Source organism: Streptomyces sp. NPDC051963, assembly GCF_044593495.1.
Taxonomy (GTDB): Bacteria; Actinomycetota; Actinomycetes; order Streptomycetales; family Streptomycetaceae; genus Streptomyces.
Genome location: NZ_JBIUCC010000007.1, coordinates 170,360 through 283,422, shown reverse-complemented (window position 1 = coordinate 283,422; position 113,063 = coordinate 170,360). Strand labels below are relative to the sequence as shown.

Below are 113,063 nucleotides of genomic sequence, written 5' to 3'. Positions count from 1 at the left end.
GGGCAACCCGCTCTGGTACCTCCTCACGGACGGCACCTGGGCCTGGGGCTCGGCACGCTTCATCGACAACATCGGAGCCGCGCCGAGCTGGTGCTGATGCCGGAGGCTCACAAGATGTCCTATTTGGGTAAGTTTCGGACATGAGCAAGGCCGGAACCACCCTGGCAGCGACGGCGGACCCGCAAGCGACCGCCGTCCGGCTGCCCCGGCGCCGTGGCATCGAACTCGCCCTCATCGTCGTCGCCGTACTCCTGTCGGTGTACGGCTACTGCGATGTCGGCCTGGCGAGAAACGGCTCAGTCCCGCCCGGCGCCGCCGGTTACGGCGCCGGGCTGGGCGTGCTCGCGCTGCTGGCGCACATCGCGGTGCGCCTCCGCGCCCCCTACGCCGACCCGCTTCTGCTGCCGATCGGCGTGCTGCTCAACGGCCTCGGCCTGGTGCTGATCTACCGGCTCGACCTGGAGACCCCGGGCGACCGGGCGGCGCCCACCCAACTCGTCTGGTCGACGCTGGGCGTGGGCCTGTTCATCGTGGTGGTTCTTCTCCTGCGCGACCACCGGGTGCTCCAGCGCTATGCGTATGTGTGTGTCGTCGCCGCCCTCGCCCTGCTCACCCTCCCGATCTTCTTCCCGGCGGTGAACGGCGCCCGGATCTGGATCCGGATCGCCGGATTCTCCATCCAGCCGGGCGAGTTCGCGAAGGTGCTGCTCGCGGTGTTCTTCGCCGCGTATCTCGCCGCCAACCGCAACGCGCTGCGCTACACCGGCCGCCGCATCTGGCGTCTGAAGCTCCCCACCGGCCGGGTCCTCGGCCCGATCGTCACGATCTGGCTGCTGAGCGTCGGCGTGCTGGTCCTGGAGCGTGACCTGGGGACGTCGCTGCTGTTCTTCGGACTGTTCGTGGTGCTGCTGTACGTCGCCACCGGGCGGACCGGCTGGATCGCGGTGGGCCTGCTGCTGGCCGCGCTCGGCGCCGTCGCCGTCGGCTGGCTGGAGCCGCATGTGCACAGCAGGGTCCAGGACTGGCTGCATCCGTTCGCGTCGATCGAGGCGGGCCAGGGCGCCAACCAGCTGGCCCAGACCCTCTTCGCCTTCGCGGCGGGCGGCGTGCTCGGCACCGGCCTGGGCCTCGGCCACTCCGTGCTCATCGGCTTCGCCGCCAAGTCGGACTTCATCCTGGCGACGGCGGGCGAGGAGCTGGGCCTGGCCGGCCTGGCCGCGATCTTCCTGTTGTACGGCCTGCTCGTGGAGCGCGGCTACCGGGTGGGCCTGGTACTGCGTGATCCGTTCGGCCGGCTTCTCGCGGTCGGTCTCGCCTCGATCGTGGCGCTCCAGGTGTTCGTGATCGCGGGCGGGGTGACGGGCCTGATCCCGCTGACCGGTATGGCGATGCCGTTCCTCGCGCAGGGCGGCTCGTCGGTCGTCACCAACTGGGCGATCGTGGCGCTGCTGGTCCGGGTGAGCGACTCGGCACGGCGGCAGTACGACGGGGAGGTCGCCCCATGACCCGCTACATCAGGCTCGCCGCGGCGTTCTGCGCCCTGCTCCTGGTCGCGCTCCTGGTGAACGCCGCCCGCATCCAGGTCTTCCAGGCCCGGTCCTACGACGACAGTCCGGCCAACCGCCGCCAGAGCATCGCCCGTTACGGCCAGCCGCGCGGCGACATCCTGGCCGGGGGCGCCCCGCTCACCGGCTCGGAGGACACCCGCGAGCAGCTCCGCTACGAACGGACGTACGCGCACGGCCCGATGTACGCGCCGGTCACCGGCTTCGCCTCGCAGGAGTACGGCACGACGTTCCTGGAGCACGCCGAGGACGAAGTCCTGTCCGGCACGGCCCCGATGCTCCGGCCGTTCCCCCTGTGGAACGACTTCACGCGGTCGCAGAACCCGGGCGGTGACGTCGTGACGACGATCGAACCGGCCGCGCAGGAGGCGGCGTACGAGCGGCTCGGCGGGCGCAAGGGCGCGGTGGCGGCCATCGAGCCGGCGACGGGACGGATTCTGGCGCTGGTGTCCACCCCGTCGTACGACCCGGCCGTCCTGTCCGGGAACGGGGTGATGGCGAAGGAGTCCTGGGAGCGGCTGAACGGCGACCGGGACAAGCCGATGCTCAACCGGGCGGTACGGCAGACGTATCCGCCGGGCTCCACCTTCAAGGTGGTGACCGCGGCGGCGGCGCTGGACGCCGGGGTCATCAGGGATCTGGACGAGCCGACGGACTCGCCCGACCCCTACACCCTCCCCGGGACCAGGACCTCGCTGACGAACGAGGCCGACAGCTGCCGGGACGCCTCGCTGCGGGAGGCGTTCGTGTGGTCGTGCAACACGGTGTTCGCGAGGCTGGGCGTGCGGGTGGGTGTGGAGGCCATGGCGCGGACGGCCGAGGCCGTCGGTTTCAACGACACCGAGGCGAGGATCCCCTTCTCGGTGGCGCCGAGCACCTTCGACACCTCGGTGGACAGGGCGCAGCTGGCGCTGTCGTCGATCGGGCAGTACAACACGCGGGCCACGCCCTTGCAGATGGCGATGGTCGCGGCGGCCGTGGCGAACGGCGGGCAGGTGCGCTCGCCCTACCTGGTCGAGCGGACCACCCGGGCGAGCGGTACGACGATGTCGACGGCCGGGTCGCGCCCGCTGCGGCAGATGATGCTCCCGTCGACGGCCGTCCGGATGAAGCGGCTGATGACCGACGTGGTGACGAAGGGCACCGGCCGCAATGCCGCGATCCGCGGCGCGACCGTCGGCGGCAAGACCGGCACGGCCCAGCACGGCGTCGACAACTCCGGGACGCCGTACGCCTGGTTCGTCTCCTGGGCGCACGGCGACGGCGACATCGAGCCGAAGGTGGCGGTCGCGGTGGTGGTGGAGGACGCGTCGGCGCACCGGGGCGAGATCAGCGGGGGCGGGATGGCGGCGCCGATCGCCCGGGCGGTGATGAAGGCGGCGCTGAACTCGTAGGCGGGCGTGCTCGATTGCTGAGACGGGGGTACCCGTGGGCGCCCTTCCCGACCTACCGTTCGGTCCATGACGACTGCTGAAGCGTACGAACTCGCCCAGGTGAACATCGGCCGCCTCAAAGCACCTCTGGACTCATCCGAGTTGAAGGACTTCGTCGACGCCCTGGACCCGGTCAACGCCGACGCCGACGCGGCCGACGGATTCGTCTGGCGACTCCAGAGCGACTCCGGCGACGCGACGGACGTGCCCGTCTTCGGCGACTCCTGGCTGATCATCAACATGTCGGTGTGGCGTGACACGGACGCCCTGGTCGCGTACATGTACCAGGGCCGCCACCGTGAGATGCTCGCCCGCCGCCGCGAGTGGTTCGAACGCGTCCAGGAGGCGATGGTCACCCTGTGGTGGGTGCCCGCCGGCCACCGCCCCACCGTCGCCGAGGCGGAGTCCCGCCTCCTGCACCTGCGCACGAACGGCCCGACCCCGTACGCCTTCACCCTGCGCACGTCGTTCCCCGCACAGGGCGCGCAACCGGTGGCCCTGGAGGTCCCGGACGACCTGGGCTGCCCGGCGTAGCGCTCCGCGGGGAGGGCCGCGATTGGCCGTCGATCGCCTGCGGGTCCATCGTGGCTGGTCGCGCAGTTCCCCGCGCCCCTTCGGGGCGCTGCTGCACCGCACCGAACTTCGCCGGGCCCCCTTAGCCCTCACTCGCTCCGAGGTCGACGGCCTGCCGCACCTCCGCGACCCGGTCGTGCTCCTCCGCCGCGAAGCGTTCCGCGTCCAGTTTCTCGGCGATCTCCTCGTCCTGCGCCATCAGCAGATCCAGGTTCGAGTCGCCCATCTCGAAGACCCCCATGTCGACATAGGCCTGTTGGAGGCGCTTGCCCCACAGGCCGATGTCCTTCACGCAGGGGACGATGCGGCTGAACAGCAGCTTGCGGAACAGGGCGAGGAATTCGGACTGTTCGCTGTACTCCTCGGCCTCCGCCTTCGGGATGCCGAAGTTCTCCAGCACCTCGACCCCGCGCAGCCGGTCCCGCATCAGATAGCAGCCCTCGATGACGAACTCCTCGCGCTCCCGGAGTTCGGCGTCGCCGAGCTGGCGGTAGTAGTCGCGCAGCGCCATCCGGCCGAAGGCGACGTGCCGTGCCTCGTCCTGCATGACGTAGGCCAGGATCTGCTTGGGCAGGGGCTTGTCGGTCGTGTCGCGGATCATGCCGAAGGCGGCCAGCGCGAGGCCCTCGATGAGCACCTGCATGCCCAGATAGGGCATGTCCCAGCGCGAGTCCCGCAGCGTGTCGCCCAGCAGGGACTGGAGGTTGTCGTTGATCGGGTAGAGCAGGCCGATCTTCTCGTGCAGGAAGCGGCCGTAGATCTCGGCGTGCCGGGCCTCGTCCATCGTCTGGGTCGCCGAGTAGAACTTCGCGTCCAGGTCGGGGACCGACTCGACGATCCTGGCCGCACAGATCATCGCGCCCTGCTCGCCGTGCAGGAACTGGCTGAACTGCCAGGACGCCAGATGCCGGCGCAGCTCGCCCTTGTCGCGGTCCGTCATCTTCGCCCAGTACGGGGTTCCGTGGATGCTGATCGACTCGTCGGGCGTGCCGAGCGGGTCGTACGGATCGACCTCCAGGTCCCAGTCGATCCGCTTCTGTCCGTCCCACTGCTTGTCCTTGCCCTTCTGATAGAGGGCGAGGAGGCGGTCGCGGCCGTTGTCGTACTCCCAGTTGAAGCGTGCGGCGCCGGTCGCCGGCACGCGCCACAGGGGGTCTCCCGGGTCCATGGCGTACAGGTCTTCAGTCGGCATGCACCGCAGGCTCCTACTTGGTAGACGCGGGGTCAACAAGTCGCGCGCAAGGGATTGACGGCCTTGCTGACAAGCGGTCTCATAAGCGCATGACGACCGTCACCGAAGCCGACGCGCTCGACGGGCTGCGCGATGCACTCGGCCTGCTCAAGGACCGTGAGCAGGTGGCCGAGCGGTTGCTCGCCTCGTCCCTCAAGCACTCCTTCGACCCCGACAAGGAACTGGACTGGGACTCGCCCTTCGAGGAGGGCAAGTGGTTCTGGCCGCCGGAACTGGTGTCGCTGTACGACACTCAGATGTGGCGGCGGATGAGCGAGGAGCAGCGGATTCTGCTCTCGCAGCACGAGGCCGCCGCGCTCGCCTCGCTCGGGATCTGGTTCGAGATCATCCTGATGCAGCTGCTCACCCGGCACATCTACGACAAGGCGGCGACGAGCGCGCATGTGCGCTACGCGCTGACCGAGATCGAGGACGAGTGCCGGCACTCCAAGATGTTCGCCCGGCTGATCTCGCACGGCGGGACACCGTGGTACCCGGTGAGCCGCGTGCACCAGAACCTGGGCCGCCTGTTCAAGACCATCTCCACCACCCCCGGCTCCTTCACCGCGACGCTCCTCGGCGAGGAGGTCCTCGACTGGATGCAGCGACTGACCTTCCCGGACGAGCGGGTACAGCCGCTGATCCGGGGCGTGACACGGATCCACGTGGTGGAGGAGGCACGTCATGTGCGGTACGCGCGGGAAGAGCTGCGCCGCCAGATGGTGACCGCCCCGAGGTGGTCCCAGGAGTTCACCCGGGTCACCTCCGGTGAGTTCGCCCGCGTGTTCTCGGTGGCCTTCGTGAATCCCGAGGTCTACACGAACGTGGGGCTCGACAAGCGCGAGGCCCTGGCGCAGGTGAAGGCCAGTGGGCATCGGCGGGAGGTCATGCAGACCGGAGCGAAGAGGTTGACCGACTTTCTGGACGACATCGGAGTGCTGCGGGGTGCGGGGAGGCGGCTGTGGCGGTCATCGGGGCTGCTGGCTTGATGCAGGGTGCGGGCGGGTGGGGCTGGTCGCCACAACGAACCCGCAGCCCGGCGACTACGCTGCACCCCATGACCTCCGCCGCCCCTACCCCCGCCTACCGGCGGCTGAGCGTCGAGGAGCGGCGAAGCCAGCTCCTGGACGCCGCGCTGGGACTCTTCGCACACCGCGCCCCCGAGGACGTGTCGCTGGACGACGTGGCAGAGGCGGCCGGAGTCTCCCGCCCGCTGGTGTACCGGTACTTCCCGGGCGGCAAGCAGCAGCTGTACGAGGCGGCACTGAGATCCGCGGCGGACGAGCTCGAGCAGTGCTTCGACGAGCCCCGCGAGGGCCCGCGCCTGCCCCGGCTGGTGCGGGCCCTCGACCGCTACCTCGCCTTCGTCGACGAGCACGACGCCGGATTCAGCGCCCTCCTCCAGGGCGGCAGCGTCGTCGAGACGTCCCGCACGACCGCCATCGTGGACGGCGTACGCCGGGCGGCCGCCGAGCACATCCTGAGCCATCTCGGCGTCAGCGACCCCGGCCTGCGGCTGCGGATGACCGTACGCATGTGGATCACGGCGGTGGAGGCGGCCTCGCTCATCTGGCTCGACGAGGGCAAGCAACCGCCCCTCGACGAGCTGCGGGAGTGGCTGGTGGAGCAGTTCACGGCCGCGCTGACCGTGACCGGGGCGCGCGATCCGCAGACCGCCGCCCTGGTCGAGGCCCTCGCGGCGGATGGCTGACACTGGTGCCGTGAAGAGCGAAGACACCCCCTTCGAGGGCGGGCCGATGGACGGCCGGGTCCTGCCCGTGCTGCTGGGCGTGACCGGGCATCCGCCCAAGACGTACCGCATCCCCGTCCCGGCCCCCGACGGCGGCCCGCCCACCGTGCTCGTCTACCGCAGGGTGCCGCGCGGGCGGGGCAAGCGGCTCGGGCTGACGCAGGGGTGGAAGTACGAGTACGACCCCGAGGGCAAGTCGGACAGCCGGCTCAGGTGGCCCTGGTCCAAGCCAGACACCACGCCGGGCGGCAAGCGGGACGACACCGACGAGTGACGGAGTTGCGCCGAACCGCGCACACCCCGCGCGCGGGCCCGGCGACCGCGTCTGATGCTCACGGTGCGGAGCGGAGGGGCCGCCCGCACCGGAGGTGACGACATGTCAGGACGCGTGCTGCGTCTGGTCTGTACGGCAGCGGTGGCGACCCAGGCTGTCCTCGCGGGCACACCCGCCGCGGCCGTACCGGAGCCCGGCGACCGTTCCGTGGCCCGGCTGCTGACGGATCTTCAGCGGCTGTACCGGGAGGCCGAGCGGGCCACCGAGACCTACAACGCCACCGAGGAGCAGCTGAAGAAGCAGCGCACCGAGGTCGACCGGCTGGACCGCGCCCTCGTGCGGACCAGGCTCTCCCTGCGCGACAGCAAGGGAGCCGCCGGCCGGCTCGCGCGACAGCAGTACCAGAGCAGCACCGAGATCTCCCCGTACGTACGGCTGCTGCTGGCCCGCGATCCGCAGCACGCGCTCGACCAGGGGCATGTGATCGGGCAGTTGGCGCGCGAGCGGGCCGAGACCGTGACCCGGCTCACCGGAACCGAGCACAAGGCCGACGACATCGCCCGCAAGGCCCGCATCGCCCTCGACCGTCAGCTCTCCCTCGCCGCACGGCAGAAGAAACAACGCGACGAGGTACGCAAGCGGCTCCACGACGTCGAGAAGCTGCTCGCCTCCCTCACCGCCGAACAGCTCACCGCCCTCACCGAGTTCGAGAAGAACGACACCGACAGGGCACAGCAGAAGTTCATGGCCTCCGGCACCCTGAGCGACAACCGCCCGCCCTCCCCGAAGGGCGACCGCGCGCTGCGCTACGCCGTACGCCAGCTCGGAAAGCCCTACGAATGGGGAGCCGAGGGCCCCAAGACCTACGACTGCTCCGGCCTCACCTCCGAGGCCTGGAGCCACGCGGGAACCCCCATCCCCAGAACCAGCCAGGAGCAGTGGGCAAAGCTCCCGAGAGTCTCCCTCAAAGACCTGCGCCCCGGAGACCTGATCATCTACTTCCCCGAGGCCACACACGTCGCGATCTACCTGGGCGACGGAAAGGTGGTCCACGCCCCAAGAACAGGCGAGAAAATCAAGCTCTCCCCCATCGCATCCAACCCGATCCTAGGAGCCGTACGCCCAGACGAACGCGCCCCGAAGGGGCGCGGGGAACTGCGCGATCAGCCACAAACAACCCGCAGCCGCCAGCTCCCCGATCCCCCAACGGCGACTAGGCCACAGAACCCAGGTACGCAGCCGTCTTCTCCGGCTCATAGAAGAAGTTCTCAAAATCGGCCGGATCATTGAACCCGTTGGCGAACCGATCGGCGACCGGCGGCAGTTGCCCCGCCGCACCGATCAGATTCAGGATGTGCTCCGGCGGCGGAGCCAACATCGCGTTCGTCCACTTCGTGACGTGCTGAGCGGTGTCCCAGTAGCGCTCGAAGGTGGCCCGCATCCAGGTCTCGTCGAACTCCCCCTCCCCGTGTTCGAGGATCGAGGCGAGATACGAAGCCGCGCACTTGGACGCCGAGTTGGAGCCCTGTCCGGTGATCGGGTCGTTCGCGACGACGACATCGGCGACGCCGAGCACCAGCCCGCCGCCGGGCAGCCGCCCGATCGGATTGCGGACGGTGGGCGCGTAACGCCCGGCCAGCACGCCACCCGCGTCGGTCAGTTCGACCTTCGTGGCCCGCGCGTGCTCCCACGGCGTGAACCGCTCCATGAGTTCCAGGGTCAGGGAGAGGTGCTCCGCCGGGTCCTTGACGCCCTTGAAGGCGTCGAGCGGGCCGCCGGGTATGCCCTCCCAGAACAGGATGTCGGCGCGGCCGGAGGTGGTGAGCGTCGGCATGACGAAGAGCTCGCCGACGCCGGGCACCAGGTTGCAGCGGACCGCGTCGAACTCCGGGTGCTCGGGACGCGGGCCCAGTCCGTGGACGTACGCCACGGCCAGGGCGCGCTGCGGCTCGGCGTACGGGGAACGCTCAGGATCCCGGCCGAACATGGACACCAGCTCGCCCTTGCCGGCCGAGACCAGCACCAGGTCGTACGTACGGGAGAAGTAGTCCAGGTCGGAGACCGCCGCACCGTGGATGACCAGCTGGCCGCCGCGCTGGGCGAACGTCTCCATCCAGCCGGCCATCTTCACCCGCTGGTCGACCGACTGCGCATACCCGTCGAGATGGCCCAGCCAGTCGATGGCGCGCGCCGCGGGACCCTCGCTCCAGGAGCCGGGGGCGGCGACCGAGACGCCGAGTCCTTCGATCTTCGGGGCCTGGGACTCCCAGAAGTTCAGCTGGAGATCGCGCTCGTGCTGCAGTGCGGTGTGGAACATGCACTGCGTCGACATGACCCGGCCGTTGCGGATCTCGTCCGCCGTCCGGTTGGACATCAGGGTGACCTCGTACCCGTTCGACTGGAGTCCGAGGGCGATCTGGAGACCGGACTGGCCGGCTCCGACGACGAGTATCTTCCGCATGCGGGGGCTGTTCTCCTACTCGGGTGTGACGTCCAGCGCGTGGCCCACCAGAGCCAGGAGGGTCTCGATCACCGAGATCCGGCGGCGCGCATCCATGATCATTACAGGTATGTGCGCGGGGATCGTCAACGCCTCCCGCACGTCCTCCGGCTCGAACCGCTCACTGCCGTCGAAGTGGTTGACCCCGACGATGTACGGCAGCCCGCGGCTCTCGAAGTAGTCCAGCGCGGGGAAGCAGTCCTTCAGGCGCCGGGTGTCCGCGAGGACCACCGCGCCGATCGCGCCGCGCACCAGGTCGTCCCACATGAACCAGAACCGCTGCTGGCCCGGCGTACCGAACAGGTACAGCACGAGGTCGTCGTCGAGCGTGAGCCGGCCGAAGTCCATGGCCACGGTGGTGGTCAGCTTCTCCGGCGTGCCGGTGAGGTCGTCGGTGTCCTCGCCGGCCTGGGTCATCAGCGCCTCCGTCTGGAGGGGCGTGATCTCCGAGACCGCGGTGACCAGCGTGGTCTTGCCGACGCCGAAGCCGCCCGCGACGACGATCTTCGTGGCGACGGGGGCGCGGGTGCGGTCCGTCTGCCAGGACCGCAGGTTCTCGTCCGGCTCGGGATCGACGAGCGGGGGGACGCCTCTCGCGGCGTCAGAGACGACGGAGTCCACTCAGCACCCTTTCCAGCAGCGCGCGGTCCGGCCGGCCCGTGCCGTGGCCGGTTCCGGTGCCGTACACACGGATCTTTCCCTGGTCCGCCAGGTCGCTGATGAGCACCCGGACCACGCCGAGCGGCATCTTCAGCAGCGCGGCGATCTCGGCCACCGTGCGCATACGGCGGCACAGTTCGACGATGGCCCGCATCTCCGGCATCACCCGGTTGGTGAGGGAACCATTCGTCAGTTCCCTGCGCTCCTCGGGGGCTTCGAGGGCCGCGGTGCTCGCCACGAACGTCTCCACGAGGAGGACATGTCCGAAGCGGGTACGGCCGCCGGTGAGCGAGTAGGGGCGCACCCGGGCGGGCTTGCGGTCGCCGCCGCGGACGGGAAGCTTCTTCGGCGTATCGCTGCTCATCGGGCACTCCCCGTCGACTCGGCTTCCAGCGATTTTCGTAGCTCGCTGCGGAGTTCGGGTGTCAGGACGTGTCCGGCACGGCCGACGAACAGCGCCATGTGGTACGCCACGACACTCATGTCGCAGTCCGCGGAGCCGTGCACTCCGAGCAGCGAGCCGTCACTGATCGACATCACGAACAGGCTGCCCTCCTCCATCGCGACCATCGTGTGCTTCACCGTGCCGCTCTCCATGAGCTTCGCGGCGCCGATGGTGAGGCTGCCGATGCCGGAGACGACGGTGGCGAGGTCGGCGGAGGAGCCGCGGGGGCCGGTGGGGCGGGTGGTGAGGGCCTCCCGCGCCGCGGCGTTTCTGCCCGGGTCGGAGGAGAGCAGCAGCAGTCCGTCGGAGGAGACCACCGCGACGGACTGGATGCCCGGCACCTCCTCGACGAGATTCGTCAGCAGCCAGTGCAGGTTCTGGGCTTCACTGCTCAATCCGAAGGTACTGGGCGCGGTCAACTGCTTGCCTCCTCGACAGTGCCCCCCGTGGCTTCTTCGGCTTGTGCGTCGTGCGGTGCGGGTGCGGTGGGTACCCGGGTCTCGCCCGTCCGTTCGGCGATCTCCGCCTCCACGTCGCGGTAGCCCGCCTCCGCGCCCCGGCGGAAGCCGCCGAGGCGGCGGCGCAGGGCTTCGGCGTCCACGGAGCCGCCGCGGGGTCGCTGCGCTTGGGCGGGAACGGTGATCTTCGGGGTGCGCTTGGGCAGGCCCTTGTCGGTGACGCGTTCCTCGGGCTCGTCGGGGGTGCGCTGGTGTTCCGTCTCCGCTTCCGCCTCGGCTTCGCCTTCGGCGGGATTGTTCCCACCCGCACCATCCGTGCGGGATTCGTCGTCGGGTGCGGGTGGCGCCTGTGGGGCGTCCTCGCCGTCGGCGGCCGCGGGTTCGGTGGGGACGACCAGGAGTTCGACCGTCGTCTCGGTCGGATGCTCCCGCGGCTGTGCCGGGTCCGGTACGGGCCTGTCGGCGTCGGCTGTTTCCCGTACGGCCTTCTCCGCCAGCGCGACCAGGAGGTCGCCGTTGCCCGAACGGCCGGGCAGGACGTTGGAGTTGGCCTCGGCGTCCGCGCCCGGGGACGACGCCGGGGCGGCGATGGTCGGGGCCGCGGCCAGCAGGCCCTTCGGCAGGACGACGACCGAGGCCACACCGCCCTGCTTCTGCTCGCGCAGCTGGACGCGGATACCGTGCCGGTGGGCCAGCCGGGCCACCACGTACAGGCCGAGGCCGAGACCCTCCTCGCCCTCCAGGTCGTACGTGGCTTCCGGGTCGAAGTCGGCGAGCCGGGCGTTGAGCCGGGACATCCGCTCGGCGGTCATGCCGATGCCCTCGTCCTGGACGGAGAGCATGACCTCGCCGCTCTCCAGCAGCCAGCCGGAGACGTCGACATGCAGGTCGGGCGGCGAGGACGCGGTCGCGTTCTCCATCAGTTCGGCGAGCAGATGGCTCAGGTCGTCCGCGGCGAACCCGGCGATGTGCGCATGCGGCGGCAGCGCGGCGATACGGACCCGCTCGTACCGCTCGATCTCGCTCACCGCGGCCCGTACGACGTCGATGAGCGGCACGGGCCCGACGCTCTGCTGGACGTGTTCGGTGCCGGCGAGGACGAGGAGGTTCTCGCTGTGCCGGCGCATGACGGTGGCGAAGTGGTCCAGCTTGAAGAGCGTGGCCAGCCGGTCGGGGTCCTGCTCGCGCTCCTCCAGGCCCTCGATGACGCCGAGTTGGCGCTCGACGAGGCCGAGGGTGCGCAGCGCGAGGTTGACGAAGGTGGCGCCGATGCTGGTCCGCAGGCGTTCCAACTGGGCGGCGGAGTCGGCGAGTTCGGTCCGCAGCTGCTCGCGGGCGTCGGCCATCTTCTGCCGCTGGCCGACCAGGTGCTTGCGGTCGGCCTCAAGTGTGGCGACCCGCTCGTGGAGGGCGACGGCCTGCGCGTGCAGGGCATTGACGGAGCGGACGACCTGGGCGAACTCGTCGTTGCGGCCGGTGAAGGTGACGGGTTCCTCGGCGGCGGCGTCCTCGGCGTTCGCCAGCCGGGCCGAGCCGCGCTTGAGGACGGACAGCGGGCGGGTGAGCGTACGCGCCATGGCCGTGGCGATGCCGATGGTCAGCAGGACCAGCGCGCCGAGGACGGCGATCCGGATCTCCAGCTCGGTGACGTCGTCGTCGCGCAGCTGGGCCAGATCCTTGGTGCGGCGGTCGAAGAGCGCGGACTCGGCGCCGCGCATCGCGTCGATACGGGCGGACAGGGCGGCGTTCGCCTTGTCGGCACTGGTGCCGACTTCACCGTCGGAGAGGGTCGGCTGGTCGGTGAGGGAGGCGAGGTACTTCTCCGCGGAGTTGACCTCGGGTCCGGTGACCGTGGAGTCGAACGACGTCCGGGCGGACTTGGGCGCGGTGTCGCGGAACTCGGCGAGCGCCGCGTCGGAGCGCAGCCGGGCCTCCTGGGCGGCGGCGGTGAGGGCGTCGCGCTGCTTGCGGTCGGCGTCGGAGGACTGCGTGACCGTGGTGGACAGACCGGTGACGGGGTCGATGACCGTCTGGGTGGTGCGCGGGATGTTGAGCGCGGCGAGCAGCAGTCCGCGGGTGGCGGCGGCCTGCTGGACGGCGGAGTCCAGCTCGGCGAGGGCGTAGGCGCCGGAGCCCGCGCGGGGCGGCATCTGCTCGGCCAGCTGCTCCGTGAGCCGGTGGAGTTCGGCGATGGCGGCCGTGTAGGCGCGGTGCGTTTCGAGAGCGGTGCTCTTTCCGGTGAGCGCCGCTCTCCGTACCGGCGCGATGTCGTCGAGGTCGGACCGCAGTGAGGCGGGCGTGTCCGTGTCGGCGCGCAACTCCTCGACCTGCCGGTCGACGCGGGCGCTGCGCTGCTCGCTCGGCGCCTTGGACTTGGCCCGGCCGGCCGCGATGTACGAGGTCACCTCGTCCCGCTCGTCGGCGAGCGAGTGGGCGAGCGCGAGGGCGTCCTCGGTCTGTTCCGAGAGCGTCACCAGTTCCTGGGAGTCGCTCAGTTGCCCCGAGGCGGTGATGAGGGAGGGCGCTCCGGCCGCGGCGACGGCGGCGGCCACCACGGCTACGGCGACGATGAGCCGGTTGCGTACGTGGGTCGGACGGCCCTGCCCGGCGAGCGTGTCCGACGTGTGCTCCGCACCCCCCTGGGAGGCCGTCTGCTTGCCTGTACGACGAGGCCGCGTCTTCTGCACCGGTGCTCGCAATCCTGACTCGTGATACCCATGGGCCCGGGTGGCGCTGCGTCAACTGGTGCTACCAGCCGGTGTGTCCGCCCCGGTACGGTCCCCGACCCTCCCATGCCGGTGGGCAGTGGTCGCGCATCACCTGACCCGCCACCCGAAGGAGTGAACCCCGGTCGGTAGTTGGCGGGCAAGTTCCCGTGGCGCTTTCGACAGCGCCTCGCGGCGGGCCGGTTGGACGTCTGCGGCGCGCGATGGCACTATGTGCCGCCGCGCCTTCCCGGAGTGAACCATTCCACCCCATTTCAGGCGTCTGACCTGCAAGGGTCCTACGCGGGTGCGCCAATTCGGCGACCGTTGCGACCCCTTGACGAAACTCGTGAAGAGCTCGTGGAGACTGGCCGAATGCGAACCGAAGTTGTCTGCGAGCCCGGCGACCCGACCCACCCCAACGAGGACTTCGCAAGTGTCGCCGTACCGGCTTCCGGACAGGGCGGCGCCGTTGTCGTCCTGGACGGAGTGACACCCCCGAAGGACGGCACGGGCTGTCTCCATTCCGTCCCCTGGTACACCGCGCGCCTCGGTGGAGCCCTGACCGAACTGACCGTTTCACTCCCCGATGTTCCCCTCGCCGAGGCCCTTGCCATGGCGATCACGCGTACCGCCGAGTCCCACGCGCAAACCTGTGACCTTTCTCACTCACGCACCCCACAGGCAACCGTGGTCCTCACCCGGTGGTCCGGGGCAACGGTCGAGTACCTGGTCCTCTCCGACTCGGCGCTCCTGGTGGAGTCCACGGACGGCACGGTCACGGCCCTCCTGGACGACCGTCTCTCCCGGCTCCCCCGCACCTCCCTCTCCACCGACGCCGTCGCCGACGCCACGGTCCGCAACAAGGAGGGCGGCTTCTTCACCGCCGCCGCGGACCCCTCGGTCGCGGCGCGAGCCGTGACGGGCGTTCTGCCCCGCGCCGAGGTCCGCGCCTTCGCCGCCCTCACCGACGGCGCGACCCGCTGGGTCGAGAAGTTCCACGAGGGCAACTGGGCGGACTGCTTCGACCTCGTACGGAAAGAGGGAGCCGGGGCGCTGGTCGCGCGGGTACGGGCACTGGAACTGGCGGACACGGAACGGCGGTTCCTGCGGCGGAGCAAGACGCACGATGACGCGACGGTGGTGTACGTGGAGCTGTAGTGCAGCGCCCCGAAGGGACGCGGGGAACTGCGCGACCAGCCACGACGGCGCAGCAGACGACCGACGACCGTTCGCGGCACCGCCAATCACGGCACACCCCGCGGAGCGTTCAGCCCTCCATCTGCCGGTTCAGCTGATGCAGCAGCCGTGCCAGCTCGGCGACCTCACCGCGATCCCAGTGGGCGAGCTGGTTGACGTACCGAGCCCGGCGTGCCTCCCGCACCTTGCCCACCCGGCCGCGCCCCTCCTGGGTCAGATGGATCAGCCAGGCCCGCCCGTCCGCCGGGTCGGGTTCGCGGGCGACCAGGCCGAGGTCCTCCAGGGCGCGGAGCTGACGGGACATCGTGGCCTTGCCGACGCCGATGTAGGCGGCGAGATCCGTGGCGCGCTGGCCGCCGAGTTCATCCAGACGGACCAGCAGACCGTAAGCGGCGGACTCCAGGTCGGGGTGGACCTCGCGGGCCATCTCGCCCTGGTTGGCGCGGGCCCGTCGCAGCAGCACCGTCAGCTCGCGTTCCAGGGACAGGAATTCCCGGTCCACACCACTCGGCGACGCGTCGGATTCGACTCCATGTCCGCCGCCGTTTCCGTCTTCTTGCACGTCAGTCCCTACCTTGAACTTCCCGGTCCGGAAAGTTTCCGCCAAATGCCGTCATCGCCGCAGCTCCGCCAGTATTTCGCAGGCGTAGACCAACGGCAGCCACCGGACCCCCTTCCCACCCGGTCGTCTACGTGCGTAGCTTCTTTACCAGGAAATTGCTGGCATGCCCACGCCAGCAAGGGCCGGCAACGACGTACCCCCACCGCGTTCCCCACCGAGCACAACCGAGCCCTCGGAGGCACGCTATGACCGTGCACAGACCTGGATCGGTACACCCTCACCGGCTCACCCTCGCCGGCATCCTGCTCGCCGCCCTCTCCCTCCTCCTGGCCCTCGCCGCCCCGGCCAACGCCGACGAGGAGCTGAACCCCAACGCCGGAGTGCTCGGCCGCGGCTCCGCCTACATGGGCATGGGAGTCGTCGCCCACGACGGCCAGGGGGACTTACCTCCCGACCCCCGCGCCACCCAGACGGAGGGCGTGGACGTCTCCAGCCATCAGGGCGACGTCGCCTGGTCCACCCTGTGGAGCAGCGGCGTCAGATGGGCCTACACGAAGGCGAGCGAAGGGACGTACTACACGAACCCCTACTTCGCCCAGCAGTACAACGGCCCCTACGACGTCGGCATGATCCGTGGCGCCTACCACTTCGCCACCCCGGACACGACGACCGGCGCCGCCCAGGCGAACTACTTCGTCGATCACGGCGGCGGCTGGTCCCGCGACGGCAAGACCCTGCCCGGCGCCCTCGACATCGAGTGGAACCCGTACGGAGCAGCCTGCTACGGCAAGACCCAGAGCGAGATGGTCAGCTGGATCCGCAGCTTCGTCACCCAGTACAAGGCCCGCACCGGCCGCGACCCCGTCATCTACACGGCAACCAGCTGGTGGACCCAGTGCACCGGCAACTACGCCGGCTTCGCCACCGCCAACCCGCTGTGGATCGCCCGGTACGCGTCGACCGTGGGGACACTGCCGGCCGGTTGGGCGTACCACACCATGTGGCAGTACACGTCCTCCGGCCCGACGGTCGGGGACCACAACAAGTTCAACGGTGCTTTGGACCGGGTGCAGGCGCTGGCCAACGGCTGATTTCCCGAGGTACGGCGAAGGCCCGGGCCCCCTTGCGGGGTCCGGGCCTTGCCTGTCCGGTCGCGCCCGTCACGCCGCGATCGGAACCTCCGGGGTCGCGCCGTTCGTGGCCGGCGACAGGGCCAGTTCCAGGACCTGGCGGACGTCGGTCACGGCGTGGACGTCGAGCTTGTCCAGCACCTCGGCCGGGACGTCGTCCAGGTCCGGCTCGTTGCGCTTGGGGATGATGACGGTGGTGACGCCCGCCCGGTGCGCCGCGAGCAGCTTCTGCTTCACGCCGCCGATCGGGAGGACCCGGCCGGTCAGCGAGACCTCGCCGGTCATCGCCACGTCCGTACGGACCAGGCGGCCGGAGAGCAGCGACGCCAGTGCGGTCGTCATCGTGACACCCGCGCTCGGGCCGTCCTTCGGCACCGCGCCCGCCGGGAAGTGGATGTGCACGCCCCGGTCCTTCAGGTCGGCCACGGGCAGTTCCAGTTCGGCGCCGTGCGAGCGAAGGAAGGACAGCGCGATCTGCGCCGACTCCTTCATGACGTCACCCAGCTGGCCGGTCAGGGTCAGACCCGCCGCGCCCGTCTCCGGGTCGGCCAGCGACGCCTCCACGAACAGGACGTCACCGCCCGCTCCGGTGACCGCGAGGCCGGTGGCGACACCGGGGACCGCCGTACGGCGCTCCGCCGGGTCCTGCGCGGACTCGGGCACGTGGTGCGGCCGCCCGATCAGACCGCGCAGGTCACCGTCCCCGACCGTGAACGGCAGCTCCCGCTCGCCCAGTTCGTGCTGCGCCGCCACCTTGCGGAGCAGCCGTGCGATGGACCGCTCCAGGGTGCGGACGCCCGCCTCGCGTGTGTACTCGCCGGCGAGCTTGCGCAGCGCGCCCTCGTCGATGACGACCTCGTCCTTGTTCAGGCCGGCCCGCTCCAGCTGACGCGGGAGCAGGTGGTCGCGGGCGATGACGATCTTCTCGTCCTCGGTGTAGCCGTCGAGGCGGACCAGTTCCATCCGGTCGAGGAGGGCCTCCGGGATGGCCTCCAGGACGTTCGCCGTGGCGAGGAAGACGACATCGCTCAGGTCGAGTTCGACCTCGAGGTAGTGGTCGCGGAACGTGTGGTTCTGGGCCGGGTCGAGGACCTCCAGGAGGGCTGCCGCCGGGTCGCCCCGGAAGTCCGAGCCCACCTTGTCGATCTCGTCCAGCAGGACGACCGGGTTCATCGAACCGGCCTCCTTGATCGCGCGGACGATCCGGCCGGGCAGCGCGCCGACGTACGTACGCCGGTGGCCGCGGATCTCGGCCTCGTCGCGGACGCCGCCGAGGGCGACGCGGACGAACTTGCGGCCCATGGCGTGGGCCACCGACTCGCCGAGGCTGGTCTTGCCGACGCCGGGCGGGCCGACGAGGGCCAGGACGGCACCGCCGCGCCGCCCGCCGACGACTCCGAGCCCCCGGTCGGTACGGCGCTTGCGCACCGCCAGGTACTCGGTGATCCGCTCCTTCACGTCCTGAAGGCCCGCGTGCTCGGCGTCCAGGATCGCCTGGGCGCCCTGGATGTCGTACGCGGCATTGTCATCGGTTCGCTCGTTCCACGGCAGTTCGAGGACGGTGTCCAGCCAGGTGCGGATCCAGGAGCCCTCCGGCGACTGGTCGCTGGACCGCTCCAGCTTGTCGACCTCCTTGAGGGCGGCCTCGCGGACCTTCTCGGGCAGGTCGGCGGCCTCGACACGGGCGCGGTAGTCGTCGGACTCCTCACCTTCCTGCTCGCCGTTGAGCTCGCGCAGCTCCTTGCGTACGGCCTCCAGCTGGCGCCGGAGCAGGAATTCGCGCTGCTGCTTGTCGACGCCCTCCTGGACGTCCTTGGCGATGGTCTCGGCGACGTCCTGCTCGGCGAGGTGGTCGCGCAGCTGCTGGGTGGCGAGCTTGAGGCGGGCCACCGGGTCACCGGTCTCCAGGAGTTCGATCTTCTGCTCGGTGGTGAGGAAGGGCGAGTAGCCGGAGTTGTCGGCGAGGGTGGAAACATCGTCGATCGCCTGCACGCGGTCGACGACCTGCCAGGCGCCGCGCTTGCGCAGCCAGGCGGTGGCGAGGGCCTTGTACTCCTTGACCAGTTCGGTGACATGCCCCGGCAGCGGCTCGGGCACGGCCTCGTCGACCCTGGTCCCCTCGACCCACAGTGCGGCGCCCGGCCCGGTGGTACCGGCGCCGATCTGCACACGTCCGCGTCCACGGATGAGGGCGCCCGGGTCACCGTCGGCGAGCCGGCCGACCTGCTCGACGGTGCCGAGCACACCGGTGCTCGGGTAGGCCCCGTCGACGCGCGGCACCAGCAGGACCTTCGGCTTTCCGGGCTCTGATCGGGCGGCGGCCTGTGCGGCCTCCACCGCGGCACGCACATCGGCGTCATTCAGGTCCAGCGGCACCACCATCCCGGGCAGCACGACCTCGTCATCGAGCGGCAGCACGGGCAGGTTGAGTGTTACGGGGGTGGTGGACTCGGCAGCCATGATCGTCCTCTCGACAATGAAGTTGAGCTATGCCGACTCAATGCTTGTGAGCCCCTCGTTGTTCCCCAAGCCTCGTTCGCTCTGAGCGATCACCCCGATTCGCGAGGTCACCGCCATCGCGGGGGCCCACCCCCCTGGCCGGAGCGCGCCGACGCCCTCTGCCACAACACCGCAAGGCCGCCGCGACATCCCCGCAATACCGTTCACAGGAACCGTCCGCACACTGCAAGCTCGCTCACAGACTGTGGGAGCGTCCGAACGGGGACGCATGGGGATGCACGGGGATCAACGGGGACTTGGGGAGCACATGACCGAGGGACATCGACGTGCGCCGGCACGGCGTGCGGTGATCGCGGGGGCCGCGGTGGCGGCGACGGGGGCGGCGATCCCGATCATCGCGAAGGCGACGGACGGCGGCAGCGACCCGGCCGCGGGCCCGGCACACACCGCCCGGCCCGTCGTGAGCAGGGCGCCCGCACCCGCTCCCCGCCGTCGCCCCCGCCCCGGCGACCGCCCCAACATCCTTCTCGTCCTCACCGACGACCAGCCCAAGGAAACGGACTGGGCGATCCGGCAGACCGTCGACTGGCTCGGCGGACAGGGCGTGACCTTCGCGCGGGCGCATGCGAACACGCCCCTGTGCGCGCCGTCCCGCGCCTCGATCATGTCGGGCCGGTACGCCCACAACCACGGGCTCCTTGACACCCGCCACCCGTACCGTCTGGACCAGCACACCACCGTCCAGCGCCAGTTGCACGAGGCCGGCTACCGGACGGGCCTGTTCGGCAAGTACCTCAACTACTGGCACACCGGCGACGATCCCCCGCACTTCGACGAGTGGCTGCTCCAGGAGCCGGTCAGCTACTACAACGGCCACTACAACGACAACGGGACGGTACGGAACATCCCGGGCTACAACACGACCGTCATCAAGGACCGCGCCCTCGCCTTCATGGAGAAGTCCCGCACCGACGACCGCCCCTGGTTCGCGTACGTCGCCACCCGCAGCGCGCATGAGGTGAACATCCCGGAGCAGAAGTACGCCCGCACCCGCGTGCCCGAGTGGGAGGGCCGGCCGTCGGTGTTCGAGTCGGACAAGGCCGACAAGCCGCGCTTCCTGCGGAAGGCCCACCACTCCTTCGCCCAGGGAAAGGCCCTGCGCACCAGCCAGCTGCGCACGCTGCTCTCCGTGGACGACGCGATGCGCGACTTCCGCGACCAGCTGCGGGCGCTGGGACAGCTGGAGAACACGCTCGTGCTGTTCACCAGCGACCACGGCCTGTGCTGGGGCGACCACGGCTGGCTGCGCAAGTCGGTGCCGTACCGCCCGAGTCTGGAGGTGCCGTTCTGGCTGTCCTGGCCGGCCGGCCTGACCGTCGGCACCGACGACCGTCTCACCGGTCACGTCGACATCGCGCCCACCCTCCTGGACGCGGCCGGCATCACCCCGGACACCCCGCACGACGGCCACTCCCTCCTCGACCTCGGCAACGACCGCGACCACCTGCTCGCCGAGTGGTTCTGGAACCGCCAGGACAAGAAACCGATCCACACCTGGGCGTCCTACATCGGCAAGTCCCAGCAGTACACGGAGTACTACCGCGGCCGCCTCGACTCCGAGGGCCGCCCGAAGGGCAGCGGCGAGGTCATCTTCCGCGAGTACTACGACCTGGACACCGACCCCTCCCAACTCACCAACCGCCTCCACGGAGCAACCCCCGAGGAGGAACGCAGACTCGGCATCCCGGCACTGGCGAGCGGACTGACCGCGGCACGCAAGGTCTGAGCGGAACCAATGAACCCGGGCCCACAACAGCGCCCCGTCAGGGGCGCGGGGAACTGCGCGACCAGCCCCCACCGGGCCCGCGGACAACGAACCGCCTACTCCAACGCAAAGCTCAGCGCCGCGCCCCGCGCCGAACCGTCGGCCACAGCGCGATCCCGATCCCCAGCGCGATCAGATGCCCCCACTCGGACATCGGGTCCGTGAACGCGACCAGGTCCTGGACCAGCGTCCAGCCGAACAGACCCACCAGCGGCCACCGCACCCACGGCGTCAGCAGACCCGCCACCGCACCGACGCCCGTCGCGACGCCGAAGCTGATGCCGTAGTCGAGCCGGTGGAGGGAGCTGTCGGGCAGATGGCCGACCAGGACCGCCAGTCCGATGGGGACTTCGGTCGCGAGGGTGGCCAGCACATGTCCGGCCAGGAAGACACAGGCCGTGCGGGCCCCGCCGATCCGCCGCTCCAGCGCGGTGAGGACGAGCAGGAAGCCGATCGCGTACGGCGACACCAGCCCGCCCGCGACCCACAGCGCACTGGCCAGCAGCACGAACACCGGCGTGCGGACGAGGTGCGCCACGTCGGTGCTGGAGCCCTGGAGAAGGGCGTGGACGACCGACGGGTCGGCGTATTCGATGATCAGCGAGGTGCCCGCGAGCACGGCCGCGAAGGCGAAGGTGAAGGGGGTTCCCGTGGGGGTGGGCAGCACTCGCCACGGACGTAGAGGGCGCTTTCGGGGAGCCGCCGGTTCCGGTGTCCGCTGGCGCGGCATGCCGTTCAGCAGCCCGGAGACCTCGGGAAGGGCATCACGAGGCGTCGTCGGCGCGATCCGTTCCACCGTGAGACGCTCCTTCCCTTTCACTCCACCCTCCGCGCCCCCGCGCGCCGCTGTCTGTGACGGGCACCACCTCGCAGCCGATTCACACCCAACTCTCAGGCAACGGCCGGTATCTGCCCGCGGCGGCGTCAGGCACGTTCATGTCTCGTCAACACGATGTCCGTAATTCCATCAACCATTCGTCAGGGAACTGTCAGGATGGGCCGATGCCCACCGCATACGACCTGCCCGAAGTCCTGGACCGTCGTGAGGGCCCGCACGGCGAAGTCGTCCTGCGCCGCCACGGCGAACTGCTCCAGATCATCGCGAACGGCTGCTTCCTGATGGACACCTCCGACGGACGCTCGGAGCGCCGACTGGTCGACGCGGCACTCGACGCCCTGGACGAGCGGAAGCGGCCGAATGTGCTGATCGCAGGCCTGGGCGTCGGTTTCTCGCTCGCGCACGCCGCGGAGAACCCCCGCTGGGGCCGCATTACCGTCGTCGAACGCGAACCGGCCGTGATCGGCTGGCACCGCGAGGGCCCCCTGTCCGCGCTGACGGCGAAGGCTCTCGCGGATCCCCGCACGGAGATCGTCGAAAGTGACGTGATCCCTTACGTCAATGAGATTTCCGACACGTATGACGCACTGTGCCTGGACATCGACAACGGCCCCGACTGGACCGTCACCGAGGGCAACGGCGGACTGTACTCACCGACCGGACTGGCCAGCTGCGCAGGGGCGTTGAGGCCATCGGGCGTACTGGCCGTCTGGTCCGCGAAGCCCTCTCCGGAATTTGAAGGAACCCTATGGAATGCCGGTTTCCAGCGGGTGCGTACCGAAGAGATCCCCGTTGCCCGGGGCGTTCCGGACGTCGTGCATGTTGCCGTCCGGCCTGGATAGCAAATGGTCGGTGACTCCCCGTACTCTGCTTCCCTGGCGCCGATCATTCAAGCGTCAATCGCAGACATGCGCAGTCATAAGGGATCACCCCACGGATTCCGGAAAGCAACTTCAGGGGCGGGCGATGGAGCAGACACACACCTCCCACAACGGCACGGCGACGGCCACCCCGGGCGCACAGCGCCGGGTGCTGGTGGTCGAGGACGACCCCACGATCGTGGACGCCATCGCCACCCGCCTGCGTGCCGAAGGGTTTCTTGTACAGACGGCGGGCGACGGCCCGGCCGCCGTCGACACGGCCGAGGCCTGGCAGCCCGATCTGCTGATCCTCGACATCATGCTGCCGGGCTTCGACGGCCTGGAGGTCTGCCGGCGCGTGCAGGCCGCGCGGCCGGTGCCGGTGCTGATGCTCACGGCACGTGATGACGAGACGGACATGCTGGTCGGGCTCGGCGTCGGTGCCGACGACTACATGACCAAGCCGTTCTCGATGCGTGAGCTGGCGGCACGGGTGCATGTGCTGCTGCGCCGGGTGGAGCGGGCCGCGGTCGCGGCCTCCACGCCGCGCAGCGGCATCCTGCGCCTCGGCGAGCTGGAGATCGACCACGCGCAGCGCCGGGTGCGGGTCAGGTCCGAGGACGTGCATCTCACGCCCACCGAGTTCGACCTGCTCGTCTGCCTGGCGAACACGCCGCGTGCGGTGCTCTCCCGTGAGCAGCTGCTCGCCGAGGTGTGGGACTGGGCGGACGCCTCCGGCACCCGGACCGTCGACAGCCACATCAAGGCGCTGCGGCGGAAGATCGGCGCCGAGCGGATCCGCACGGTGCACGGCGTGGGTTATGCGCTGGAGACGCCGACGCCATGAGTGACGGGCCGGCTCCGCGGAGAGGCCCCGGGGAGCCCTGGGGCGGAGTGAGTCCGTTCTCGATCAAGACCAAGCTCGGTGCGCTCGTCGTCATTTCGGTCCTGATCACCACCGGCCTGATGATGATCGCGATGCGTACCGAGACGGAGCTGCGCTTCATCACGGTCTTCTCGATGATCGCCACGCTGCTCATCACGCAGTTCGTGGCGCACTCGCTGACCGCGCCGCTGGACGAGATGAACGCGGTGGCCCGGTCGATCGCGCAGGGCGACTACACACGCCGGGTGCGCGACAACCGGCGCGACGAACTGGGCGACCTGGCCGAGACGATCAATGTCATGGCGGACGAGCTGGAGGAGCAGGAGCGCCAGCGCAAGGAGCTGGTGGCGAACGTCTCGCACGAGCTGCGCACTCCCATCGCGGGCCTGCGCGCCGTCCTGGAGAACATCGTCGACGGCGTCACCGAGGCCGACCCGGAGACCATGCGGACGGCCCTGAAGCAGACGGAGCGGCTCGGCCGACTGGTCGAGACCCTGCTCGACCTCTCCCGCCTGGACAACGGCGTCGTACCGCTGAAGAGGCGGCGCTTCGAGGTGTGGCCGTATCTGTCGGGCGTGCTGAAGGAGGCCAACATGGTCGCCTCGGCCCGCGCGGGCATCGCTTCCGGCTCCGGCAGCCACACCCGTACGGACGTCCATCTGCACCTCGACGTGTCCCCGCCTGAGCTGACCGCGCACGCGGACCCCGAGCGGATCCACCAGGTCGTCGCCAATCTGATCGACAACGCGGTCAAGCACAGCCCGCCGCACGGCCGGGTGACCGTGAAGGCCCGGCGCGGGAACCACCCCGAGTCACTGGAGCTGGAGGTCCTCGACGAGGGGCCCGGGATCCCCAGGTCGGAGTGGCACCGCGTGTTCGAGCGGTTCAACCGGGGAGCCGTCAACCGCCCGCACGGCCCCGGCAGCGACGGCGGCACGGGACTGGGTCTGGCGATCGCCCGCTGGGCGGTGGATCTGCACGGCGGACGGATCGGTGTGGCCGATTCCGAGCGAGGTTGCCGGATTCTGATCACCCTTCCGGGCGAGCCATCCATGCCAAGTTGACGTAAAGTTCGAAGCGGAGCCCCAAGATCCACGTCGGTCCCGGTCCATGGACACGTGTGATCAGGCACACACCCGCGCCCTGATCGCGCCGGGTCGTGATCGAGCCATCCCTCCCGCGCCGGAACCACGCTTGTTTCCCGCCATTTCCACCCCCGAAACGCTCGGTTCAATGTGACTTACACGACGATGAGCAGGCCCGGACTGACCTTCCGTGCCATGGGGGCGTAGCCTTGATTCCCGCTGTCCATCACCTTGTGAAGCGGAAGAGGGCGGTTGCCGCCGTGTCGCCACAGTCCCCCAGTAACTCGAGCATCTCGACCGACGCAGACCAAGCGGGGAAGAACCCCGCGGCCGCGTTCGGGCCGAACGAGTGGCTCGTCGACGAGATCTATCAGCAGTACCTCCAGGACCCGAATTCGGTAGACCGCGCCTGGTGGGACTTCTTCGCCGACTACAAGCCCGGGGCCGCTGCCCCGTCGGCTCCGGCGGGTACCGCGGCCGCGGGGGCCGCGGGCACCACCACCACGGCTCAGCCGGCAGCCGCCGCGCCGGCCGCTCAGGCTCCGGCCGCACCCGCCGCCCCGGCTCCGGCGCCCGCGGCCCCGAAGCCCGCCGCCGCGGCCCCCGCCCCGGCGAAGGCGCCCGCCAAGCCCGCGGCCGCCGCCGCGCCGAAGGCGAAGGCCGAGCCCGCCGCCCAGGCCGCGGTGTCGCCCGAGGGTCCGGAGTTCGTGACGCTGCGCGGCCCGTCCGCCGCGGTCGCCAAGAACATGAACGCCTCGCTGGAACTGCCCACGGCCACGTCCGTGCGCGCGGTCCCGGTGAAGCTGCTGTTCGACAACCGCATCGTCATCAACAACCACCTGAAGCGCGCCCGGGGCGGGAAGATCTCCTTCACCCACCTCATCGGCTACGCGATGGTGCAGGCCATCAAGGCCATGCCGTCGATGAACTACTCCTTCGCGGAGAAGGACGGCAAGCCGACCCTGGTCAAGCCGGCGCACGTCAACTTCGGCCTCGCCATCGACCTGGTGAAGCCCAACGGCGACCGTCAACTGGTCGTCGCGGGCATCAAGAAGGCCGAGACGCTGAACTTCTTCGAGTTCTGGCAGGCCTACGAGGACATCGTCCGCCGGGCCCGTGACGGCAAGCTGACGATGGACGACTTCTCCGGTGTCACGGTCTCCCTGACCAACCCCGGCGGCCTCGGCACCGTCCACTCCGTCCCGCGTCTGATGCCCGGTCAGTCGGTCATCATGGGCGTCGGCTCCATGGACTACCCGGCGGAGTTCCAGGGCACGTCCCAGGACACCCTGAACAAGCTCGGCATCTCGAAGGTCATGACGCTCACGTCGACCTACGACCACCGGGTCATCCAGGGCGCCGCCTCCGGCGAGTTCCTCCGCATCGTCGCGAACTTCCTCCTCGGCGAGGGCAGCTTCTACGACGAGATCTTCGAGTCGCTGCGCATCCCGTACGAGCCGGTCCGCTGGCTCAAGGACATCGACGCCAGCCACGACGACGACGTCACCAAGGCCGCGCGCGTCTTCGAGCTGATCCACTCCTACCGGGTCCGCGGCCATGTCATGGCCGACACCGACCCGCTGGAGTACCGCCAGCGCAAGCACCCCGACCTGGACATCACCGAGCACGGGCTCACCCTGTGGGACCTGGAGCGCGAGTTCGCGGTCGGCGGCTTCGCCGGCAAGTCGCTGATGAAGCTGCGCGACATCCTCGGCGTGCTGCGCGACTCGTACTGCCGCACCACCGGCATCGAGTTCATGCACATCCAGGACCCCAAGCAGCGCAAGTGGATCCAGGACCGCATCGAGCGGGCGCACACCAAGCCCGAGCGCGAGGAGCAGCTGCGCATCCTGCGCCGGCTGAACGCCGCTGAGGCCTTCGAGACCTTCCTCCAGACGAAGTACGTCGGCCAGAAGCGCTTCTCCCTGGAGGGCGGCGAGTCGGTCATCCCGCTGCTCGACGCGGTGCTGGACTCGGCCGCCGAGTCCCGCCTGGACGAGGTCGTCATCGGCATGGCCCACCGCGGCCGGCTGAACGTCCTCGCCAACATCGTCGGCAAGTCGTACGCCCAGATCTTCCGCGAGTTCGAGGGCAACCTCGACCCGAAGTCGATGCACGGCTCCGGCGACGTGAAGTACCACCTGGGCGCCGAGGGCACCTTCACCGGCCTGGACGGCGAGCAGATCAAGGTCTCGCTGGCCGCGAACCCGTCCCACCTGGAGACGGTCGACCCGGTCATCGAGGGCATCGCCCGCGCCAAGCAGGACATCATCAACAAGGGCGGCACGGACTTCACCGTCCTGCCGGTCGCCCTGCACGGCGACGCGGCCTTCGCGGGCCAGGGCGTGGTGGCCGAGACCCTGAACATGTCGCAGCTGCGGGGCTACCGCACGGGCGGCACGGTCCACATCGTCATCAACAACCAGGTCGGCTTCACGGCGGCTCCCGAGTCGTCGCGCTCCTCGATGTACGCCACGGACGTGGCCCGCATGATCGAGGCCCCGATCTTCCACGTGAACGGCGACGACCCCGAGGCCGTGGTCCGCGTCGCGCGACTGGCCTTCGAGTTCCGCCAGGCGTTCAACAAGGACGTGGTGATCGACCTCATCTGCTACCGCCGCCGCGGTCACAACGAGTCGGACAACCCGGCCTTCACCCAGCCGCTGATGTACGACCTGATCGACAAGAAGCGCTCGGTGCGCAAGCTCTACACCGAGTCCCTCATCGGTCGCGGCGACATCACCCTGGAAGAGGCCGAGCAGGCGCTCCAGGACTACCAGGGCCAGCTGGAGAAGGTCTTCACGGAGGTCCGTGAGGCCGTCACCGCCCAGCCGAGCGTGGGCCCCGTGTCGGACCCGCAGGCGGAGTTCCCGGTCGCCGTGAACACCGCGATCTCCACGGAGGTCGTGAAGCGGATCGCCGAGTCCCAGGTCAACATCCCCGACTCCTTCCACGTACACCCGCGTCTGCTGCCGCAGTTGCAGCGCCGGGCGGCGATGGTCGAGGACGGCACGATCGACTGGGGCATGGGCGAGACCCTGGCGGTCGGCTCCCTCCTCCTGGAGGGCACCCCGGTCCGTCTGTCCGGCCAGGACTCGCAGCGGGGCACCTTCGGCCAGCGCCACGCGGTCCTCATCGACCGCCAGTCGGGCGAGGAGCACACCCCGCTCCAGTACCTCGCCGAGGAACAGGCCCGCTACAACGTCTACAACTCCCTCCTGTCCGAGTACGCGGTCATGGGCTTCGAGTACGGCTACTCGCTGGCCCGCCCCGACGCTCTCGTGATGTGGGAGGCGCAGTTCGGCGACTTCGTCAACGGCGCGCAGACGGTGGTCGACGAGTACATCTCGGCGTCCGAGCAGAAGTGGGGCCAGACCAGCGGTGTCACGCTGCTGCTCCCCCACGGCTACGAGGGACAGGGCCCGGACCACTCCTCGGCCCGCGTCGAGCGCTTCCTCCAGCTCTGCGCCCAGAACAACATGACGGTCGCCATGCCGACCCTCCCGTCGAACTACTTCCACCTCCTGCGGTGGCAGGTGCACAACCCGCACCACAAGCCGCTGGTGGTCTTCACCCCGAAGTCGATGCTGCGACTCAAGGCCGCCGCGTCGAAGGCGGAGGAGTTCACGTCGGGTCAGTTCCGCCCGGTCATCGGCGACTCGACGGTCGACGCGGCCGCGGTCCGCAAGGTCGTCTTCGTGGCGGGCAAGCTGTACTACGACCTGGAGGCCGAGCGCACCAAGCGCGGCGCCACGGACATCGCGATCATCCGCGTCGAGCGTCTGTACCCCCTCCCGGGTGCCGAGCTCCAGGCGGAGATCGCCAAGTACCCGAACGCCGAGAAGTACCTGTGGGCCCAGGAGGAGCCGGCGAACCAGGGTGCCTGGCCGTTCATCGCCCTCAACCTGATCGACCACCTGGACCTCGCGGTCGGCGCCGACGTCCCGCACGGCGAGCGCCTGCGGCGCATCTCCCGCCCGCACGGTTCGTCCCCGGCGGTCGGCTCCGCCAAGCGGCACCAGGCCGAGCAGGAGCAGCTGGTGCGTGAGGTGTTCGAGGCCTGAGCCTCACGCTCGTAGCAGGGCCCGGTACCGGATTGCTCCGGTACCGGGCCCTTCTTGCGTCCTGCGTCAGATGGGCTGCGGCTCGAAGTCCCAGTACGGCCGCTCCCGTTCGAGGATGTGCCGGGTGTGCTCGTGATCGGGGCCGAGGAGCATGGTCAGCCGTTCGACCGCGTCCCGGTGCAGTTCGTCGGCCTCTGCGTGCTGCCCCAGCTCCGCGAGGTCGAGGGCGAGACCGGCCCGGAGGCTGATCGTGAGGATGTGGCCGTCGCCCAGCGTGCGGGCGGCCCGGTCGGCGGCGTCCCGGCCCCGCTCGGCGGCCGCGTCGGTCTCCCCGACGGCGTCGAGCGCGGCGACCTCGTTCTTCGCGCAGCCGATGGCCCACGGGTGCTCCCGTCCGACCCGCTCCTCCATCTCCCGCGTGCTGCGCTGCGACAGCTCCAGCGCGCCGCGGATCTCGCCCATGTCCCGCATGATGGTGGCCACGTTGTCCCGGGCCCCGATCGCGTACGGATGGGTGTCGCCGAGCTGGTCGGCGTACTGCCGGGCGGTGAGCTCGGCGAGTTCCCTGGCCTGCGGGATCCGGTCCATCTGACGCAGCAGCGTGGCGAAGTCGCAGGACACCATCAGGGTGTCCGGGTGCAGCGCACCGCGTCGGCGGATCAGCTTCTCGCGGACCCCGCGCATCATGATGTGCGCGAACTGGAGGTCACCGACGCGGCGGGCGCACAGGGCGAGATTGTGCTCGGCCAGGACGGTCTGGCCGTGGCTGCGGTCGAGGACCTGGCTGTGCACCCGGGAGTTGTGGCCCTGGATGGCCAGCGCCTCCCGGTACTGGCCGAGCAGCCGCAGCATCCAGGCGGTGCGCAGCGCCGAGTTGAGCGTGGCCGCGCTCTTGCCGCCGAGCAGTTCGACGCGGGCCTCGAAGATCTTGCGGTGCAGGGCGAGCGACTCGGTGTAGTGGCCCTGGAGGCCGAGGGCGACGGCGAGGTTGCTGCGGATGCTGAGGGTGCGCGGTACGTTCTCCCCGCCCAGCTGCGCGGCGGCGCTCGCCGCGGCCTCCTCGAACAGGGCACGGGCCTCGGTGTACCGGCCGAGGGCCATCAGGGTGCCGCCGAGGCCGTCCTTGGCGCGGATCACCTCGATGGGCCGGGCGTCCCCGGCGCCGTCCAGTCGCTGGAGGATCTCCCTACCCACGTCCTCGGCCTCGCTGTAGCGGCCGAGCCTGCGCAGCATGTTGGCGAGCTGGTGGACGGCGACGAGCACCAGCCGGTCGGTGTCGCCGAAGGCCTCCCGCCAGTGCTCCACGACCTGCCGGGCCAGCCACCAGCCGTCGTGGTACTCGCCGCGCATCCGCAGGTACTCGATGCAGTTGAGGACGAGGTCGCGCACGTCGTCGTCGGCCGATGCGAGGGCGCCGGACGGCTCCAGGTGCGGGATGAGTTCGGCGTAGCGCGCCCAGTTGCCCGCGGAGGAGGAGTCGCGCGGGTCGGCGGAGACGAGGACCTTGCGGGCGGCGGCCGAGTGGCGTTCGGCGTCGGCGGGGGCCTGCACGGAGCGGACGTAGCGGTGGAAGAGGCGGTGCATCCGGAGCGTCCCGACGGTCTGGGTGTCCAGCCGGGGGCTCTGCTCGTACTCGATGCGCATGGACGTGATTTCGGACAGCTTGCGCAGGGCGGTGTTCCAGCTGCTGGGCTCGGCGACCAGCTCCGCCAGCTCATGCGGCAGGTCGGCGTGCCGGGCGGTCTGCAGCAGCCGTACCGGCACCATGTCGTGCGAGAAGCAGACCAGCAGGTTGAGCAGCTGCCAGGCCGGTTCGGCGCCCTCGCGCAGGGTGTTGATGAGCTTGGCCCAGGCGACTTCGAAGCTCTCCGGGTACTCGCCGGAGGCCATGACGCCGAACCGGTCCGGCTTGCCGACCTGGATGTCGCGTATGTACTCGTCGACCGACGCGGTGGGGTTGAGATCCAGCCAGGCCGCCATCTGGTCGAGCAGCAGCGGCATGTCCTCGACGGCCTCGGCGAGACGGCCGGCCTGTACCTCGGTGAGGCGTGGCGCGCGGCGCCGGACGAACGCGACGCTCTCCCCCCGTTCGAAGGCCGGTACGGCGATGGTGTCGGCGTGGGCTCCCCACTCGCTGCGGTGGGTGGTGACCAGGACATGGCCGCGCCCGTCGGGGATCAGGTCACGGACCTGCTCCGGATCGCGGGCCCCGTCCAGGACGAGCAGCCAGGGGCGCTGGGTCCGGCCGAGTTCCTGCCGCACGGCCTTGATGGTCGCCGACAGGTCCCCGGCGTCCCGCAGGTCCAGTTCGGGGGCGAGGTCGGCGAACTGCTGGCGTGCGGTGACCCGTTGGGCGGCGTTGATCCACCAGACGATGTCGTACTCGCCGGCGAACCGGTGGACGTACTCCAGGGCCAGCTGCGACTTGCCGAAGCCGCCCGGGCCCAGCAGCGCCATGGCGGCGCCATCGCGGCCGGCCGTGGAGTAGGCGCTGTGGACCTTCGCCAGCAGTTCGGTGCGTCCGATGAACCGGCGGTTGCGCCGGGGCGCCAGCCACACCTCCGGCGGGTCGTCCGGGAAGCGGGGGCCGCGCCGGAGGTCGATCAGGGTGCCGGGCGCCGGGATGCCCGCGCACTCCAGCACCCGGCTGCGGGCCACCTCGGGCCTGAGGCCCCGCAGTTCGACGGGGGCCAGCGCGATGACGGCCTCGGGCAAGGGCCGGGCGGTGATGCTGACTGCGGCGATGCGCTCGCGGTAGGGCGACAGCACACGGCGCAGGACATGCGCCCAGGCGTCGAACCGGACCTGGCCCATCCGCTCGTACCAGTCGTCGATGACCAGCAGCAGCCGTCCCGGCGGGCTCAGCAGGTCGATCAGCGACTCGTCGGCGGGCGGGCGGCGCAGCGGGTTCCAGCGCACCAGGGTGGTGGGTCGTCCGGCGGCCCTGACCTGGTGGTCGATCCACTTGGCCCAGGATTCACTCTGTCCCGCGAAGACGACAGTGACGTGTTCGAGTTCCGCCGTCATCTTGCAGTCCCCTCAACTGAACCTGGCCACGACTGTGCACAGGTTATTCAATTGTGCGTCAAAACGGTTCCGCAGCAGCGTGGTTGAGCCATCCGGCCGTGTTTCTCCGTCACCCGTGCGCCGTCCGTGCCAGCCGGTCGGCAACATGCCGTATGAGCTGTTCCAGGTCCGCGCAGTACACGCTGGGGTGGCGGAAGCCGCTGCCGGACGCGTACCGGTGCACATAGTTGCCGCCCCCGCACACCTTCCCCACCGGGCAGCTCAGACAGGCCGCGGCCAGCGCCCGCTCGCCCACCTGCCGTGCCGCCACGCCCGGATGGCGCAGCGCCCGGTCGAAGGGGTGCCGGAACACGTCGAGCCCCGTCTCCGCGGCGCCCGCGTACGCCGACCTCAGCGAGTCGACCTGCTCGATCGAACCGTCCGTCTCCACCACGACGGCAGCCATCGGCGACAGCCCCACCGCCTCGGCCGCGCCCGGTGCACCGAGCAGCAGCGCCGCGATCTCCTGGAACAGCCGTACCCGCGTGCGCAGCCGTCCCTCGTCCCACCAGGCGTCGAAGACGGCGTCCAGCCAGTCCCCGTACGGGGTGGGGCCGGGCCGGTGCCGACCGGGCCGCCGACGGGCGAGGCCGGGCGGTGGATGCCGCCAATTGGCGTGCGGGAGAAGGAAGTCGACGCCGGGCGGGTCCAGGTCGAGCAGCGAACGGTAGACGTCGAGCGGGTCCGCGCGCAGGTCGATCGTGCACAGGACGCCCGCGTACGACTCCGGACGCGCCGCGAGCCGTCGTGCGGCCGCCAGGGCGGCGGGCCAGGCGGGGCGGCCGGCGTGGTCGACCCGGCGTGCGTTGTGGGCGGCCCGTCCGCCGTCGAGGCTGAGGCCGACCCTGATGCCGGCGTCGGAGAGACGGTCCAGGGTGGGGGCGGTGAGACGGGTGCCGTTGGTCTGGACGGTGGCGGTGACCTCGCAGGGGACGGCTTCGCGCACGGCACGCGCATAGGCGAGGACGGGGGCCGGGCCGGTGAGGAGGGGTTCGCCGCCGTGGAGTTCGATGCGGATGCGGTCCAGGCGGTGTGCGCGTACGTGTTCGGCGATACGGATCGCGGTCTGGCGCATCGTGGCTTCGCCGGTACGCGCCGGGCGATCGCGCCAGCTGGGGTCCTGGCCGCTGTAGATGTAGCAGTAGGAGCAGTCGAGGTTGCAGCGGCTGTGCACCTTGAGCACGAACTGGCGGAAGGGCGTGGGTTCGTGGGCGGTGACGTCCAGGGTGGCGTGCGGCCACTGTGGGTGGGGCGTCATGGCGCGTCTTCGTAGTGGGCGACGACTGGGTGCTCCTCCCCTTCCCGGGTGCGGAGTTCGGCGAGGATCGCGGCGAATACCGGGTGGTCGGTGCGGTCCGGGCGGGGGATTTCGGGGAGGGGTATGTGGGTGCCGTCGGCGGGGGCGGTCACTCGGGGGCCGTTTCGGCATCCAGGCGGGCGGCCGCACGGGGGTCGAGGCGCCGGGCCTCTTCGTGGTCGGCGCGGGCGGCGGTGACCCGGCCGAGGTCCTCCCGGGTCCGGGCCCGGCTGATGAGCGCCTCGGCCGCCATGGCGTCGTCTCCCAGGTCGCGCGCGAGGTCGATGACGTGTGTGTAGCACTCGACCGCGCGGTGCAGGTGCGCCGGTGTGCCCGTGCGGTGGCCGAGATGCCGGAACACTTCTCCCCTCGTGTTCCAACAGGACGCCAGTACCTCGGGGTCCTCGGAGTCCCGGATGGCCTCGCCGAGTATCCAGTCCGCCTCGTGGAGATCGGCCAGCACGCCCTCGAATCCGAAGCGCTGGACGTGGGCCCGGCCCAGCGTCATGCGCTGCACCGGCAGGTATGCCTCGTCGCGGCTCTCCTCCACCGCGGTGCGCAGGACACGGATGGCGTGGTGGGTGTCCGCGACGGAGCCCTCGGTCTCGGCCCTCTTGAGCAGGGTCAGACCGAAGTTGGTCAGGACCGACGCGCGCAGCGGATGGTCCTCTCCCAGCAGCAGTTCGGCGGCGGCCCATGCGTCGATGGCGCGGTCCCGCTCGGCGGGGTCGCGTGTCTCGCCGTAGGCCCGCAGGTGGAGTCGCGCGCTGCGCAGCAGGCACTCCAGGCGCAGCAGCGTGTTGTCGCCGGCGGCGGCGAGGGCCGATTCGAGCACCTCGGCCGCCGTGGGCTGTGCCGTTCGCTTGCGCCAGTTCGGGTCGACGAACTCCAGGGCGTCCGCCAACGTCAGCCAGGCCTGGCAGCGTTCGGCGACCGGGAGGCGGTCCAAGTGCGCCGTCGCCGGGTCCAACGCCTTGACGGCACGCTCGGCGACGCGTGCGGCGCGCGCCGCACGGGGAACCGCCGCCACAAGGCCGCGCCCCGCGTGCTGCCGGGCCAGGTCGACCAGGACGTGCGCCAGGACGACGAAGGTCTGCACCGGGCTGGACTGCCGGGCCAGCGAGGCACCCGCGCCGGCTGCCCGCTCAAGGTGCGTGACATACCAGTCCGCCGGGTCGGTCGCAGCCGGGAACGGCCCGTCCGGGCCACCGAGGCGTACGCCGGACTCGGCGACGGCACGGCGTACGCGCATGAGCGTCTCCACCGCCGCCGGCTCACCGGTGCGCTCTCGGCCGCGCTTCCTCAGACCCGCCGACAGCTCCTCGTCCGCCACGTACAGAGCGACCGCCAGTGCGTAGTCCTCGGCCCGGTACCGCCCGTGCGCCGCGCCCCGCGCCCACTCCCGCAATCCGCCCGGCACGCCTTCGAACTCGTTCCCCCGCGCCGTCAGTTCACTCGCGACGGCCCAGCAGATCAACCCGCGTAGCAGACTCGCGCGCGACGTCCCGCTCTCCGACTCCGCGACCGCCTCCCAGGCGTCCCGCAGATCCTCCCCCACCGCCCGCACACGCCACCTCGCCAGCAGCGCGTTCGCCAGTTCCTCCCCCGCGGACGCCCGTTCCCCGCCGTTCTGTGCGATCCCGACCGCCTGCTGCAAGCGACCCACCGCGGCATCGAGTTCCCGGGTGAGCCCTTCCCGCTCGTACCGCCCGAGCGCCTCCCGCCCCTTGCGGATGAGCTCCGGGAAGTTGAGCCGGGGCGGTGTCGGGGGCACCACCGGGATCCGTGCGCCGAGGTCACGCAACACGTCCGCCGACACTTCGGCGAAGGCACGCAGCCCGGCCGGCTCCTCGTCCCCCAGCCCGGCGACCGGCGACGGATCGGCCGCGGGGTCGACCGCCCCGCGCAGAAAGGCCCGCGCCAGCGCGGGAAAGTTCCGCACGCTGCGCCCGAACTTCCGCTCCACGTAAGCGGAGCAGTGCTTCAGCAGCAGCTCGACGTCCTCGACGGCCAGCCGCGTCCGCAGCTCGGTCGCCACCCCGGGCAGGAAGTCGTACCGTACGGCCCGCGGCTCGTCCGCGTCCTCCCGGCGCCTGAGCAGTCCGCTCAGCAGCACCTCGGACAGTACGTCGGGCCCGCTCCCGGCGAGCATCGCGTGCTGGACGAGCTGCATGACCGGCAGGTACAGCGGGACGGCGGACAGGTACACGGCGAGCCGGCGGGCCTCCGGGGACGCGGTGCGCCAGAAGCCGCCGACGCGTTCCGTGCCGCTGATGTCCGCCGTGGCCCGCACCGGAGCGCCGGACGCGGGCTGGTCGGCGCGTACCCAGCCGGCGGCGGCGGCGAGGGCCTGTCCGGTGGCGCCGGAGACCAGCCGGGCCCAGCCCTCCACGGACGGCCGGCGCAGCGCGAGGACGGGCACGGGCAGCGCACCCTGCTGGGCGCGCCCGCGCTCCGGGAGGAACTCCAGCGCGCCCGCGGGCCCTTCGCGCCGGTGCAGCAGTCCACGCCGGGCGGGCAGATGGGTGCGCAGCCACATGCGCTGCGGCAGCGGCTGTACGACGGCGACGGGCGCCGTGGCCGCCCAGCCGTGCAGCAGCCGGTGCATACGGCCGCTGCGCCACATCGGTCCGGCGCAGTCACTGAGGACGAGGGTCAGCCGGCGTCCGGTGGGGTCGCTGAGCTGTGCCGGGGCGTGCAGCGGGCCGGGGTGCTCGGCGGCGGAGGCGTAGCCGGGCAGGCCGCCGCGCGCCTCGTGCAGATACTGCACCTGTACCTCGCGGAAGGCTCCGGCGCGTTCGCAGACCTGGCGCAGTTCGTCGAGGGCCTGCTGCCACACGACGGTGGAGGTGGAGACGTCCATCAGGAGCAGCAGGCGTGCCTCGCGGCGGCGTTCGGTGCGCAGGACGGGCAGGACGATTCCGGTCTCGGCGGCCCGTTCGGCGGTGGCCTGTTCGTCGAGGATGCGGGGGACGGGCCGTACGGGCGCGCGGTACCGCTGGAGGGGGCGTAACCCTCGTTGCAGGGCGAGCGGTTCGGGCAGGGCGGGGGCGGCGGGGACGCGGACGGGCGCCATGCGGCCGCCGGGGGTGTGGCCGCCCTCGCCGGGCGCGAACAGGCGGGCGCCGTCGGGTTGTTCGGCCGGCTCGTCCGCCGTGGTGAGGCCGGAGTGCGGCCGGGTCGGCAGGGGGCCGGGGGCAGCGGCCGGGCCGGACGGGGGGCGACCGCCGGTGGCGGCGGGTGCGGCGGGTCGGTCGGGTGTCCCGGGCAGCCAGCGGGCCAGCCACAGCGCGTCCGCGAGCTCCTCGACGCCCGGCGGGATCCCGGCGTCGCGCAACCGCGCGACCAGCGCCGCGAGCGCGCCGCTCACGTCGCCTGTCGGGGTGCCGGGCGCGGACATCGGCTACCGGGGCCCGCGGTCCAGGGGCTGCATGAGCAGCTCGGAGATCTCCTCCCGGCGGGCCGCGTCGCGGGCGGCGTGCTGGGCGAGGAAGATCGCGTTGAGGAGCTGGTCGGTCGGGCGCAGGGCGCCGTCCGCCTCGGCGTCGGTGAACTGGCCGACGATGTCGTGGTTGGCCTCGTAGGCGTCCGCGCCGAAGTGGGCCTGGACGAGGGCGGCGAGCCGCTCGTCGCGCGGCGCCTTCAGGTCCAGCGGGATGCAGCGGCGCAGCAGCGGGGCCGGGAACTCCCGCTCGCGGTTGCTGGTCATGACGACGAACGGGAAGGCCAGGCAGCGGACCCGGCCGCCCGTCACCTCCACCCGCCGCCCGTCGTCGGTGAGCACCCGCACCACGGGGGTGCGGTCGGCGATCCGCTCCAGCTCGGGGATGGGGAACTGCCCTTCCTCGAGGACGTTCAGCAGGTCGTTGGGCAGGTCGATGTCGCTCTTGTCCAGCTCGTCGATGAGCAGCACCCGGGGCCGGTCGGCGGCGAGCAGCGCGGTGCCGAGCGGGCCGAGTTTGATGTAGCGGCCGATGTCCTCGGAGACCGGTTCGCCCGCGTCGTTCGTACGGTCCAGCTGGGCGTCCTGGAGACGGGCGATGGCGTCGTACGTGTAGAGGCCGTCCTTGAGTTCGCTGCGGCTGACGATCGGCCAGTCCAGGACCCGGCCCAGCGCGAGTTCGTGGGCGACGGAGTGCGCGAGCGTCGACTTGCCGACGCCCGGCTCGCCGGTGACGAGGAGGGGGCGCCTCAAGTACAGGGCCGCGTTGATGAGTTCGAGGGTGTCGGCGTCCTGGATGGGCAGCGGGACGGTGCGCGCGCCGAGCCTGCGGTGGGTCGAGGCGTCGAGGTCGGGGACGTCGTACCCCACGGCCGGGGCGTCGAAGGCCCGCCAGGGCGGCGGAGCGGGCAGCTGCCCGATCCTGTCCGGATCCGGACCACCGGTGCCCCGGTAGATGAACCACTCGCTCATGCTGGGCTCCTCGTCGACGGTCGGTGGTCATCCACGTCCTGGCCGACGGGGGCGGTGAGCGCCCGCAACGGGCCCCTGGAAATGTACCCAGGCAGGGCATTCCACACCGTTGTTTTCGGCCGACTGTCGTGGATGTTCCTCCGGATGTTCACAACGGCGCGTCCAGGGGTTCGGTCTCCTCGCCGGGCAGCGGGCGCCGCGGGTCGTCGTACAGGATGGCCAGCGGCTCCGCCCAGCGGCGGTCGGGGCGCTGTTCGCTGATGTCCTGCCGCAAGTGCCGGAGCCGGTCCGGGAGTTCGGCGAGGCCGTCGAGGCTGCCGAGCAGTTCCTCGGCCTTGGCGTGGAGGGTTTCGCAGGCCTCGGTGCAGGCCGGGCCGGTGTGTCCGTCGATGAGCCAGAGGGCGACGCCGTGGCCGGTCTCCAGGGCGAGTTTCATAGCCGTACGCCCGGGGCCCCGCCCGGCCGGGCGGCACATGACGGGGATGCGGTCGCAGGCGGCCTTGCGGTAGCGCAGCGGGCTCGGTACGACGCCCCGTTCCGGGGTGCGCCAGCCGCCGAGGCGCCGTTGGGCGGCCATCGTCTGCCAGCGCTCCGACCACAGGTTGTCCGGTTCTCCGCGGCGCGCGAGGGAGCGCAGGACGACCCGGCGGCGTGCGCCGAGGTGTCCGGTGTCGTTCAGTGCGGCGATGTCGTCGAACCGCCAGCGGTGCACCTCGGTGTCGAAGTACTCGGCGGGCAGGGCGACTTCGAGCGGTACGGGCCGGTCCGCCCGGTCCTTCGCGCGCAGCAGCCGGCTCAGTGGTTCCCGCAGTGCCTGGACGAGCCCGCCGGGCAGATGCCCGTGCACCGACCTGTCCTCGTCGTACAGCTCGGGTGCGCCGGCACCGTCGTCGCACCAGATCTGCCAGAAGAAGCGGGCCGGCGGGGGGCCGATGACCGGGTCGAGGAGAACGGCCACCGTCGTGCCCTCTCCGGGGCCCGGGTAGCGGATCACGACGCGTTCCGGCCCGTCGGCGGGGGCGGGCCGCAGGGCCTCGGGGAGGCGGACGTCCTCGACGAGGGCGTGCCAGGCGCGGCGCCGGTCCTTGCGCAGTCGCTTCCTCGTCCATTCGCCGAGCGCGGCGCACTCGCCGCCCCGGGAGCCTATGTAGGCCTCGACGTGTCTGAGGTAGCGCAGGAAGGTGAGCGAGTCGCGCGGAGTCGGCCCTTCGTAGAGCAGCCCGTGACCGTCGCGCCAGGTCAGCAGCTCGGGGGTCTCGCCCGGCCATTTGCTGCCGCTGAGGGCATGACTCGCCAGGACTTCGACGGTGAACGCGTCGGGCGGGGCGGGCAGCTCGGCCAGCAGGTCCAGCGCCTCGCGCCGGTCGGCGGGCGACCAGCGCTCGGCGTCCTCGACGGGCGGGCGGTCCTGCAACTCGATCCAGTTGTCCCCGCTCTCGGATTCCGGCTCGGTGCCGTGCCACCGGTCGTGGGCCGCCATCACCGTGCGGTACGTCTCCCCGAACCGGCGCAGCGCGCAGATCGCCACCGCCTTGCCGCCGTCCGTCAGCTTCCGGCGCGACTTGACCAGTCCGACGACGGCTCCGGTGTCCGGGTCGAGCAGCGGACCGCCCGAGACTCCGCTCGGGAATTCGACGTCCGGCCTGATGATCAGCCCGTACTCGTCCTCCTTGCCGTTGATCTCGGCATCCACCACGCGCGCGTGGAGGAGCGGCGGCTCCGGGTAGTAGCCGTAGATCTTGACGGCGCCGGAATGCCGTACGGCGCGGTCGGCCAGCCACACGCACTCGTGCTGGTGGCCCTCGGGGTCCCCGGTCAGCCGTACCAGGGCCAGGTCCTGCTCCACCGGTACGTCCTTCTTCGCGGGGTCGGCGAGCAGCCACTGCTCCAGTCGGGCCTCGGCGTCGATGCCCACACCGCGCACCCGGAACCCCTTGCCGCGGTCGGCCTTGAGGTGCGGGCGCAGCACATGCGCGGCCGTCAGCACCCAGCCGGGCGCGACGAAGAACCCGCTGCCCCACGGCGGACCGTCGGCTCCCTGGGCGGGCAGCAGATGGACGGTGGCGGCTCTCGCCAGCTCTTCGAGGCGCTCGCTGCGCTCACTCATCGCCGGACGGGGGTACGGCGGCGTTGGTGCCGGGCTGCCGGTCGAGCTGCCAGGTGAGCGTGACCTGCACGGACGCCTTGGCCTCGCCGCGTGCGAGCACGGCGACGGCCAGGCCCTCCTTGGCCGTCAGCTCCACACCGAAGGTGATGGCGGCCTCGCTGGGCTGCGCCGCGCGGGCGGCGTCGAGGACGGTGCCGCCGACTGCGGTGATCAGTTCCCGGAGCTGTTCGACCTTGGCCAGGGCGGCCTCGGTGAAGCCCACGTCCTCCTGGTCGCCGTACTCGTCGTCGCTGCCGATCCGGGCGGTGACGATCGTCCCGCCCGGCAGTTCGATCTCCTGGATATGACTCATGCCGCTCCCCCGTCGCGCTCGGCCCCGTCCAACTGCCCCCGACCGGGCCCCACTTGAACTGCGACGATGCTAATGGCCCGGTCGGTTGCACGCGACCCCGCACAGCATGCGAAACCGGACACGCGCGCGTACGGCCTACCCTGAGTGAGTAGGCCGTAGGGCTGGTCCCGTGTGCATCAGGAGCAAGAGTTGTACTTCACCGACCGAGGCATCGAAGAACTGGAGAAGCGGCGCGGCGAGGAGGAGGTCACCTTCGAGTGGCTCGCCGAGCAGCTGCGGACGTTCGTCGATCTGAACCCGGACTTCGAGGTGCCGGTGGAGCGGCTGGCGACGTGGCTGGCGCGGCTGGACGACGAGGACGACGACGAGGAGTAGGCGTCCGGGGGGCGGGGCCGCGAGCGCGGGCTGCGGATACCGGCGGCACCGTCGCGCCCCCCTGCGGGGACGGCGAGGCGCGCTGCGCGGCCGACGCCGACGCCGAGCAGGTCGCGCCCTGGCCTGGGCGGTCAGTCCCGCGGGCGGATCAGGTCGTACGTCAGCCCGAGCGCGCCGTGCGTGATCAGCAGCGCCCCCGCCGTGATCCAGCCGCCGCTGCGCCGCCGTACGCCCCAGGCCGCGAGCGGGAAACCCACGGCCACTTGAGCGAGGGCGAGGGCACGGGCTCTGGGGTCGCCGGACAGGGGCAGCCAGGGCCTGAGCCGGCCGCGGTCGACGGCGACGAGTCCCGCACGGACCGCTTCACGCCGGCCGGGCCACTCGACGTGCCGGGTCTCCGGGTGGGCGCGGACCGCCTCGCGCAGACGGTCGGCGGGTTCGCCGGGGACCAGGCCGGCGGGAAGGGCCACTCCCGCGCGCGTGAGGACCGCGAGCAGGCCACGCACGCGTGCCCGTGCGTCGGCGACGGGGTCCGGTTTCGTCAGCGCTTCGAGGGCCTGTACGTCCAGCACCGGGTCGAGCCCCAGCCGGGCGGCGAAGGTATGCATCGCCTCGTCCTCACCGGCCGGGGTGCCATTGGCCAGCCAGTCATAGCCGACGGGCCGGCGAAAGCCGGACGCGAGCGTGCAGCCGCTGTGGTCGACGTCCCACCACAGGGCGAGGACCGGCCAGGGGGCGCCGACGGCGAGCGCGGTGGCCCAGCCGGTGAGGACGCGGTCGACGGGTTCGCCGCCCCGCAGCCACGGCGTGCCCTCGGGGACCAGAACGCTCCACTCCTCGCCGGCCGGTGAGAGCAGCATGGGCTCGCGCAGCAGCTGGGCGGCGGGGGCGACGGACTCGGGCTCGGCCCGGCAGAGGAGCAGGGCGCCCGGGGCGGGAGCGGCTCGGGAGGTTTCCGGCGGCATGAACACACGCTAGGTCGATTTACCCCTTTGGTCATTTTTAGGGTGCAGATGTCCCCAGAACGAGTGTCTTGACTTTCCGTGTGCGCGATATATCGTGAATGACACGAGACGCGATATGGCGCGTTGTCACACGGAGGTCTGCACCATGTCCGAGTGGTCCGTCGCAGAGCCCAGGAAGCTCACCTTCGACGAGCCGGTGAGCGAGCTCCATGTGCGCATCGTCAACGGAACGGTGAACGTCGTGGGGACGGACGAAGGTTCCGCCCGCCTGGAGGTCTCCGAGATCGAGGGACCGCCCCTGTTGGTCACCCAGGAGGGCGGCACGCTGACCGTGGCTTACGACGACCTGCCCTGGAAGGGCTTCCTCAAGTGGCTGGACCGCAAGGGCTGGCGCCGCAGTGCCGTGGTCTCCCTGGCCGTTCCTGCCTCCACGCGCGTGGAGGTGGGCGTGGTCGGCGCGGGCGCGGTCGTCTCCGGGATCGACGGCCCCTCGGTAGTCAAGGGCGTCGTCGGCGACACGACTCTCGTCCGGCTCTCCGGCCCGGTCCGCGCGGACACGGTGTCCGGGAATCTGGAGGCCCAGTCCGTCACCGGCGACCTGCGGTTCAACTCGGTCTCCGGCGATCTCACCGTCGTCGAGGGCTCGGGCTCCTCGGTGCGGGCCGACTCGGTCAGCGGCTCCATGATCATCGACCTCGACCCGGACGGGCCCACCGACGTACGGCTGACCAGCGTCTCCGGCGAAATCGCCATCCGGCTGCCACAGCCGGCGGACGCGGAGGTCGAGGCGAACACCGCGAGCGGAACCATCTCCAACGCCTTCGAAGGACTCCGGGTCCACGGCCAGTGGGGCGCCCACAAGATGACCGGCCGCCTCGGCCCGGGCAACGGCAAACTGCGCGCGACCACCGTCTCCGGCTCGATCGCCCTGCTGAGCCGCCCTCCCAAGGAGGACGAGGAGGACGAGGAGCCGTGGGAGGCCACCGCGGGCGCACCGGCCGAACGGGCGGACGGCCACGATCCCAAGGACGCCGCCCTGGCGAACGGCGCAGAGGGCGACTCGGTGGACGGACCACAGGCGGACTCGGTGGACGAATCACAGGACGACTCGGGGGACAATTCCGTTTCCGGTCCGGGCGATGGCGCCACCAGCGCCCCGGCCGACGGCACGACCGACAAGAAGGTGCTCTGACATGCCTCCCGTCTTCGCCCACGGCCGCCTCCGCCTCTACCTGCTGAAGCTGCTGGACGAATCCCCGCGCCACGGCTACGAGGTGATCCGGCTCCTCGAAGACCGCTTCCAGGGCCTGTACGCCCCCTCGGCGGGCACCGTCTACCCACGCCTGGCCAAGCTGGAGGCCGAGGGCCTGGTCACCCACACGACCGAGGGCGGCCGCAAGGTGTACGCCATCACGGACGCGGGCCGCGCCGAACTGGCCGACCGCAGCGGTGAACTGGCCGACCTGGAGCTGGAGATCCGGGAGTCCGTGGCGGAACTCGCCGCCGAGATCCAGGCCGATGTGCGCGGCGCGGCGGGCGACCTGCGGCGCGAGATGCGGGCCGCCGCGAGCGAGGCACGCCAGGGCAACGGCGGCCAGGCCCGCACCGAACAGGGCGGCCCGCTCGGCGACTTCGCGGACTACGCCGACAACGAGGCGTGGCGCACCGCCAAGGAGGAGATGCGTCGCGTCAAGCAGGAGTGGAAGGAGCAGGCCAGGCGCGCCAAGGACGAGAGCCGCCGGGCCCGCGAGGAGGCCCAGCGGGCCCGGCGCCAGGCCAAGGAGGCTCAGGACCGGGCCCGGGCACAGGCGCAGGAAGAGGTGCAGCGCATCGCCCGACGCGTCCAGGAGCAGGTGCAGGACCACTTCACACGGGGCGACTGGCCGACGGGCGTGCGCGAGGGTCTGACGGAACTGGCCAAGGAGTTCGGCGAGTTCGGGAAGGACTACGGCAAGGAGTTCGGCAAGGACTTCGGTTTCGGCCGGGCCGGCACCGCCAAGTCCGCTCCCGCGGAGCCGGAGTACTCCTCCACTCCGGAGGACTTCCCGGCCGACTTCGAACCGTCATGGGCCCACGAGTCCCCCACCGGCGACCCGGTCCGTGACCTCGACCGGCTGCTGGACCGCTTCCGTGACGACATCCGCGACGCGGCCCGTGACCACGGCGTCACCGCCGACCAACTCCGTGACGCCCGCCGCCACTTGTCGACGGCGGCGGCACACATCGGGGCACTGCTGCGGACGCCTAAGGGGTGACCGCGCCCTCGCACGGGCAGTGCGGCGACCGGTCAGGCGCAGCCGGCAGCGCCCTGACGGGGCGCGGGGTGTGTCATGGGTGGCTCCGCCGCGTGGGCACGACCGGCCACGACAGTGCCGCACCCGATCGACGGCGGGTGCGTCACTTCCCCGGAGCGCTGCACTTCCCCGGAGCGCGGTACTCCCCCGGAGGGCTCAGCGGCCGCTACGGCTCCTCCCGCCGAACGGACCGCGGCCCGGGCGGCCGGCGCGCGGCCATGAGCACTCGTTCAACCAGCCTTTGCCTCACCCCCGCCGTACAGCACGCGCGTCAGCGCCTCGTACGTCACCCCGTGATCGGCGAGAACCTCGCCGGGCACGCCGGCCCGGGCGGTCAGGGCGAGCAGGATGTGCTCGTCGCCGATGTGCCGATCACGGTGCCCGACGGCGACCCGCAGGGCCTCCGTGAGCGTGTCCTTGGCACCTCGGGCGAAGGGACGATGCCCGGACCGCGCCCTGCCCTTCCGGGCACCGGACATCGCCCCGACACCGTGCACCTCCTCCACCCGGGCGACGATCTCCGAGACGTCGATCCCCAGCCCCGCGAGCGCCTCGGTGTCGGCCTGGGACAGCCCGGCCCGGCGCCGCGCCTCGACCAGGGCGTCGCGCACCGACTCCTTGCCGTGCTCGCCGTTGCCGAGGAGCGAGGTCAGCGCAAAGGAAGCGCGGCTGCCCTCGCGATCGAGGAGCGCGAGGAGCATGTGCTCGGTCTCGACGGACGAAGCCCCCGCCCGCTCGGCCTGTCCGACCGCATCCTGCACGACCTCACGGGCGTCCTTGGTGAATCGCTCGAACATCAATGCCTCCCGTACTTCTTGTGCACGGCCTGTCTGCTCACACCGAGTTCCGCGGCGATCTCCTGCCACGACCAGCCCTGATTGCGCGCGTTGCGCACCTGCACCGCCTCCAGCTGCTCCAGCAGCCGGCGCAGCGCGGCGACGGCCCGCAGCCCGACCCGGGGATCGCGGTCACCCGCACGCTCGGCGAGATCCGTTGCTTCGGTCATGATGTCAACTTACGTTGACATGGGCAGGGATGTCAACCTCGGTTGACAAGCGAACGGCGGGCCCGGGGCAGAGCCCCGAACCCGCCGCAAGTACCGGAAGGAGAACCGTCAGTTGGTGAGCACGATCTTCCCGAACTGCTCGCCCGACTCCATCCGCTCGAAGCCCTCACGTGCCCGGTCCATGGGAAGCACCTCGTCGATCACAGGCCGCACACCAGTGGCAGCACAGAAGGAGAGCAGATCCTCGAGCTCGTCCTTGGTACCCATGGTCGAACCGACGACCTTCAGCTCCAGGAAGAAGATCCGCGTCAGCTCGGCATGCGAGGGGCGGTCACCGCTCGTGGCACCGGAGATGACGATCGTGCCGCCCGGCTTCAGGGACTTCACCGAGTGCGACCACGTGGCGGCACCCACGGTCTCGATCACGGCATCGACCCGCTGCGGCAGCCGCGCCCCCGACTCCACGGCCTCCACCGCCCCGAGCTGCACGGCGCGCTTCCGCTTGGTCTCGTCCCGGCTGGTGGCGAACACCCGCAGCCCCGCCGCCTTGCCCAGCACGATCGCGGCCGTCGCGACACCGCCACCGGCGCCCTGCACGAGCACGGAGTCCCCCGGCCGCACGCCGGCATTGGTGAACAGCATCCGATACGCGGTCAGCCAGGCCGTGGGCAGACAGGCGGCCTCCTCGAAGGAGAGCTCCTTGGGCTTGGGCAGGACGTTCCACGTCGGCACGGCGACCTGCTCGGCGAAGGTGCCCTGATACCGCTCGGTGAGAATGGAGCGCGGCTCCTTGGGGCCGACCCCGTACCCGGTCTGCCCGATGACGGAGTGCAGCACGACCTCGTTGCCGTCCTCGTCGACGCCCGCGGCGTCACATCCGAGGATCATCGGCAACCGGTCCTCCGGGAGGCCCACGCCACGCAGGGACCACAGGTCGTGATGGTTGAGGGAGGCGGCTCTGACGTTGACGACACTCCATCCGGCACGGGCCTCGGGAGCCGGACGCTCCCCCAACTCCAGGCCGGAGAGCGGCTGGTCACGGTCGATTCGGGCAGCGTAGGCGGCGAACATGGCTCGACGATAGGGGTCACACGGGGCGTACGGAACAACAGGGCCCTGTGACACTTGCCCTCTTGCACGAACCGGCTCGCAAGCACCCCGCCGACCACCCGAACGGCCCCACGACCGGGCAAAGAAATGGCCCCGTCCCACCGGACGGGGCCATTCACGCGCACATCGTGCAGATCAGCGCCGGGCGACGCCTTCGGCCCGGGCGGCCGCAGCCACGGCCGCGGTCACCGCGGGAGCAACCCGCTCGTCGAACGGCGACGGGATCACGTAGTCGGCGGCGAGGTCGTCCCCCACCACCGCCGCGAGCGCCTCGGCGGCGGCCAGCTTCATGCCCTCCGTGATCCGGGAGGCCCTCACCTGGAGCGCCCCCGCGAAGATCCCCGGGAACGCCAGCACGTTGTTGATCTGGTTCGGGAAGTCCGACCGCCCCGTCGCGACGACCGCCGCGTACTTGTGCGCCACATCGGGGTGCACCTCGGGGTTCGGGTTGGCCATGGCGAACACGAACGCACCGTCGGCCATGGAAGCGACCGCCGCCTCCGGCACCGTACCGCCGGAGACCCCGATGAAGACGTCGGCGCCTTCCAGCGCCGCCTCCAGCGACCCGGTGATGCCGGCCTTGTTCGTGAACCCGGCGAGCTCCTGCTTGACCGGCGTCAGATCGTCCCGCTCGGCCGAGACCACGCCCTTGCGGTCCGCGACCGCCACATCCCCGATCCCCGCCTCGACGAGCATCTTGGCGATGGCGACACCGGCCGCCCCCGCGCCGGAGATGACGGCGCGCAGCTCACCGAGGCCCTTCCCGGTCAGTCGCGCCGCGTTCCGCAGGGCCGCCAGCGTCACGACCGCCGTACCGTGCTGGTCGTCGTGGAAGACCGGGATGTCCAGTCGCTCCTGGAGCTTCCGCTCGATCTCGAAGCACCGCGGTGCCGAGATGTCCTCCAGGTTCACACCGCCGAAGGACGGCGCGAGCCGCACCACGGTCTCGATGATCTCGTCGACGCCCGTGCAGTCCAGCGCGATCGGGACCGCGTCCACGCCTCCGAACTGCTTGAACAGGATCGCCTTCCCCTCCATCACGGGAAGCGAGGCCTCAGGCCCGATGTCACCGAGTCCGAGCACAGCCGTACCGTCGGTCACGACCGCGACCACGGAGGACTTCCACGTGTAGTCGTGGACCAGCTCGGGCTGCTCGGCGATGGCGGTGCACACGCGGGCGACGCCGGGCGTGTACGCCAGGGACAGGTCGTCCTTGTCACGGACCGGCACGGTGGCTTGCACAGCCATCTTGCCGCCGCGGTGCAGCGCGAACGCCGGATCGAAGGAATCGAGGGGCTCCGCCCCGCCGTCCTGCTCCGTCTTGCTGTCGCTGCGAGGATTGACGATCTCCGCTGCCACTTTGCTTTACCCCTTAGGTCTTCATGGTTTGAGGGTGGCCACTCCTGGTTGAGGAGCGGGCGGGCACCGCGTAAGACCCTTGTCGGTGATGCGTACGGGCACTTACGCGACGGGCGCGCCGCACACGCGCCCTGAGCCCCGGATGAGGGGTGTAAAGAACCTTCTTACCGGACGGACGGTGCTGACGACGAGTCCATAACGCGAAGGTCACACGTGGGTGACATGACTCATAGCTCAATGTCGGGACAAGTCCTGGAGGACCGCTTGACACCGAAGATCTTCCGGCCGGAAGGAAGGATTCCCGCAGAAGGTCCGGCCACGATGTACCGACCTGAGGCGGTTCGGGGGTCACCCGTTATCCGATTTTGACATGAGGGGCGCCCTGAATGCCGTAGTCCGAATGGCAAGATGCCGTAATCACACGAGGTCGCGACACTCGAAGGCGAGTGCTCCCGTCGATCCCTGTGTCCTCGTCGACCCAAGACGCAAGGCGCCTACCGAACCCATCGGCAGCCGCCCGCCCCATCGGCAACTCCACCCATCCGCCGGAGGAACCCACCATGACCGCAAGCTCCACCCGTCGTACGACCGCCACGCGCCGCCTGGCCGCGGTCGGCTCGATCGCGGTCGCAGGCGCACTGATTCTCACCGGCTGCGGTGACCAGACCGACAGCGGTGGCAGCAGCTCGGAGGAGACCGGCAAGGCCAACAGTGCCCCGCTGTTCTCCAAGCTGCCCAAGACGATCCAGGACAAGGGCGTCATCGAGGTCGGCACGAACGCCGAGTACGCGCCCATGGAGTACCAGGAGGGCGGCAAGATCGTCGGTGTGGACCCCGACATCGCCGCCGCGCTGGGCAAGCAGTTGGGCGTCGAGTTCAAGTTCACCTCGGGCTCCTTCGACGGCCTGATCACCTCCCTGAACTCCGGCCGTTATGACGTCGCCATGTCCTCGATCACGGACACCAAGGCACGCCAGGAGGGCCTGGACGACAAGGGCAAGAAGCTCGGCCCGGGCGTCGACTTCGTCGACTACTTCACGGCCGGCACCGCTGTCTACGTCCAGAAGGGCAACCCGAAGAAGATCAACTCGATCGAGGATCTCTGCGGGCAGACAGCCGCCGTGCAGCGCGGCACGACGTACGAGCAGGCCCTCAAGGACCAGTCCGCGAAGTGCACGGACGCCGGCGACAAGAAGATCACCATCGAGGCGTTCGAGAACGACACCGAGGCCCAGACCCGTGTGAAGTCCGGCGGCGCCGTCGCGGGCGTCAACGACTACCCGGTGGCCGTCGATCTGGCCCGCAAGGCCGATGGCGGCAACGCCTTCGAGGTGGTCGGCGAGCAGGTCGACGCGGGGCCCTTCGGTATCGCCGTGAACAAGGACAACAAGGACCTCACCGCGGCTCTCGAAGAGGCCGTGAACGCGATCATCGAGGACGGCACGTACAAGACGATCCTCGAGAAGTGGGGCGCCGAGAGCGGCGCCATCGACAAGGCCGCGATCAACGGCGGCAAGTGACCGTCCCGCGTATCACTGAAGGGCAGTCACTGTGACTGACAAGTTCGACAAGGTGCCGGCCGACGGGGACCCGTCGGCCGCCACCACGGTCTCCAAGGACGGCGGGGCACTCCCTCCCGAGGCGATCAAGGCCATTCCGGTACGGCACTACGGCCGTTGGGTCAGCGGTGTCGTGGTCCTGGCTCTGGTGGCCCTGCTGGTCAACGCCTTCGCCACCGCCGACAAGATCCAGTGGAACGCGGTCGGGGACTATGTCTTCGACTCCACCGTTCTCGCCGGCGCCGGCCGCACTCTGCTGATCAGCGTTCTCGCGATGATCATGGGTGTGGTCCTGGGCATCGTGCTGGCCGTGATGCGGCTCTCCAAGAACCCGGTCACGAGCTGGGTCGCCTGGGTGTACATCTGGTTCTTCCGCGGCACGCCGGTCTATGTCCAGCTGCTCCTGTGGTTCAACCTGGCGCTGATCTTCCCCGTGCTGAATCTCGGTCCGATCTACAAGGACGAGATGGTCGACGTCATGACCCCGTTCATGGCGGCCCTGCTGGGCCTGGGCCTGAACGAGGCGGCGTACATGGCCGAGATCTGCCGCGCCGGTCTGCTGGCCGTCGACGAGGGCCAGACCGAGGCCTCGCACGCGCTCGGCATGAGCCACGCGAAGACGCTGCGCCGCGTCGTGATCCCGCAGGCGATGCGGGTGATCGTGCCGCCCACCGGCAACGAGTTCATCAACATGCTGAAGACCTCGTCGCTGGTGTACGCGGTGACGTACAACGAACTGCTGCGTGCCACCTCGACGATCGGCTCCACGTCGTACGCCGTGATGGAGATGCTCTTCGTCGCGTGCATCTGGTACCTGGTCATGACCAGCGTCTTCAGCGTCTTCCAGTACTACCTGGAGCGCCGCTACGCCCGCGGCTCGACCCGCAGCCTGCCGGCCACTCCCTGGCAGAAGATCAAGGCGAACATGCTCGGGCTGGGCAGCGAGAGGGGCAAGGCAGCATGACCGCCATGGTGAAGTCCGAGGGCGTCCACAAGTCCTTCGGCCCGGTCGAGGTCCTCAAGGGCATCAACCTGGAAGTGCAGTCCGGCGAGGTCTTCTGCCTCATCGGCCCCTCCGGCTCCGGCAAGTCGACCTTCCTCCGCTGCATCAACCACCTGGAGAAGATCAACGCCGGCCGCCTGTACGTCGACGGTGAGCTGGTCGGCTACCGCCAGAAGGGCGACAAGCTGTACGAGCTGAAGGACAGCGAGGTCGCGCTGAAGCGGCGGGACATCGGCATGGTGTTCCAGCGGTTCAACCTGTTCCCGCACATGACGGCGCTGGAGAACGTCATGGAGGCCCCGGTCCAGGTCAAGGGCGCCAGCAAGGCCGAGGCGCGGGAGCGTGCGGGCGAGCTGCTGGAGCGTGTCGGCCTGGCGGACAAGGCCAAGGGCTACCCCTCGCAGCTCTCCGGCGGCCAGCAGCAGCGCGTCGCCATCGCCCGCGCCCTCGCGATGGACCCGAAGCTGATGCTGTTCGACGAGCCGACCTCGGCCCTCGACCCGGAGCTGGTCGGCGACGTCCTCGACGTCATGCGCGACCTGGCCGAGTCCGGCATGACGATGGTCGTCGTCACGCATGAAATGGGCTTCGCCCGCGAGGTCGGCGACAGCCTGGTCTTCATGGACGGCGGCGTGGTCGTCGAGTCCGGCAACCCGCGCGAGGTTCTGACCAACCCGCAGCACGAGCGGACGCAGGCGTTCCTGTCGAAGGTGCTGTAAGCACGGCAGGACCGGGCTGTACATGGAGAACGCCGGTACGGCGGGGCGGATGCCCTTGCCGTACCGGCGTTTTCGCGTCCTGGTGGCGTCCGGTCAGTGAAGGTAGGTCGTCCACCCCTGGCCGGGCACGTACACCTGGTGACCGCGCTTCTCGATCTTGTCATCGGGGTGGCAGGTCGCCTTGCTCGTGCCGGTCCCCGAGACGGTCGCCCCGTACTTGTTCGTCCGATAGAACGTCCCCGGGTTGATGCAGCCCAGGTACGCACGGGCCTTGCGGCCGCACGGGTTACTGGTGACCTTCACCGTGTAGGACTTGCCACTCGTCGAGCCGGTGGCGCTGACAACACAGCTTGGGTCGGCGTGCGCGGCGACCACGAATACCGGGAGTCCACTGAAAGCCAGTATGGACGCGGCGCCGACGAGAATGGATTTGCTTCGCTTCAAGCGTTCCCCCTGTTATTTCGGAACCGCCGGTCACCTCGGGCTGATGTATCCGTTGTAAGCCATGGAAAGGAAAGTCGGCTCACCCCGGGGACCGTTCTGCACGAAGCCCTGGAAGATGACGTAGTTCTGCGGCCCTTCGTTGAAATCGTAGTTGCACACCTTCGGGCTGTTGAAGGCGCCGTCGGTGTCCGCGCACTGGCCGACGCGGCCCGAACCGTCCATCGCCTTCCACTTCACGACGGCGCGCATGCCGTCGCTACGGAGGTCGTTGACGATGAACTTGTCCCCGTCGGCGTCGAAACAGATGTCATAGACGGAACCCTGGTCGACCGCACACGTCTTGTGGCTGGCCGCTTGCGCAGGGGCCCCCGTCATCAATGTCCCGGCCCCCACGATGGTCAGCGTGGCGACTGCGGACAGAGGTCGAAACTTCATTTTCAACCCTTCCCCTCTCCAGGCCCGTTGAGCGGCCTGGAGCCCCCATCCGATCACAGGAGATTCACCAACACAAGATCCTTCTTTCTGCAAGAATTCTTGACTTGCCATCAGGGACAGGAAATCCAGACGAAGCCGCACGAAGTTTCCGGACCGCTTCAATACGGTCCTTGCGAGGCCTACTTCAGCGCCAGCAACAGCGTGTCCGACGGTGAGCACCACACCGGCCGTGCCTCCCCGAACCCCTTCTCGCGGAGCACGCGCGCGTGCCACGCCGTGGACGGCATGTCGCCGTCGGCGTGCTCACCGTAGATCTCGAAGCGGCGGGCGGTGGGCTCGGCGAGGACCGGGTCCTCGGCGGCGAGCTGCCACCACTCGGCCCAGTCGAGGGCGCCGTCCCGCTTGGCCTGATCCATACGGGCGTGGCGCAGGGCGCGCTCGGCCTCGTTGATCCGGGGCGTCGTGTCGTCGATCATGTGGTCGGCGTTCATGAAGACACCGCCGTCGCGGACGAGACCCGCGACCTGACCGTAGAGGGCCGCGAGGGGTTCGCTGTGCAGCCAGTGCAGGGCAGTGGCGGTCAGGACGGCGTCGTACGACCGATGCGGCAGCTTCGCCGGCCAGTCGGGGTCCTTGAGGTCTGCGGTGACGAAGGAGACCCGGTCGTCGCCCGCGAAGGTGCCCCGGGCGATGGCGAGGAGGGCCGGGTCGAGGTCGACGCCGGTGCTGGTGGCGTCCGGGAACCGGGCGAGGAGCCGGGCCGTGATGGTTCCCGTGCCGCAGGCGAGGTCGAGGACGCGCGGAGCGGGGCCGACGAGTGCCTCGACCATGTCGAGCATGACGCTGAAGCGCTCCTCGCGGTCCGGCATGTACCACTCCTGCTGCCGGTCCCAGCTCTGCTGCCAGGCCTGCCAGGCCTGGCAGTCCGTCCCGGCCGTGGTGGTGGTGTCGGTGTCCGTCATCGAGCCCCTCCGTAGCGCATGTCGCGTCCTGTCCGGTACGCCGTATCCGGCACGCCATGACCGGTCCGTATTACCCAGCCCGTAATACCCTGGAAGCACGACCGGCTGTTACCCGACCGCACCACGACCATAGAACGCCCTCGTAAGGACTACAAGTGGAACTGGCCTATTACTCGGACTACGCCGTACGCCTCGTCAACACCGAGGAGCCGGCCCGGGACAAGGACTCACTGACCTCGGTCGAGGCCGTCCGCGATCTGTTCGGCGGCAACCAGTCGGCGGCCCGCCGGGCCACCGACGCGGATGTGACGCGGTTCCGTTCGGTCCGGGGGCGGCTGCGCTCGGTCTTCGAGGCGGCGGACAAGGGCGACGAGACCCTCGCGGTGGACCTGCTCAACTCCCTGCTGCTGGAGTTCCCGGTGAGCCCGCAGATCTCAGGCCACGACTTCCGGGACGACGACGGCCGCCCGCTGTGGCACATGCACCTCGCCGACCACCCGTCGAACGCGACCGCCGGCTACGCGGCCATCGCCGCGATGGGTCTCGCCTTCCACCTCACCGAGTACGGCGTGGACCGCCTGGGCCTGTGCGAGGCGGCACCGTGCCGCAACGCCTACCTCGACACCTCGACCAACCGCTCCCGGCGCTACTGCTCGGACCGCTGCGCCACCCGCGCCAACGTCGCCGCCTACCGCGCCCGCAAGCGCCTGGAGGCCGACCGGTCGGAGAGGACGGGCCTGGCGGCGGACAGCGCCCAGCGCACCAGCGCGAACGGCGAGCGCTGACCGGGCTTGAGCGGCCGGTACCGGAAACGGACCCTGCCGAGGACCAGCTCCTCGGGTACGACGCCGTAGTCGGTGCTGTCCCCTCCGGCGTACGTGTTGTCCCCGAGCACCCACCAGCCGCCCTCGCGCCGCTCAGCGGCCCGTTTGACGACGAGCAGGTCCTGCTGGAACGGATGCCGCAGAACGACGACGTCACCCGGCCGCATCCTGGCTCCCCACTGCACCACGAGCCGATCCCCGTGATACAGCGTGGGCACCATCGACGGCCCGGTCACCTCGGCCACCCCAAAAGGCAGGAGCGACCTCCCGCGCTCGGTCTCCTGCGACAGCTCCGGCATCCCCGGCACCTCCCCGGTCCGATCCTCCACCAGTCTCAGTCTGACCCCGGACTTTTGTCCTAAGCCCATGGGGGCACTCGCGAAAACCTCTCTTGCAGGGAGTAATGTCCCACCTGAGAAGACGATCACGAGGAAGGAATGCTCCATGCTTTCCCGCCTGTTTGCCCCCAAGGTGAAGGTCAGCGCGCACTGCGACCTGCCCTGCGGTGTGTACGACCCGGCCCAGGCCCGCATCGAGGCGGAGTCGGTGAAGGCCGTGCAGGAAAAGATGGCCGCCAACGACGACGCGCACTTCCAGGCCCGCGCCACCGTCATCAAGGAGCAGCGCGCCGAGCTCGCCAAGCACCACGTCTCGGTGCTCTGGAGCGACTACTTCAAGCCCCCGCACTTCGAGAAGTACCCGGAGCTGCACCAGCTGGTCAACGACGCCCTGAAGGCCCTCTCGGCCGCCAAGGCCTCCACCGACCCGGCCACCGGCCAGAAGGCCCTCGACTACATCGCCCAGATCGACAAGATCTTCTGGGAGACCAAGAAGGCCTGACGCACGCTCAGTCCCCCGACCGGCGATCGGTGCACCATCGCAGGTCAACGGGGATGGAAAAGGGGCCCGGTCGGTTCACCGACCGGGCCCCTTTCGATGAACAACCGCGCCGGGCCATTCACGGTGAACTGCCCTACCGGGCCGGTGTCTTGGGTCGGTGCGGCAAGGGCACGATACGTACCGTGCCGAACGAGTTTTCAGGACCGCGCCACCCGCCCCTGCTGTGGGAGCAGCACTGCTGCCTGCCGCTGGAGAGACACGCTGACGTCGGCGAACTGGGCCGCTACCGCAGGCCGGGTGGCAGCTTCGTTTCGGTGAACGTGGGCTATGTCCCGCACAGTGCCGACGACGTCACCGGTCTGATCGCGAGCTGGCGGGAGCGGATCACCGCGGACGGCCGTCTGCGCCTCGCCGCCACTGTCGACGACGTTGAAGCGGCTCGGTGTGCGGATGCCGTGGCGGTGGCCTTCGATCTGGAGGATTCCGGTCCGCTCGAAGGGCGGTTGGACCGGGTGCGCCACTTCTACGACCTCGGTGTCCGCACGATGCTGCCGAGCTACAACCAGCGCAACGCGGCAGGCGGCGGCTGCCTGGACGAAACCGACGAGGGGCTCACCGCCTACGGCCGGGCCCTGATACGGGAGATGAACGCCGTCGGCATGGTGGCGGACGGCTCTCACTGCGGTGCCCGTACCGGGCTGGACATGTGCGAGGTCTCCGAACAGCCGGTGATCTACAGCCACTCCTGCATGCGCTCGGTATGGGACCACCCCCGCAACATCACCGACGAACAGGCGGAGGCGTGCGCCGCCACCGGCGGAGTCATCGGCATCACCGGCGTCGGAATCTTCCTCGGCCCCAACGACGCAGGCCTCGATGCACTCGTACGGCACATCGACCACGCCGTCGGCCTCGTCGGCCCGGACCACGTCGGAGTCTCGACCGACTACCCGTTCGACCACGAGGACTTCAACGCGATGCTCGAACGCAGCCCGCAGCTGTTCCCCGACTCCTACACCCGCTGGGGGCCGATCGACTTCATGCCGCCGGAAACCCTGCTGACCGTCGAGGACGCCCTTCTGGCCCGGGGATACCCCGACGACGCCATCACCGCGATCCTCGGCGGGAACTTCCGCCGCGTCGCCGCGCTGGTGTGGCAGTAGTCCGCACCACGACTGCTCAGCGGAGCTCCCGTGGCCCGTACAGCGCGCTGTCGGCTTCGGTGGCAAGGGCCCAGTAGCGGTCGCCGTAGGACCAGTGCCACCACTCGGTGGGGTAGTTCACGAGGCCCAAGGCGGTCAGCGCGTCGCCGAGCACGCGCCGGTTGGCCCACGCTTCGGGGCTGATGTTGCCGGCGTTCGTGTAACAGGCTCCGTCGCTCTCCTCCGGGTCGGCGTTCACCCGGGTCCCCATGTCGAGTTCCTGTCCGTCGGCGGAGATCAGAGTGAGGTCGATGGCGGCGCCGGCGCTGTGCGGCGCGATCTCCGGTGGCGACACATACCGGCTCGCGGCCTCGCGGACCTCTGCCGGCGACCAGCCTGGATGGTCGGCTCGCAGGGCGTCGGCGTACTGCTCGAAGTAGTGGCGTTGCAGCGCGGGCGGCCGATAGCCCTCGACGAACAGCAGCCGTATGGCGTCCGGGAGCAGTTTCTGAGCCTTGAGAAGACGGAGCAGAACCCCTTCTCGCAGATGCGCGAACGCCCCTGATCGGTCAGCCTTGCGGGGGTCGACGGCAAGGGACTCCTGGAGCCGGACGTCGACGAGTGGTTCGCCGCAGTCGGACACCGGGATTGCCGCAATCATCGGATCCGACATCAGCACGATCTTGTCCATGCACGGATCATCACCGACTGCCACCGCCATGGCGACCCTGCGCCCCACGGCCGGCGAAGGATCGCTCCCCCGCCGGCCGAAGGCATCACCGCTCGCTGTCCCCGATGACCCCCACGTCCTCGGTGTAATCCTCCCCCGCCTCCAACAGATTCGCCGCCGCACCCACGATGCGGGGGTCCGGGTGGCCGACGACTTCGTCGTCCTTGTCGGAGTAGTCGAAGCGGGCCAGGACGCTGCGCATGGCCTCGACGCGGGCGCGCTTCTTGTCGTTGGACTTCACCACGGTCCAGGGGGCCTGTTCGGTGTCCGTCTCGCGGAACATGGCGACCTTGGCGGCGGTGTAGTCGTCCCAGCGGTCGAGGGAGGCGAGGTCCATCGGGCTGAGTTTCCACTGCCGTACGGGGTCGACCTGGCGGATGGTGAAGCGGGTGATCTGCTCGCTCTGCGAGACCGAGAACCAGAACTTGATCAGGTCGACGCCGTCATCGACCAGCATCCGCTCGAACAGCGGAGCCTGGCGCATGAACCGCCGGTACTCGTCGTCCGAGCAGAAGCCCATCACCCGCTCCACGCCGGCCCGGTTGTACCAGGAGCGGTCGAACAGGACTATCTCGCCGGCGGTCGGCAGATACTCGACGTAGCGCTGGAAGTACCACTGCCCGCGCTCGCGCTCCGTGGGCTTCTCCAGTGCCACGACCCGGGCGCCACGCGGATTGAGGTGCTCCGTGAAGCGCTTGATCGTGCCGCCCTTGCCGGCCGCGTCCCGCCCCTCGAAGACGATGACGAGCCGGCGGCCGGTCTCCTTGATCCAGCTCTGGAGCTTCAGCAGCTCGATCTGCTGGAGCCGCTTGTGCCACTCGTACTCCTTGCGCTCCATGCGCTCGGCGTACGGGTAGTTCTCCCGCCAGGTCTCGACCGGGGTTCCGTCCGGCTTGATCAGAACGGGCTCGTCGTGGTCGCTGTAGTCGACCTTCAGTCCTGACAGCAGTGGCGTGGTCATCCTGTCGCCCTCCCCGGCTTCGGTGAATCGGCGCTTCAGTGGAACTGCGGCACGATCAGATAGATGCCGTACGCGACGACCGTCGCGCAGGCGAGGAAACAGAGCCCGGCCTGGGCGATGCCGAGCGCATGGGTACCTCCGTCAGTCTCCCTCGTGCCCTCGACACGGGCGAGCCCCAGTACGCCGAGCGCGAAGACGACCACGACGGCGACGGTGACGCCGAGGCTCACCGCGGCGACCTCACCGAGGGCGCTCCAGTCCAGATCCATCGAATCCAACTCCTCTGATTCAGGCGGCCGTGCCGACGTTCGCCGGTTCGGCGCCGCGGATCGAGACCTCGTGGTGATCGTTTACGTTGCTCGCATGCACCGGGTTGCGGCGCGAGGCGACGAAGATGCCGGCGGCGACCGCGGCGGCGACCAGCGCGACCACGACCGTGCCGAACGTCCCGCCGTGCGTGACCATGCTCGCGGCGATGCCGCCGACGAGCGCGGCCGCGGGCAGGGTGATCAGCCAGGCGACCGCCATGCGGCCCGCGACACCCCAGCGCACCTCCGCAAGCCGCCTGCCCAGGCCCGCGCCGAGGATGCTGCCGGAGGCGACCTGGGTGGTGGACAGGGCGAAGCCGAGGTGGGCGGAGGTGAGGATGACGGTGGTCGACGCCGTCTCGGCGGCGAAGCCCTGCGGCGACTGGATCTCGGTCAGGCCCTTGCCCATGGTGCGGATGATCCGCCAGCCGCCGAGGTAGGTGCCGAGGCCGATCGCGAGACCGGCGGAGGCGATGACCCACAGCGGCGGGCCGGCGTCATGGCCGAGGGCGCCCGCGGAGATGAGGGTCAGTGTGATGACGCCCATGGTCTTCTGCGCGTCGTTCGTGCCGTGCGCGAGGGAGACGAGTGAGGCGGAGGCGATCTGCCCCATCCGGAAGCCCTTGGTCACGGACTTCTCCCGGGCCCGCGCCGTGAGCCGGTAGGCGAGGTACGTCGCGATCAGCGCGGCGACACCGGCGACGACCGGCGAGGCCACCGCCGGGATCAGCACCTTCTCGACAACCTTGTCGAAGTGCACGCCGTTCTCACCCGCACCGACCCACACCGCGCCGATCAGCCCGCCGAACAGGGCGTGCGAGGAACTGGAGGGCAGCCCGGCCAGCCAGGTCAGCAGGTTCCAGAGGATCGCGCCGACCAGCCCGGCGAAGATCATGCCGGGTGTGACGAGGGTGTCGTCCACGATGCCACCGGAGATCGTCTTGGCCACCTCGGTGGAGAGGAAGGCACCGACGATGTTCAGCACACCGCTCACGAGCACCGCCGTACGGGGTGAGAGCGCGCCCGTCGCGATGGACGTGGCCATCGCGTTGGCGGTGTCGTGGAATCCGTTGGTGAAGTCGAAGGCCAGCGCCGTGACGATGACGACCGCCACGAGGAACGTGATGTGATCCATTGTTCGAGGGAAGCAAGGGCTTCCCAATAACCGGCGAACTGGAGGCAAAAGCTCCGTCTGGTTCCCGTTTAACATCCGCAAATTCCCGTGCCGAACGGCCGGACAAAGGGGCGGACCGTGCAGAACCCCCCGGCCTACGATCACCCCATGACCCTCCGCTGGACATACGCCTTCGTCGACCGCCCCGCCGGGCTCCTCGACCACGCCGCCGGATTCTGGACGGCCGTCACGGACACGCGGCTGTCCGATCCGCGGGGCGAGCACGGGGAGTTCGCGACCCTGCTGCCCGACGGGGCAGACCCGTGTGTGAAGGTCCAGGGCGTCGACTCGGGCGAGGGCGGGGCGCATCTCGACTTCGCGGCCGACGACGTACCGGGCTTCGTGAAGTCGGCACTCGCTCTCGGCGCGGCCGTCGCCGCCGAGCACGAGGGCTGGGCCGTGCTCCGCTCCCCCGCCGGGCAGTTGTTCTGCGCCGTGCCCTGGCACGGGGAGTCGGTACGGCCACCCGTGACCCGCGGGGCCCGCCTCGACCAGGTGTGCCTCGACATCGCGCCTTCCGCGTACGACGCCGAAGTCACGTTCTGGAGCGCCCTGTTGGCCGACTGGGAGTCGCGGCCCGGCTCCCTCCCCGAGTTCCACGTGGTCAAGCCGCCCGCGGCCCTGCCGATCCGTATCCTCCTGCAACGCCTCGGCGAGAACCGCCCCACCGCGGCCCACCTGGACCTCGCCTGCGCGGACATCCCGGCCACCCGCGCCGAACACGAGCGCCTCGGCGCGTCCTTCGTCACCGCGGGCCGCCACTGGACGGTGATGCGCGACCCGGCGGGCGGCTCGTACTGCCTGACCGCCCGCGACCCGGAGACGGGCGGACCGGCCGGCGGGTCCTGAAGAAGCAGAGCAGCCGGCGCAGGCACAGTCAGCGTCACCGCGCCCGCCATGACCTGCGGCGTCCTGTCACCCCCACACCTCCACGTCCACCACGGCGCCCACCGGGATCGGCCCGTACACATGCGGGAACTCCTCGCCTCCCGGCTCCGGCGCCTCGTACTTCAGGGGCACGTCGAGCCGCTCGGGGTCGATGACCAGGACCACCAGGTCATCCGGGCCGTCGTAGGAGCCGTACAGGAAGTCGGCGATGCGCGGGAGTTGGGCGCGGGTGGAGCAGTGGATGAAGCCCTCTTCCTGGAGGGTGCGGCCGCGGGTGGACATCTCGTACGTGCCCTGTGCGCGGGCGGTTTCCCAGAGGGTGCGTTCGGTGATGTGGAGGATATGAGGCATGGGGTGAGGCTATGGCCTGAGCTGTGCTGCCCGCGTGTGCAAATAGCGTTGCTCGGGCAGGCTCAGGGTCTGGGCGGCGGCGGACTCGTAGGCGGCGCGGGCGGCTTCGGGCTTGCCGGCCCGCTCCAGCAGATGGCCGCGGACGGCGTCCTGCCGATGTCCTGCCGCCCCTTCCAGCACGTCCAGTTCCGCGAGACCGGCATAGGGTCCGTCGACCATGGCCACCGCGACGACACGGTTGAGCCGCTCCACGGGACCGGGCACCAGCCGGACCAGCACGTCGTACAGGCCGAGGATCTCCTGCCAGTCGGTGGCCTCGGCCGACGGCGCCTCGTCATGTACGGCGGCGATGGCGGCGCGCACCTGGTATGGCCCCGCGGGTCCCGTCGACAGCGCCCGGGTGATCAGTGCGACGCCCTCCTCGACGGCCGCCTTGTCCCAGCGGTCGCGGTCCTGTTCGTCGAGCGGCACGAGTTCGCCGTGCGGGCCGGTGCGCGCCTCGCGGCGGGCGTCGGTGAGCAGCATCAGGGCGAGCAGGCCCGAGACCTCGCCGACGTCGGGGAGCAGCCGGTGGACCTCGCGGGTGAGCCGGATCGCCTCGCCGGCGAGGTCGCGGCGCTGGAGGGAGCCGCCGGACGTCGCCGTATAACCCTCGTTGAAGATCAGATACAGGATGTGCAGCACGGCCGGCAGCCGTTCCTGCCAGTTGTCCGGCCGCCCGAAGCGCACGCCCCGCACCTTCTGCTTGGCCCGGCTGATCCGCTGCGCCATGGTCGCCTCGGGCACCAGATGGGCGCGTGCCGTCTCCGCCGTGGTCAGACCGCCGACCGCGCGCAGGGTGAGGGCGATCTGCGCGGGCGGGGTCAGGTCCGGGTGGCAGCACAGGAAGAGGAGGGAGAGCGTGTCGTCCTCGCGCGGCGCGCGGTCCTCGCCGGAGCCGGACATCTCCCGCGAGGAGAGCGCCACCGCCCGCTCCTCCCGCGCCCGCCGCGCCTCCTCGCTGCGCAGGGCGTCGGTCAGCTTCCGCGAGGCCACCCTGATCAGCCACCCGCGCGGGTTGTCGGGCACCCCGGCCTCGGGCCACTGCCCGGCCGCCGCGAGCAGTGCCTCCTGTACGGCGTCCTCGGCGGCGTCGAAATGGCCGTACCGCCTGACCAGCGCGCCGAGGACCTGCGGCGCGCACCGGCGCAGCAGGTCCTCGATGGTGTCGGGCACGCTCAGATGTCCCCGGCGCCGTCCAGGATGGGACGGATCACCACCGGGTAGTCGGGCGCCCCTGCGGGCTGGGGGCAGCGGGCGATGCGCGCGGCGATCTCCGTGACCCGCTCCAGGCTCGCGCAGTCCAGGACCCAGTAGCCGGCCAGCAGCTCCTTGGTCTCGCCGTACGGCCCGTCGGTGATCACGGGCTTGCCGTCCGCGTCCAGGCTGACGTGCCGGGTCTTCCCGGGCTCGGCCAGGCCCTGGCCGTCGACCATTTCGCCGCTCTCGGCGAGGTCGTCGTTGATCGAGGTCATGAAGGCGTACATCGCCTGGATGTCCTTCTCGTTCCAGGCTGCCGGGGACGCCGGGGAGGTGTTGCCCCGCATCGCCTCGTAGTCCGCCTGCGAGCCCTGCACCATCACCAGGTACTTCATCAGTCCGCTCCTTCGGTTCGGACCGCCCTCGGCGGGCGGCTCTCACGGGTACGTCGGAGCCGGGCCGGGGTTCTCGACACAGGCTTCAGGACTTTTTTGCGGCGGTCTTGTTCGGCTTGGTCTTCGCGGGTTCCGCGGCGGGCTCGGGGCCCGTCTCGACGGATGCCGCGCAGTGGGGGTTGTGACAAGGTCCCGGTACCCACCTCGGAACCCATGCGCCCAGCGTCTTGTGACGCTTGACGACCGTTTCGACGGACTGTCCACAGGCGGGACAGACGTGCTTTTCGCTGTCCATGCCCCAAGCCTAGAGCGGCAGGGGCCTCAGCGCTCCCTGCTGTACGTCCGCACGAGCGCGCCGTTCTTGAACGTGCGCACATCGTCGAGCGCGAACTCCGTGACTCCGAGGCCGGACCCGAACATCGGCATGCCCGTGCCGTACACGATCGGGTAGGACTTGATGACGAGTTCGTCGATCTCGTCGAGCAGTTCGCCGGCGAGCTGCGATCCGCCGCACAGATAGATGCCGAACTCGCCGTCCTCCGCCTTCAGTTCGCGGACCTTGCCGACCAGGTCGTCGGCGATGATCTCCACGTGCGGGTCCGGGGACTCCTTCAGGGTGCGCGAGGCAACGTATTCGCGCAGGTGGGCGTAGGGGCTGGTGACGCCCTCCTTCAGGGCCGTCTCGTAGCTGGCCCGGCCCTGGATGATCGTGTCGAACCGCTTGTTCTCCAGGTCGTCGAGGCCCAGGGCGCGACGGCCGTGGGTGGACACCGTCTCCGGGTACTCGCCCCTGAGGAAGTCGAGGAACTCCTCGTCGACGAAGCGGAGCATGGTGGTCGCGTCGCCGGCCGGGTCGCCGATGAAGCCGTCGAGCGAGCAGGCGACGAAGTAGGTGAGCTTTCGCAAGCCGGCCTCTTTCCGTAGGGTGCCGGATGAACCACTTCAGTTATAGTACTTCACTTGTAGTGGTTGCAAGCGGATTTCCGATACTGATTCAAGTGGGAGAGAGGATTCCGCATTGGCCAGGAATCCGGAGCGCAGGGCCGCGCTGGTCGACGCCGGGGTGCCGGTGGGCACCGCCTCCAACTACTTCACCGGGCGCGATGGGGTATATCGCCCTGCTGGAGATGCGCCTCGAAGCCACCCGGCGCCCCGAACTGCTCGCCTCGTTCACCAAATCGGTGCGCGCGGACCTCGAGTACGGCATGGATTTCCACCGCGACGCCGTGCTGTATCTCGCGATGCTCGGGCTGATCCTGGAGCACCTGACCCTGCCGGGGGTGCTGGACGGCGTACTCCAGGGCGTCACAGTGCCCGACGGGCTGGTGGAGCGGATCGTGGCGACGGTGGTGCCGGAGGCCTGATCAGCGGGCCTTGGGCTGCGCGGGTCCGGCGAAGTCAGCCACGGTCCGGCAGCGCCCCGAAGGGGCGCGGGGAACTGCGCGGCCGGCCACGGCGGACCCGCAGACGACCGACGGCCGATCGCGGCACTTCTAGCGGAGCGCCGAGCGGGGTTCGCGCCACATCGGCCACATGGTGGGGCCGTCCGGGAGGGTGAGCGCGCGGCCGGTGAACTCGAAGCCCAGCCGCTCGTACAGCACCCGGCTGCGGGCGTTGCTGGCCTCCAGGTAGGCGGGCAGACCCGCACGGTCACAGCGGTCGAGGGCCGCGGCGATGAGGGCGGTGCCGAGGCCCCTGCCCTGCTGACCGGGGGCCACGCCGATCATCCACAGGTACGCATGTGCCTGGTCCGCGGGGTGGATCTCGGCCATCAGACGGGCGATCAGCTCGACGCGTTCGTTGTCCGGGTCGACGGCCTCGCGCATCTGGGCGGGTTCCTCGTCGGCGGCGTGATCGGCATGGTCGCCGGCCGGGTCCGCCGCGGGCACGGACAGCCAGAGCGCGCAGGCAGTGCCGTCCTCGGTGACGTCGATCCGCCCCTCGGTGAGCACGGCGTCCGTGAAGGCCGCCATCAGCCTGGAATGGGTCGTACGGCGGTACTCGGCGCCGGGGAAGACCCAGCCGCTCACCGGATCGTCCTGGAACGCCTCGTCCAGGAGCCGGACCACCGGCTCCCGGTCGTCCTCGCCCGCCGTCCGGATCGCCACGCCCATGTGTCGCCCCTTCGCCTTCAACCGGCCCTGATCGTATGGCCGTTGAAGCCTATCCGGTGACTGTGCCGGTGAACTGGGCGACAGGAGGCGGGCCCCGCGCACCGTGGGGATGCGCGGGACCCGCCGTGCCGGAGCCACCGGTGACCGTGCGGGGTCAGGAGCCGCACGGGGCCGGTGGCTCCGGGGTCTTTCGGTCGACGATCGCTGTGACGTCGACAGTCGCTGTGACATCGACAATCGCCATGACGTCGACTGCCGCCCGGGGCAGGGACGCGGTCGCCGCGCCCTCAACCGCCGCGCCTCGTCACGAAAACCGTCGCTACCGTCGCTGTGTCCTCCTCAACTGCTGCGCCGTGTCACGAACTCCGCCAGTACTAGCAGGCCGCCTGCCGCCTCCGGGTCCGGTACCGCGCGGGAGAGCTGCCGCATGGCGTGGGCCATTCGGTCGGCCGCCTGGGCCTGCGCCCAGTCGCGCCCGCCCGCCCGCTCCACGGCCAGTACCGTGCGCTCCAGGTCGGCCTCCTGGTACGGCGCTCCGTAGAGTTCGGCGAGTTCGGCGGCGGCCGGGGTGCCGGAGACCAGCGCGGCGACCACCGGCAGCGACTTCTTGCGGACGGCCAGGTCCGCTCCGGCCGGCTTGCCGGTAGTGCAGGGGTCGCCCCATATGCCGATCACGTCGTCGATGAACTGGAAGGCGAGCCCGGCCTCCCGGCCGAACGAGTCCAGCGCCTCGACGTCCTCCTCCGTGACCCCCGCGTACAACGCGCCCAGCGCACAGGCGCACCCGAGCAGGGCGCCCGTCTTCGCCTCGGCCATGTCGAGCACCTCGTCGAGGCCGACCTCGTCGGGCCCGCGCCCCTCCAGGGCCACGTCCGCGTGCTGACCGGCGCACAGTTCGATGACGCAGTCCGCCAGCCGGGCCCCTGCCGCCGCGGACGCCGGATGCGGGTCCTCGGCGAGCAGCCGCAGCGCCAGCGCCTGGAGGGCGTCCCCGGCGAGGATCGCGTCGGCGTCGCCGAACACCGTCCAGGCGGTGGGCCGGTGCCGACGCGTGGTGTCGCGGTCCATCACGTCGTCGTGCAGCAAGGTGAAGTTGTGGACCAGCTCCACCGCCGTGGCCGCCCGGACGGCCGCCGCCCGGGCTTCGGGTCCGCCGAGCGCCGTGGCCGCGGTCAGGACGAGCGCGGGACGGATGGCCTTGCCCTCGTTGCCCGCCGCCGGCGTACCGTCCGCGTGCTCCCACCCGAAGTGGTAGCGCGCGATACGGCGCAGGGAGCCGGGCAGGGACTCGACGGCGGCGCGCAGTACGGGGTCGACCGAGGTCCGGGCGCGCTCCAGGATCGCCGTCGCCTCGTGCCCGTCGAGCCGGTCCGGCCCGCCGTCCGTCCTGTTCCCGATGGGCCCCTGCCTTTCCGGTGGGTCGGCGAACCGCCTTGTTCCGGCGGTGCGTTGCTTCGTCTCCGTCATGAACTCACCCATGGGATCGCCTCGGAGAGTCTGCGGACGGTGGCCCTTCCGCTGCCGCTGGGCGTGTACCCCCAGGGTGTACCCGCCCTCGCGGGCGGGAACACCGCATCCGGACGGGGACGGTCACCAGCGGCCGATCTCGACGTTCTCCAGAACGCCGAGCGCATCCGGCACGAGGACCGCCGCGGAGTAGTAGGCCGTCACCAGGTAGTTGATGACCGCCTGTTCGTTGATGCCCATGAAGCGCACGGACAGGCTGGGCTCGATCTCGTCCGGGATCCCGGTCGCGTGCAGACCGATGACGCCCTGGTCGGACTCGCCGGTACGCATCGCGATGATCGAGGTCGTACGGGCCTCGGTGACCGGGATCTTGTTGCACGGGAAGACCGGCACACCGCGCCAGGTGGGGATGCGGTTGCCGCCCATGTCGACGGTCTCGGGGACGAGTCCGCGCTTGTTGAGCTCACGGCCGAACGCGGCGATCGCGCGCGGGTGGGCGAGGAACAGCTTGGTGCCGCGGCGCCGGCTGAGCAGCTCGTCCATGTCGTCCGGGCTCGGCACGCCGTCGTGCGGCTGGATGCGCTGTTCGTACTCGCAGTTGTTGAGCAGTCCGAACTCGCGGTTGTTGATGAGCTCGTGCTCCTGGCGCTCCTTCAGCGCCTCGACCGTCAGCCGCAGCTGGTGCTCGGTCTGGTTCATGGGCTTGTTGTAGAGGTCGGCCACGCGCGAGTGGATGCGCAGGACGGTCTGGGCCACGCTCAGTTCGTACTCACGGGGCTTGGCCTCGTAGTCGACGAACGTGTGCGGGATGTCCGGTTCGCCGGAGTGGCCGGCCGAGAGGTCGATCGCCTGCTCGCCGTACTTGTTGGTCCGCTGCTCGGGGATCGCGCGCAGTTGCTCGAAGTGGGCGCCCAGGGAGTCGGCGCGCTCCGCGACCTGCTCGACGTCCTGACGGGACAGCACGAGCACCGTGCAGGCGGTGAGCGAGCGGGCGGTGTACTCCCAGATGGCGTCCGGGTCCAGCAGCGCCTGGTCGCCGAAGTGGGCGCCGTCGGCGAGGACTCCGAGGACCGCGTCGTCGCCGTACGGGCCGGTGCCGACCTTCTCCACCTTGCCGTGCGCCAGCAGATACACCGCGTCGGTCGGGCTGCCGAACTCGGCGATCACCTGGCCGGGGGCGAACTCCTGCTGCCGGCACCGCTGGGCCAGCTCGGAGAGCACCTCCTCGTCCTCGTACGACCGCAGTGCGGGCAGTTCACGCAGCTCCGCGGGGATGACCTCGACCCGGTCGCCGGTCTTCACAAACGTCACGCGGGCGTCGCCCACGGCGTAGGTCAGGCGGCGGTTCACTCGATATGTGCCGCCTTCGACGTTCACCCAGGGCAGCATGCGCAGCAGCCAGCGGGAGCTGATCTCCTGCATCTGGGGTGCGGACTTGGTGGTGGTGGCCAGGTTCCGCGCGGCCGCCGTGCCGAGACTCTGCTGCGGCCTGTCCTGCTCGGTGCGGACCTCTTCGCCTACCGACATATGAGAATTGCCCTCCCGGTCATGCACCGGCGCCGATCTGCGCCGGGCATCGATCTGCACGGCAAAGCCTTCCATCACGCAGCGTGCTGGTGCTATTACACGAAAGAGCGGGAATGGATCACGGGTCCGTTGGGCATCGATAGGGATCCTGTCCACCGCCATCACCAGACGGCCGCGCCAGGCGGCCGTCGCGCAGCGCGAAGGAGACGGTCATGGCCCCACCCATGTCCGCGGACAACTTCCTGAAGAAATTGCGAGCGGAAGGCGTCAAGGTCGTCGAGGTCGGCGACTGGCGGCATCACAACCGCAACCACAAGGGTCCCTGGGGACCCGTCCACGGCGTCATGATCCACCACACGGTGACCAAGGGCAGCGCACACACGGTCGATCTGTGCCGGAACGGCTACGAGGGTCTGCCGGGCCCGCTGTGCCAGGGCGTGATCACCAAGGACGGCACCGTCCACCTCGTCGGCTACGGCCGCGCCAACCACGCCGGCCTCGGCGACGACGACGTCCTGCGCGCGGTGATCGCCGAGAAGGCGCTCCCGCCGGACAACGAGGCGAACACCGATGGCAACCGCCACTTCTACGGCTTCGAGTGCGAGAACCTCGGCGACGGCGAGGACCCCTGGCCCGCGGCCCAGCTGGAGGCGATCGAGCGGGCCGCCGCCGCGATCTGCCGCCACCACGGCTGGACGGAGCGCTCGGTGATCGGCCACCTGGAGTGGCAGCCGGGGAAGGTGGACCCACGGGGCTTCACCATGGCGGCGATGCGCCGGCGCATCGGGGACCGGCTGAAGTAGGCGGGACCGGTGAGGTCGGGTGCAGAACCGCGCCCGGCAAGGGGCACGGCAAACGAACCGTCCCTCCAGCGGAGCGCCCAGCGGCGACAATGACAGGGTGCCCGGCCCCGACACGCCCGCCCTCACCGACCTGCACCCCCGCCTCCCCTCACCCGTGCAGGAGGTCGAGGACGACCGCTTCACCCGCCACGGCATCCGCCTGCTCCTCAAGCGCGACGACCTGATCCACCCGGAGCTGGTCGGCAACAAGTGGCGCAAGCTCGCGCCGAACCTCACCGCGGCGGCCGGCCGCACAGTCGTCACCTTCGGCGGCGCCTACTCCAACCACCTGCGCGCCACGGCCGCCGCGGGCCGCCTCCTCGGCGTGCCCACGGTCGGCGTGGTCCGCGGCCAGGAACTCGCCGACCGTCCCCTCAACCCCTCCCTCGCGCGGTGCGCGGCCGACGGCATGCGACTGCACTTCGTCGACAGATCGACGTACCGCCGCAAGACCGAACCCGAGACCCTGGCGGCCGTTCTGCGTGCGTCGGACGCCGAGGACGCGTACGTCGTCCCCGAGGGCGGCAGCAACGTCCTTGCCGTACGCGGCTGTCAGGCGCTCGGCGAGGAACTGCGCGGCCATGCCGACGTCGCCGCCGTCGCCTGCGGTACGGGCGGCACACTCGCCGGTCTGGCCGCCGGACTCGCCCCCGACCAGCGCGCTCTCGGCATTCCGGTCCTCAAAGGGGGTTTCCTGACCGCCGACATACAGGCCCTCCAGGCCCAGGCCTTCGGCGGTTCCCGCGGAACCTGGACCCTGGACGACCGCTTCCACTTCGGCGGCTACGCCCGTACCGCTCCCGCCCTGGACGCGTTCGCCGAGGACTTCGAGGACCACCACGGTCTGCCCGTCGAGCGTCTCTATGTCGCCAAGTTGCTGTACGCCCTTGTCGCCCTCGCGGAAGAGGGCGCCTTCCCGCGGGGGACGACACTGGCGGCCGTCGTCACCGGACGGCCCTTCGGCTGACCACGCGCGCGTGCCGGGAGGCCCGCTACGTCGTCTCCCTGAAGGCCGCCGCCTCCTCCAGGTCCAGCCTGCGCAGCAGCGTCCGCAGCATCTCGTCGTCGATGTAGCGGAGGTCGCGCAGTCTGACGAACACCGCGCGTTCCGCGCCGATCATCTCGCGGGACAGCCGACGATAGGTGTCGTCGACGGTTTCCCCGGTGACGGGGTTGACGGCGCCGAGGCGCTCCCAGACGGCGTTGCGGCGGCGCTCCAGGACGGATCGGAGACGGTCCGCGAGGGGCTCGGGGAGGGCGTTGCGCTCGTCGGTGAGGAGTTCGTCCAGACGGCTCTCGGCAGCCCGGGAGGCCTGCGCCTGGGCGTTCGCCTCGGCCAGCGTCTCGGCCTGAAGGTCCCGTCCGGGCAGCTTCAGCCTGCGGATCAGCGGGGGCAGTGTGACGCCCTGGAAGACCAGCGTCCCGATCACGGTCGTGAAGGTCAGGAACAGGATGAGGTTGCGCTCGGGGAACGGCTCGCCGCCGTGCATGGTCAGCGGGATCGAGAACGCGATGGCCAGCGAGACCACGCCCCGCATCCCGGCCCAGCTGATGACGAACGGCCCCTTCCAGGTCGGGTTCTCCTCCCGCTCCCTGATCCGGGGGGACAGCAGTCGGGGCAGGAAGGTCGCCGGATACACCCACACGAACCGGGAGACCACGACCACGAGGAAGACGGCGACCGCGTACCAGAGGGCGATCGCCCCCTCGTACTCCCCGAGATCCTTGAGGACCACCGGCAGTTGCAGTCCGATCAGCGCGAAGACCGCCGACTCCAGGACGAAGGCGACCATCTTCCAGACCGCGTCCTCCTGGAGGCGGGTCGCGAAGTCGACCTCCCACGCGCGGTGTCCGAGGAAGAGGGCGACGACCACGACGGCGAGAACACCGGAGGCATGCACCTGCTCGGCGGCCGCGTAGGCGACGAACGGGATCATCAGGGAGAGCGTGTTCTGCAGCAGCGCCTCCCTGACGTGGGTGCGCAGCCAGTGGATCGGCACCATCAGCACCAGCCCGATGCCGACACCGCCGACCGCCGCGACCACGAACTCGGCGATCCCGCCGGCCCAGGTGGCGCCCTCGCCGACCGCGGCCGCGAGGGCGACACGGTAGGCGGTGATCGCGGTGGCGTCGTTCACCAGGGACTCGCCCTGGAGGATCGTGGTGATGCGGGACGGCAGCCCCACCCGGCGCGCGACCGCCGTGGCCGCCACGGCGTCCGGCGGCGCCACCACCGCGCCCAGCACCAGCGCGGCGGTCAGCGGCAGGTCGGGCACGATCACATAGGCCGCCCAGCCGACCACGAACGTAGCGAAGAGCACGTACCCGACCGACAGCAGCGCCACCGGCCGCAGTTGCGCGCGCAGATCGAGATACGAGCTGTCGGTGGCCGCCGAGTGCAGCAGCGGGGGCAGGACGAGCGGCAGGACGATGTGGGGGTCCAGCGTGTAGTCGGGCACTCCTGGGATGTACGAGACCGCCAGACCGGCCGCGACCAGCAGCAGCGGAGCAGGCACCGGGGTCCGTCGGGCGGCCGCCGAGACAACGGCGCTGCCCGCCACCAGCAGCAGCAGTGGCATCACGTCCATCGGTTCCCACCCTCGTTTTTCGCGCGATCATCCGCGCGCCCGTCGTACTGTGGCAATCATGAAACAGTGCACGCACGCCGACGAGCTGCCGCACCCGGAGCCCAAGCCACTGACCGACACCTGTCCGGAGTGCCTCGCCGAGGGCTGGCACCCCGTGCAACTGCGGCTGTGTCTCCACTGCGGTCACGTCGGCTGCTGCGACTCCTCACAGGGGAGGCACGCGACAGAGCACCACAAGGACTCGGGGCATCCCATCATGCGGACCCACGAGCCCGGTGAGAACTGGCGCTGGTGCTTCGTCGACCATGTTCTTGTGTGACGCTGTATTCGACGTATTCGACCGCTGATTCGGACGGTTCGACCGTGCGGCGCCTGGGTACGTCAACCCGGCGCGCGCTCTTCCCAATTGGGCCCGCAGACCCCCTAGCCACGGAGCGTATCCGTAGGTTTACTATGAGTGACAGCAAGGGGTTGGGGTCCCGGGGACAGGAAACTTGAGAGCGCGGTAGCGTCACCGCTGAACCACACATCGCGTTACCCCCGGGGGGCGACCCTCGGCCCCGAAAAGCTTGTACCACCTTGGAGGTGAGGGTGTCCCAGATCGCAGGCGAGCCCGCGACCCAGGACTTCGTGGAAGTCCGGCTACCGGCTGCGGGTGCCTACCTGTCGGTGCTGCGTACGGCCACGGCCGGCCTCGCGGCCCGTTTGGACTTCACCCTCGACGAGATCGAGGACCTGCGCATCGCGGTCGACGAGGCCTGCGCGATCCTGCTCCAGCAGGCCGTGCCCGGCTCGGTGCTCAGCTGTGTCTTCCGCCTTGTCGACGACTCGCTGGAGGTCACCGTCTCGGCCCCGACCACGGACGGTCACGCCCCCGCGCGGGACACCTTCGCCTGGACCGTCCTGTCCGCCCTGGCGGGCAAGGTCTCCTCCGCGGTGGACGACGACAAAACCGTTTCGATCAGCCTCTACAAACAGCGCGGCGCGGGACCCGGGCCGGCGTGAAGGACGGGGACGGGCCGGTGCGGGACGAAGAGCGCGGCACACGGGAGCTGCCGGCCGAGGGCACAAGCGGTCCGAGCAGTGCCCGGCGCATGGCTGACGGCATCGACGGCATCCCCGAGCAGGCCCGGCAACACCCGGAGGACGACGCCGACGACACGGCGGCGGCCGGCTTCCTGGACGACGGGCAGCGGGCTCGGGAAGGTGCCGTGCAGAGCGCGCCTCTGGAAGGGCGGGTCGGGGTCTCCCCGGTCCGGGAAGGGGCGGCGGCTCGGGGAAGGGCGACGGGCGGGACGATGAGCGAGCACGAGCGAGACGATCAGCCGAGGGTGCCGAGCGTGCAGGCCCCGCAGCACGACCCGCAGGACCGCAGTGGAGCGCGCGCGATGTTCATCGAGCTGCGCAAGCTGAAGGACGGCAGCGCGGAGTACGCGGAGCTGCGCAACAGGCTGGTCCGTATGCACCTGCCGCTCGTCGAGCACCTCGCGCGCCGCTTCCGCAACCGCGGCGAGCCGCTGGACGACCTGACCCAGGTCGCCACCATCGGCCTGATCAAGTCGGTCGACCGCTTCGACCCGGAGCGCGGCGTCGAGTTCTCGACGTACGCGACCCCGACGGTCGTCGGCGAGATCAAGCGGCACTTCCGCGACAAGGGCTGGGCGGTCCGCGTCCCGCGCAGGCTCCAGGAGCTGCGTCTGTCGCTGACCACGGCGACGGCTGAGCTCTCGCAGCTGCACGGCCGCTCCCCCACGGTCCACGAGTTGGCCGAGAAACTGGGCATCTCGGAAGAGGAGGTCCTGGAGGGCCTGGAGTCCGCCAACGCGTACTCCACGCTGTCCCTGGACGTTCCCGACACGGACGACGAGTCCCCGGCGGTGGCGGACACGCTGGGCGCCGAGGACGAGGCGCTGGAGGGCGTCGAGTACCGCGAGTCGCTCAAGCCGCTGCTCGAGGACCTGCCGCCGCGCGAGAAGCGGATCCTGCTGCTGCGCTTCTTCGGCAACATGACCCAGTCGCAGATCGCGCAGGAGGTCGGCATCTCGCAGATGCATGTGTCACGGCTGCTGGCGCGGACACTGGCACAGCTGCGGGAGAAGCTCCTCGTGGAGGAGTGACGGCCGGGCAGTGACGGCCGGAGAGTGACGGGCTACTTCTGAGGCGCGTTCCCGGGCCCCTGGATGCCGAGGGCCCGGGTCGTCTCGGCGTTCACCAGCAGCACCAGCCCCGTGACCGCCACCAGGGCGAGCGCGATACCGCCGGGGATGGCCAGACTGTCGGCCTGGAGCAGGTTGTAGGCCACCGGCAGCGCCATGATCTGCGTGATGACGGCGGGGCCGCGGCTCCAGCTGCGGCGGGCGAGCAGTCCGCGGGCGGCCAGCAACGGCAGCAGCGCGAGCACGATCAGCGTCACACCGCCGGTGACGGCCTGCTGCCGGTCGTCCGGATCGCCCGCGATCCCCAGGGCCAGTATCCAGACACCGCCGACGACGAGCGCCAGACCTTCCAGACCGGCCAGGGCGGCCGCGTAGGTCAGACGCCGGGGGCGGGGTTCTGCGGCTTCCGGGGCGGAGGTCTGCTCACTGCTCACCCCAGCAGCGTAGCCGCCGTGGTGTCCGCCCCCGTGTCCAGGATCTCTTACCCGACCCCTACCTCGGGCTGGGCCCGGTACCACCCAGTAGGTACGCTGCAACTCATGCGTGCACTCCTCGTGGTCAATCCGGCGGCAACCACCACAAGCGCACGTACGCGCGATGTCCTGATCCATGCGCTCGCCAGCGAGATGAAGCTGGAGGCGGTCACCACCGAGTACCGGGGGCACGGACGCGACCTGGGCCGGCAGGCCGCGGAGAGCGACGACATCGATCTCGTGGTGGCCCTCGGCGGCGACGGCACGGTCAACGAGGTGGTCAACGGCCTCCTGCACGCCGGCCCCGACCCGGACCACCTCCCCCGTCTCGCCGTCGTCCCCGGCGGTTCCACCAACGTCTTCGCCCGCGCCCTCGGCCTGCCGAACGACGCCGTGGAGGCGACCGGCGCCGTACTGGACGCGCTGCGCGACAAAAGCGAACGCGTGGTCGGTCTGGGGCTCGCGTCGGGCACACCGGGCACCGAGGACGAGGCCGTCCCGGCCCGCTGGTTCACCTTCAACGCGGGGCTCGGCTTCGACGGCGGTGTCGTCGGCCGGGTCGAACAGCAGCGGGAGATGGGCAAGAAATCGACACATGCCCTCTACGTCCGCCAGGTCGCCCGCCAGCTTTTCGGCGAGCCCGACCGGCGGCACGGCGCGATCACCCTGGAGCGGGCCGGCGAGGAACCGGTTCCCGGTCTGGTCGTGTCCATAGTCTCGAACACCGCGCCGTGGACCTATTTGGGCAATCGCCCGATGTACGCATCGCCTAAGGCCTCGTTCGATACCGGGCTCGACGTATTCGGTCTGACGCGGCTGTCCATGCCTGCGGTCGCCCGGTATGGGACGCAGTTGCTCAATTCGTCCCCCGAGCACGGACCCCATGGCAAGCACGCTGTGGGCCTGCACGACCTGGACCAGTTCACCTTGCATTCGAAGGCCCCACTACCCCTTCAGATGGACGGCGACCACCTCGGGCTGCGTACGAGCGTGACGTTCACAGGCGTACGCCGTGCACTGCGTGTGATTGTGTGAGCAGAAGAGGCTAAAGTCCTTTCACTCGAACGTTTAGGCCAGGGTCCACCCCATGGAAGTACGGCTGTGACCTAGTCGACACCGAGGAATCAAAAAAAACTTTCCGGAAGGGGTTGTATCCGCCGCTGAGGTTTGCGAGTCTCTACGTGGCGGTCGGGACAGCCCGCAGAACCGGCGTCCACAGATCACCGGAACCCCTCTTCAATCCACAGGACCACGCCAGGGAAGCCTGACGGTCGGCCCTTCACTTGTTGAGGGATTCGTGAAAGCGTTCACATTCACAAGCAACCCGCACGTAATACCAAGGAGAGGTAGCAGCCATGGACTGGCGTCACAACGCCGTTTGCCGCGAGGAAGACCCCGAGCTCTTCTTCCCCATCGGCAACACCGGTCCTGCGCTGCTGCAGATCGAGGAAGCCAAGGCCGTCTGCCGCCGCTGCCCCGTCATGGAGCAGTGCCTGCAGTGGGCGCTCGAGTCCGGCCAGGACTCCGGCGTCTGGGGTGGTCTCAGCGAGGACGAGCGTCGCGCCATGAAGCGCCGTGCCGCCCGCAACCGGGCCCGTCAGGCCTCCGCCTGATACACCCGCCCCGATAACAGCCTGAGCTTGGCGGCGCGTACAGCGAGTACGCATCTCCCGCCCCCGAGCCGCAGCGCGCAGTACCCCCGATGCGCTTACGCTTTGCGAACGAGCAGCAACGAGCACTGGCCCCGGACCACTCAAGGTCCGGGGCCCTTTGCTGTCCCGGTGCTGTCCCGGGAGTTGACTACTTGTGGGCTTCCACCGGTACGTCCAGGATGACCCGGGTCCCCCGCTCCGGTGCCGGCACCATGTCGAACGAGCCGCCCAACTCGCCCTCCACCAGCGTCCGTACGATCTGTAGTCCCAGATTGCCCGCGGTGTGCGGGTCGAAGCCCTCGGGCAGGCCGACGCCGTCGTCCTGGACGGTGACCAGGAGACGGGCCTCCTTGCTGGTGCCGCCGCGGACGGCCGACACCTCGACCGTGCCCGTCTCCCCCTCGCGAAAGCCGTGTTCGAGGGCGTTCTGGAGGACCTCGGTCAGGACCATCGACAGCGGGGTGGCGACCTCGGCGTCCAGGATGCCGAAGCGTCCGGTGCGCCGGCCGGTGACCTTGCCCGGCGAGATCTCGGCGACCATCGCGAGGACCCGGTCCGCGATCTCGTCGAACTCCACGCGCTCGTCCAGGTTCTGGGAGAGCGTCTCGTGCACGATCGCGATCGACCCGACGCGCCGTACCGCCTCCTCCAGGGCCTCGCGCCCACGGTCGGACTCGATACGGCGGGCCTGGAGGCGGAGCAGGGCGGCCACGGTCTGGAGGTTGTTCTTCACCCGGTGGTGGATCTCCCGGATGGTGGCGTCCTTGGTGATCAACTCGCGTTCGCGGCGGCGCAGTTCGGTGACGTCGCGGAGCAGGACCAGCGAACCGATGCGGGTGCCCTTGGGCTTGAGCGGGATCGTGCGGAACTGGATCACCCCGTCCCGGGCCTCGATCTCGAACTCGCGCGGCGCCCAGCCGCTGGCCACCTTGGCGAGCGCCTCGTCCACCGGCCCGCGGGACGGGGCGAGTTCAGCGGTGATCCGGCCCAGGTGGCAGCCGACGAGGTCGGCGGCGAGGCCCATGCGGTGGTACGCGGACAGCGCGTTCGGGGAGGCGTACTGGACGATGCCGTCCGCGTCGAGCCGGATCAGACCGTCGCCCACGCGCGGGGCGGCGTCCATGTCCATCTGCTGGTTAGGGAACGGGAACGAGCCCGCCGCGATCATCTGGGCGAGGTCCGACGCGCTCTGCAGGTACGTCAGTTCCAGGCGGCTCGGGGTGCGGACGGTCAGGAGGTTGGTGTTGCGCGCGATGACACCGAGGACGCGTCCGTCCCGTCGTACCGGAATGGACTCGACGCGGACCGGGACCTCCTCCCGCCACTCGGGGTCGCCCTCACGCACGATCCGGCCCTCGTCGTGGGCGGCGTCCAGCATGGGGCGGCGGCCGCGCGGCACGAGGTGGCCGACCATGTCGTCCTGGTAGGAGGTGGGGCCGGTGTTGGGGCGCATCTGGGCGACGGAGACATAGCGGGTGCCGTCGCGGGTGGGGACCCACAGGACGAGGTCGGCGAAGGAGAGGTCGGAGAGCAGCTGCCACTCCGAGACCAGCAGATGCAGCCACTCGAGATCGGAGTCGTCGAGGGCGGTGTGCTGGCGGACCAGTTCGTTCATGGAGGGCACGTGTGCGAGCGTACCTGGGGGTTTGTACGGCTCTGAAATATGCGCCCCCCTTGAACACCCGCGGGCCGCGGCGCCTGGGAGGGACCCTCAACCCTCCCGGCACCGCAGCCCGGAGCAGCATCGGCCGCGGGGTGTGCGGTCCCGGTCGGCCGAAGGATGAGGAGCCGGGGCAGTCAGGGCAGAGAGCTCCGGATCCTCGGTCCGTCTTCCTGTGCGGGGAAGACGGAGGCTCTGTGATGCGCACGCTGTTTCCCTACGCATTGTGGACTAGACCACTATCCGTGTCCATGCGTGGGAGCTGTTTTGTTGTTGAAGCCTGTGCGTTGTTGGCGCTTCGCAGCCTAACCCGCCCGGGCTATGCGCGGGGCCGGATGGCCATGGCAATTTCCGTGAGCGCCTCCGGTTCAGCGCGTCTCCGTCACCTTCGCCAGGGCGCGGGGCGCGTCCGGGTCCTGGCCGCGGGCGATGGTGACCTCGTGGGCGAGGAGTTGCAGGGGGATGATCTCCAGCACGGGCTGGACTTCCTCTGCGATGCCTTCGGTCGGTAGGACGAAGCCGGCCGAAGCCTGCTGCACCTCGCTCTCGGGGCCGACGACCACCAGGTCGGCGCCTCTGCCGCGCAGCCGGTCGAGGACGGGCCGGAGGGCCTCGCCGCCCCTGCCGTCCGGGACGACCGCGATGACCGGGGAGACGTTGTCGACCATGGCGAGGGGGCCGTGCAGGAGGTCTGCCCCGGAGTAGGAGAGGGCGGGGATGTAGCTGGTCTCCATCAGCTTGAGGGCGGCCTCCTTGGCCGTGGGGTAGCCGTAGCCGCGGGAGGTGATCACCATGCGCTCGGCGAAGCGGTAGCGGGCGGCCAGGGCATGCACCTCGTCCTGCTGGGCGAGCAGTTGCTCGGCGAGATCGGGCAACGGCTTCGCGGGCGCGCCGTCGCCGCCGCGCAGGCCCTCGACGAAGAGGTAGAGGGCGAGGAGGGAGGCGGTGTACGTCTTCGTCGCCGGGAGGGCCTTCTCCGGTCCGGCCATGATGTCGAGGTGGAACTCGGACACACCGGACAGAGGCGAGTCGGGGTTGTTGGTCACGGCGAGCGTGATCGCGCCGGCGAGCGCCGTAGGCCGTGATGGTCGACATCGAGGTGAGGCCGCAGGGCATGCCGAGCCGGATCTCCAGGAGGTACTTGGCGTAGAGCGCGGCGTTGTCGGAGGTGCCGCGGGCGGCCAGGAGCACGAAGCGGGGCCTGCGGGCGGCGATCGCCCGGGCGACCTCACAGATCGCCGAGGCACCCTCGTCCAGGATCCGGCGCAGGACGGCCGGCTGCTCGGCCATCTCGCGGGCCATGATGCGGCAGGGGAGTTCGCTGCGGGGGTCGCTGTGAGGTACGGCCTGGGGGTCGCCCTGGGATTCGCTCCGGGGGTCCGGTGTCGTCGCGGTCATGTGGGGTCCTTCCGAGGGCTGCTCTGAGATGCCGGTGGGGCGCGATGGTGTCCCCGCCGTGTCGCTGCGGGGTCGCTCCGGAGTCGCTGCTGGGTCGCTTTGCGTTTCGCCGTGGATGTCAGCGTGCGGGGCAGGGTGCGTGGCCGTGTGCAGGTCTCATGCGCGGGGCCATGTGCGGGACTCATGCGTGGGGCCGTATGCGCGTCTCATGTGCGGGTCCGTGTGCGGGTCGCTGTCGCAGGGGCTGGTCCTATTCCACTCCCCCGCGCGGGACGGCGCACGGTGCGTCAGGGTGCCCTCTTCACCTGGGACGCAAGGCCCGACTCTGTTAGATTGGTCTAAACCACACAGCCCCTACGGGTCCCTCAGAGCCCCTCTTCCCAGATCGGCAGGCCCAGCGTGGAAGTTGTCATCGTTCCGGACGCCAAGTCGGGTGGCGAGCTGATCGCCGAGGCCATGGCGCAGCTCCTGCGGCGCAAGCCCGACGCCCTGCTCGGTGTGGCCACCGGGTCGACCCCGCTGCCCATCTACCAGGCGCTGACCGCCAAGGTGAAGTCCGGTGCCGTGGACGCCTCCAGGGCACGGATCGCCCAGCTCGACGAGTATGTGGGGCTGCCGTCCGAGCATCCGGAGTCGTACCGATCGGTGCTGCGGCGCGAGGTGTTGGAGCCGCTGGGGCTCGGGATGGACGCTTTCATGGGTCCGGACGGCACGGCCGAGGACGTACAGGCGGCGTGTCTGGCGTATGACGCCGCGTTGGCCGCCGGCGGTGGGGTGGACCTTCAGCTGCTCGGGATCGGGACCGACGGACACATCGGGTTCAACGAGCCGTGCTCTTCGCTGGCCTCGCGGACGCGGATCAAGACACTGACCGAGCAGACGCGGGTGGACAACGCGCGGTTCTTCGGCGGGGACATCGACCAGGTGCCACACCACGTCATCACGCAGGGGATCGGGACGATTCTGGAGGCCCGGCACGCGGTGCTGCTCGCGACCGGTGAGGGAAAGGCCGACGCGGTCGCCGCGACCGTCGAGGGGCCGGTTGCCGCGGTGTGTCCCGCGTCGGCGCTGCAGTTGCATCCGCATGCGACGGTTGTCGTCGATGAAGGGGCGGCATCCAAGCTGAAGCTGGCCGACTACTTCCGGCACACGTTTGCCGACAAGCCCGACTGGCAGGGGATCTGAGCGTCCGACGGGCAACGATTGGGGAATCCACAGAAATCTCGCCGATCGCAGCGTGCTCACGCCGAAGACCGGCGGCTTGAAGATTCCTAGGCTCATTGCGGAAAGATCTCCGCAAGAGCAAGGAACGGCCCCGATGCCCACTGATCGTATTTTCACATCCGCTGATGTCGCGTTCCACCACATCCTGCCCACTCGTCAGTCCGGAGAGTGAGCCGGGTGACGGCGGAGATCAGCAGGACAGGGACTGTGTCGCTCCTGACGAAGGCACTGACCGTGGTGGTGAGCGCCGCATTCCTGGTCGGGTGCGCGGCCGACGGGGACGGCACGGCAAACAGCGCCGCCGGTGGCGGCACGGAGAAGGCGCAGTTCTCGCTTCCGGAACCCACGGGGAAATATGAGGTGGGGACCAAGGAAATCCACCTCGTCGACAAAGCGCGGCAGGATCCGTGCAAGCCGGATCGCAAGCGGGAAACCATGATCAACGTCTGGTACCCGGCCAAGGACGCCGACCGCTTTCCCCGGCAGCCGTGGATCTCGGCCGGTGCGCAGGGGGCCGTCGAGAAGATGGTGGGCGCGGCCGGGGTGCCCAAGGGGTCCGTGGACTGGGCCGGCGCGAAGACGTCCGGCCACGTCGACGCGCCGCAGCTGGACGGCAAGTGGCCGGTGGTCCTGTACTCGCCCGGGCTCGGCGGACAGCGGGAGTCCGGGACGGTCCTCGTGCAGGACCTGGCGTCGCACGGCTATGTCGTCGTCACCATGGATCACACGTATGAGACCACCGTCGAGTTTCCGGGCGGCCGGGTCGAGAACCCCGTCCACATCCCCAAGGACCAGCTGGGCAAGGCGGCCTTCGCGGTCCTCCCCCTGGCCGCGCCCCTCCGCCAGGACGCGGCGCGTCCGGACGATCCCGACGACGACCTGCCCGGTCTGGAGCCGGGCCGGGCGCTGCGAACCCGGACCTTCTACGTCATGACCGCGTCCTTCACCGCTGCCGCCACCGGTATCGCCGCGCTCATCGTCCACATGGCGCCACTGCTGAAACACGGCGGCATAGAACCCACCACAGCGGCCTCGGTGGCATCCCTCGCCGGGATCGGCTCACTCGTCGGGAGACTCGGTGTCGGCTCGCTCATCGACCGGTTCTTCCCGACCCGGACAGGCGTCGTCCTCTTCGTCGCCGCGTCAGCGGGAACGCTGATCCTCACCGGCCCCCTCTCGCTCGCCCCCGTCGCGGTCCTGCTCATCGGCATCGCCGCCGGCGCCGAGTCGGACATGGTCGCCTACCTCGTCGGCCACTACTTCGGACTGCGCGCCTACGCCACCGTGTACGCCGTGGGATCCGCGGTCTTCACCTTCGGCGTCACACTCGGCCCCTTCGCCGCCGCCGCGCTCATCCTGCTCGGCGCCCTGGGAACGGCTCTCCTCCCACGCGAACGGCACTGGCAGCCCGAACCCGCGCAGTAGCCTGCCGACTCCCGCAACCCGACGGCACATCGGCCGAGCAGGGCGAGCGGAGTGAGCGGAGTACCGGCGGCTACCCGAGCCGCACCCCCGCTATCACCTCCGCCGCCGCCCGTCCGCACACCCGCGCCGCACCGTGGGTCGCGATGTGCAGCGCACCCCGCGGGACCGCCTGAGGTACGCCCATCTCGACCACGATCGTGTCGGGGCTCTCGCGCAGCACCGTGTCGAGGGCCCTTGCCATCCATGCGTGGCGGTGTTCGTCGCGGACGACGGCCACGATGCGGCGGCCGTTCGCCGCGGCGAGGGCCTTGTGGGCCGCGTCCTCTCCGGTGAAGGCGGAGGTCTCGGTGCCGGGGAGGAAGTGGGTCAGTTCGGCGGCGACACCCCAGGGGGTGTCGTCACCGACGGCGATGTTCGCTTCGGGGGTGAAGACGGCGACGTAGGGGGCCTCGTCCAGGGGGGCGTAGGCCTCCGTGTGGGTCACCCTGAGCGCGCGGCGGGCCGCCGTCAGGCCGACGTCCGGTCGTGCCTCGCCGGTGTCCGCCGAGGTCTCGGTCGTCCAGCGGGCCAGCGCCCGTACGCGTTCGGCCGCGTCGGCCAGGCGTTCCTCGGCGAGTTCGCCGGAGCGGACCGCCGTGACCAGGGCGTCGCGCAGACGTCGTACCGTCTCGTCGTCGGCGAGGCCGCCGCCCACGCAGATCGCGTCGGCGCCGGCGGCGATGGCGAGGACGCTGCCGCGCTCGATGCCGTAGGTGGCGGCGATGGCCTGCATCTCCATGCCGTCGGTGACGATCAGGCCGTCGTAGCCGAGTCGGCCGCGGAGGAGGTCGGTCAGGACCGGGCGGGACAGGGTTGCCGGGCGGTCCGGGTCGAGGGCCGGGACCAGGATGTGGGCGCTCATCATCGCGCGGGTGCCGGCGGCGATGGCCGCGCGGAACGGGGAGAGTTCGCGGGCCGAGAGCACCGAGGCGTCGGCGTCGATGCGCGGGAGCGCGTGGTGGGAGTCGACCGCCGTGTCGCCGTGGCCCGGGAAGTGCTTGGTGCAGGCGGCCACTCCGGCCGACTGGAGGCCGGTGACGTAGGCGGCGGTGTGGCGGGCGACCAGGTCCGTGTCGGCGCCGAAGGAACGGACGCCGATGACCGGGTTGTCGGGGTTGGAGTTGATGTCCGCGGACGGGGCCCAGTTGAGGTTCACACCGCACTCCGCGAGACGGCGGCCGAGTTCGTACGCCACCTCCCGGGTGAGCGAGACGTCGTCGACCGCGCCCAGCGCATGGTTGCCGGGGAACGAGGAACCGGTCCTCACCTCCAGGCGGGTGACATCACCTCCCTCCTCGTCGATCGCGACCAGCACGTCCTCGCGTTCGGCGCGCAACTGGGCGGTCAGCGCCGCGAGTTGTTCGGGCGAGGCGATGTTGCGGCCGAACAGGCCGACGGAGGCCAGGCCTTCACCGAGGCGGCGAAGCAGCCAGTCGGGGGCCGTGGTGCCCGGAAAGCCGGGCTGGAGGACGGTCAGGGCGTCGCGGATCAGGCCATCCTTTTCCGGATCAAACGCAGTCGTGCCGCTGGCGATTGTCGTCATCGGGTGGCGTTATCCCTTCACGGCGCCCGCGGTCAGACCCGCGGCCATCTTGCGCTGGACGAGTAGGAAGAGGACGACGATCGGTACGGCCATCATCGTGGCGCCGGCCATCATCGGGGCGAATTCGGTGCCGTGCTTGGTGCTGAAGTTGCTGAGCCACACGGTCGCGGTCTGGTTGTTCTGGCTGAGCAGCATCAGGGCGTAGAGGTACTCGTTCCAGGCCTGGATGAAGCCGTAGACGGAGGTGGCGACCATCCCCGGAGCGAGCAGCGGGAACACGACCCTGACGAAGGCGCCGGTGCGGGTGCAGCCGTCGACCATGGCCGCCTCCTCCAGCTCCTTCGGGATGTTGACGATGAAGCCGCGCAGGGTCCACACCGTGAAGGGGAGGATGAAGGTCAGGTACGTGATGATCAGGCCGGTCAGCCTGTCGTACTGACCGAGATCGTTGAGCAGCAGGAACACCGGGATGATCATGGCGACCAGCGGGACCATCTGGACGGCCAGGATGCCGACGATCACGATCTTGCGGCCGCGGAAGGCGAACCGGGAGATGGCGAGCGCCGCCAGCAGACCGACGACCATGCCGATCACGACCACGGCGAGGGACACGATCAGGCTGCGGCCGACGGGGCCCCAGAAGTCCGCGATGTCCAGCGCCCGGCCGAAGTTGGAGAAGGTCAGGGCGGTCGGCCACAGGCTGGGGTCCGGGTCGATGGCGTCCTTCTCCGGCTTGAACGCCGTGTTCAGCATCCAGTAGACGGGGAAGCCGGCGGTGATGAAGACGAACAGGCCGAGGAGGTTCCAGCCGGCCTTCGACTTCCGGCGCGCCTGGGGTACCAGCGTGCTCATTCGACCTCTCCGATCTTCAGCATCTGGCGCATATAGACGGCGACCACACCGAGCAGCAGCACCACGGTGAGCAGGGCGATCGCCGAGCCCTGCGCGTAGTCGTTGACCACGAAGGCACGGTCGTACGAGTAGGTGGTGAGGATCTGGAACTCGGCCTCGGGATGGCCGTTGCGCATCACGAAGACCTGCGGGAAGACGCCCATGTCCCAGATCACCGACAGGGTCGTGAGCATCACGATGATCGGCTTGAGGATGGGGAGCGTGACGTAACGGAACACGCCCCAGGCGCCCGCGCCGTCCAGCCGGGCCGCCTCCTCCAGCTCCTGCGGGACCTGGGTCAGACCGGCGCTCAGCGTGATGACCACGAAGGGCACGGCCCCCCAGACCACCAGCAGCATGATCACGGCCAGGCCCTGCGGCCCGCTCGCGAACCAGTTGTGGCCGATCATCTCGACGCCGGGCAACTTGCTGAGCAGCGCGTTGAGGATGCCGTAGTCCGCGTCGAACAGCCACTTGAAGACCGTGGTCGCCACGATGATCGGCATGCCCCAGCTCGCCACCAGCGCGATGTTGACCAGCGTCTTCACCCAGCCGGAGACACGCTGGAGGAGCAGCGCGATCAGCATGCCGATGACCATCGTGAAGATCACGCAGCCGGCCGCGAAGACGATCGTCCGTGCGACGACCGTCCAGAACTCCCCGTCGCCCAGGACCTTGGTGAAGTTGTCGAGCCCGACCCACTCCGCCGGCACGAAGCCCCACAGCTGGGACTGGCCGAACGTCTGGAAGGAGAGGGTGGCCAGCCGGACCAGGGGGTAGCCGAGGACGAGCGCGAGGATGAGGAGGCAGGGGGCGAGCAGCAGCCAGGGCAGGCCTCGTCCGCCGGACCTCCGGCTTCTCGGCGGCTTCTGCGCGAGAGGCGGTGGTGGGGCCGGTTGCCGCGGCGGCGGCACCTTGGCAGGGGTGGTCGTGTCTGCGGCACTCATCGCGCGCTCCTCAGCGGTCCCTCAGGTCGTACGAAGGCGAGGCCCGTACCCACACGTGCGTACGGAAAGCAGGGCCCCGTCTGCAACGGGGCCCCGCTTCAGGTCACTTGGTGTTGATGACCTTGTCGATCGCGGCGTCCGCTTCCTTCGCGGCGGCCTCGACCGACTTCTTGCCGGTGCCGATGGACTGGAGCATGGTCTGAAGGACCTGGGCCTTCTCGACCTGGCCCCAGCCGGGCGCCATCGGGACGAACCAGTTGGACTCGGCCGCGGTGGCCGGGACGGCCGTCGCCGGGTCGCTCTTCAGGGTTTCGAGGTCCGTCTTGTTGTTGGGCAGGTTGCCCTTCGCCATCAGGCCCTTCTGACCGGAGGCGCCCGTCAGCGCGTTGATCCACTCGGCGGCGACGGCCTGCGCGTCGGACTTCACCGGGACGGCGAGGTCGGAGCCGCCCAGGAAGACCGGGATGTTCTTGCCGGACGGACCGGGCATCACGAAGTTCTCGAGGTTGCCCTTGAGGTCACCGGTCTTGTCGTTCTTCGGGTCCTCGGAGGTCGCGCCCTCCCAGGCCGCGCCGAAGATCATGGCGGACTTGCCCTGGCCGTAGACGATGTAGCGGTCGGACTCGTCCTTGGTCTTGTCGCCGTGCATGTACTTGTCGACGACGTTCTTGAACTCGGTGAGGCCCTTGAGGGATTCGGGCGAGGAGAGGTTGCCCTTCCACTGGCCGCCGGACTCCTCGGCGATGGAGCCGCCGGCGTCGTAGACGAAGGACATGGCCGCGTACCAGTCGCGGGTGGGCTGGTACCAGGCGCTGAACTTGTCGCCCTTCTCCTTCTGGATCTTGTCCAGGGCGGCGGTCAGCTCCTCGTACGTCTTCGGGGCCGACTTCACGCCGACCGAAGCCGCCACGTCCGTGCGCCAGTTGGCGACGCGGCCGCCGGCGTAGTACGGGACGCCGTACGTCTTGCCGTCGTAGGTCACCGAGGCCTTGAGGCCGTCCAGCCAGGCGTCCGAGTTCTCGAACTTCGCCGGGTCGACGGGGGCGAAGGCACCCTTGACCATGTAGCCCAGCATCTCGGTGTTGCCCATCTCGACCACGTCGGGGGCCTTGTCGGTGGCGAGGACGGCGTCGAGCTTGGCGTTCTTGTCCGGCCAGCCGTAGTACTCGTGGTTGATCTTGATGCCGGGGTGCTTCTTCTTGATCGCGTCGTCGGCGGCCTTCACCAGTTCGGGCCAGTTGTTCTGGGCGTCGACGGTCAGCCAGACGGTCAGCTCCTTGGCGTCCGCGCCGGTGTTGTCCGAGCCCCCGCTGTCACTGTCACCGCACGCCGCGATGGAGACCATCATGCCCGCGATACCGATCGCGGCTATCAGCTTGCGCTTCACGCCACCCTCCTCAGGGATGCCCCCCCGTACCGCCATTGGGGCCGGGACTGGACCAATGGTGTAGACCAGTACCGGGAGCTTGGACCAGACCAACACGCGTGTCAAGGGTGCTCGAAACCCCTCCGACCAGCCGTTATGCGACCTACATATGCAGGAACCTTTAAGTAAGAAACCAGCGAAATCAGGAGGCCCGGAGTACCGTCTTCCGCTAGACCACTCGCCGCTGTGGACTAGACCAAAAGAGGCGGCGGCGGTATACAGAGGGGATCACGATGTGAGCCGTATCCGGAGCCGGGAAGGCAGGGCATGAGCACCGACGTCAGCAGTGCGGAGAACGAGAGTGGGGCCACCGTCCGTACCGCGCGCGTGCCCAAGTACTACCGCCTGAAAAAGCACCTGCTCGACATGACGGAGACACAGGCCCCCGGCACTCCGGTCCCGCCCGAGCGCACCCTCGCCGCGGAGTTCGACACCTCGCGCACGACCGTGCGCCAGGCACTCCAGGAACTCGTCGTCGAGGGACGCCTGGAGCGGATCCAGGGCAAGGGCACGTTCGTCGCCAAGCCCAAGGTCTCGCAGGCCCTCCAACTCACCTCGTACACCGAGGACATGCGGGCCCAGGGCCTCGAACCCACCTCGCAGCTCCTCGACATCGGCTACATCACCGCCGACGACCGGCTCGCCGAGCTCCTCGACATCACGGCCGGCGGCCGGGTGCTCCGCATCGAGCGGCTGCGCATGGCGAACGGCGAGCCGATGGCGATCGAGACGACGCACCTGAGCGCGAAGCGCTTCCCGGCCCTGCGCAGGTCACTGGTCAAGTACACGTCTCTCTACACGGCGTTGGCCGAGGTCTACGACGTCCATCTCGCCGAGGCCGAGGAGACCATCGAGACCTCGCTGGCCACCCCCCGTGAGGCCGGCCTGCTCGGCACCGACGTCGGACTGCCGATGCTGATGCTCTCCCGCCACTCGCTGGACCGGGAGGGACAGCCGGTGGAGTGGGTGCGCTCGGTGTACCGGGGGGACCGCTACAAGTTCGTCGCCCGCCTCAAGCGGCCGCAGGACTGAGGATGTTGAGCTGACGGCGTTCGCATGAAGCGTTCGTAGAGCGAACACCTGCACGCGGTGTAGCGCAGATCACATTCCTGTTCTACGGTCCTTCCGTCATCGCATGGACGGGAGGACCACCCGGTGCGCACCGCGAACGTTCGAACGATCGTCATCTGGAGTCTTGTCGCGCTGGTCGCAGCGGTCGGCTGGGCGGTGCTCGCGCTGGCCAGGGGCGAGGACGTCTCGGCCGCCTGGATGGTCGCGGCCGCCCTCGGCTCGTACGCGATCGGCTACCGCTTCTACTCCAAGTTCATCGCCTACAAGGTCCTCAAGGTCGACAAGACCCGGGCCACTCCGGCGGAGCGACTGAACGACGGCATCGACTTCCACCCCACCGACCGCCGGGTCCTGCTCGGCCACCACTTCGCCGCCATCGCCGGCGCCGGACCCCTGGTCGGGCCGGTGCTGGCCGCGCAGATGGGGTATCTGCCGGGCACGATCTGGATCATCGTGGGCGTCATCTTCGCGGGCGCCGTCCAGGACATGGTGGTGCTGTTCTTCTCCACGCGCAGGGACGGCAGGTCCCTCGGCCAGATGGCGCGCGAGGAGATAGGCCCGTTCGGTGGTGCGGCGGCACTGCTGGCCGCCTTCGCCATCATGATCATCCTGCTCGGTGTGCTGGCCCTGGTCATCGTCAACGCCCTCGCGCAGTCCCCCTGGGGCACCTTCTCCATCGCGATGACGATCCCGATCGCGCTGCTGATGGGCTTCTATCTGCGGGTGCTGCGCCCGGGCCGGGTCGCCGAGGTCTCCCTCATCGGCGTCGCCCTGCTGCTGTTCGCGCTGGTCGCGGGCCGCTGGGTCGCCGAATCCTCGTGGGCCGACACGTTCACGCTCGCCCCCTCCACGCTGGTCATCTGGCTGGTGGCGTACGGCTTCATCGCCTCGATCCTGCCGGTGTGGATGCTGCTCGCGCCGCGCGACTATCTGTCCACCTTCATGAAGATCGGCACCATCCTGCTGCTCGCGCTCGGTGTGGTGATCGCGCTGCCGACTCTGAAGATGGACGCCGTCACCGACTTCGCCTCGCGCGGCGACGGGCCGGTGTTCGCGGGCTCGCTCTTCCCGTTCGTCTTCATCACCATCGCCTGCGGTGCCCTGTCCGGCTTCCACTCGCTCATCTCGTCGGGCACGACGCCGAAGATGATCCAGAAGGAGACGCAGGTCCGGATGATCGGCTACGGCTCCATGCTCATGGAGTCGTCGGTCGCGGTGATGGCGCTGGTGGCGGCGAGCATCATCGACCCGGGGCTGTACTTCGCGATGAACGCGCCGTCCGGTGTGATCGGCACGACCGTGGAGAACGCCTCGCAGGTGGTGGGCAGTTGGGGCTACCAGATCTCCCCCGCCGATCTCGCGCAGGCGGCTCGGGACGTGGAGGAGTCGAGCCTGCTGTCGCGTACCGGCGGCGCGCCCACACTCGCCGTCGGGGTCTCGCAGATCTTCTCCGAGGTGACCGGCGGAAGCCTCAAGGCCTTCTGGTATCACTTCGCGATCATGTTCGAGGCGCTGTTCATCCTGACCGCGCTGGACGCCGGCACGCGCGTCGGCCGCTTCATGCTCCAGGACACCCTGGGCAACGTCTACCGGCCCTTCAGGAACGTGAGCTGGAAGCCCGGCCTGCTCATCACCAGCGGCATCGTGTGCGGGCTGTGGGGCTACTTCCTGTGGGTCGGCGTCCATGAGCCGCTCGGCGGAATCAACCAGCTCTTCCCGATCTTCGGCATCTCCAACCAGCTGCTGGCCGCGGTCGCGCTGGCCGTCTGCACGACCCTGCTGGTGAAGTCCGGACGCCTCAAGTGGGCCTGGATCACCGGAGTTCCGCTGGCCTGGGACGCGACGGTCACCCTGACCGCCAGCTGGCAGAAGGTGTTCTCGTCCGATCCGAAGGTGGGCTTCTTCAAGCAACGCCAGGTGTTCCAGGACGCCATCGACCGGGGCGAGGTGCTGGCGCCCGCCAAGTCGATGGACGACATGCGCACCGTGGTCACCAACTCCACGGTGGACGGCGTCCTCACGGCCGTCCTCGCGCTGCTCATCGTCATCGTGATCGTCGACTCGACCCGTGTCTGCGTCCGGCATGTCCGCCGCCCGGCGCTGTCCACGCTGAGCGAGACGCCGTACGTCGAGTCGAAGATCGTCGCCCCGGCCGGGCTGTTCCCGACCCGGGAGGAGAAGGAGGAGGAGGCGCGCGATGCGGTCGGCAGTGGCACGGGCTCTTAGGGGCGTGCGCTGGTACGTGCGGGAGCTGACCGACGAGTCGGCGTACGACCGCTATGTCGCGCATGTTCGCAAAGATCACCCCCAGGCCGAGGTTCCGTCCCGGCGCGACTTCGAGCGGATGCGCACGGACCGGCAGGAGGCGGACCCGCGCCAGGGCTTCCGCTGCTGCTGAAGGCAGACGCCCGGCCGCTCAGGGCAGACACAGAACCGCCACATACCGATATGCGGACGAGGGCTTCCGCTTTCCTGACACCGTCGCCTAGATTGCCTGCGCGTTACACAGGTGATCAGTGAGGGGACGGAGCCGCGGTATGTCAGAAGTGCCTGAAGCGAGACCGCCGGTGGTGACACCGGTCCGGGTGATCATCGGTCTCTGCCTCTTCGCCCCGTTTGTGGCGATGCTGTGGGTCGGTTCGTACGCCAAGACGGACCCGGCCTTCATCGGCATCCCGTTCTTCTACTGGTACCAGATGGCGTGGGTGCTGATCTCCACGGCGCTGACGATGATCGCGTACAAGCTGTGGCAGCGCGACCAGCGTGCCCGCCAGGGAGGTGCCGCCAAGTGAAGGACGGCGTGAACGGCGTCGCACTCGCCGTCTTCATCATCTTCTTCCTGGCCGTCACGGTCATGGGCTTCCTGGCCGCGCGCTGGCGCCGGTCCGACGAGCAGAGCCTGGACGAATGGGGCCTGGGCGGACGGTCGTTCGGCACCTGGGTCACCTGGTTCCTGCTCGGCGGCGACCTCTACACCGCGTACACCTTCGTCGCCGTACCGGCGGCGATCTACGCGGCGGGCGCGGCCGGCTTCTTCGCGGTGCCCTACACGATCCTGGTCTACCCGCTGATCTTCACGTTCCTGCCCCGCCTGTGGTCGGTCTCGCACAAGCACGGATACGTGACGACCTCCGACTTCGTACGCGGCCGGTTCGGCTCGAAGGGCCTGTCCCTCGCCGTGGCCGTCACCGGCATCCTCGCGACGATGCCGTACATCGCGCTCCAGCTGGTCGGCATCCAGGCCGTCCTGGACGTGATGGGCGTCGGCGGCGGCGAGAACACCAACTGGTTCGTCAAGGACCTGCCGCTGCTGATCGCGTTCGGTGTGCTGGCCGCCTACACCTATTCGTCGGGGCTGCGCGCACCCGCGCTGATCGCGTTCGTGAAGGACACGCTGATCTACATCGTCATCGCGGTGGCGATCATCTACATCCCGATCAAGCTGGGCGGGTTCGACGACATCTTCGCCAAGGCGGGCGAGGCGTTCAGCCAGACCAACCCGGCGACGGGTGCGCCGCGCGGGGCGCTGGCTCCGGGCGAGGCGGGACAGTGGACGTACGCCACGCTGGCGTTGGGATCCGCCCTCGCGCTCTTCATGTACCCGCACTCGATCACGGCGACGCTGTCCTCCAAGAGCCGTGAGGTGATCCGCCGCAACACGACCATCCTGCCGCTGTACTCGCTGATGCTCGGCCTGCTGGCGCTGCTGGGCTTCATGGCGATCGCGGCCGGAGTCAAGGTCAGCAACGGGCAGTTGGCGATCCCGCAGCTCTTCGAGGACATGTTCCCGTCCTGGTTCGCGGGCGTGGCCTTCGCGGCGATCGGCATCGGCGCGCTGGTGCCGGCGGCCATCATGTCCATCGCGGCCGCGAATCTCTTCACCCGCAACATCTACAAGGACTTCATCAAGCCGGACGCCACGCCGGCGCAGGAGACCAAGGTCTCCAAGCTGGTGTCCCTGCTGGTGAAGGTGGGTGCGCTGGTCTTCGTCCTGACCATGGACAAGACGGTCGCCATCAACTTCCAGCTCCTGGGCGGCATCTGGATCCTCCAGACCTTCCCGGCCCTGGTCGGCGGCCTCTTCACCCGCTGGTTCCACCGCTGGGCCCTGCTGGCGGGCTGGGCGGTCGGCATGCTCTACGGCACCATCGCCGCCTACGGGGTCGCCTCCCCGACCCAGAAGCACTTCGGCGGCTCGTCGAAGGAGATCCCCGGCATCGGCGAGATCGGCTACATCGGCCTCACCGCGTTCGTGCTGAACGTGCTGGTGACGGTGGTGCTGACCTTCGTGCTCAAGGCCGTCAAGGCACCTGAGGGCATCGACGAGACGTCCCCGGCGGACTACACGGCGGACTCGGGGGACCCCGGCGTCCAGGTCGACCTGCCTCCGGCGACCGCCGGCGCCGCTCACTGAGCCGTACGTCAGGACACGGGCCGTCGGAGAAATCCGGCGGCCCGTTGTCGTACCCCTGATGCACACTGCCCGGCATGGACATCCTCATCCGGCGAGCACGACCCGCCGAATACGAAACCCTCGGCGACATCACCGCCCAGGCCTACCTCCAGGACGGCCTCCTGACCTTCGGCGAGAACGACTGGTACCTCGGCGAACTGAAGGACGTGGCCAAGCGAGCGGCCGCCGCCGACGTACTCGTGGCCATACAGGGCGACCGACTCCTCGGCGGAGTCACCTTCGTACCCTCTCCCGGCCCCATGGCCGACCTGGCCCGCGCGGGGGAGGCGGAGATCCGCATGCTGGCCGTGGCGCAGGCGGCCCGCGGCAGAGGCGCCGGAGAGGCCCTCGTGCGAGCCTGCGTCGACCGGGCACGCAGCGCGGAGCGCACCGGCATGGTCCTGTCGACCCAGGACTTGATGCACGCGGCCCACCGCATCTACGAACGCCTCGGCTTCACGCGGGCCCCGGAGCGCGACTGGCACCCGATCCCGGAGCACCCCGAGTTCACTCTCCTCACCTATCAGTTGACGCTCTGAAGCCGACACGACACAACATATGGTGGTGCTGTTCTCACCCGGCACAAGATGTATGCTCGTGCTCGCTGTCGCCGCAGGGGAATCCGGTGCGAATCCGGAACTGTCCCGCAACGGTGTACTTGTGCATGTTCTGTGCACATGGTCAGTCCGAGGACCTGCCGACGGCGCACCCGACCACCCGGTCCGGGTGCGAGACGTCCGGGCCTCGTGGAATGGGCCGGTGGACGCGACGCCGTGTGCGCTCGTGAGCTGCCCCCTGCCCTCCGCAAGGCCCCGTGCCGAGCGAGGGAGAGCCCCAAGTGACCATCGCGCCAGCCGAACCGGCCTCAGCGATCCAGGACCCCGACGGCCCGGGAACCGCAGTGTTGCGGACCCTGACCGAGCTGACCGCCGACCTCCCCGACGCCGACCCCGGCCGGGTCGCCGCCGCCGCGCTGCGCGGCCGGTCCGCGCGGGCGGACGAGTCGGAGCTGCGCGAGCTGGCCACCGAGGCGGCGGCCGGCCTCATCTCCGAGGACCCCGTCTACTCCCGGCTGGCCGCCCGGCTGCTGACCGTCAGCATCGCCGCCGAGGCCGCCTCACAGGGCGTCATCTCGTTCTCCCAGTCGGTCGCCGTCGGCCACCGCGAGGGTCTCATCGCCGACCGCACCGCCGAGTTCGTACGGCTGCACACGGACCGCCTCGACGACCTGATCGACCGGACCGCCGACGACCGCTTCGGCTACTTCGGCCTGCGCACGCTGTACAGCCGCTACCTCCTGAGGCACCCCATCACCCGCAAGGTGATCGAGACGCCCCAGCACTTCATGCTGCGCGTCGCCGCCGGTCTCGCCGAGGACGACACCACCAGGTCGGTCGACGAAGTCGCCGCGCTCTACCGGCTGATGAGCCGCCTCGACTACCTCCCCTCCTCCCCCACGCTCTTCAACTCCGGCACCCGGCACCCCCAGATGTCGTCCTGCTACCTGCTCGACTCCCCCAAGGACGAGCTGGACTCCATCTACGACCGCTACCACCAGGTGGCCCGGCTCTCGAAGCACGCCGGCGGCATCGGCATCGCGTACTCCCGTATCCGCTCCCGCGGTTCACTGATCCGCGGCACGAACGGGCACTCGAACGGCATCGTCCCGTTCCTGAAGACCCTCGACGCCTCGGTGGCCGCCGTGAACCAGGGCGGCCGGCGCAAGGGTGCGGCCGCGGTCTACCTGGAGACCTGGCACTCCGACATCGAGGAGTTCCTGGAGCTGCGTGACAACACCGGTGAGGACGCCCGCCGTACGCACAATCTGAACCTCGCGCACTGGATCCCGGACGAGTTCATGCGCCGGGTCGACACGGACGGCCTCTGGTCGCTCTTCTCCCCGGCCGACGTGCCCGAGCTGGTCGACCTGTGGGGCGCGGAGTTCGACGCGGCGTACCGCAAGGCCGAGGCAGCGGGCCTCGCGAAGAAGACCATCCCGGCCCGTGACCTGTACGGCCGCATGATGCGCACCCTCGCGCAGACCGGCAACGGCTGGATGACCTTCAAGGACGCGGCCAACCGCACCGCCAACCAGACGGCCGAGCCGGGCCACGTCGTCCACTCCTCCAACCTCTGCACGGAGATCCTGGAGGTCACGGACGACGGCGAGACGGCCGTGTGCAATCTGGGCTCGGTCAACCTGGGTGCCTTCGTCGACACGGCGGCCGGCGACATCGACTGGGAGCGCCTGGACGAAACCGTCCGCACCGCGGTCACCTTCCTCGACCGCGTCGTCGACATCAACTTCTACCCGACGGAGCAGGCGGGCCGGTCCAACGCGAAGTGGCGCCCCGTCGGGCTCGGCGCGATGGGCCTCCAGGACGTCTTCTTCAAGCTGCGCCTGCCCTTCGACTCACCCGAGGCCAAGGCCCTCTCCACCCGTATCGCCGAGCGCATCATGCTGGCCTCGTACGAGGCCTCCGCCGACCTCGCCGAGCGCAACGGGCCTCTCCCCGCCTGGCAGAAGACCCGTACCGCCAAGGGCGTCCTGCACCCCGACCACTACGACGTCGAACTGACCTGGCCGGAGCGCTGGGCGGCCCTGCGGGAACGCATCGCCGCCGTCGGCATGCGCAACTCGCTGCTCCTGGCCATCGCCCCCACCGCCACCATCGCGTCCATCGCCGGCGTGTACGAGTGCATCGAGCCGCAGGTCTCCAACCTCTTCAAGCGGGAGACGCTGTCCGGCGAGTTCCTCCAGGTCAACTCGTACCTGGTGGACGAGCTGAAGGCGCTGGGCGTCTGGGACGCGCGCAGCCGTGAGGCGCTGCGCGAGTCGGGCGGCTCGGTGCAGGAGTTCGCCTGGATCCCGGCGGACGTACGGGCGCTGTACCGCACGGCGTGGGAGATCCCGCAGCGCGGTTTGATCGACATGGCGGCCGCCCGTACCCCGTATCTGGACCAGTCCCAGTCGCTGAATCTCTTCCTGGAGACGCCGACCATCGGAAAGCTCTCCTCGATGTACGCGTACGCCTGGAAGCAGGGCCTGAAAACGACGTACTACCTGCGCTCGCGCCCGGCGACGAGGATCGCCCGCGCCGCGCAGGCCCAAGCCACCGTCCCCGTACAGGCAACCGCCGAAGACGCCGTCGCCTGCTCCCTGGAAAACCCCGAGTCCTGCGAGGCCTGCCAGTAATGCCCAGCAACAATCAGAATCTCCTCGACCCCGGCTTCGAGCTCACCCTCCGCCCGATGCGCTACCCCGACTTCTACGAGCGCTACCGGGACGCCATCAAGAACACCTGGACCGTGGAGGAGGTCGACCTCCACTCGGACGTCGCCGACCTCGCCAAGCTCACGCCCGCCGAGCAGCATCTGATCGGCCGGCTGGTCGCGTTCTTCGCGACGGGCGACTCGATCGTGGCGAACAACCTCGTGCTGACGCTCTACAAGCACATCAACTCCCCCGAGGCGCGGCTGTACTTGTCCCGCCAGCTCTTCGAGGAGGCCGTCCACGTCCAGTTCTATCTGACGCTGCTGGACACCTACCTCCCGGACCCGGAGGACAGGGCCGCCGCCTTCGACGCGGTGGAGAACATCCCCTCCATCCGCGAGAAGGCCGAGTTCTGCTTCAAGTGGATCAACGAGGTGGAGAAGCTGGACCGCCTGGAGAGCCAGGCCGACCGCCGCCGCTTCCTGCTCAACCTCATCTGCTTCGCCGCGTGCATCGAGGGCCTGTTCTTCTACGGGGCCTTCGCGTACGTCTACTGGCTCCGCAGCCGGGGTCTGCTGCACGGCCTGGCGACCGGCACCAACTGGGTGTTCCGCGACGAGACCATGCACATGAGCTTCGCGTTCGACGTGGTCGACACCGTCCGCAAGGAGGAGCCGGAGCTCTTCGACGACCGGCTTCAGCAGCAGGTCACCGACATGCTGAGGGAGGCCGTCGAGGCCGAGCTGCAGTTCGCGCGCGACCTCTGTGGTGACGGCCTCCCGGGGATGAACACGGAATCGATGCGCCAGTACCTGGAGTGTGTCGCCGACCAGCGACTGAGCCGCCTCGGTTTCGCGCCGGTGTACGGCTCCGAGAACCCCTTCTCCTTCATGGAGTTGCAGGGGGTTCAGGAGCTCACCAACTTCTTCGAACGTCGTCCTTCGGCGTACCAGGTGGCGGTGGAGGGCACCGTCGACCTGGACGAGGACTTCTGAGTCCGGGACTGGTTCTTCCGTTCCGCCTGCCTCAGCTGCCGGTCGATCCGGCGCTCGTGGATCGCCCCCACGAGCGCCGGGCCCCCGAGGAGGGAGAAGAGGATCACGATGGCCATGTACTCGAGGAATGTGTTCATGCGGTAAGTCTCGTACTGGCAAGACACTCATGACAGTGGCAGGACTGTCGCACACCCTCGAATTACTGCCAGATCTAAGGCACACTGGCAGCATGCTGAGGAACGTGGCCGTCGCCCTGCTCGACGGCGTTCATCCCTTCGAACTCGGTGTGGTCTGCGAGGTGTTCGGCCTCGACCGCAGCGACGAGGGGCTGCCGGTGTACGACTTCGCGGTCGTCTCGGCGGAGGGCCCCGCGCTGCGCACACATGTCCCCGGGTTCACGGTCTCCACGCCGTACGGCCTCGATCGGCTCGACGAGGCGGATCTGATCGCCGTACCCGCGGGCAGCGACTACATCGGGCGGGACTATCCGGACGAGCTGCTGGACGCCCTGGTCAGAGCGACGGACCGGGGTGCCCGGGTGCTCAGCGTCTGCTCCGGCGTCTTTGTGCTCGGTGCCGCCGGACTGCTCGACGGGCGGCGCTGCACGGTGCACTGGCGGCAGGCGGACGAGCTGGCCCGGCGCTATCCGCGCGCGATCATCGAGCCCGATGTGCTGTACGTGGACGAGGACCCGGTGATCACCTCCGCGGGCACCGCGTCCGGTATCGACGCCTGTCTGCACATCGTGCGCAAGGAGCAGGGCCCGGAGGTGGCCAACAAGATCGCCCGGCGCATGGTCGTACCGCCGCACCGGGACGGCGGACAGGCCCAGTACATCGAGCGGCCGCTGCCCCGGTCGCAGTGCGACACCGTCGGCGAGGTGCTGGTGTGGATGGAGGGGCACCTCGACGAGGAGGTCACCGTCGAACAGCTCGCCATCCGCGCCCATATGTCCCCGCGCACCTTCGCCCGCCGCTTCCAGCAGGAGACCGGCACGACTCCCTACCGCTGGATCCTGCGCCAACGTGTACTGCTGGCACAGCGGTTGCTGGAGGCGACGGACGAGACGGTGGACGCGATCGCGGCCCGAACGGGATTCGGTACCGCGGCCGCGCTGCGCCATCAGTTCGTACGGTCGATCGGGACGACCCCGAACGCCTACCGGCGGACATTCCGGGGCCCCGAAGCGGCCTGACGCCTCACCTCTGTACGGGCCTCAACAGCAGTTTGTGCGGGCGCAGTGTGATGCCCACCCGGGTCCCGTCCTGGGATCCGGACACCTGCTCGAAGCGGTACTTGGTGGCCAGCGCCGCCGTGATCAGCGTCAGCTGGGCCATCGAGAAGTGGTCGCTGGGACACTTGCGGTTGCCCACGCTGAAGGGGCTCATGGCGTATTTCGGGACGTCCTTGACCCGGTCGGGCAGCCAGCGGTCGGGGTCGAACTCCAGGTTGTGCGCATAGGAGTGCGCATCGCGCTGGATCGCGTACGGGCTGTACACGATGTCGGCCCCGGCCGGAATGCGGTAGCCACCGAGTTCCGTGTCGGTCACCGCCCGTCGCGTCAATATCCATACGGCAGGGCGCAAACGCATGGCTTCGACGACGACATTGTTGGTGTGCCTGAGCTTGCGGACGTCATCGAATGCGACGGGCCGGCCGCCGGTGACGGATTCGACCTCAGCCTTCACCTTGTCCGCGTGTTCGGGTTGTTCCGCGAGCATGTGCAGCAGCCACATGATCGTGGACGCCACCGTTTCGCTTCCGGGGGTGAGTATCGCGACGACCTGGTCGTGGATCTCCTGTTCCCCGATGGGGTCGCCATTGTCGTCCTTTGCCTCCAGCAAGGCCGTCAGCAAATCGTCCGGCTTTTGACCGGATGCCCGGCGTTCGGCGACGATCTCGTCGACGAGGAGATGCAAATCGGCCAGCGCCCGGTTGAATTTGCGGTTGGGCGGGAGGGGCAGCCGGTAGAGCGGTCCGAGCGGGACGACCATCCTCCGGTACATCCCGCGGAAGACGGTCGCGAGCGCGACACACAGCCGCTCCGCCCGCTCGTCCATGTAGTCACCGCGCAGCAGACAGCGGGCGGCGATCCGCACGGCTGTCCGGAAGGACTCGGAGGTGCAGTCGACGGTCTGCCCCGGCTGCCAGCGCTCGGTCAGCGCATGCGCCTCCTCCTCCATGATCGGCCCGTACGCCGGGATGGCGTCGAGCCGGAACGCGGGCTGGATGGTGCGCCGCTGACGCCGGTGCCGCGGGCCGTTCGCGGTGGCCACGCCCTCCTTGCCGAGCAGTCCTTCGAGCGACTCCCACAGCGGGCCGTCGATCTTGAAGTCGGTGCTCAGTGCCAGCGCTCCGGTGAGTGCCGGGGTGGTGACGGCGTACACCGTCTTCGGGCCGAGCCTCAACCGGACGACGTCGCCGTGCTCGCGCAACCGGGCCATGAAGGCCAGCGGGTCGCGGACCAGCTTGAGGCCGTGGCCCAGGCCAGGGATCCCGCCGCCCGCGAGGGGCGGCTCATGCAGCTCCGAGGCCCCGAGTTGCGGGGCTTCGGGCTTCACGGACTCGACGGTCATTTCTCACCTGCCGCTTCGTTGTTGACGTACGGGGGCGTGGACCGGTCGTCCCACGAGTCGACCATGTACCGGCCGGACTCGTGGTGGAACCAATAGACGGTGCTGAACCAGTTCCGCATATTGCAGACACAGGCCCGCACGGCAGCGCTCAGTTCCTTTCCCTGCACGGTTCCTTCGTCGAGGTCGTCGGCGAAGCGCAGGGCCTTGTTTTCGGCGACCAGGAAGTCGGATATGCATTCCTCGACACGTCGCCTTACTTCCCCGATCGCCGCTTCCAGCGTCATCCCCTCATGCTTGATGAGGCTGATTCCGAGATTGTGCACCTCATCGCCCGCGATTTCCTTGGGCAGCGAACAGAGGTCGTTGTACCAGGCGGCGAATTCCTGGCTCAGCAGAGCCGCCCTGCGGTAGGCCGGGTGTTTCCGTACGGCGTCCGGCAGTTCGAGTCCCGCGCTCGGCTCCAGCAGATCCGTCCAGATCCAGTGCGCGAACGTGAGACGGCGCAGTGCGAGATATTCCTCGACCGTCGGGACGACTCCCTCGGTACGGTTGTGGAATTCGCGGTCGTACGCCTCGATCACCCTGTGGAAGTGCCGGGCGAACCGTGCGTTCCATGTCTCGGGCAGGAACGAGTACAACCGCACCATGCTGTCCGCGAACCCCGCGACCAGGGGATCCTCGTGATGCAGATGGTCCTCGGGGGAATCGAGAGCCGTATGCAACCGGAACCTCAGCCGCCGCCAGGCGGCGGGCCGGCCGTGCACGATGTCACGGTCGTGCCGGTCGTCCCAGACGAAGAACCACGCGCTGTAGTCCGCAATCGCCTGGAGGACCTCCTCGGGGGCGCCAATGTAGTAGCCCGCCATGAGGTCGGTGTAGCAAAGGCCGTCGGCATATTCCTCCACCTTGTTCGCCGGCATGAGCCGTTTTTCCAGTAGCCAGGTGCGGGTCTTCTCCTGGAGCCTGGGCCAATACGGATGGAGTTGCCTGGGAAACGCTGTCTCGATCACCGGTAGAGAGAGCGATGGTGGAACCGCGACCGCCGTCGGTGTCGATGTGGTGCTGTGCGAGAAAGCATGCACGAACAAACCCCTCTCAGCCGCCAGTTGACACACACCCCTCCCGCTGTGCCGGGCGTGCGCCGTTGCGTATCCCCGCTCTTCCATTCAGCACCACAACTGACCGATCTGGGAACGCATTTGCTCCATTCACTACCCCAGGGTGCCGAGAACGTCCCCTTGTGTGACTGAATATGGGTCACTGGATGCACGCATACGATCGAACGTGCGACGCACACGCGAACGGCGCCTGGTCAGGAAGGGAATCCTGAACAGACGCCGTACGGATGGGACTTGTGGGGCCCCAGTCGACTTCGGACAGCCTCAGTCGGCCTCAGTCGTTCGCGACCACGGGGTAGCGGGGCTCGTTCTCGGCCATCTGCCGCAGCGCGTCCTTGCGCTCGCGCTTGGAGAGCCGGTCGATGTAGAGGTAGCCGTACAGATGGTCGGTCTCGTGCTGCAAACACCGCGAGAAGTACCCGGTGCCGCGCACCTTGATCGGATTGCCCCGCTCGTCCTGCCCGGTCACCTCGGCGTAGTCCGGCCGGGCGAGCGGCGCGTAGGCCGTGGGCACCGACAGACAGCCCTCGTTGCTGTCGTCCAGCCGACGCTCCTCGGCGGGCAGCTCGACGAGGACCGGGTTGCAGACGACGCCCACGTGCCGGACGCCCTGGTCGTCCTGGCAGTCGTAGACGAAGACCTTCAGGTCGACGCCGATCTGGTTGGCGGCCAGGCCCACGCCCTCGGCGGTGTGCTGCGAGGCGAACATGTCCGCGACCAGCTGCTGGAGCTCCTCGCCGAACTCGGTGACGTCCCTGCACTCCTTGTGCAGCACCGGGTTCCCGACGACCGTGATCGGCCGCGAGGTACCACGCTCACGCCAGGCGTTCTCGCGCTCCTCCGCGTCCTCGGTGTCGATGACGAAACCCTCGTCGTCCACGGGGAGCACGCCCACGTGCTGCTGATCGGTGTCCTGCTGCGCCATGACCGACGTATGCCCTTCCTAAACAAAAACAGGGGGTGACTGCTGATACAGGGTAAGGGGGACGCGCCCCCTCAGGGGCGCGGGGAACTGCGCGACCAGCCACAACGGACCCGCAGCAGAACGACGACCTAGCAAACCTCTTCCAAATCCCGCCAGTCCCTGGAATCCGGGCTGTCGGCAACCCACCCGTCCAACAGCCCCCGCACCAACGTCGCCGGCGCCGCAACGCCACACTCCCGCTCCGGCACCCACAGCTGCCCGTCGGTCCGATGCCCGAGCGGCCCGGGATGCCCCGGCTCACTGTGATCGTGCGGATCGAGATGCTCCCCGTCGCCCTCGTCGGACGGCATCCGCGACTCGGAGCACATCCGGCACAGCAGCCGCACGGAGGACGACCAGTCCTCCGCGGCGAACCCCGCATCGGCGGCCAACTGCTCCAGTGCGTCCCGGTCCGCCTCGCTCGCGGCCTCCAGCAGCACGACCCACGTCGGCACCGGAGACGGCGCCCACAGCTCGATCTCGTCGAAGACGGGATAGGCGTGCCCCGCGGCGGTCGTCCGCTCGCCGTGCGGGACGCCGTCGTGCAGCACGACCTCGCCCCAGCGCCGCCCCGACGACGGCAGCGGAATGGACAGCACCTCGATCCGCGCGGGATCGAGCCGCCGCCCCCACACGACCTCGGCCTCGCCCTCCGGCGACAGCCGTACGGCCGCACTGCCCAGGTCCATCCCGACGGGCTCCCCGGCGGCACCCGGAGCACCGGGCACCCGCAGCCCGTAGGCCTGCCAGGCCCGCCGGGCCAGCGGCCAGTCCTGGAGCGCGGTGGCGGCGATGCCGACGTTCCACCAGTCAGGTGCGCCGGTCTCCCGGTCGAGCAGTGCGACGGCCCTGAGGCCCGCCGCCCGGGCCTGCTCCCAGTCGTGCCGGAACTTGTGCAGCAGGGCGAGGTTGAACCAGGACTCGGAAAGCCAGGGCTCCAGATCGGCGGCCCGTGTGAGCAGCGCGCCCGCGTCCTCGTACCGACCGTCCCCGATCAGTGTGAACGCGCGGTCTGTGGCCTGCCGCCAGGAGGCGGAGGGCCGGTGCCTTCCCTTGCCGAAGATCCTCACGATTCCCGCCTGCCAGTTCCGTGGAGTGGGCTGGCTGTGCCTTTCGCGCCCCCGGACACCCTCTCCTGCGCATCAAACCACGTACGGCCGGAGGGGCGCTCATTACCCATGGGTTACCCAACCACGGGCAACGTAAGACTGTCCCTCGACAGCACCCTGGCCAGCGCTTCCACCACCTCGGGCGCGTACTCCCCGGCCGTCGCGAGCCGTAGCTCCTCCAGGGCCGTCAGTTGCCCTCCGGGCCCGGCGTCGCGTGCCTTCTCCTCGTAGGCGTTCACCGCCCGTACGATCCGCGCGGCCACCGGCTGTTCCCGGCAGGGGTCGGCCTGCCGTTCCACGACGGTCGCGACCTGCGGACTCACCCCGGTCTGCCGTACGACGGCTCCGCCGAGCAGCGCGATCCGCCGCTGCTCGGACGGTGGGAGCACGGCCGTGGCCCCCGCCGGGACCGGGTCGACGAGGCTGAGCTGACCGATGTCGTGCATGAGTGCGGCGTACTCCAGGACGGTGAGGTCGGGCCCGGACAGTCCCATGTCGCGTCCGACGGCCTCACTGAGCGCGGCCACCCGTCGGGCGTGCCCGGCGGGTGTGTAGCCGGCGATCTCGGTGGCGCGGGCGAGGGAGGCGATGGTCTGCCGGTAGGTCGTACGGACGGCGGCGTACCGCCGGAAGGACAGCTGGGTGAGCAGCAGCGGGAGCGAGAACACGGGCAGCGCCCACAGCCCGACGACGGCCACCGCGAGCGCCATCACCACGCCCGTCGCACCCACCGCCGACCCGATCCCGAGCATGCCCCGCAGCTCGTCCCGCAGCAGCGGTCCGAAGGGCCAGCGGGTGCGGGAGCGGGCGAGAGCGGCCGCGAGGACGGCGTCGCAGAGCGTGGTGAGCGTGAGCAGCGCGACGAGCAGCAGCGCGTAGGCGGGACCGGCGCCCTTGCCGAACGCGCCCTGGCTGTACAGGGGTTGGAAGCAGAAGGCGGCGAAGGCGACGGTCAGCACCCGCCGGGCCAGATGATCGACCGTCGGCCCCTGTCCTCGTGCGACGTGCGGGACGCTCCCGACGAGCGAGGCGGCGAGCACGACGGTGACGACCTGCGGGACGCCGTGCTCCGTGGCCCGTCCCGCGTCCTCCCCGAGCAGCGCGTACGCGAGCGCCCCCGCGGCCGCGAGCGGCGCGGCCTCCCTGCCCTCGGCCCCGCTCCACCGGGCGAGCTCGCCGAGGGCGACGAGGACGGCGAAGGCGAGGGCCACGGAGCGGTCGTCGAGGCCGGTCCAGAGGGTGACGGCGAGGGAGCCGACGGCCAGGCAGAGCGCGGCGGCGTGGATGAGCAGCATCAGCGGAGGCCGGCGTGGACTCATCGGTGTGCTCCGGGCCGGCTCTGGGCGGTGCGGGCCGGTGGGACGGTGTGTGGTTCCTCCCCCGCGGTGACCGCGGGGTGCCAGCCGTTTCTGCCCAGCGACCGGACCAGCGCCGTGACCATCCGGGGGTCGAACTGCGCCCCCGCACACCGCTGGAGCTCCTCCAGCGCGGTCGCGACCGGCCGGGCCCGGCGGTAGGACCGCGTGGACGTCATCGCGTCGAAGGCGTCGGCGACCGCCACCACCCGCGCGCATTCCGGGATCTGGGTTCCCACCAGCCCGTACGGATACCCGCTCCCGTCCAGCCGCTCGTGGTGGTGCAGCACCGCCGCCCGTGCCTCACCCAGAAAGGCGATCCCGCGCACCATCTCGTGCCCGTACTCCGGATGCAGCTCGATGACCCGCCGCTCCTCGGGAGTGAGCGGCCCGTCCTTGCGCAGCAGCCGGGTCGGCACGCCCAGCTTGCCCACGTCGTGCAGGATCCCGGCGAACCGCAGGACTTCGACGCCCTCGTCGTCCATCCCCAGCTCACGCGCGATCATCATCGACGCCTGTCCGACCCGCTCACTGTGCCCGCGCGTGTACCCGTCCTTGATGTCGACGGCCTGCACCAGCGCCCGGATGGTCGCCTGATGCGCCGCCCGCTCCCGGTGGACCTGCGCGAACACCCAGGCCGACACGCACATCGGCAGCAGCACGAGCAGCGCGGCGAACGGCCCGTACGGGCTGCGCCACAGGACGGCCATCATCAGCCCGGCGAGCCCGTGGACGCCGATCGGCGCAAGGGAACGTAGGAACAGACCGCGCCAGGCCCGCCGTACCGGCACCCGCTCGGCGAGGGTCAGAATGCCGCCGTCCAGCACGCTGAGCACCAGGCAGAACGCGAAGACCGCGCCCAGGGCGGGCAGCAGGGCGTACGGGAAGTCGGACGCCACGACCGCGTCCCGCCCGCCGAGCGTCCAGTGGACGCCGGCCGCGGCCCAGACGGCGACGACCAGTTCGGCCGCCCGCCAGATGCGCCGCAACATCCGCGGCCGCCCCGCGACGGGAGACAGCAGTGCTCCGGGCACCGCGACCAGCGCGGCGGCGGGCGGCGGCAGCAGGAAGGCCGCGGCCAGCAGGACGGGATAGAACGTGCCGAGCAGCCGCCACCGGGTGATCTGCTCGCATCCGGCGTAGAGCGCGGCGAGCAGCGCGACCGCCCACCAGGGCGTGCGCACGGAGGACAGCGGGAGAAGGCAGAGCAGCGCACCCAGGGCGACGCAGGCGACATACGCGCGTGCCCGCGCTGGAATCGCCTCCATGACGCCCCTCCCCGACCGTGCCCGTACCGGCTCAGGAGCCTAGGGCGGCGGGTGAGGCTGCCGCGGGCCGATGACCCGCGGTTAGCACATTCGAGTGACGACAGCCCGTTCCCGGGCGGGAGTTCAGGACTCCTGCGGTGTCACGGTGACGTCGTGGTCCGGCACGGCCTGCCCGGAGCGGATCAGATCGAGCCGCCCCAGGACCTTGGCGCGCAGGTCCGTGGGCACGTCGTCATGCCCGCAGCACCGCTTGACCAGCTTCTTCACGGCCTCTTCCAGGCCGTACTTCTCCAGGCACGGCGAGCACTCCGTGAAGTGCTGCTTGAACTTGTCGCGATCGACGTCCGGCATCTCACTGTCGAGGAACTCGTAGAGATGATCGAGTACCTCACTGCAGTCCGTCTCGTGCGGCTCTCCGCAGCTCATGAGCCCGAGCCTTTCGCTTCGTTCGACTCTCCGGCGCCGGCCGGGACCAGTCCCCGCTCGCGGGCGTAGTCCTCGAGCATGCCGCGCAGTTGACGGCGGCCCCTGTGCAGGCGGGACATCACCGTACCGATGGGTGTCCCCATGATGTCCGCGATCTCCTTGTACGCAAAGCCCTCTACGTCCGCGAGATAGACGGCGATGCGGAATTCCTCGGGGATCGCCTGCAACGCTTCCTTCACGTCCGAGTCGGGCAGGTGGTCGAGCGCCTGCGACTCGGCGGAGCGCAGACCGGTCGACATGTGCGACTCGGCGCGCGCCAGCTGCCAGTCCTCGATCTCCTCGGCCGCGGAGCGCTGGGGCTCGCGCTGCTTCTTGCGGTACGAGTTGATGAAGGTGTTGGTGAGGATCCGGTACAGCCACGCCTTGAGGTTGGTGCCCTCGCGGAACTGGTGGAAGGACGCGTACGCCTTCGCGTACGTCTCCTGCACCAGGTCCTCGGCGTCGGCCGGGTTGCGCGTCATGCGCAGCGCGGCCGAATACATCTGGTCGAGGAATTCGAGCGCGTCCCGCTCGAAGCGCGCGGTGCGCTCCGCCGTGGACTCCGTGCTCGTGCCCTGGCCCTCGGGCTGCTCCGCCTGGCCGTTGTCGGTCCCTGCGTCGATCCCAGTGACCGGACCCACCTCCTCAAGATTCCGGGCAGCACCGAAACCGGTGTCGCCAGACTCGGAGGATAGACGACGACCCGTCCCCGCCGCCCCTCGAATAGGGGTGGTCTTGGCCGCGTGCAGCACCGTCCAGTCCAGGTCAGTGCGGCTGTCACGGCTCGGGCAGATGGTCGAACCCATGCGGCGGACTCCCTTTCCCACGACGTAGGTGCCGGTACTTCGGCACTCTGCTCCGCACAACAGTGGTCCGCAGCTCAACATTCCCGGGCCTTTACCCCAGTGACCCGGCCCACTTCACGACCGCGTCGGTGATGATCGCCACGACTTCGTCCGGCCCGATCCCGGCCCGCTTCGGCACCGCGAATCCATGATCGCCGTACGGGACCTCGACCAGTTCACAGGCGCCCTTCGGGAACTCCTCCGGCCTGCCGAACGGGTCGTTGCCGCCCTGCACGACGAGCGTCGGCACCCCGGCGCCCAGCAGCTCGTCGGCGCGGGACTTCTCGGGCCTGCCGGGCGGGTGCAGCGGGAAGCTGAGGGCGAGGACGGCATGGGCGCCGAGTTCCGTCGCCGTACGGCAGGCGACGCGGGCGCCGGCGCTGCGGCCACCGGCGATCACGGGAAGCCCGGGCTTGGCGAGCGCCGGCCACAGGCCCCGCCACCCCACGTCCAGCGTCTTCGGCGCGGGCGCCAGCTTCTTCCCGGCCACGCGCCAGGGCTGCTCGACGAGCGCGACGGTCACGCCGTGCCCCGGCAGCTCGGCGGCGATCGCCCGGAGGTCGCGCGCCTCGATGCCGCCGCCCGCGCCATGGCTCACCGCCAGCACGAGCCGCGCCTTCCTCGCCCGGTGCCAGGTGATGCGGGCGTCCCCCGCGTCGGTGCTGATGATCTCGGTCGTCACACTAGAAGAGTGTGCCCTCCTCGGGCCCCTCCAGCTCTTTCAGCAGCTCCGGGCCGTTGTTGCGGACATTGCTGACCGCGGTGGTCACGGGGTAGGCGCGCATCCGTCCGGGCGGCGGCGGGGCGAGCAGTTCGCGCAGGTCGTCGAGGTCGGTGCGGGCCGGGTCGAGCCAGGTGTCCCAGCGGTCGGGCGTCAGCATCAGCGGCATCCGGGGGTGGATGTCGGACAGCGCGAACGGCCCGTCGGCGGGGGCCACGGCCAGCGGGGTCTGCTCCGCCTCCGTCGTGATCACCGAGCAGGTCACCCACCAGGCCTGCGGATGGTCGTCGGGCAGCGTCTTGTCCCGCCAGAACTCGTACAGCCCCGCCATGGCGAAGACCGACCCGTCGGCCGGGAGCACGAAGTACGGCTGCTTGCGCGGCCGCTTCTTCTTCCCCTCGACCTCCAGGTCCCGCTCCTGCGTGCCGGTGACCCACTCGTAGTAGCCGTCGGCGGGCAGGATGCAGCGCCGGGTGGTGAAGGCACGGCGGTACGACGGCTTCTCGTGCACGGTCTCCGCGCGGGCGTTGATCATCCGGGCGCCGCCCTCGGGCGTCTTCGACCAGGACGGGACGAGCCCCCACTTGAGCTTGCGCAGCTGCCGAACCGGTCGCTTCTCGTCCGCGTCTTTCAAGGGACGGTCCAGGACCGCGTAGACCTCTTTGGTCGGTGCCACGTTGAAATCGGGCTCCAAGGTCTCCTCGGGCTCCCACTTCTCGATCTCAAAGATTCCTGCGAGATCCTCGGGCCTACGACTCGATGCATACCGTCCGCACATACGTGCCACACTGCCAGACTCCGTATGAACCGAGGGAGCACCCCGGACACATGAACAGCAGCACAGCGACCTCTCTGTGGGACGAGCTCATCGGCACCCAGACCGACCCCGACCTGTGGGTGGTGATCGGGACCCTCGTCGCCGCGGTCGCCGTGGTCGTCCCGCACGGCCTGTGGCGCATCGCCCGCAACGCCATCACCATCGCCCACGAGGGCGGCCACGGTCTGGTCGCGCTGGTCACCGGCCGGCAGCTCACCGGCATACGCCTGCACTCCGACACCAGCGGCCTCACGGTCAGCCGCGGCAAGCCGTACGGCCTCGGCATGATCCTCACCGCCTCCGCCGGCTACACCGCACCCCCACTCCTCGGCCTCGGCGGCGCCGCCCTCCTCGGCGCCGGCCGCATCACCCTCCTCCTCTGGCTGGCCACAGCCCTCCTGCTGGCCATGCTGGTCATGATCCGCAACGCCTACGGCGCCCTCACCGTCGTCCTCACCGGCGGCACCTTCGTGCTGGTGTCCTGGCTGGCCGGTCCCCAGGTACAGGCGGCGTTCGCCTACGCGGTCGTCTGGTTCCTCCTGATCGGCGGCGTACGCCCGGCGTTCGAGTTGCAGGCGAAGCGGTCGCGCGGCGGCGCGGGCGACTCGGACGCGGACCAGCTCTCGAGGCTGACGCATGTACCGGCGGGCCTTTGGCTGTTCCTGTTCCACGCGGTGAGCCTGTGCTCACTGATAGGCGGGGGCAGGTGGTTGCTGGCGATGTGACGCGCCCCGAAGGGGCAGCGTCACAGGGGCGCGGGGAACTGCGCGACCAGCCACAACGGCGCCGCACCGGATAGACCACCCCCTACTAAAGTGGACCCCATGTCCTTGAACCCCGCACGCACCGCCCTCTGGCCCGCCCCCCACGCGACCGGAGCCGTCGACGCGACGGTCCACGTGCCGGGGTCCAAGTCCGTCACCAACAGGGCCCTCGTGCTGGCCGCTCTCGCCAGCGAGCCCGGCTGGATCCGCCGCCCCCTCCGCTCCCGCGACACGCTCCTGATGGCCGGCGCCCTGCGCGAGATGGGCGTGGGCATCGAGGAGGGCGTGGGCCCCAACGGCACGGGTGAGACCTGGCGTGTGCTGCCCGCAGGGCTCCGCGGCCCGGCCACGGTCGACGTCGGCAACGCCGGCACCGTCATGCGCTTCCTGCCCCCCGTCGCCGCCCTCGCCGACGGCGAAATCCGCTTCGACGGCGACCCGAGGTCGTACGAGCGCCCCCTGAACGGCGTGATCGACGCCCTGCGCGTCCTCGGCGCCCGTATCGACGACGACGGCCGCGGCGCGCTGCCGCTGACCGTGCACGGCGGCGGGGCGCTGGACGGCGGTCCGGTGGAGATCGACGCGTCCTCGTCGTCCCAGTTCGTCAGCGCGCTGCTGCTCTCCGGCCCGCGTTTCAACCAGGGCATCGAGGTCCGCCACACCGGCTCGGCCCTGCCCTCCGTCCCGCACATCCGGATGACCGTGGACATGCTGCGCGCGGTCGGTGCCCAGGTGGACACCCCGGAGTCGGGCGGCGAGCCGAACGTCTGGCGGGTCACGCCGGGTGCGCTGCTCGGCCGGGACCTGACGGTGGAGCCGGATCTCTCCAACGCCCAGCCGTTCCTGGCGGCGGCGCTGGTGACCGGCGGCAAGGTGCTCGTCCCGGACTGGCCGGCGCGTACCACCCAGCCCGGTGACCGGCTGCGCGAGATCTTCACCGAGATGGGCGGTTCCTGCCAACTGACCGAGTACGGCCTGGAGTTCACCGGTTCGGGTGCGATTCATGGCATCGATGTCGACCTGGGTGACGTAGGTGAACTCACGCCCGGTGTCGCGGCCGTGGCCGCCCTCGCCGACTCGCCCTCCACGCTCCGCGGTGTCGCGCATCTGCGGCTGCACGAGACGGACCGGCTGGCCGCGCTCACCAAGGAGGTCAACGAACTCGGCGGCGATGTCACCGAGACCGCCGACGGTCTGCACATCCGCCCGCGCCGGCTGCACGGCGGGATCTTCCACACGTACGAGGACCACCGCATGGCCACCGCGGGCGCGATCATCGGCCTGGCCGTGGAGGGCGTGCAGATCGAGAACGTGGCCACGACGGCGAAGACCCTGCCGGACTTCCCCGACCTCTGGACCGGGATGCTCGGGGCGTAGGGGTCACGCAATGCGCCGCTACGGCAAGAACACCGACGAGGACGACATCCGCAGCCGCCCCAACCGCAAGGGCAACCGGCCGCGTACGAACATCCGCCCCAAGCACGAGGACGCGGTCGAGGGCATGGTCCTCACCGTCGACCGCGGTCGTCTGACCTGCCTCGTCGACGACCGCATCGTGATGGCGGTCAAGGCTCGCGAACTGGGCCGCAAGGCCGCGATCGTCGGCGACCGGGTGGCCATCATCGGCGACATGTCCGGCAAGAAGGACTCCCTCGCACGCATCGTCCGTATCGAGGAGCGCACTTCGGTGCTGCGCCGCACGGCGGACGACGACGACCCGTACGAGCGCGTGGTCGTCGCCAACGCCGACCAACTCGCCGTCGTCACCGCCCTCGCCGACCCCGAACCGCGCCCACGCCTCATCGACCGCTGTCTGGTGGCGGCGTACGACGGCGGCCTGGAACCGCTCCTCGTGCTCACGAAGTCGGACCTCGCTCCGCCCGACGAGCTCCTGGAGCTGTACGGCGCCCTGGACATCCCGTATGTCGTCACCAGCCGTGAGGAGTTGGAGAACGGCAATGCGGCGGACCGGGTGCGCGAGCAACTGGACGGCAAGATCACGGCGTTCGTGGGCCACTCCGGCGTGGGCAAGACCACGCTGGTCAACGCGCTGGTGCCGAAGGACCGTCGGCGCAGCACCGGACATGTGAACGCGGTGACGGGCCGCGGCCGGCACACCACGACCTCGGCGCTCGCACTGCCGCTGCTCGGTGGCGGCTGGGTCATCGACACCCCGGGCGTACGGTCCTTCGGGCTGCACCACGTGGATCCGTCCCGGGTCATCCACGCCTTCCCCGACCTGGAGCCGGGCACCGAGGGCTGTCCGCGCGCATGCAGTCACGACGAGCCCGACTGCGCGCTGGACGCATGGGTGGCCGAGGGTCATGCGGACCCGTCACGGCTGTACTCCCTGCGCCGACTGCTGGCCACGAGGGAACGGAAGGAAGGCGACTGACCTCCGCGTTGTTTGTCTGCACGCAAGGTCGGTAAGTGCATAATCGCACCGAGTCCGATCCAAGCCAGACGAAGCAGTCGACGTGTACACACGGGAGGACAAGACATGGCGTGGCTGCTGGTGGTTGTGGCGGGACTTCTCGAAACCGGATTCGCCGTCTGTCTGAAGCTGTCGCACGGCTTCACCAGGCTGTGGCCGACGGTCGCGTTCTGCATCTTCGCGCTCGGCAGCTTCGGCCTGCTGACGCTGTCTCTGAAGAAGCTCGACGTGGGCCCGGCCTACGCGGTGTGGACGGGCATCGGCGCGGCGGGCACCGCCATCTACGGCATGATCTTCCTGGGCGACCTCGTGTCGACGCTGAAGCTCATCTCGATCAGCCTGGTGATCGTGGGCGTCATCGGACTCCAGCTGTCGGGCTCGGCACACTGATTCACGACGCGCGCCGCTCAGACCAACTGCCGGTACAGCGCGCTCCGTACGAGATCCGCGACGCCACCCTCGCCGGGCGGGGCCGCCACGCAGGACAGTGCCAGTCGGACGACCAGTTCGCAGGAACGGGCCAGTTCGGCGGTGTCCGACTTGCGGGCGCCGGGTCCGGACAGCACCACCACGGCACGGTCACGGACGAGGGCCACGAAGTCGCCGGGTGAGGGCAGCGGCCCGTCCGCCCGCCGCTGGGCCGGCACCGCCGAGGAGGACGGCACCGCCGAGAGCGTCGGCGAGGGCAGCCGCTCGCTCCAGCAGCCGGTGAGCATGGCGCCCACGAGCGCGTTCTCGCGGGCCACCGAGGCGGTCCACTCGGCGGTGGCGGTGAGCCGCTCGCGCGCGTCGTTGTGGGTGGCGAGGGCCCGGTCGACACCGGCGAGATAGGCGTCGGCCTCTCTCCGTACGAGCGCCCGGGCCAGCCCTTCCTTGCTGCCGAACTCGTTGTAGAGCGTCTGCCGGGACACCCCGGCCGCCGCGGCCACATCCACCATCCGCACCGCGGCCCATGGCCGCCGCGCCAGCGCCGTGTAAGCGGCGTCCAGCAGGGATTCCCGCGCTGCAGGCATCATCGCCTCCCGAGCCCGACCGACTCTGGCCCCAGATTTGACGCGCACGGGGGCACTGTCAAGGGTTCGCGAGGGCACAAGGGGGCGCACGACCCCCTTCGTAGGCACTCGGGTGATCGTACGGCTGTGCACACCTTTCCCCCACATTCGCCTGTAGCCCGGCCGCGACCGCGAAAGATACGGTTCACACATGCCCGACTACCTCGACGACCTCCGCTTCGCCCACGTCCTCGCGGACGCCGCCGACGCAACGACCATGGCCCGCTTCAAGGCCCTCGACCTGAAGGTCGAGACGAAGCCGGACATGACTCCGGTCAGCGAGGCGGACAAGGCCGCCGAGGAACTCATCCGCGGCCAGTTGCAGCGCGCCCGCCCCCGGGACGCGGTCCTCGGCGAGGAGTACGGCATCGAGGGCACCGGCCCCCGGCGCTGGGTCATCGACCCGATCGACGGCACCAAGAACTACGTACGCGGCGTCCCTGTCTGGGCCACGCTCATCTCCCTGACGGAGGCCGTCGAGGGAGGCTTCGAGCCCGTCGTCGGCCTGGTCTCCGCCCCCGCGCTCGGCCGCCGCTGGTGGGCCGCGAAGGGACACGGCGCCTTCACCGGCCGCAGCCTCTCCCAGGCGTCCCGGCTGCGCGTCTCCGGCGTGTCCAGCCTCACCGACGCCTCCTTCGCGTACTCCTCGCTCACCGGCTGGGAGGACCAGGGCCGGCTGGGCGGCTTCCTCGACCTGACCCGCGAGGTCTGGCGCACGCGCGCGTACGGCGACTTCTGGCCGTACATGCTGGTCGCCGAGGGAGCCGTCGACATCTGCGCCGAGCCCGAGCTGTCGCTGTGGGACATGGCCGCGAACGCGATCATCGTGACGGAGGCGGGCGGCGCCTTCACCGGCCTCGACGGCCGCCCGGGCCCGCACAGCGGCAACGCGGCCGCGTCGAATGGCCTGCTGCACGACGAGCTCCTGGGCTATCTGAACGAGCGGTACTGACCAACACCCTCCCTCTTGTTGACCCTCTCTTTGCCTGTCACTCTGAGAGTCCCGCCCCTTGTGAATTTGTGAAACGGTGAACAAGCGGCGGAGACCCTCAGGAGGTGGCTGCATCCATGCTCGTCCGCGACGCCATGAGCACAGTGGTCCTCACCATCGGCCCGACCCACACCCTTCGCCAGGCCGCCGCGCTGATGTCCACCCGCCGGGTGGGCGCAGCCGTCGTCCTCGATCCCGACGCCGGCGGTATCGGCATCCTCACCGAACGCGACATCCTGATCTCCGTCGGCCTGGGCCAGGACCCGGACACGGAGCCCGCCGACGCCCACACCACCAACGACGTCGTGTTCGCCGCCCCGTCCTGGACGCTGGAAGAGGCCGCGCACGCCATGGCACACGGCGGCTTCCGCCATCTGATCGTGCTCGACCACGACGAGCCCGTCGGCATCGTCTCGGTCCGCGACATCATCCGCTGCTGGGCACCGCTGCGGCAGCAGGTACCGGCCTGAGCCCATGCGAACGGGCCGGACTTCCTGATGTCAGGAAGTCCGGCCCGCTTCGACAAGCGATCCAGTGCTGGTGGGTGTGTCAGCCGCGAAGGGCCTGGACCGCGGCCTCCAGCCGCTTGCCGAAGTCACCGTCCGCCTGACGGAAGTTGTCGATCGCACGCTCGGCGATGTCATCGCGCGAGACCTTGGCGATGAAGCCCGCCAGGTTGCCGATCAGACGCTCCTTCTCGTCCTCGGACATGAGCCGGTAGAGGTTGCCCGCCTGCACGAAGTCGTCGTCCTCGGCGTGCACAGGGGCAGGGTGGTTGCCCGTGCCGCCGTTCACCGCAGCGGCGGACCACAACGGGCGGTCCGTCTGGACCGGCCCCCCGAAGCTGTTCGGCTCGTAGTTCTTGGCGCCCTTGTGGCGGCCGTCGTACAGGGAACCGTCACGGGAGTTGGTGCGCGCCTCAGTGGCGTGCGGGCGGTTGACCGGCAGGTGGTCGGCGTTGATGCCGACGCGGTAGCGGTGGGCGTCGCCGTACGCGAAGAGGCGGCCCTGGAGCATCTTGTCCGGGGACGGGCCGATGCCCGGCACGAAGTGGGCGGGGCTGAAGATCGACTGCTCCACCTCCGCGAAGATGTTCTCCGGGTTGCGGTTGAGCTCCAGCCTGCCGATCTCGATCGGCGGGTAGTCCTCGTGCGGCCACACCTTGGTGAGGTCGAACGGATTGAAGCGGTACGTCGCCGCGTCCGCCGCCGGCATGATCTGCACCTGCACGGTCCAGGTCGGGAACTCGCCCCGCTCGATGGACTCACGCAGATCGCGCTGATGGCTGTCCGGGTCCGCACCGGCGAGCCTGTCGGCCTCCGCCTGCGTGAGGTTCTTGATCCCCTGGTCGGTCTTGAAGTGGTACTTGACCCAGAAGACCTCGCCGGCCTCGTTGTTCCACTGGTAGGTGTGCGAGCCGTACCCGTTCATGTGGCGGTACGACGCCGGGATGCCGCGGTCGCCGAACAGCCAGGTCACCTGGTGGGTGCTCTCGGGGCTGAGCCCCCAGAAGTCCCAGACGTTGTCCCCTTCCTGGCTGCCCGTGTACGGGTCGCGCTTCTGGGTGTGGATGAAGTCCGGGAACTTGATGGCGTCCTTGATGAAGAACACCGGGGTGTTGTTGCCGACGAGGTCGTAGTTGCCCTCCTCGGTGTAGAACTTCAGCGCCCAGCCACGCGGGTCGCGCACCGCGTCGGCCGCACCGAGGTTGCCCGCGACCGTGGAGAAGCGCAGGAAGGTCTCGGTCTGCTTGCCGACCTCCGAAAGGAACCCGGCGCGCGTGTACTTCGTCACGTCGGCGGTCACCGTGAAGGTGCCGTAGGCACCGGCGCCGCGGGCGTGCACCACCCGCTCCGGGATGCGCTCACGGTTGAAGTGGGCCAGCTTCTCCAGCAGGAGCTGGTCCTGGACGAGGACCGGGCCGCCGATGCCCGCGGTCTCACTGTTCTGGTTGTCGGCGACCGGAGCACCGGCCTCCGTGGTAAGCGGTCCCTGCGTCACGTGCGCCTCCTGCGTCGGTTCTGCCCCTGAGCCGTTCCTCTGCCCCCGAGCCGTTCTGAACCGATCCTACATTGGACTTAATCCAAATCAAGCAGTGCTCCAAATTCACACCTATTCGGATTCTGGTCCCCTGCTGTTAAGCTGGTCCGCATGAGCGACCTTCTGGAACGACTGCGCGGCCGCGGCTGGCGGATGACCGCGCAGCGGCGCGTCGTGGCCGAGGTCCTCGACGGCGAACACGTCCATCTGACGGCCGACGAGGTCCACGCGCGAGCTGTGACCAAGCTGCCCGAGATCTCCCGGGCGACCGTCTACAACACCCTGGGCGAGCTGGTCTCCCTCGGCGAGGTGCTGGAGGTCGCCACCGACAAGCGCGCCAAGCGGTACGACCCGAACGCCCACCAACCGCACCACCACCTGGTCTGCGCCCACTGCGGTTCCATCCGGGACGTCCACCCCACCGGCAACCCGCTGGCCGACCTCCCCGACTCGGAGCGCTTCGGCTTCACGGTCTCGGACGTCGAGGTGACGTACCGCGGGCTGTGCCCCAACTGCGCGACGGCGTAACACAACGGCGTAATACGTACTGCTGCGAGCCCCCGGCACTGATCCAGTGCCGGGGGTTTTCTGCTGCGCACGACCTTCCCGTATCTGA

Annotated in this window: 105 protein-coding genes, 2 pseudogenes and 1 riboswitch (1 of these 108 cut by a window edge); of the genes and pseudogenes, 51 read left to right on the top strand and 56 right to left on the bottom strand. The window is 69.8% G+C overall.

All coding sequences use genetic code 11. The features are described 5' to 3' along the window. The 4 genes from ACIHFB_RS29315 to ACIHFB_RS29300 all read left to right on the top strand — a co-directional run. A protein-coding gene (locus ACIHFB_RS29315) for an SH3 domain-containing protein (RefSeq protein ID WP_400128537.1) crosses the window boundary here: on the top strand, positions 1-97 show its end. It extends 341 nt beyond the left edge of the window; 97 of the gene's 438 nt are visible here — the last part of the coding sequence; its start codon lies off the left edge, out of view; it ends in the stop codon at positions 95-97. Positions 98-140: 43 nt separating this feature from the next. Continuing rightward, the gene (locus tag ACIHFB_RS29310) at positions 141-1,505 is read left to right on the top strand and encodes an FtsW/RodA/SpoVE family cell cycle protein (RefSeq protein WP_400128535.1); all 1,365 of its coding nucleotides are present in this window, start codon (positions 141-143) and stop codon (positions 1,503-1,505) included. Continuing rightward, a complete protein-coding gene (locus tag ACIHFB_RS29305) occupies positions 1,502-2,959 on the top strand; it encodes a penicillin-binding transpeptidase domain-containing protein (RefSeq protein ID WP_400128533.1) in 1,458 nt (485 codons plus the stop codon). The genes ACIHFB_RS29310 and ACIHFB_RS29305 overlap by 4 nt, the downstream gene beginning before the upstream one ends. A gap of 66 nt (positions 2,960-3,025) precedes the next feature. After that, on the top strand, positions 3,026-3,532 hold the full coding sequence (locus ACIHFB_RS29300) for a DUF3291 domain-containing protein (RefSeq protein WP_365283828.1): 507 nt from the start codon (positions 3,026-3,028) through the stop codon (positions 3,530-3,532). A gap of 121 nt (positions 3,533-3,653) precedes the next feature. Here the strand turns inward: ACIHFB_RS29300 and ACIHFB_RS29295 are convergent, their stop codons facing one another. Continuing rightward, positions 3,654-4,763 (bottom strand): ferritin-like domain-containing protein, encoded by a 1,110-nt coding sequence (locus ACIHFB_RS29295; RefSeq protein WP_400128531.1) that lies wholly within the window; start codon positions 4,761-4,763, stop codon positions 3,654-3,656. 89 nt (positions 4,764-4,852) lie between these two features. Here ACIHFB_RS29295 and ACIHFB_RS29290 point away from each other — a divergent pair, with 89 nt between their 5' ends. The 4 genes from ACIHFB_RS29290 to ACIHFB_RS29275 all read left to right on the top strand — a co-directional run bounded on the left by ACIHFB_RS29290 (position 4,853) and on the right by ACIHFB_RS29275 (position 8,116). Then, on the top strand, positions 4,853-5,791 hold the full coding sequence (locus tag ACIHFB_RS29290; RefSeq protein WP_400128529.1) for a diiron oxygenase: 939 nt from the start codon (positions 4,853-4,855) through the stop codon (positions 5,789-5,791). Between the two features lie 68 nt (positions 5,792-5,859). Then, the gene (locus ACIHFB_RS29285) at positions 5,860-6,513 is read left to right on the top strand and encodes a helix-turn-helix domain-containing protein (RefSeq protein WP_365283834.1); all 654 of its coding nucleotides are present in this window, start codon (positions 5,860-5,862) and stop codon (positions 6,511-6,513) included. A 10-nt stretch (positions 6,514-6,523) separates the two neighbouring features. Then, positions 6,524-6,826: a hypothetical protein gene (locus ACIHFB_RS29280; RefSeq protein WP_400128527.1), complete on the top strand. Its 303-nt coding sequence runs from the start codon at positions 6,524-6,526 to the stop codon at positions 6,824-6,826. A gap of 102 nt (positions 6,827-6,928) precedes the next feature. After that, entirely contained in the window at positions 6,929-8,116 is a 1,188-nt protein-coding gene (locus ACIHFB_RS29275; protein ID WP_400128525.1) for an NlpC/P60 family protein, read from the top strand. On the opposite strand, the gene ACIHFB_RS29270 is transcribed toward ACIHFB_RS29275, so the two are convergent. Genes ACIHFB_RS29270 through ACIHFB_RS29250 form a run of 5 tightly spaced genes read right to left on the bottom strand, consistent with a single transcriptional unit; the run spans position 8,040 to position 13,576 of the window. Then, complete coding sequence (locus tag ACIHFB_RS29270) at positions 8,040-9,287, bottom strand: styrene monooxygenase/indole monooxygenase family protein (protein WP_365283840.1); 1,248 nt, start codon at positions 9,285-9,287, stop codon at positions 8,040-8,042. The genes ACIHFB_RS29275 and ACIHFB_RS29270 overlap by 77 nt on opposite strands. 15 nt (positions 9,288-9,302) lie before the next feature. Beyond that, a complete protein-coding gene (locus tag ACIHFB_RS29265; protein ID WP_365283842.1) occupies positions 9,303-9,947 on the bottom strand; it encodes an ATP/GTP-binding protein in 645 nt (214 codons plus the stop codon). Then, entirely contained in the window at positions 9,928-10,350 is a 423-nt protein-coding gene (locus ACIHFB_RS29260) for a DUF742 domain-containing protein (RefSeq protein WP_400128522.1), read from the bottom strand. Before ACIHFB_RS29260 ends, ACIHFB_RS29265 begins: the two co-directional genes overlap by 20 nt. After that, positions 10,347-10,850, bottom strand: a complete 504-nt coding sequence (locus ACIHFB_RS29255; protein ID WP_365283846.1) for a roadblock/LC7 domain-containing protein — start codon at positions 10,848-10,850, stop codon at positions 10,347-10,349. The genes ACIHFB_RS29260 and ACIHFB_RS29255 overlap by 4 nt, the downstream gene beginning before the upstream one ends. Continuing rightward, positions 10,847-13,576, bottom strand: coding sequence for a nitrate- and nitrite sensing domain-containing protein (locus ACIHFB_RS29250; protein WP_400128520.1), 2,730 nt, complete (start codon positions 13,574-13,576; stop codon positions 10,847-10,849). Before ACIHFB_RS29250 ends, ACIHFB_RS29255 begins: the two co-directional genes overlap by 4 nt. A gap of 393 nt (positions 13,577-13,969) precedes the next feature. Between ACIHFB_RS29250 and ACIHFB_RS29245 the strand changes: the two genes are divergently transcribed. Continuing rightward, positions 13,970-14,755 (top strand): protein phosphatase 2C domain-containing protein, encoded by a 786-nt coding sequence (locus ACIHFB_RS29245; RefSeq protein WP_400128518.1) that lies wholly within the window; start codon positions 13,970-13,972, stop codon positions 14,753-14,755. Positions 14,756-14,864: 109 nt separating this feature from the next. On the opposite strand, the gene ACIHFB_RS29240 is transcribed toward ACIHFB_RS29245, so the two are convergent. Further along, positions 14,865-15,356, bottom strand: coding sequence for a MarR family transcriptional regulator (locus ACIHFB_RS29240; protein WP_365283852.1), 492 nt, complete (start codon positions 15,354-15,356; stop codon positions 14,865-14,867). A 245-nt stretch (positions 15,357-15,601) separates the two neighbouring features. Between ACIHFB_RS29240 and ACIHFB_RS29235 the strand changes: the two genes are divergently transcribed. Next, on the top strand, positions 15,602-16,447 hold the full coding sequence (locus tag ACIHFB_RS29235; RefSeq protein WP_400128515.1) for a lysozyme: 846 nt from the start codon (positions 15,602-15,604) through the stop codon (positions 16,445-16,447). A gap of 69 nt (positions 16,448-16,516) precedes the next feature. On the opposite strand, the gene lon is transcribed toward ACIHFB_RS29235, so the two are convergent. Further along, on the bottom strand, positions 16,517-18,946 hold the full coding sequence (lon, locus tag ACIHFB_RS29230) for an endopeptidase La (protein WP_365283856.1): 2,430 nt from the start codon (positions 18,944-18,946) through the stop codon (positions 16,517-16,519). A gap of 307 nt (positions 18,947-19,253) precedes the next feature. Between lon and ACIHFB_RS29225 the strand changes: the two genes are divergently transcribed. Next, entirely contained in the window at positions 19,254-20,732 is a 1,479-nt protein-coding gene (locus ACIHFB_RS29225; RefSeq protein WP_400128513.1) for a sulfatase, read from the top strand. 112 nt (positions 20,733-20,844) lie between these two features. Here ACIHFB_RS29225 and ACIHFB_RS29220 read toward each other — a convergent pair whose 3' ends face one another. Continuing rightward, positions 20,845-21,567 carry a rhomboid-like protein gene (locus ACIHFB_RS29220; protein WP_400128511.1) on the bottom strand — a complete coding sequence of 241 codons (723 nt, stop codon included), beginning with the start codon at positions 21,565-21,567 and terminating at the stop codon, positions 20,845-20,847. Positions 21,568-21,773: 206 nt separating this feature from the next. On the opposite strand from ACIHFB_RS29220, the gene ACIHFB_RS29215 reads away from it, so the two are divergent. The 4 genes from ACIHFB_RS29215 (at position 21,774) to ACIHFB_RS29200 (ending at position 28,504) form a co-directional block, all read left to right on the top strand. Further along, positions 21,774-22,451, top strand: coding sequence for a spermidine synthase (locus ACIHFB_RS29215; RefSeq protein WP_400128509.1), 678 nt, complete (start codon positions 21,774-21,776; stop codon positions 22,449-22,451). Positions 22,452-22,575: 124 nt separating this feature from the next. After that, positions 22,576-23,316 (top strand): response regulator transcription factor, encoded by a 741-nt coding sequence (locus tag ACIHFB_RS29210; protein ID WP_210572451.1) that lies wholly within the window; start codon positions 22,576-22,578, stop codon positions 23,314-23,316. Further along, complete coding sequence (locus ACIHFB_RS29205; RefSeq protein WP_365283862.1) at positions 23,313-24,419, top strand: ATP-binding protein; 1,107 nt, start codon at positions 23,313-23,315, stop codon at positions 24,417-24,419. Before ACIHFB_RS29210 ends, ACIHFB_RS29205 begins: the two co-directional genes overlap by 4 nt. Positions 24,420-24,700: 281 nt before the next feature. Continuing rightward, positions 24,701-28,504: a multifunctional oxoglutarate decarboxylase/oxoglutarate dehydrogenase thiamine pyrophosphate-binding subunit/dihydrolipoyllysine-residue succinyltransferase subunit gene (locus ACIHFB_RS29200; RefSeq protein WP_400128506.1), complete on the top strand. Its 3,804-nt coding sequence runs from the start codon at positions 24,701-24,703 to the stop codon at positions 28,502-28,504. 66 nt (positions 28,505-28,570) lie between these two features. Here the strand turns inward: ACIHFB_RS29200 and fxsT are convergent, their stop codons facing one another. From fxsT to ACIHFB_RS29165, 7 genes are all read right to left on the bottom strand, one after another. Further along, positions 28,571-31,531 carry an FxSxx-COOH system tetratricopeptide repeat protein gene (gene fxsT / locus ACIHFB_RS29195; protein WP_400128504.1) on the bottom strand — a complete coding sequence of 987 codons (2,961 nt, stop codon included), beginning with the start codon at positions 31,529-31,531 and terminating at the stop codon, positions 28,571-28,573. Between the two features lie 109 nt (positions 31,532-31,640). Further along, positions 31,641-32,828: an FxsB family cyclophane-forming radical SAM/SPASM peptide maturase gene (locus ACIHFB_RS29190; RefSeq protein WP_400128502.1), complete on the bottom strand. Its 1,188-nt coding sequence runs from the start codon at positions 32,826-32,828 to the stop codon at positions 31,641-31,643. Beyond that, the gene (locus tag ACIHFB_RS29185) at positions 32,825-32,980 is read right to left on the bottom strand and encodes a hypothetical protein (protein WP_365283870.1); all 156 of its coding nucleotides are present in this window, start codon (positions 32,978-32,980) and stop codon (positions 32,825-32,827) included. The genes ACIHFB_RS29190 and ACIHFB_RS29185 overlap by 4 nt, the downstream gene beginning before the upstream one ends. Then, a complete protein-coding gene (locus tag ACIHFB_RS29180; protein ID WP_365283872.1) occupies positions 32,977-36,237 on the bottom strand; it encodes an SAV_2336 N-terminal domain-related protein in 3,261 nt (1,086 codons plus the stop codon). Before ACIHFB_RS29180 ends, ACIHFB_RS29185 begins: the two co-directional genes overlap by 4 nt. Before the next feature lie 33 nt (positions 36,238-36,270). Beyond that, complete coding sequence (locus ACIHFB_RS29175; protein ID WP_365283874.1) at positions 36,271-37,281, bottom strand: MoxR family ATPase; 1,011 nt, start codon at positions 37,279-37,281, stop codon at positions 36,271-36,273. Between the two features lie 148 nt (positions 37,282-37,429). Then, positions 37,430-39,388 (bottom strand): trypsin-like peptidase domain-containing protein, encoded by a 1,959-nt coding sequence (locus ACIHFB_RS29170; protein ID WP_365283876.1) that lies wholly within the window; start codon positions 39,386-39,388, stop codon positions 37,430-37,432. Further along, positions 39,381-39,740, bottom strand: coding sequence for a CU044_2847 family protein (locus ACIHFB_RS29165; protein WP_365283878.1), 360 nt, complete (start codon positions 39,738-39,740; stop codon positions 39,381-39,383). The genes ACIHFB_RS29170 and ACIHFB_RS29165 overlap by 8 nt, the downstream gene beginning before the upstream one ends. Before the next feature lie 189 nt (positions 39,741-39,929). Between ACIHFB_RS29165 and ACIHFB_RS29160 the strand changes: the two genes are divergently transcribed. Further along, positions 39,930-40,115, top strand: a complete 186-nt coding sequence (locus tag ACIHFB_RS29160; RefSeq protein ID WP_037674049.1) for a DUF6104 family protein — start codon at positions 39,930-39,932, stop codon at positions 40,113-40,115. 131 nt (positions 40,116-40,246) lie between these two features. On the opposite strand, the gene ACIHFB_RS29155 is transcribed toward ACIHFB_RS29160, so the two are convergent. Next, a complete protein-coding gene (locus tag ACIHFB_RS29155; RefSeq protein WP_400128498.1) occupies positions 40,247-41,080 on the bottom strand; it encodes a hypothetical protein in 834 nt (277 codons plus the stop codon). Between the two features lie 145 nt (positions 41,081-41,225). Here ACIHFB_RS29155 and ACIHFB_RS29150 point away from each other — a divergent pair, with 145 nt between their 5' ends. Together ACIHFB_RS29150 and ACIHFB_RS29145 are read left to right on the top strand one after the other, a co-directional pair. Further along, positions 41,226-42,272, top strand: a complete 1,047-nt coding sequence (locus ACIHFB_RS29150) for a hypothetical protein (RefSeq protein WP_365283882.1) — start codon at positions 41,226-41,228, stop codon at positions 42,270-42,272. A gap of 1 nt (position 42,273) precedes the next feature. Then, the gene (locus tag ACIHFB_RS29145) at positions 42,274-43,335 is read left to right on the top strand and encodes a helix-turn-helix transcriptional regulator (protein ID WP_365283884.1); all 1,062 of its coding nucleotides are present in this window, start codon (positions 42,274-42,276) and stop codon (positions 43,333-43,335) included. A 269-nt stretch (positions 43,336-43,604) separates the two neighbouring features. Here ACIHFB_RS29145 and ACIHFB_RS29140 read toward each other — a convergent pair whose 3' ends face one another. The 4 genes from ACIHFB_RS29140 to ACIHFB_RS29125 all read right to left on the bottom strand — a co-directional run bounded on the left by ACIHFB_RS29140 (position 43,605) and on the right by ACIHFB_RS29125 (position 46,849). Continuing rightward, complete coding sequence (locus ACIHFB_RS29140) at positions 43,605-44,171, bottom strand: Clp protease N-terminal domain-containing protein (RefSeq protein ID WP_365283886.1); 567 nt, start codon at positions 44,169-44,171, stop codon at positions 43,605-43,607. After that, positions 44,171-44,380, bottom strand: coding sequence for an HTH domain-containing protein (locus ACIHFB_RS29135; RefSeq protein WP_004925761.1), 210 nt, complete (start codon positions 44,378-44,380; stop codon positions 44,171-44,173). The genes ACIHFB_RS29140 and ACIHFB_RS29135 overlap by 1 nt, the downstream gene beginning before the upstream one ends. Before the next feature lie 108 nt (positions 44,381-44,488). Further along, positions 44,489-45,451 (bottom strand): zinc-binding dehydrogenase, encoded by a 963-nt coding sequence (locus ACIHFB_RS29130; RefSeq protein WP_400128494.1) that lies wholly within the window; start codon positions 45,449-45,451, stop codon positions 44,489-44,491. Positions 45,452-45,625: 174 nt separating this feature from the next. Further along, a complete protein-coding gene (locus ACIHFB_RS29125; RefSeq protein ID WP_365283890.1) occupies positions 45,626-46,849 on the bottom strand; it encodes an NADP-dependent malic enzyme in 1,224 nt (407 codons plus the stop codon). A gap of 560 nt (positions 46,850-47,409) precedes the next feature. Here ACIHFB_RS29125 and ACIHFB_RS29120 point away from each other — a divergent pair. From ACIHFB_RS29120 to ACIHFB_RS29110, 3 genes are read left to right on the top strand one after another with little or no spacing between them, the layout of a single operon-like run. Then, a complete protein-coding gene (locus ACIHFB_RS29120; RefSeq protein ID WP_365283892.1) occupies positions 47,410-48,369 on the top strand; it encodes an ABC transporter substrate-binding protein in 960 nt (319 codons plus the stop codon). Between the two features lie 31 nt (positions 48,370-48,400). Then, positions 48,401-49,372, top strand: a complete 972-nt coding sequence (locus tag ACIHFB_RS29115) for an amino acid ABC transporter permease (RefSeq protein WP_365283894.1) — start codon at positions 48,401-48,403, stop codon at positions 49,370-49,372. After that, positions 49,369-50,130, top strand: coding sequence for an amino acid ABC transporter ATP-binding protein (locus ACIHFB_RS29110; RefSeq protein ID WP_365283896.1), 762 nt, complete (start codon positions 49,369-49,371; stop codon positions 50,128-50,130). The genes ACIHFB_RS29115 and ACIHFB_RS29110 overlap by 4 nt, the downstream gene beginning before the upstream one ends. 93 nt (positions 50,131-50,223) lie before the next feature. Here ACIHFB_RS29110 and ACIHFB_RS29105 read toward each other — a convergent pair whose 3' ends face one another. Genes ACIHFB_RS29105 through ACIHFB_RS29095 form a run of 3 tightly spaced genes read right to left on the bottom strand, consistent with a single transcriptional unit; the run spans position 50,224 to position 51,971 of the window. Continuing rightward, positions 50,224-50,574, bottom strand: a complete 351-nt coding sequence (locus tag ACIHFB_RS29105; RefSeq protein WP_400128489.1) for a hypothetical protein — start codon at positions 50,572-50,574, stop codon at positions 50,224-50,226. A gap of 30 nt (positions 50,575-50,604) precedes the next feature. After that, entirely contained in the window at positions 50,605-51,150 is a 546-nt protein-coding gene (locus ACIHFB_RS29100) for a hypothetical protein (protein ID WP_400128487.1), read from the bottom strand. A gap of 38 nt (positions 51,151-51,188) precedes the next feature. Then, positions 51,189-51,971: a class I SAM-dependent methyltransferase gene (locus ACIHFB_RS29095; RefSeq protein ID WP_400128485.1), complete on the bottom strand. Its 783-nt coding sequence runs from the start codon at positions 51,969-51,971 to the stop codon at positions 51,189-51,191. A gap of 155 nt (positions 51,972-52,126) precedes the next feature. Between ACIHFB_RS29095 and ACIHFB_RS29090 the strand changes: the two genes are divergently transcribed. Next, the gene (locus ACIHFB_RS29090) at positions 52,127-52,756 is read left to right on the top strand and encodes a CGNR zinc finger domain-containing protein (RefSeq protein ID WP_365283904.1); all 630 of its coding nucleotides are present in this window, start codon (positions 52,127-52,129) and stop codon (positions 52,754-52,756) included. Here ACIHFB_RS29090 and sodX read toward each other — a convergent pair. After that, positions 52,660-53,094, bottom strand: coding sequence for a nickel-type superoxide dismutase maturation protease (gene sodX, locus ACIHFB_RS29085; RefSeq protein WP_365284050.1), 435 nt, complete (start codon positions 53,092-53,094; stop codon positions 52,660-52,662). The genes ACIHFB_RS29090 and sodX overlap by 97 nt on opposite strands. 145 nt (positions 53,095-53,239) lie before the next feature. On the opposite strand from sodX, the gene sodN reads away from it, so the two are divergent. Both sodN and ACIHFB_RS29075 read left to right on the top strand, forming a co-directional pair. Next, positions 53,240-53,635: a superoxide dismutase, Ni gene (gene sodN, locus ACIHFB_RS29080; RefSeq protein WP_030790542.1), complete on the top strand. Its 396-nt coding sequence runs from the start codon at positions 53,240-53,242 to the stop codon at positions 53,633-53,635. A gap of 182 nt (positions 53,636-53,817) precedes the next feature. After that, the gene (locus ACIHFB_RS29075; protein ID WP_400128482.1) at positions 53,818-54,798 is read left to right on the top strand and encodes a dipeptidase; all 981 of its coding nucleotides are present in this window, start codon (positions 53,818-53,820) and stop codon (positions 54,796-54,798) included. 16 nt (positions 54,799-54,814) lie between these two features. On the opposite strand, the gene ACIHFB_RS29070 is transcribed toward ACIHFB_RS29075, so the two are convergent. From ACIHFB_RS29070 to ACIHFB_RS29055, 4 genes are all read right to left on the bottom strand, one after another. Next, complete coding sequence (locus tag ACIHFB_RS29070) at positions 54,815-55,468, bottom strand: M15 family metallopeptidase (RefSeq protein WP_400128480.1); 654 nt, start codon at positions 55,466-55,468, stop codon at positions 54,815-54,817. Positions 55,469-55,553: 85 nt separating this feature from the next. Continuing rightward, positions 55,554-56,468: a polyphosphate kinase 2 gene (ppk2, locus tag ACIHFB_RS29065; RefSeq protein ID WP_400128478.1), complete on the bottom strand. Its 915-nt coding sequence runs from the start codon at positions 56,466-56,468 to the stop codon at positions 55,554-55,556. Positions 56,469-56,503: 35 nt separating this feature from the next. After that, the gene (locus ACIHFB_RS29060; RefSeq protein ID WP_400128476.1) at positions 56,504-56,737 is read right to left on the bottom strand and encodes a hypothetical protein; all 234 of its coding nucleotides are present in this window, start codon (positions 56,735-56,737) and stop codon (positions 56,504-56,506) included. Between the two features lie 19 nt (positions 56,738-56,756). Beyond that, on the bottom strand, positions 56,757-57,911 hold the full coding sequence (locus ACIHFB_RS29055; protein ID WP_400128474.1) for an anion permease: 1,155 nt from the start codon (positions 57,909-57,911) through the stop codon (positions 56,757-56,759). 147 nt (positions 57,912-58,058) lie between these two features. Between ACIHFB_RS29055 and ACIHFB_RS29050 the strand changes: the two genes are divergently transcribed. After that, entirely contained in the window at positions 58,059-58,799 is a 741-nt protein-coding gene (locus ACIHFB_RS29050; RefSeq protein WP_400128472.1) for a VOC family protein, read from the top strand. 66 nt (positions 58,800-58,865) lie between these two features. Here ACIHFB_RS29050 and ACIHFB_RS29045 read toward each other — a convergent pair whose 3' ends face one another. The 4 genes from ACIHFB_RS29045 to ACIHFB_RS29030 all read right to left on the bottom strand — a co-directional run bounded on the left by ACIHFB_RS29045 (position 58,866) and on the right by ACIHFB_RS29030 (position 61,729). Then, complete coding sequence (locus ACIHFB_RS29045; RefSeq protein ID WP_365283933.1) at positions 58,866-59,189, bottom strand: DUF952 domain-containing protein; 324 nt, start codon at positions 59,187-59,189, stop codon at positions 58,866-58,868. Between the two features lie 9 nt (positions 59,190-59,198). Continuing rightward, entirely contained in the window at positions 59,199-60,404 is a 1,206-nt protein-coding gene (locus ACIHFB_RS29040; RefSeq protein ID WP_400128470.1) for an RNA polymerase sigma factor, read from the bottom strand. A gap of 2 nt (positions 60,405-60,406) precedes the next feature. After that, on the bottom strand, positions 60,407-60,823 hold the full coding sequence (locus ACIHFB_RS29035; RefSeq protein ID WP_365283937.1) for a YciI family protein: 417 nt from the start codon (positions 60,821-60,823) through the stop codon (positions 60,407-60,409). 321 nt (positions 60,824-61,144) lie between these two features. Continuing rightward, positions 61,145-61,729, bottom strand: coding sequence for a dihydrofolate reductase family protein (locus ACIHFB_RS29030; RefSeq protein WP_400128467.1), 585 nt, complete (start codon positions 61,727-61,729; stop codon positions 61,145-61,147). 112 nt (positions 61,730-61,841) lie between these two features. Between ACIHFB_RS29030 and ACIHFB_RS29025 the strand changes: the two are divergent. Then, positions 61,842-62,187, top strand: a pseudogene (locus tag ACIHFB_RS29025) (hypothetical protein). A 129-nt stretch (positions 62,188-62,316) separates the two neighbouring features. On the opposite strand, the gene ACIHFB_RS29020 reads toward ACIHFB_RS29025, so the two are convergent. From ACIHFB_RS29020 to ACIHFB_RS29010, 3 genes are all read right to left on the bottom strand, one after another. Next, entirely contained in the window at positions 62,317-62,937 is a 621-nt protein-coding gene (locus ACIHFB_RS29020) for a GNAT family N-acetyltransferase (protein ID WP_400128465.1), read from the bottom strand. A gap of 339 nt (positions 62,938-63,276) precedes the next feature. Beyond that, positions 63,277-64,404, bottom strand: a complete 1,128-nt coding sequence (locus ACIHFB_RS29015; protein ID WP_400128463.1) for a family 2 encapsulin nanocompartment cargo protein polyprenyl transferase — start codon at positions 64,402-64,404, stop codon at positions 63,277-63,279. A 123-nt stretch (positions 64,405-64,527) separates the two neighbouring features. Further along, positions 64,528-65,931 carry a family 2B encapsulin nanocompartment shell protein gene (locus ACIHFB_RS29010; RefSeq protein ID WP_365283948.1) on the bottom strand — a complete coding sequence of 468 codons (1,404 nt, stop codon included), beginning with the start codon at positions 65,929-65,931 and terminating at the stop codon, positions 64,528-64,530. Between the two features lie 212 nt (positions 65,932-66,143). Between ACIHFB_RS29010 and ACIHFB_RS29005 the strand changes: the two genes are divergently transcribed. Both ACIHFB_RS29005 and ACIHFB_RS29000 read left to right on the top strand, forming a co-directional pair. After that, positions 66,144-66,734: an N-acetylmuramoyl-L-alanine amidase gene (locus tag ACIHFB_RS29005; protein ID WP_365283950.1), complete on the top strand. Its 591-nt coding sequence runs from the start codon at positions 66,144-66,146 to the stop codon at positions 66,732-66,734. Positions 66,735-66,831: 97 nt separating this feature from the next. After that, positions 66,832-67,740 carry a 1-aminocyclopropane-1-carboxylate deaminase/D-cysteine desulfhydrase gene (locus ACIHFB_RS29000; RefSeq protein WP_400128460.1) on the top strand — a complete coding sequence of 303 codons (909 nt, stop codon included), beginning with the start codon at positions 66,832-66,834 and terminating at the stop codon, positions 67,738-67,740. Positions 67,741-67,765: 25 nt separating this feature from the next. Here ACIHFB_RS29000 and ACIHFB_RS28995 read toward each other — a convergent pair whose 3' ends face one another. Then, positions 67,766-69,361, bottom strand: a complete 1,596-nt coding sequence (locus ACIHFB_RS28995) for a Na+/H+ antiporter (RefSeq protein WP_365283954.1) — start codon at positions 69,359-69,361, stop codon at positions 67,766-67,768. 58 nt (positions 69,362-69,419) lie between these two features. On the opposite strand from ACIHFB_RS28995, the gene ACIHFB_RS28990 reads away from it, so the two are divergent. The 3 genes from ACIHFB_RS28990 (at position 69,420) to ACIHFB_RS28980 (ending at position 71,478) form a co-directional block, all read left to right on the top strand. Next, positions 69,420-69,680, top strand: coding sequence for a UBP-type zinc finger domain-containing protein (locus tag ACIHFB_RS28990; protein ID WP_210585782.1), 261 nt, complete (start codon positions 69,420-69,422; stop codon positions 69,678-69,680). A 272-nt stretch (positions 69,681-69,952) separates the two neighbouring features. Beyond that, positions 69,953-70,366, top strand: coding sequence for an anti-sigma regulatory factor (locus tag ACIHFB_RS28985; protein ID WP_030784224.1), 414 nt, complete (start codon positions 69,953-69,955; stop codon positions 70,364-70,366). Further along, on the top strand, positions 70,363-71,478 hold the full coding sequence (locus tag ACIHFB_RS28980) for an RNA polymerase sigma factor SigF (RefSeq protein WP_365283957.1): 1,116 nt from the start codon (positions 70,363-70,365) through the stop codon (positions 71,476-71,478). The genes ACIHFB_RS28985 and ACIHFB_RS28980 overlap by 4 nt, the downstream gene beginning before the upstream one ends. A 32-nt stretch (positions 71,479-71,510) precedes the next feature. On the opposite strand, the gene ACIHFB_RS28975 is transcribed toward ACIHFB_RS28980, so the two are convergent. Then, positions 71,511-71,951 (bottom strand): hypothetical protein, encoded by a 441-nt coding sequence (locus ACIHFB_RS28975; RefSeq protein ID WP_365283959.1) that lies wholly within the window; start codon positions 71,949-71,951, stop codon positions 71,511-71,513. 105 nt (positions 71,952-72,056) lie between these two features. On the opposite strand from ACIHFB_RS28975, the gene ACIHFB_RS28970 reads away from it, so the two are divergent. Next, entirely contained in the window at positions 72,057-73,025 is a 969-nt protein-coding gene (locus ACIHFB_RS28970) for a diacylglycerol kinase family protein (RefSeq protein ID WP_365283961.1), read from the top strand. A 320-nt stretch (positions 73,026-73,345) separates the two neighbouring features. Continuing rightward, a complete protein-coding gene (locus tag ACIHFB_RS28965) occupies positions 73,346-73,603 on the top strand; it encodes a WhiB family transcriptional regulator (protein ID WP_016639615.1) in 258 nt (85 codons plus the stop codon). A 187-nt stretch (positions 73,604-73,790) separates the two neighbouring features. Here the strand turns inward: ACIHFB_RS28965 and ACIHFB_RS28960 are convergent, their stop codons facing one another. Continuing rightward, complete coding sequence (locus ACIHFB_RS28960; RefSeq protein ID WP_365283963.1) at positions 73,791-75,266, bottom strand: PAS domain-containing sensor histidine kinase; 1,476 nt, start codon at positions 75,264-75,266, stop codon at positions 73,791-73,793. 404 nt (positions 75,267-75,670) lie between these two features. After that, positions 75,671-76,604, bottom strand: a pseudogene (locus ACIHFB_RS28955) (SIS domain-containing protein). A gap of 495 nt (positions 76,605-77,099) precedes the next feature. Here ACIHFB_RS28955 and nagB point away from each other — a divergent pair. After that, on the top strand, positions 77,100-77,885 hold the full coding sequence (gene nagB / locus ACIHFB_RS28950; RefSeq protein ID WP_365283965.1) for a glucosamine-6-phosphate deaminase: 786 nt from the start codon (positions 77,100-77,102) through the stop codon (positions 77,883-77,885). A 246-nt stretch (positions 77,886-78,131) separates the two neighbouring features. Further along, a complete protein-coding gene (locus ACIHFB_RS28945) occupies positions 78,132-79,349 on the top strand; it encodes an MFS transporter (RefSeq protein WP_365283967.1) in 1,218 nt (405 codons plus the stop codon). A 70-nt stretch (positions 79,350-79,419) separates the two neighbouring features. On the opposite strand, the gene ACIHFB_RS28940 is transcribed toward ACIHFB_RS28945, so the two are convergent. The 4 genes from ACIHFB_RS28940 to ACIHFB_RS28925 form a co-directional block, all read right to left on the bottom strand. After that, positions 79,420-80,931, bottom strand: coding sequence for a glycoside hydrolase family 3 protein (locus ACIHFB_RS28940; RefSeq protein ID WP_365283969.1), 1,512 nt, complete (start codon positions 80,929-80,931; stop codon positions 79,420-79,422). Between the two features lie 9 nt (positions 80,932-80,940). After that, the gene (locus ACIHFB_RS28935; RefSeq protein WP_365283971.1) at positions 80,941-81,783 is read right to left on the bottom strand and encodes a carbohydrate ABC transporter permease; all 843 of its coding nucleotides are present in this window, start codon (positions 81,781-81,783) and stop codon (positions 80,941-80,943) included. After that, on the bottom strand, positions 81,780-82,769 hold the full coding sequence (locus ACIHFB_RS28930; RefSeq protein ID WP_365283973.1) for a sugar ABC transporter permease: 990 nt from the start codon (positions 82,767-82,769) through the stop codon (positions 81,780-81,782). The genes ACIHFB_RS28935 and ACIHFB_RS28930 overlap by 4 nt, the downstream gene beginning before the upstream one ends. 103 nt (positions 82,770-82,872) lie before the next feature. Beyond that, positions 82,873-84,156, bottom strand: a complete 1,284-nt coding sequence (locus ACIHFB_RS28925; RefSeq protein ID WP_365283975.1) for an extracellular solute-binding protein — start codon at positions 84,154-84,156, stop codon at positions 82,873-82,875. Between the two features lie 306 nt (positions 84,157-84,462). Here ACIHFB_RS28925 and ACIHFB_RS28920 point away from each other — a divergent pair, with 306 nt between their 5' ends. From ACIHFB_RS28920 to ACIHFB_RS28880, 9 genes are all read left to right on the top strand, one after another. Further along, complete coding sequence (locus tag ACIHFB_RS28920) at positions 84,463-85,227, top strand: GntR family transcriptional regulator (protein WP_365283977.1); 765 nt, start codon at positions 84,463-84,465, stop codon at positions 85,225-85,227. A 123-nt stretch (positions 85,228-85,350) separates the two neighbouring features. Then, positions 85,351-87,492, top strand: a complete 2,142-nt coding sequence (locus ACIHFB_RS28915; protein WP_365283979.1) for a carbon starvation CstA family protein — start codon at positions 85,351-85,353, stop codon at positions 87,490-87,492. Continuing rightward, the gene (locus ACIHFB_RS28910) at positions 87,464-87,664 is read left to right on the top strand and encodes a YbdD/YjiX family protein (RefSeq protein WP_365283981.1); all 201 of its coding nucleotides are present in this window, start codon (positions 87,464-87,466) and stop codon (positions 87,662-87,664) included. Before ACIHFB_RS28915 ends, ACIHFB_RS28910 begins: the two co-directional genes overlap by 29 nt. A 139-nt stretch (positions 87,665-87,803) precedes the next feature. Continuing rightward, on the top strand, positions 87,804-88,058 hold the full coding sequence (locus ACIHFB_RS28905; protein ID WP_365283983.1) for a DUF3311 domain-containing protein: 255 nt from the start codon (positions 87,804-87,806) through the stop codon (positions 88,056-88,058). After that, entirely contained in the window at positions 88,055-89,680 is a 1,626-nt protein-coding gene (mctP, locus tag ACIHFB_RS28900; protein ID WP_365283985.1) for a monocarboxylate uptake permease MctP, read from the top strand. Before ACIHFB_RS28905 ends, mctP begins: the two co-directional genes overlap by 4 nt. 74 nt (positions 89,681-89,754) lie before the next feature. After that, positions 89,755-90,258: a GNAT family N-acetyltransferase gene (locus ACIHFB_RS28895; RefSeq protein ID WP_365283987.1), complete on the top strand. Its 504-nt coding sequence runs from the start codon at positions 89,755-89,757 to the stop codon at positions 90,256-90,258. Positions 90,259-90,293: 35 nt separating this feature from the next. Continuing rightward, a riboswitch (cobalamin riboswitch) is annotated at positions 90,294-90,436 on the top strand. Between the two features lie 121 nt (positions 90,437-90,557). Continuing rightward, complete coding sequence (locus ACIHFB_RS28890) at positions 90,558-92,915, top strand: ribonucleoside-diphosphate reductase subunit alpha (RefSeq protein WP_400128450.1); 2,358 nt, start codon at positions 90,558-90,560, stop codon at positions 92,913-92,915. Next, positions 92,915-93,928, top strand: a complete 1,014-nt coding sequence (locus tag ACIHFB_RS28885; RefSeq protein ID WP_400128448.1) for a ribonucleotide-diphosphate reductase subunit beta — start codon at positions 92,915-92,917, stop codon at positions 93,926-93,928. The genes ACIHFB_RS28890 and ACIHFB_RS28885 overlap by 1 nt, the downstream gene beginning before the upstream one ends. A 229-nt stretch (positions 93,929-94,157) precedes the next feature. Next, positions 94,158-95,123, top strand: a complete 966-nt coding sequence (locus ACIHFB_RS28880; protein ID WP_400128446.1) for a GlxA family transcriptional regulator — start codon at positions 94,158-94,160, stop codon at positions 95,121-95,123. A 4-nt stretch (positions 95,124-95,127) separates the two neighbouring features. Here the strand turns inward: ACIHFB_RS28880 and ACIHFB_RS28875 are convergent, their stop codons facing one another. The 10 genes from ACIHFB_RS28875 to ACIHFB_RS28830 form a co-directional block, all read right to left on the bottom strand. Then, positions 95,128-96,504, bottom strand: a complete 1,377-nt coding sequence (locus ACIHFB_RS28875; RefSeq protein WP_400128444.1) for a cytochrome P450 — start codon at positions 96,502-96,504, stop codon at positions 95,128-95,130. Beyond that, on the bottom strand, positions 96,501-97,586 hold the full coding sequence (cyc1, locus tag ACIHFB_RS28870) for an epi-isozizaene synthase (protein ID WP_400128442.1): 1,086 nt from the start codon (positions 97,584-97,586) through the stop codon (positions 96,501-96,503). The genes ACIHFB_RS28875 and cyc1 overlap by 4 nt, the downstream gene beginning before the upstream one ends. 310 nt (positions 97,587-97,896) lie before the next feature. Beyond that, positions 97,897-98,547, bottom strand: coding sequence for a peptide deformylase (def, locus tag ACIHFB_RS28865; RefSeq protein ID WP_365283999.1), 651 nt, complete (start codon positions 98,545-98,547; stop codon positions 97,897-97,899). Between the two features lie 128 nt (positions 98,548-98,675). Beyond that, positions 98,676-99,656 (bottom strand): hypothetical protein, encoded by a 981-nt coding sequence (locus ACIHFB_RS28860; RefSeq protein WP_365284001.1) that lies wholly within the window; start codon positions 99,654-99,656, stop codon positions 98,676-98,678. A gap of 113 nt (positions 99,657-99,769) precedes the next feature. Then, positions 99,770-101,014 carry an HD-GYP domain-containing protein gene (locus ACIHFB_RS28855; RefSeq protein ID WP_400128439.1) on the bottom strand — a complete coding sequence of 415 codons (1,245 nt, stop codon included), beginning with the start codon at positions 101,012-101,014 and terminating at the stop codon, positions 99,770-99,772. Further along, positions 101,011-102,318 (bottom strand): HD-GYP domain-containing protein, encoded by a 1,308-nt coding sequence (locus ACIHFB_RS28850; protein ID WP_400128437.1) that lies wholly within the window; start codon positions 102,316-102,318, stop codon positions 101,011-101,013. The genes ACIHFB_RS28855 and ACIHFB_RS28850 overlap by 4 nt, the downstream gene beginning before the upstream one ends. Positions 102,319-102,441: 123 nt before the next feature. Beyond that, positions 102,442-102,744 carry a mycothiol system anti-sigma-R factor gene (gene rsrA / locus ACIHFB_RS28845; protein ID WP_365284007.1) on the bottom strand — a complete coding sequence of 101 codons (303 nt, stop codon included), beginning with the start codon at positions 102,742-102,744 and terminating at the stop codon, positions 102,442-102,444. Next, on the bottom strand, positions 102,741-103,424 hold the full coding sequence (sigR, locus tag ACIHFB_RS28840) for an RNA polymerase sigma factor SigR (protein ID WP_221225818.1): 684 nt from the start codon (positions 103,422-103,424) through the stop codon (positions 102,741-102,743). The genes rsrA and sigR overlap by 4 nt, the downstream gene beginning before the upstream one ends. 256 nt (positions 103,425-103,680) lie before the next feature. Next, positions 103,681-104,310, bottom strand: coding sequence for an alpha/beta family hydrolase (locus ACIHFB_RS28835; RefSeq protein WP_400128435.1), 630 nt, complete (start codon positions 104,308-104,310; stop codon positions 103,681-103,683). Position 104,311: 1 nt separating this feature from the next. Next, complete coding sequence (locus ACIHFB_RS28830) at positions 104,312-105,127, bottom strand: SOS response-associated peptidase (RefSeq protein WP_365284013.1); 816 nt, start codon at positions 105,125-105,127, stop codon at positions 104,312-104,314. 50 nt (positions 105,128-105,177) lie between these two features. On the opposite strand from ACIHFB_RS28830, the gene ACIHFB_RS28825 reads away from it, so the two are divergent. The 4 genes from ACIHFB_RS28825 (at position 105,178) to ACIHFB_RS28810 (ending at position 108,754) form a co-directional block, all read left to right on the top strand. Beyond that, positions 105,178-105,891, top strand: a complete 714-nt coding sequence (locus ACIHFB_RS28825; RefSeq protein ID WP_400128432.1) for a M50 family metallopeptidase — start codon at positions 105,178-105,180, stop codon at positions 105,889-105,891. Between the two features lie 99 nt (positions 105,892-105,990). Next, on the top strand, positions 105,991-107,307 hold the full coding sequence (aroA, locus tag ACIHFB_RS28820) for a 3-phosphoshikimate 1-carboxyvinyltransferase (RefSeq protein ID WP_365284017.1): 1,317 nt from the start codon (positions 105,991-105,993) through the stop codon (positions 107,305-107,307). Between the two features lie 10 nt (positions 107,308-107,317). Beyond that, positions 107,318-108,325, top strand: a complete 1,008-nt coding sequence (gene rsgA, locus ACIHFB_RS28815; protein ID WP_365284019.1) for a ribosome small subunit-dependent GTPase A — start codon at positions 107,318-107,320, stop codon at positions 108,323-108,325. A 105-nt stretch (positions 108,326-108,430) separates the two neighbouring features. After that, positions 108,431-108,754: a multidrug efflux SMR transporter gene (locus ACIHFB_RS28810; RefSeq protein WP_353690240.1), complete on the top strand. Its 324-nt coding sequence runs from the start codon at positions 108,431-108,433 to the stop codon at positions 108,752-108,754. A gap of 17 nt (positions 108,755-108,771) precedes the next feature. On the opposite strand, the gene ACIHFB_RS28805 is transcribed toward ACIHFB_RS28810, so the two are convergent. Continuing rightward, on the bottom strand, positions 108,772-109,380 hold the full coding sequence (locus ACIHFB_RS28805) for a helix-turn-helix domain-containing protein (protein ID WP_365284021.1): 609 nt from the start codon (positions 109,378-109,380) through the stop codon (positions 108,772-108,774). A 187-nt stretch (positions 109,381-109,567) separates the two neighbouring features. Between ACIHFB_RS28805 and hisN the strand changes: the two genes are divergently transcribed. Both hisN and ACIHFB_RS28795 read left to right on the top strand, forming a co-directional pair. After that, positions 109,568-110,368, top strand: a complete 801-nt coding sequence (hisN, locus tag ACIHFB_RS28800; protein WP_365284023.1) for a histidinol-phosphatase — start codon at positions 109,568-109,570, stop codon at positions 110,366-110,368. 116 nt (positions 110,369-110,484) lie between these two features. Next, positions 110,485-110,877: a CBS domain-containing protein gene (locus ACIHFB_RS28795; RefSeq protein WP_365284054.1), complete on the top strand. Its 393-nt coding sequence runs from the start codon at positions 110,485-110,487 to the stop codon at positions 110,875-110,877. Between the two features lie 79 nt (positions 110,878-110,956). On the opposite strand, the gene ACIHFB_RS28790 is transcribed toward ACIHFB_RS28795, so the two are convergent. Beyond that, positions 110,957-112,408 (bottom strand): catalase, encoded by a 1,452-nt coding sequence (locus ACIHFB_RS28790; RefSeq protein WP_400128428.1) that lies wholly within the window; start codon positions 112,406-112,408, stop codon positions 110,957-110,959. A gap of 150 nt (positions 112,409-112,558) precedes the next feature. On the opposite strand from ACIHFB_RS28790, the gene ACIHFB_RS28785 reads away from it, so the two are divergent. Beyond that, entirely contained in the window at positions 112,559-112,975 is a 417-nt protein-coding gene (locus ACIHFB_RS28785; protein ID WP_210585744.1) for a Fur family transcriptional regulator, read from the top strand. Positions 112,976-113,063: the final 88 nt, after the last annotated feature.

Coding starts and splice junctions, on each gene's coding strand:
- ACIHFB_RS28965 (WP_016639615.1), top strand. CDS start 73,346: ATGGACTGGCGTCACAACGCCGTTTGCCGCGAGGAAGACCCCGAGCTC.
- ppk2 (WP_400128478.1), bottom strand. CDS start 56,468: ATGACCACGCCACTGCTGTCAGGACTGAAGGTCGACTACAGCGACCAC.
- ACIHFB_RS29010 (WP_365283948.1), bottom strand. CDS start 65,931: ATGTCGGTAGGCGAAGAGGTCCGCACCGAGCAGGACAGGCCGCAGCAG.
- ACIHFB_RS28785 (WP_210585744.1), top strand. CDS start 112,559: ATGAGCGACCTTCTGGAACGACTGCGCGGCCGCGGCTGGCGGATGACC.
- ACIHFB_RS29070 (WP_400128480.1), bottom strand. CDS start 55,468: ATGGACAAGATCGTGCTGATGTCGGATCCGATGATTGCGGCAATCCCG.
- ACIHFB_RS28895 (WP_365283987.1), top strand. CDS start 89,755: ATGGACATCCTCATCCGGCGAGCACGACCCGCCGAATACGAAACCCTC.
- ACIHFB_RS28825 (WP_400128432.1), top strand. CDS start 105,178: ATGAACAGCAGCACAGCGACCTCTCTGTGGGACGAGCTCATCGGCACC.
- ACIHFB_RS29285 (WP_365283834.1), top strand. CDS start 5,860: ATGACCTCCGCCGCCCCTACCCCCGCCTACCGGCGGCTGAGCGTCGAG.
- ACIHFB_RS28810 (WP_353690240.1), top strand. CDS start 108,431: ATGGCGTGGCTGCTGGTGGTTGTGGCGGGACTTCTCGAAACCGGATTC.
- ACIHFB_RS28935 (WP_365283971.1), bottom strand. CDS start 81,783: ATGAGCACGCTGGTACCCCAGGCGCGCCGGAAGTCGAAGGCCGGCTGG.
- ACIHFB_RS28995 (WP_365283954.1), bottom strand. CDS start 69,361: ATGGACGTGATGCCACTGCTGCTGCTGGTGGCGGGCAGCGCCGTTGTC.
- ACIHFB_RS29060 (WP_400128476.1), bottom strand. CDS start 56,737: ATGGATCTGGACTGGAGCGCCCTCGGTGAGGTCGCCGCGGTGAGCCTC.
- lon (WP_365283856.1), bottom strand. CDS start 18,946: ATGGCTGCCGAGTCCACCACCCCCGTAACACTCAACCTGCCCGTGCTG.
- hisN (WP_365284023.1), top strand. CDS start 109,568: ATGCCCGACTACCTCGACGACCTCCGCTTCGCCCACGTCCTCGCGGAC.
- aroA (WP_365284017.1), top strand. CDS start 105,991: ATGTCCTTGAACCCCGCACGCACCGCCCTCTGGCCCGCCCCCCACGCG.
- ACIHFB_RS29290 (WP_400128529.1), top strand. CDS start 4,853: ATGACGACCGTCACCGAAGCCGACGCGCTCGACGGGCTGCGCGATGCA.
- ACIHFB_RS28970 (WP_365283961.1), top strand. CDS start 72,057: ATGCGTGCACTCCTCGTGGTCAATCCGGCGGCAACCACCACAAGCGCA.
- ACIHFB_RS29020 (WP_400128465.1), bottom strand. CDS start 62,937: ATGGGCGTGGCGATCCGGACGGCGGGCGAGGACGACCGGGAGCCGGTG.
- ACIHFB_RS29035 (WP_365283937.1), bottom strand. CDS start 60,823: ATGAAGTACCTGGTGATGGTGCAGGGCTCGCAGGCGGACTACGAGGCG.
- ACIHFB_RS29235 (WP_400128515.1), top strand. CDS start 15,602: ATGACCGTGCACAGACCTGGATCGGTACACCCTCACCGGCTCACCCTC.
- ACIHFB_RS29260 (WP_400128522.1), bottom strand. CDS start 10,350: ATGAGCAGCGATACGCCGAAGAAGCTTCCCGTCCGCGGCGGCGACCGC.
- ACIHFB_RS29305 (WP_400128533.1), top strand. CDS start 1,502: ATGACCCGCTACATCAGGCTCGCCGCGGCGTTCTGCGCCCTGCTCCTG.
- sodX (WP_365284050.1), bottom strand. CDS start 53,094: ATGCCGGAGCTGTCGCAGGAGACCGAGCGCGGGAGGTCGCTCCTGCCT.
- ACIHFB_RS29270 (WP_365283840.1), bottom strand. CDS start 9,287: ATGCGGAAGATACTCGTCGTCGGAGCCGGCCAGTCCGGTCTCCAGATC.
- ACIHFB_RS29245 (WP_400128518.1), top strand. CDS start 13,970: ATGCGAACCGAAGTTGTCTGCGAGCCCGGCGACCCGACCCACCCCAAC.
- ACIHFB_RS29190 (WP_400128502.1), bottom strand. CDS start 32,828: ATGACGCCCCACCCACAGTGGCCGCACGCCACCCTGGACGTCACCGCC.
- ACIHFB_RS28805 (WP_365284021.1), bottom strand. CDS start 109,380: ATGATGCCTGCAGCGCGGGAATCCCTGCTGGACGCCGCTTACACGGCG.
- ACIHFB_RS29170 (WP_365283876.1), bottom strand. CDS start 39,388: ATGAGTGAGCGCAGCGAGCGCCTCGAAGAGCTGGCGAGAGCCGCCACC.
- ACIHFB_RS29150 (WP_365283882.1), top strand. CDS start 41,226: ATGTCCGAGTGGTCCGTCGCAGAGCCCAGGAAGCTCACCTTCGACGAG.
- ACIHFB_RS28885 (WP_400128448.1), top strand. CDS start 92,915: ATGCCCAGCAACAATCAGAATCTCCTCGACCCCGGCTTCGAGCTCACC.
- ACIHFB_RS28875 (WP_400128444.1), bottom strand. CDS start 96,504: ATGACCGTCGAGTCCGTGAAGCCCGAAGCCCCGCAACTCGGGGCCTCG.
- ACIHFB_RS29145 (WP_365283884.1), top strand. CDS start 42,274: ATGCCTCCCGTCTTCGCCCACGGCCGCCTCCGCCTCTACCTGCTGAAG.
- sodN (WP_030790542.1), top strand. CDS start 53,240: ATGCTTTCCCGCCTGTTTGCCCCCAAGGTGAAGGTCAGCGCGCACTGC.
- ACIHFB_RS29120 (WP_365283892.1), top strand. CDS start 47,410: ATGACCGCAAGCTCCACCCGTCGTACGACCGCCACGCGCCGCCTGGCC.
- ACIHFB_RS28990 (WP_210585782.1), top strand. CDS start 69,420: ATGAAACAGTGCACGCACGCCGACGAGCTGCCGCACCCGGAGCCCAAG.
- ACIHFB_RS28880 (WP_400128446.1), top strand. CDS start 94,158: ATGCTGAGGAACGTGGCCGTCGCCCTGCTCGACGGCGTTCATCCCTTC.
- ACIHFB_RS28940 (WP_365283969.1), bottom strand. CDS start 80,931: ATGACGACAATCGCCAGCGGCACGACTGCGTTTGATCCGGAAAAGGAT.
- ACIHFB_RS29215 (WP_400128509.1), top strand. CDS start 21,774: ATGCCCACCGCATACGACCTGCCCGAAGTCCTGGACCGTCGTGAGGGC.
- ACIHFB_RS29210 (WP_210572451.1), top strand. CDS start 22,576: ATGGAGCAGACACACACCTCCCACAACGGCACGGCGACGGCCACCCCG.
- ACIHFB_RS28830 (WP_365284013.1), bottom strand. CDS start 105,127: ATGTGCGGACGGTATGCATCGAGTCGTAGGCCCGAGGATCTCGCAGGA.
- ACIHFB_RS29135 (WP_004925761.1), bottom strand. CDS start 44,380: ATGACCGAAGCAACGGATCTCGCCGAGCGTGCGGGTGACCGCGATCCC.
- rsgA (WP_365284019.1), top strand. CDS start 107,318: ATGCGCCGCTACGGCAAGAACACCGACGAGGACGACATCCGCAGCCGC.
- ACIHFB_RS29140 (WP_365283886.1), bottom strand. CDS start 44,171: ATGTTCGAGCGATTCACCAAGGACGCCCGTGAGGTCGTGCAGGATGCG.
- ACIHFB_RS28795 (WP_365284054.1), top strand. CDS start 110,485: ATGCTCGTCCGCGACGCCATGAGCACAGTGGTCCTCACCATCGGCCCG.
- ACIHFB_RS29165 (WP_365283878.1), bottom strand. CDS start 39,740: ATGAGTCATATCCAGGAGATCGAACTGCCGGGCGGGACGATCGTCACC.
- ACIHFB_RS29175 (WP_365283874.1), bottom strand. CDS start 37,281: ATGAGCGAGTGGTTCATCTACCGGGGCACCGGTGGTCCGGATCCGGAC.
- ACIHFB_RS29130 (WP_400128494.1), bottom strand. CDS start 45,451: ATGTTCGCCGCCTACGCTGCCCGAATCGACCGTGACCAGCCGCTCTCC.
- ACIHFB_RS28920 (WP_365283977.1), top strand. CDS start 84,463: ATGAGCACCGACGTCAGCAGTGCGGAGAACGAGAGTGGGGCCACCGTC.
- ACIHFB_RS29205 (WP_365283862.1), top strand. CDS start 23,313: ATGAGTGACGGGCCGGCTCCGCGGAGAGGCCCCGGGGAGCCCTGGGGC.
- ACIHFB_RS29045 (WP_365283933.1), bottom strand. CDS start 59,189: ATGCCTCATATCCTCCACATCACCGAACGCACCCTCTGGGAAACCGCC.
- ACIHFB_RS29275 (WP_400128525.1), top strand. CDS start 6,929: ATGTCAGGACGCGTGCTGCGTCTGGTCTGTACGGCAGCGGTGGCGACC.
- ACIHFB_RS28905 (WP_365283983.1), top strand. CDS start 87,804: ATGTCAGAAGTGCCTGAAGCGAGACCGCCGGTGGTGACACCGGTCCGG.
- ACIHFB_RS29295 (WP_400128531.1), bottom strand. CDS start 4,763: ATGCCGACTGAAGACCTGTACGCCATGGACCCGGGAGACCCCCTGTGG.
- ACIHFB_RS28910 (WP_365283981.1), top strand. CDS start 87,464: ATGCGGTCGGCAGTGGCACGGGCTCTTAGGGGCGTGCGCTGGTACGTG.
- ACIHFB_RS29095 (WP_400128485.1), bottom strand. CDS start 51,971: ATGACGGACACCGACACCACCACCACGGCCGGGACGGACTGCCAGGCC.
- ACIHFB_RS29310 (WP_400128535.1), top strand. CDS start 141: ATGAGCAAGGCCGGAACCACCCTGGCAGCGACGGCGGACCCGCAAGCG.
- ACIHFB_RS28850 (WP_400128437.1), bottom strand. CDS start 102,318: ATGGAGGCGATTCCAGCGCGGGCACGCGCGTATGTCGCCTGCGTCGCC.
- fxsT (WP_400128504.1), bottom strand. CDS start 31,531: ATGACGGCGGAACTCGAACACGTCACTGTCGTCTTCGCGGGACAGAGT.
- ACIHFB_RS29015 (WP_400128463.1), bottom strand. CDS start 64,404: ATGACGGAGACGAAGCAACGCACCGCCGGAACAAGGCGGTTCGCCGAC.
- ACIHFB_RS29055 (WP_400128474.1), bottom strand. CDS start 57,911: ATGGATCACATCACGTTCCTCGTGGCGGTCGTCATCGTCACGGCGCTG.
- ACIHFB_RS29225 (WP_400128513.1), top strand. CDS start 19,254: ATGACCGAGGGACATCGACGTGCGCCGGCACGGCGTGCGGTGATCGCG.
- ACIHFB_RS29050 (WP_400128472.1), top strand. CDS start 58,059: ATGACCCTCCGCTGGACATACGCCTTCGTCGACCGCCCCGCCGGGCTC.
- ACIHFB_RS28930 (WP_365283973.1), bottom strand. CDS start 82,769: ATGAGTGCCGCAGACACGACCACCCCTGCCAAGGTGCCGCCGCCGCGG.
- def (WP_365283999.1), bottom strand. CDS start 98,547: ATGGCGCAGCAGGACACCGATCAGCAGCACGTGGGCGTGCTCCCCGTG.
- ACIHFB_RS29110 (WP_365283896.1), top strand. CDS start 49,369: ATGACCGCCATGGTGAAGTCCGAGGGCGTCCACAAGTCCTTCGGCCCG.
- ACIHFB_RS29300 (WP_365283828.1), top strand. CDS start 3,026: ATGACGACTGCTGAAGCGTACGAACTCGCCCAGGTGAACATCGGCCGC.
- ACIHFB_RS29155 (WP_400128498.1), bottom strand. CDS start 41,080: ATGCCGCCGGAAACCTCCCGAGCCGCTCCCGCCCCGGGCGCCCTGCTC.
- ACIHFB_RS28855 (WP_400128439.1), bottom strand. CDS start 101,014: ATGAGTCCACGCCGGCCTCCGCTGATGCTGCTCATCCACGCCGCCGCG.
- ACIHFB_RS29005 (WP_365283950.1), top strand. CDS start 66,144: ATGGCCCCACCCATGTCCGCGGACAACTTCCTGAAGAAATTGCGAGCG.
- rsrA (WP_365284007.1), bottom strand. CDS start 102,744: ATGAGCTGCGGAGAGCCGCACGAGACGGACTGCAGTGAGGTACTCGAT.